General features: G+C 62.2%; 104 protein-coding genes and 2 pseudogenes (2 of these 106 cut by a window edge). 44 read left to right on the forward strand and 62 right to left on the reverse strand.

Annotation, left to right across the window (positions count from 1 at the left end; all coding sequences use genetic code 11):
- Together OSW16_RS15930 and dctM are read left to right on the forward strand one after the other, a co-directional pair.
- Positions 1-63, forward strand: the end of a protein-coding gene (locus OSW16_RS15930) for a TRAP transporter small permease (protein ID WP_267816681.1). Its footprint begins 570 nt before the window's first position; the window shows 63 of its 633 coding nt (coding positions 571-633); its start codon lies off the left edge, out of view; it ends in the stop codon at positions 61-63.
- The gene (gene dctM, locus OSW16_RS15935) at positions 63-1,346 is read left to right on the forward strand and encodes a C4-dicarboxylate TRAP transporter large permease protein DctM (protein ID WP_267816683.1); all 1,284 of its coding nucleotides are present in this window, start codon (positions 63-65) and stop codon (positions 1,344-1,346) included. Before OSW16_RS15930 ends, dctM begins: the two co-directional genes overlap by 1 nt.
- A gap of 55 nt (positions 1,347-1,401) precedes the next feature.
- Here the strand turns inward: dctM and OSW16_RS15940 are convergent, their stop codons facing one another.
- Positions 1,402-2,283: a LysR substrate-binding domain-containing protein gene (locus OSW16_RS15940; protein WP_267816685.1), complete on the reverse strand. Its 882-nt coding sequence runs from the start codon at positions 2,281-2,283 to the stop codon at positions 1,402-1,404.
- A 44-nt stretch (positions 2,284-2,327) separates the two neighbouring features.
- Entirely contained in the window at positions 2,328-4,118 is a 1,791-nt protein-coding gene (ggt, locus tag OSW16_RS15945; RefSeq protein ID WP_267816687.1) for a gamma-glutamyltransferase, read from the reverse strand.
- 448 nt (positions 4,119-4,566) lie between these two features.
- On the opposite strand from ggt, the gene OSW16_RS15950 reads away from it, so the two are divergent.
- Entirely contained in the window at positions 4,567-5,925 is a 1,359-nt protein-coding gene (locus OSW16_RS15950; protein ID WP_267816689.1) for an 8-oxoguanine deaminase, read from the forward strand.
- 66 nt (positions 5,926-5,991) lie between these two features.
- Here OSW16_RS15950 and OSW16_RS15955 read toward each other — a convergent pair whose 3' ends face one another.
- The 4 genes from OSW16_RS15955 to nhaA form a co-directional block, all read right to left on the reverse strand.
- Complete coding sequence (locus OSW16_RS15955) at positions 5,992-6,711, reverse strand: anti-sigma factor (RefSeq protein WP_267816691.1); 720 nt, start codon at positions 6,709-6,711, stop codon at positions 5,992-5,994.
- Complete coding sequence (locus OSW16_RS15960; RefSeq protein WP_267816693.1) at positions 6,708-7,256, reverse strand: sigma-70 family RNA polymerase sigma factor; 549 nt, start codon at positions 7,254-7,256, stop codon at positions 6,708-6,710. Before OSW16_RS15960 ends, OSW16_RS15955 begins: the two co-directional genes overlap by 4 nt.
- Before the next feature lie 105 nt (positions 7,257-7,361).
- The gene (locus OSW16_RS15965; protein ID WP_372490496.1) at positions 7,362-7,877 is read right to left on the reverse strand and encodes a DUF3455 domain-containing protein; all 516 of its coding nucleotides are present in this window, start codon (positions 7,875-7,877) and stop codon (positions 7,362-7,364) included.
- Positions 7,878-8,022: 145 nt separating this feature from the next.
- Positions 8,023-9,381, reverse strand: a complete 1,359-nt coding sequence (nhaA, locus tag OSW16_RS15970) for a Na+/H+ antiporter NhaA (RefSeq protein WP_267816696.1) — start codon at positions 9,379-9,381, stop codon at positions 8,023-8,025.
- 398 nt (positions 9,382-9,779) lie between these two features.
- Here nhaA and mrdA point away from each other — a divergent pair, with 398 nt between their 5' ends.
- The 3 genes from mrdA (at position 9,780) to OSW16_RS15985 (ending at position 14,312) form a co-directional block, all read left to right on the forward strand.
- Complete coding sequence (gene mrdA / locus OSW16_RS15975) at positions 9,780-11,672, forward strand: penicillin-binding protein 2 (protein WP_267816698.1); 1,893 nt, start codon at positions 9,780-9,782, stop codon at positions 11,670-11,672.
- 96 nt (positions 11,673-11,768) lie between these two features.
- Positions 11,769-13,076: a substrate-binding domain-containing protein gene (locus OSW16_RS15980; protein WP_267816700.1), complete on the forward strand. Its 1,308-nt coding sequence runs from the start codon at positions 11,769-11,771 to the stop codon at positions 13,074-13,076.
- A 171-nt stretch (positions 13,077-13,247) separates the two neighbouring features.
- Positions 13,248-14,312 (forward strand): TerC family protein, encoded by a 1,065-nt coding sequence (locus tag OSW16_RS15985; protein WP_267816702.1) that lies wholly within the window; start codon positions 13,248-13,250, stop codon positions 14,310-14,312.
- A 63-nt stretch (positions 14,313-14,375) separates the two neighbouring features.
- On the opposite strand, the gene OSW16_RS15990 is transcribed toward OSW16_RS15985, so the two are convergent.
- Positions 14,376-15,605, reverse strand: a complete 1,230-nt coding sequence (locus OSW16_RS15990) for an acyl-CoA dehydrogenase (protein WP_241805218.1) — start codon at positions 15,603-15,605, stop codon at positions 14,376-14,378.
- A gap of 139 nt (positions 15,606-15,744) precedes the next feature.
- On the opposite strand from OSW16_RS15990, the gene OSW16_RS15995 reads away from it, so the two are divergent.
- Both OSW16_RS15995 and OSW16_RS16000 read left to right on the forward strand, forming a co-directional pair.
- Positions 15,745-16,671 (forward strand): LysR family transcriptional regulator, encoded by a 927-nt coding sequence (locus OSW16_RS15995; protein ID WP_267816705.1) that lies wholly within the window; start codon positions 15,745-15,747, stop codon positions 16,669-16,671.
- A 166-nt stretch (positions 16,672-16,837) separates the two neighbouring features.
- Complete coding sequence (locus tag OSW16_RS16000; protein WP_267816707.1) at positions 16,838-17,992, forward strand: cysteine desulfurase family protein; 1,155 nt, start codon at positions 16,838-16,840, stop codon at positions 17,990-17,992.
- Between the two features lie 33 nt (positions 17,993-18,025).
- On the opposite strand, the gene nfsB is transcribed toward OSW16_RS16000, so the two are convergent.
- Complete coding sequence (gene nfsB / locus OSW16_RS16005; RefSeq protein ID WP_267816709.1) at positions 18,026-18,679, reverse strand: oxygen-insensitive NAD(P)H nitroreductase; 654 nt, start codon at positions 18,677-18,679, stop codon at positions 18,026-18,028.
- A gap of 103 nt (positions 18,680-18,782) precedes the next feature.
- Here nfsB and OSW16_RS16010 point away from each other — a divergent pair, with 103 nt between their 5' ends.
- The 3 genes from OSW16_RS16010 (at position 18,783) to OSW16_RS16020 (ending at position 21,221) form a co-directional block, all read left to right on the forward strand.
- Positions 18,783-19,673, forward strand: coding sequence for a LysR family transcriptional regulator (locus tag OSW16_RS16010; protein ID WP_267816711.1), 891 nt, complete (start codon positions 18,783-18,785; stop codon positions 19,671-19,673).
- An 82-nt stretch (positions 19,674-19,755) separates the two neighbouring features.
- Positions 19,756-20,586, forward strand: a complete 831-nt coding sequence (locus OSW16_RS16015; protein WP_267816713.1) for an AraC family transcriptional regulator — start codon at positions 19,756-19,758, stop codon at positions 20,584-20,586.
- Between the two features lie 50 nt (positions 20,587-20,636).
- Positions 20,637-21,221, forward strand: coding sequence for a LysE family translocator (locus tag OSW16_RS16020; protein ID WP_267816715.1), 585 nt, complete (start codon positions 20,637-20,639; stop codon positions 21,219-21,221).
- A 62-nt stretch (positions 21,222-21,283) separates the two neighbouring features.
- Here the strand turns inward: OSW16_RS16020 and OSW16_RS16025 are convergent, their stop codons facing one another.
- Together OSW16_RS16025 and calA are read right to left on the reverse strand one after the other, a co-directional pair.
- On the reverse strand, positions 21,284-22,483 hold the full coding sequence (locus OSW16_RS16025) for a sugar transporter (protein ID WP_267816717.1): 1,200 nt from the start codon (positions 22,481-22,483) through the stop codon (positions 21,284-21,286).
- A 212-nt stretch (positions 22,484-22,695) separates the two neighbouring features.
- Positions 22,696-23,748 carry a vanillin reductase gene (calA, locus tag OSW16_RS16030; protein WP_267816719.1) on the reverse strand — a complete coding sequence of 351 codons (1,053 nt, stop codon included), beginning with the start codon at positions 23,746-23,748 and terminating at the stop codon, positions 22,696-22,698.
- A gap of 181 nt (positions 23,749-23,929) precedes the next feature.
- Between calA and OSW16_RS16035 the strand changes: the two genes are divergently transcribed.
- Positions 23,930-24,835: an AraC family transcriptional regulator gene (locus OSW16_RS16035; RefSeq protein ID WP_267816720.1), complete on the forward strand. Its 906-nt coding sequence runs from the start codon at positions 23,930-23,932 to the stop codon at positions 24,833-24,835.
- Positions 24,836-24,905: 70 nt separating this feature from the next.
- On the opposite strand, the gene thpR is transcribed toward OSW16_RS16035, so the two are convergent.
- The gene (gene thpR / locus OSW16_RS16040) at positions 24,906-25,451 is read right to left on the reverse strand and encodes an RNA 2',3'-cyclic phosphodiesterase (RefSeq protein ID WP_267816721.1); all 546 of its coding nucleotides are present in this window, start codon (positions 25,449-25,451) and stop codon (positions 24,906-24,908) included.
- A gap of 169 nt (positions 25,452-25,620) precedes the next feature.
- Between thpR and lpxO the strand changes: the two genes are divergently transcribed.
- From lpxO to OSW16_RS16060, 4 genes are all read left to right on the forward strand, one after another.
- Positions 25,621-26,520 (forward strand): lipid A hydroxylase LpxO, encoded by a 900-nt coding sequence (gene lpxO / locus OSW16_RS16045; protein ID WP_267816723.1) that lies wholly within the window; start codon positions 25,621-25,623, stop codon positions 26,518-26,520.
- Between the two features lie 23 nt (positions 26,521-26,543).
- Positions 26,544-27,113 (forward strand): GNAT family N-acetyltransferase, encoded by a 570-nt coding sequence (locus OSW16_RS16050; protein ID WP_267816725.1) that lies wholly within the window; start codon positions 26,544-26,546, stop codon positions 27,111-27,113.
- A gap of 85 nt (positions 27,114-27,198) precedes the next feature.
- A complete protein-coding gene (gene yghU / locus OSW16_RS16055) occupies positions 27,199-28,038 on the forward strand; it encodes a glutathione-dependent disulfide-bond oxidoreductase (protein ID WP_267816727.1) in 840 nt (279 codons plus the stop codon).
- Positions 28,039-28,205: 167 nt separating this feature from the next.
- Positions 28,206-29,909: an amidase gene (locus OSW16_RS16060; protein WP_267816729.1), complete on the forward strand. Its 1,704-nt coding sequence runs from the start codon at positions 28,206-28,208 to the stop codon at positions 29,907-29,909.
- Positions 29,910-30,025: 116 nt separating this feature from the next.
- Here the strand turns inward: OSW16_RS16060 and OSW16_RS27140 are convergent.
- From OSW16_RS27140 to OSW16_RS16100, 9 genes and pseudogenes are all read right to left on the reverse strand, one after another.
- Positions 30,026-30,547 (reverse strand): annotated as a pseudogene (locus OSW16_RS27140) (methyl-accepting chemotaxis protein); the annotation flags it as partial.
- Positions 30,548-30,937: 390 nt separating this feature from the next.
- Positions 30,938-31,912, reverse strand: a pseudogene (locus OSW16_RS27145) (cache domain-containing protein); the annotation flags it as partial.
- Between the two features lie 101 nt (positions 31,913-32,013).
- Positions 32,014-32,733, reverse strand: a complete 720-nt coding sequence (locus OSW16_RS16070; RefSeq protein ID WP_267816733.1) for an ABC transporter ATP-binding protein — start codon at positions 32,731-32,733, stop codon at positions 32,014-32,016.
- Positions 32,730-33,530: an ABC transporter ATP-binding protein gene (locus OSW16_RS16075; RefSeq protein WP_267816735.1), complete on the reverse strand. Its 801-nt coding sequence runs from the start codon at positions 33,528-33,530 to the stop codon at positions 32,730-32,732. Before OSW16_RS16075 ends, OSW16_RS16070 begins: the two co-directional genes overlap by 4 nt.
- Positions 33,527-34,393, reverse strand: a complete 867-nt coding sequence (locus tag OSW16_RS16080) for a branched-chain amino acid ABC transporter permease (RefSeq protein ID WP_267816737.1) — start codon at positions 34,391-34,393, stop codon at positions 33,527-33,529. The genes OSW16_RS16075 and OSW16_RS16080 overlap by 4 nt, the downstream gene beginning before the upstream one ends.
- Positions 34,386-35,279 (reverse strand): branched-chain amino acid ABC transporter permease, encoded by an 894-nt coding sequence (locus tag OSW16_RS16085; RefSeq protein ID WP_267816739.1) that lies wholly within the window; start codon positions 35,277-35,279, stop codon positions 34,386-34,388. The genes OSW16_RS16080 and OSW16_RS16085 overlap by 8 nt, the downstream gene beginning before the upstream one ends.
- Before the next feature lie 63 nt (positions 35,280-35,342).
- On the reverse strand, positions 35,343-36,461 hold the full coding sequence (locus OSW16_RS16090; protein WP_267816741.1) for an ABC transporter substrate-binding protein: 1,119 nt from the start codon (positions 36,459-36,461) through the stop codon (positions 35,343-35,345).
- A 192-nt stretch (positions 36,462-36,653) separates the two neighbouring features.
- Positions 36,654-37,943 carry an OprD family porin gene (locus OSW16_RS16095; RefSeq protein WP_418942013.1) on the reverse strand — a complete coding sequence of 430 codons (1,290 nt, stop codon included), beginning with the start codon at positions 37,941-37,943 and terminating at the stop codon, positions 36,654-36,656.
- Between the two features lie 138 nt (positions 37,944-38,081).
- On the reverse strand, positions 38,082-39,401 hold the full coding sequence (locus tag OSW16_RS16100) for an MFS transporter (protein ID WP_267816743.1): 1,320 nt from the start codon (positions 39,399-39,401) through the stop codon (positions 38,082-38,084).
- A gap of 333 nt (positions 39,402-39,734) precedes the next feature.
- Between OSW16_RS16100 and putA the strand changes: the two genes are divergently transcribed.
- From putA to OSW16_RS16115, 3 genes are all read left to right on the forward strand, one after another.
- Positions 39,735-43,670, forward strand: a complete 3,936-nt coding sequence (putA, locus tag OSW16_RS16105) for a trifunctional transcriptional regulator/proline dehydrogenase/L-glutamate gamma-semialdehyde dehydrogenase (protein WP_267816745.1) — start codon at positions 39,735-39,737, stop codon at positions 43,668-43,670.
- A 69-nt stretch (positions 43,671-43,739) separates the two neighbouring features.
- Positions 43,740-44,531: a pyrroline-5-carboxylate reductase gene (gene proC / locus OSW16_RS16110; protein WP_267816748.1), complete on the forward strand. Its 792-nt coding sequence runs from the start codon at positions 43,740-43,742 to the stop codon at positions 44,529-44,531.
- 65 nt (positions 44,532-44,596) lie between these two features.
- Entirely contained in the window at positions 44,597-45,499 is a 903-nt protein-coding gene (locus OSW16_RS16115; RefSeq protein ID WP_267816750.1) for a LysR family transcriptional regulator, read from the forward strand.
- Between the two features lie 108 nt (positions 45,500-45,607).
- On the opposite strand, the gene OSW16_RS16120 is transcribed toward OSW16_RS16115, so the two are convergent.
- Positions 45,608-46,123 carry a ProQ/FinO family protein gene (locus tag OSW16_RS16120; protein ID WP_267816752.1) on the reverse strand — a complete coding sequence of 172 codons (516 nt, stop codon included), beginning with the start codon at positions 46,121-46,123 and terminating at the stop codon, positions 45,608-45,610.
- Positions 46,124-46,228: 105 nt separating this feature from the next.
- Positions 46,229-47,611: a PLP-dependent aminotransferase family protein gene (locus OSW16_RS16125; RefSeq protein ID WP_267816754.1), complete on the reverse strand. Its 1,383-nt coding sequence runs from the start codon at positions 47,609-47,611 to the stop codon at positions 46,229-46,231.
- 121 nt (positions 47,612-47,732) lie between these two features.
- Here OSW16_RS16125 and OSW16_RS16130 point away from each other — a divergent pair, with 121 nt between their 5' ends.
- Complete coding sequence (locus tag OSW16_RS16130; protein ID WP_267816756.1) at positions 47,733-48,605, forward strand: DMT family transporter; 873 nt, start codon at positions 47,733-47,735, stop codon at positions 48,603-48,605.
- 38 nt (positions 48,606-48,643) lie between these two features.
- Here the strand turns inward: OSW16_RS16130 and OSW16_RS16135 are convergent, their stop codons facing one another.
- The 14 genes from OSW16_RS16135 to OSW16_RS16200 all read right to left on the reverse strand — a co-directional run bounded on the left by OSW16_RS16135 (position 48,644) and on the right by OSW16_RS16200 (position 66,266).
- Entirely contained in the window at positions 48,644-51,172 is a 2,529-nt protein-coding gene (locus OSW16_RS16135; RefSeq protein WP_267816758.1) for a fused MFS/spermidine synthase, read from the reverse strand.
- Between the two features lie 83 nt (positions 51,173-51,255).
- Positions 51,256-52,821 (reverse strand): arylsulfatase, encoded by a 1,566-nt coding sequence (locus OSW16_RS16140; RefSeq protein ID WP_267816760.1) that lies wholly within the window; start codon positions 52,819-52,821, stop codon positions 51,256-51,258.
- Between the two features lie 98 nt (positions 52,822-52,919).
- Positions 52,920-53,921: an HAD family hydrolase gene (locus tag OSW16_RS16145; protein ID WP_267816762.1), complete on the reverse strand. Its 1,002-nt coding sequence runs from the start codon at positions 53,919-53,921 to the stop codon at positions 52,920-52,922.
- Between the two features lie 43 nt (positions 53,922-53,964).
- On the reverse strand, positions 53,965-55,269 hold the full coding sequence (locus OSW16_RS16150) for a hypothetical protein (protein WP_267816764.1): 1,305 nt from the start codon (positions 55,267-55,269) through the stop codon (positions 53,965-53,967).
- Complete coding sequence (locus OSW16_RS16155; RefSeq protein WP_267816765.1) at positions 55,269-56,864, reverse strand: VWA domain-containing protein; 1,596 nt, start codon at positions 56,862-56,864, stop codon at positions 55,269-55,271. The genes OSW16_RS16150 and OSW16_RS16155 overlap by 1 nt, the downstream gene beginning before the upstream one ends.
- Positions 56,865-57,857 carry a vWA domain-containing protein gene (locus OSW16_RS16160; RefSeq protein WP_267816767.1) on the reverse strand — a complete coding sequence of 331 codons (993 nt, stop codon included), beginning with the start codon at positions 57,855-57,857 and terminating at the stop codon, positions 56,865-56,867. It lies immediately after the preceding gene.
- Positions 57,844-58,353, reverse strand: coding sequence for a DUF4381 domain-containing protein (locus OSW16_RS16165; protein WP_267816769.1), 510 nt, complete (start codon positions 58,351-58,353; stop codon positions 57,844-57,846). Before OSW16_RS16165 ends, OSW16_RS16160 begins: the two co-directional genes overlap by 14 nt.
- Positions 58,350-59,291: a DUF58 domain-containing protein gene (locus OSW16_RS16170; protein ID WP_267816771.1), complete on the reverse strand. Its 942-nt coding sequence runs from the start codon at positions 59,289-59,291 to the stop codon at positions 58,350-58,352. Before OSW16_RS16170 ends, OSW16_RS16165 begins: the two co-directional genes overlap by 4 nt.
- A gap of 13 nt (positions 59,292-59,304) precedes the next feature.
- Positions 59,305-60,279: an AAA family ATPase gene (locus OSW16_RS16175; protein WP_267816773.1), complete on the reverse strand. Its 975-nt coding sequence runs from the start codon at positions 60,277-60,279 to the stop codon at positions 59,305-59,307.
- Between the two features lie 105 nt (positions 60,280-60,384).
- Positions 60,385-62,739, reverse strand: a complete 2,355-nt coding sequence (locus tag OSW16_RS16180) for a tetratricopeptide repeat protein (protein WP_267816775.1) — start codon at positions 62,737-62,739, stop codon at positions 60,385-60,387.
- Positions 62,740-62,813: 74 nt separating this feature from the next.
- Positions 62,814-63,581, reverse strand: a complete 768-nt coding sequence (locus OSW16_RS16185) for a transporter (protein ID WP_267823998.1) — start codon at positions 63,579-63,581, stop codon at positions 62,814-62,816.
- A 91-nt stretch (positions 63,582-63,672) separates the two neighbouring features.
- On the reverse strand, positions 63,673-64,206 hold the full coding sequence (locus tag OSW16_RS16190) for a hypothetical protein (RefSeq protein ID WP_241805246.1): 534 nt from the start codon (positions 64,204-64,206) through the stop codon (positions 63,673-63,675).
- Between the two features lie 82 nt (positions 64,207-64,288).
- The gene (locus OSW16_RS16195) at positions 64,289-64,957 is read right to left on the reverse strand and encodes a DUF3313 domain-containing protein (RefSeq protein WP_267816779.1); all 669 of its coding nucleotides are present in this window, start codon (positions 64,955-64,957) and stop codon (positions 64,289-64,291) included.
- Positions 64,958-65,003: 46 nt separating this feature from the next.
- Positions 65,004-66,266 (reverse strand): OmpP1/FadL family transporter, encoded by a 1,263-nt coding sequence (locus OSW16_RS16200; protein ID WP_267824000.1) that lies wholly within the window; start codon positions 66,264-66,266, stop codon positions 65,004-65,006.
- Positions 66,267-66,773: 507 nt separating this feature from the next.
- Here OSW16_RS16200 and OSW16_RS16205 point away from each other — a divergent pair.
- The 3 genes from OSW16_RS16205 to arsH all read left to right on the forward strand — a co-directional run bounded on the left by OSW16_RS16205 (position 66,774) and on the right by arsH (position 68,439).
- A complete protein-coding gene (locus OSW16_RS16205; protein ID WP_241805248.1) occupies positions 66,774-67,121 on the forward strand; it encodes a metalloregulator ArsR/SmtB family transcription factor in 348 nt (115 codons plus the stop codon).
- A 133-nt stretch (positions 67,122-67,254) separates the two neighbouring features.
- Positions 67,255-67,725, forward strand: coding sequence for an arsenate reductase ArsC (locus OSW16_RS16210; protein WP_267816782.1), 471 nt, complete (start codon positions 67,255-67,257; stop codon positions 67,723-67,725).
- A 12-nt stretch (positions 67,726-67,737) separates the two neighbouring features.
- Complete coding sequence (gene arsH, locus OSW16_RS16215) at positions 67,738-68,439, forward strand: arsenical resistance protein ArsH (protein ID WP_267816784.1); 702 nt, start codon at positions 67,738-67,740, stop codon at positions 68,437-68,439.
- A gap of 165 nt (positions 68,440-68,604) precedes the next feature.
- Here arsH and OSW16_RS16220 read toward each other — a convergent pair whose 3' ends face one another.
- From OSW16_RS16220 to OSW16_RS16255, 8 genes are all read right to left on the reverse strand, one after another.
- Positions 68,605-69,054, reverse strand: coding sequence for an NUDIX hydrolase (locus OSW16_RS16220; RefSeq protein ID WP_267816786.1), 450 nt, complete (start codon positions 69,052-69,054; stop codon positions 68,605-68,607).
- Positions 69,055-69,216: 162 nt separating this feature from the next.
- Positions 69,217-69,777, reverse strand: a complete 561-nt coding sequence (locus OSW16_RS16225; protein WP_267816788.1) for a nucleotidyltransferase family protein — start codon at positions 69,775-69,777, stop codon at positions 69,217-69,219.
- A 161-nt stretch (positions 69,778-69,938) separates the two neighbouring features.
- Entirely contained in the window at positions 69,939-70,376 is a 438-nt protein-coding gene (gene aroQ / locus OSW16_RS16230; RefSeq protein WP_241805262.1) for a type II 3-dehydroquinate dehydratase, read from the reverse strand.
- Between the two features lie 4 nt (positions 70,377-70,380).
- Positions 70,381-71,199, reverse strand: a complete 819-nt coding sequence (aroE, locus tag OSW16_RS16235) for a shikimate dehydrogenase (RefSeq protein WP_267816791.1) — start codon at positions 71,197-71,199, stop codon at positions 70,381-70,383.
- On the reverse strand, positions 71,196-72,428 hold the full coding sequence (locus tag OSW16_RS16240; protein ID WP_241805264.1) for a CaiB/BaiF CoA transferase family protein: 1,233 nt from the start codon (positions 72,426-72,428) through the stop codon (positions 71,196-71,198). Before OSW16_RS16240 ends, aroE begins: the two co-directional genes overlap by 4 nt.
- A complete protein-coding gene (locus tag OSW16_RS16245) occupies positions 72,425-72,880 on the reverse strand; it encodes a MaoC family dehydratase (RefSeq protein WP_241805265.1) in 456 nt (151 codons plus the stop codon). Before OSW16_RS16245 ends, OSW16_RS16240 begins: the two co-directional genes overlap by 4 nt.
- A complete protein-coding gene (locus OSW16_RS16250) occupies positions 72,877-73,275 on the reverse strand; it encodes a VOC family protein (protein ID WP_267816794.1) in 399 nt (132 codons plus the stop codon). The genes OSW16_RS16245 and OSW16_RS16250 overlap by 4 nt, the downstream gene beginning before the upstream one ends.
- On the reverse strand, positions 73,272-74,219 hold the full coding sequence (locus OSW16_RS16255; RefSeq protein ID WP_267816796.1) for a ketopantoate reductase family protein: 948 nt from the start codon (positions 74,217-74,219) through the stop codon (positions 73,272-73,274). Before OSW16_RS16255 ends, OSW16_RS16250 begins: the two co-directional genes overlap by 4 nt.
- A gap of 93 nt (positions 74,220-74,312) precedes the next feature.
- Between OSW16_RS16255 and OSW16_RS16260 the strand changes: the two genes are divergently transcribed.
- From OSW16_RS16260 to OSW16_RS16300, 9 genes are all read left to right on the forward strand, one after another.
- Positions 74,313-75,227, forward strand: a complete 915-nt coding sequence (locus tag OSW16_RS16260) for a LysR family transcriptional regulator (RefSeq protein ID WP_241805268.1) — start codon at positions 74,313-74,315, stop codon at positions 75,225-75,227.
- 458 nt (positions 75,228-75,685) lie between these two features.
- A complete protein-coding gene (locus OSW16_RS16265) occupies positions 75,686-76,675 on the forward strand; it encodes an aldo/keto reductase (protein WP_267816798.1) in 990 nt (329 codons plus the stop codon).
- Entirely contained in the window at positions 76,672-77,262 is a 591-nt protein-coding gene (locus tag OSW16_RS16270) for a flavodoxin (RefSeq protein ID WP_267816800.1), read from the forward strand. Before OSW16_RS16265 ends, OSW16_RS16270 begins: the two co-directional genes overlap by 4 nt.
- A 24-nt stretch (positions 77,263-77,286) precedes the next feature.
- Positions 77,287-78,279, forward strand: coding sequence for an aldo/keto reductase (locus OSW16_RS16275; protein ID WP_267816802.1), 993 nt, complete (start codon positions 77,287-77,289; stop codon positions 78,277-78,279).
- A 59-nt stretch (positions 78,280-78,338) separates the two neighbouring features.
- A complete protein-coding gene (locus tag OSW16_RS16280; protein ID WP_267816804.1) occupies positions 78,339-78,806 on the forward strand; it encodes a cupin domain-containing protein in 468 nt (155 codons plus the stop codon).
- Positions 78,807-79,035: 229 nt separating this feature from the next.
- Entirely contained in the window at positions 79,036-79,809 is a 774-nt protein-coding gene (locus OSW16_RS16285) for a carboxymuconolactone decarboxylase family protein (protein WP_267816806.1), read from the forward strand.
- Between the two features lie 121 nt (positions 79,810-79,930).
- Entirely contained in the window at positions 79,931-80,875 is a 945-nt protein-coding gene (locus tag OSW16_RS16290; RefSeq protein ID WP_267824003.1) for an alpha/beta hydrolase, read from the forward strand.
- A gap of 49 nt (positions 80,876-80,924) precedes the next feature.
- The gene (locus OSW16_RS16295) at positions 80,925-81,977 is read left to right on the forward strand and encodes an alpha/beta hydrolase (RefSeq protein WP_267816808.1); all 1,053 of its coding nucleotides are present in this window, start codon (positions 80,925-80,927) and stop codon (positions 81,975-81,977) included.
- An 80-nt stretch (positions 81,978-82,057) separates the two neighbouring features.
- Complete coding sequence (locus tag OSW16_RS16300; RefSeq protein WP_267816810.1) at positions 82,058-82,951, forward strand: LysR family transcriptional regulator; 894 nt, start codon at positions 82,058-82,060, stop codon at positions 82,949-82,951.
- Between the two features lie 259 nt (positions 82,952-83,210).
- Here OSW16_RS16300 and OSW16_RS16305 read toward each other — a convergent pair whose 3' ends face one another.
- The 4 genes from OSW16_RS16305 to OSW16_RS16320 are packed head-to-tail and all read right to left on the reverse strand — an operon-like array spanning position 83,211 to position 87,443.
- Positions 83,211-84,326 carry an agmatine deiminase family protein gene (locus tag OSW16_RS16305; RefSeq protein ID WP_267816812.1) on the reverse strand — a complete coding sequence of 372 codons (1,116 nt, stop codon included), beginning with the start codon at positions 84,324-84,326 and terminating at the stop codon, positions 83,211-83,213.
- 47 nt (positions 84,327-84,373) lie between these two features.
- Positions 84,374-85,477: an extracellular solute-binding protein gene (locus OSW16_RS16310; protein ID WP_267816814.1), complete on the reverse strand. Its 1,104-nt coding sequence runs from the start codon at positions 85,475-85,477 to the stop codon at positions 84,374-84,376.
- Position 85,478: 1 nt separating this feature from the next.
- A complete protein-coding gene (gene aguB / locus OSW16_RS16315) occupies positions 85,479-86,387 on the reverse strand; it encodes an N-carbamoylputrescine amidase (RefSeq protein ID WP_267816816.1) in 909 nt (302 codons plus the stop codon).
- Between the two features lie 3 nt (positions 86,388-86,390).
- Entirely contained in the window at positions 86,391-87,443 is a 1,053-nt protein-coding gene (locus OSW16_RS16320) for an agmatine deiminase family protein (protein WP_267816818.1), read from the reverse strand.
- Positions 87,444-87,578: 135 nt separating this feature from the next.
- Here OSW16_RS16320 and OSW16_RS16325 point away from each other — a divergent pair, with 135 nt between their 5' ends.
- Complete coding sequence (locus OSW16_RS16325; RefSeq protein ID WP_267816820.1) at positions 87,579-88,442, forward strand: LysR substrate-binding domain-containing protein; 864 nt, start codon at positions 87,579-87,581, stop codon at positions 88,440-88,442.
- A 67-nt stretch (positions 88,443-88,509) separates the two neighbouring features.
- Here OSW16_RS16325 and OSW16_RS16330 read toward each other — a convergent pair whose 3' ends face one another.
- From OSW16_RS16330 to OSW16_RS16350, 5 genes are all read right to left on the reverse strand, one after another.
- Complete coding sequence (locus OSW16_RS16330; protein WP_267816822.1) at positions 88,510-88,722, reverse strand: hypothetical protein; 213 nt, start codon at positions 88,720-88,722, stop codon at positions 88,510-88,512.
- A 574-nt stretch (positions 88,723-89,296) separates the two neighbouring features.
- Positions 89,297-89,659 (reverse strand): response regulator, encoded by a 363-nt coding sequence (locus tag OSW16_RS16335; protein WP_267816824.1) that lies wholly within the window; start codon positions 89,657-89,659, stop codon positions 89,297-89,299.
- Positions 89,660-89,682: 23 nt separating this feature from the next.
- Positions 89,683-91,125: an ATPase domain-containing protein gene (locus tag OSW16_RS16340; RefSeq protein WP_267824005.1), complete on the reverse strand. Its 1,443-nt coding sequence runs from the start codon at positions 91,123-91,125 to the stop codon at positions 89,683-89,685.
- Positions 91,126-91,487: 362 nt separating this feature from the next.
- On the reverse strand, positions 91,488-92,924 hold the full coding sequence (locus tag OSW16_RS16345; protein ID WP_267816637.1) for an IS1182 family transposase: 1,437 nt from the start codon (positions 92,922-92,924) through the stop codon (positions 91,488-91,490).
- A gap of 142 nt (positions 92,925-93,066) precedes the next feature.
- Positions 93,067-94,059 carry a hypothetical protein gene (locus OSW16_RS16350; protein ID WP_267816826.1) on the reverse strand — a complete coding sequence of 331 codons (993 nt, stop codon included), beginning with the start codon at positions 94,057-94,059 and terminating at the stop codon, positions 93,067-93,069.
- A gap of 91 nt (positions 94,060-94,150) precedes the next feature.
- Here OSW16_RS16350 and OSW16_RS16355 point away from each other — a divergent pair, with 91 nt between their 5' ends.
- The 3 genes from OSW16_RS16355 to OSW16_RS16370 all read left to right on the forward strand — a co-directional run bounded on the left by OSW16_RS16355 (position 94,151) and on the right by OSW16_RS16370 (position 95,587).
- Positions 94,151-94,435, forward strand: coding sequence for a hypothetical protein (locus tag OSW16_RS16355; protein WP_267816828.1), 285 nt, complete (start codon positions 94,151-94,153; stop codon positions 94,433-94,435).
- A 501-nt stretch (positions 94,436-94,936) separates the two neighbouring features.
- Positions 94,937-95,179, forward strand: coding sequence for a hypothetical protein (locus tag OSW16_RS16365; RefSeq protein ID WP_267816830.1), 243 nt, complete (start codon positions 94,937-94,939; stop codon positions 95,177-95,179).
- Positions 95,180-95,323: 144 nt separating this feature from the next.
- The gene (locus OSW16_RS16370; RefSeq protein ID WP_241805282.1) at positions 95,324-95,587 is read left to right on the forward strand and encodes a DUF3077 domain-containing protein; all 264 of its coding nucleotides are present in this window, start codon (positions 95,324-95,326) and stop codon (positions 95,585-95,587) included.
- A 182-nt stretch (positions 95,588-95,769) separates the two neighbouring features.
- Here the strand turns inward: OSW16_RS16370 and OSW16_RS16375 are convergent, their stop codons facing one another.
- Positions 95,770-96,690: a LysR family transcriptional regulator gene (locus tag OSW16_RS16375; protein WP_267816833.1), complete on the reverse strand. Its 921-nt coding sequence runs from the start codon at positions 96,688-96,690 to the stop codon at positions 95,770-95,772.
- Positions 96,691-96,871: 181 nt separating this feature from the next.
- Here OSW16_RS16375 and OSW16_RS16380 point away from each other — a divergent pair, with 181 nt between their 5' ends.
- The 4 genes from OSW16_RS16380 (at position 96,872) to ttdB (ending at position 100,901) form a co-directional block, all read left to right on the forward strand.
- Positions 96,872-97,927: a tartrate dehydrogenase gene (locus OSW16_RS16380; RefSeq protein ID WP_267816835.1), complete on the forward strand. Its 1,056-nt coding sequence runs from the start codon at positions 96,872-96,874 to the stop codon at positions 97,925-97,927.
- A 97-nt stretch (positions 97,928-98,024) separates the two neighbouring features.
- A complete protein-coding gene (locus tag OSW16_RS16385) occupies positions 98,025-99,365 on the forward strand; it encodes a dicarboxylate/amino acid:cation symporter (RefSeq protein WP_267816837.1) in 1,341 nt (446 codons plus the stop codon).
- 10 nt (positions 99,366-99,375) lie between these two features.
- Positions 99,376-100,284 carry a L(+)-tartrate dehydratase subunit alpha gene (ttdA, locus tag OSW16_RS16390; protein ID WP_267816839.1) on the forward strand — a complete coding sequence of 303 codons (909 nt, stop codon included), beginning with the start codon at positions 99,376-99,378 and terminating at the stop codon, positions 100,282-100,284.
- The gene (gene ttdB / locus OSW16_RS16395; RefSeq protein WP_267816841.1) at positions 100,281-100,901 is read left to right on the forward strand and encodes a L(+)-tartrate dehydratase subunit beta; all 621 of its coding nucleotides are present in this window, start codon (positions 100,281-100,283) and stop codon (positions 100,899-100,901) included. The genes ttdA and ttdB overlap by 4 nt, the downstream gene beginning before the upstream one ends.
- A gap of 305 nt (positions 100,902-101,206) precedes the next feature.
- Here ttdB and OSW16_RS16400 read toward each other — a convergent pair whose 3' ends face one another.
- Complete coding sequence (locus OSW16_RS16400; RefSeq protein WP_267816843.1) at positions 101,207-102,463, reverse strand: NADH:flavin oxidoreductase/NADH oxidase family protein; 1,257 nt, start codon at positions 102,461-102,463, stop codon at positions 101,207-101,209.
- A gap of 187 nt (positions 102,464-102,650) precedes the next feature.
- Positions 102,651-103,130, reverse strand: a complete 480-nt coding sequence (locus OSW16_RS16405; RefSeq protein WP_267816844.1) for a MerR family transcriptional regulator — start codon at positions 103,128-103,130, stop codon at positions 102,651-102,653.
- 685 nt (positions 103,131-103,815) lie between these two features.
- Here OSW16_RS16405 and OSW16_RS16410 point away from each other — a divergent pair.
- The 4 genes from OSW16_RS16410 (at position 103,816) to OSW16_RS16425 (ending at position 107,291) form a co-directional block, all read left to right on the forward strand.
- The gene (locus OSW16_RS16410; RefSeq protein WP_267816846.1) at positions 103,816-104,058 is read left to right on the forward strand and encodes a hypothetical protein; all 243 of its coding nucleotides are present in this window, start codon (positions 103,816-103,818) and stop codon (positions 104,056-104,058) included.
- A 144-nt stretch (positions 104,059-104,202) separates the two neighbouring features.
- Positions 104,203-104,466 carry a DUF3077 domain-containing protein gene (locus tag OSW16_RS16415; RefSeq protein WP_267816848.1) on the forward strand — a complete coding sequence of 88 codons (264 nt, stop codon included), beginning with the start codon at positions 104,203-104,205 and terminating at the stop codon, positions 104,464-104,466.
- A gap of 280 nt (positions 104,467-104,746) precedes the next feature.
- The gene (locus OSW16_RS16420) at positions 104,747-105,880 is read left to right on the forward strand and encodes an aminotransferase class V-fold PLP-dependent enzyme (protein ID WP_267816850.1); all 1,134 of its coding nucleotides are present in this window, start codon (positions 104,747-104,749) and stop codon (positions 105,878-105,880) included.
- Positions 105,881-106,253: 373 nt separating this feature from the next.
- On the forward strand, positions 106,254-107,291 hold the full coding sequence (locus tag OSW16_RS16425; protein WP_267816852.1) for a sensor domain-containing diguanylate cyclase: 1,038 nt from the start codon (positions 106,254-106,256) through the stop codon (positions 107,289-107,291).
- A 104-nt stretch (positions 107,292-107,395) separates the two neighbouring features.
- Here OSW16_RS16425 and OSW16_RS16430 read toward each other — a convergent pair whose 3' ends face one another.
- From OSW16_RS16430 to OSW16_RS16455, 6 genes are all read right to left on the reverse strand, one after another.
- Positions 107,396-108,715, reverse strand: a complete 1,320-nt coding sequence (locus tag OSW16_RS16430) for a serine hydrolase domain-containing protein (RefSeq protein WP_267816854.1) — start codon at positions 108,713-108,715, stop codon at positions 107,396-107,398.
- 21 nt (positions 108,716-108,736) lie between these two features.
- Positions 108,737-110,590 carry a DUF1302 domain-containing protein gene (locus OSW16_RS16435; protein ID WP_267816856.1) on the reverse strand — a complete coding sequence of 618 codons (1,854 nt, stop codon included), beginning with the start codon at positions 110,588-110,590 and terminating at the stop codon, positions 108,737-108,739.
- A gap of 244 nt (positions 110,591-110,834) precedes the next feature.
- Positions 110,835-111,266: an acyl-CoA thioesterase gene (locus OSW16_RS16440; RefSeq protein ID WP_267816858.1), complete on the reverse strand. Its 432-nt coding sequence runs from the start codon at positions 111,264-111,266 to the stop codon at positions 110,835-110,837.
- A gap of 2 nt (positions 111,267-111,268) precedes the next feature.
- Positions 111,269-112,432, reverse strand: a complete 1,164-nt coding sequence (locus OSW16_RS16445; protein ID WP_267816860.1) for an iron-containing alcohol dehydrogenase — start codon at positions 112,430-112,432, stop codon at positions 111,269-111,271.
- A 41-nt stretch (positions 112,433-112,473) separates the two neighbouring features.
- The gene (locus OSW16_RS16450; RefSeq protein ID WP_267816862.1) at positions 112,474-114,261 is read right to left on the reverse strand and encodes an acyl-CoA dehydrogenase C-terminal domain-containing protein; all 1,788 of its coding nucleotides are present in this window, start codon (positions 114,259-114,261) and stop codon (positions 112,474-112,476) included.
- A protein-coding gene (locus tag OSW16_RS16455) for a 3-hydroxyacyl-CoA dehydrogenase NAD-binding domain-containing protein (RefSeq protein ID WP_418942194.1) crosses the window boundary here: on the reverse strand, positions 114,258-114,542 show its end. The gene runs 903 nt beyond the window's last position; the window shows 285 of its 1,188 coding nt (coding positions 904-1,188); its start codon lies off the right edge, out of view — the gene reads right to left on this strand; it ends in the stop codon at positions 114,258-114,260. The genes OSW16_RS16450 and OSW16_RS16455 overlap by 4 nt, the downstream gene beginning before the upstream one ends.

The following is a 114,542-nucleotide window of genomic DNA, read 5'->3' on the forward strand; positions in this document are numbered from 1 at the left end:
GGCCTGGCCGACGAGGCTGCCGAGGCGAGCAAGCTGGCCAACCCAGGTGAGGAGCATCACTGATGACGGTCATCTGCCTGTTCCTGTTGTTGTTCGTGTTCATGTTCCTGGGGGTGCCGATCGCGATTTCGCTGGGCTTGTCGGGCGCACTTTCAATCCTGATGTTCAGCCAGGACTCCCTGAGCTCGCTGGCGATCAAGCTGTTCGAGACCTCCGACAGCTACACCTTCCTGGCCATCCCCTTCTTCCTGCTGTCAGGCGCGTTCATGACCACCGGGGGCGTGGCGCAGCGGCTGATCGACTTCGCCAACGCCTGTGTCGGCCACATACGCGGCGGCCTGGCCATTGCCGCGGTGCTGGCATGCATGCTGTTCGCCGCGCTGTCGGGCTCGTCACCGGCCACGGTCGCGGCGGTGGGCTCGATTGCCGTTGCCGGCATGGTGCGCTCCGGTTACCCGCGCGAGTTCGGCGCCGGGATCATCTGCAACGCCGGCACCCTGGGCATCCTGATTCCGCCATCGATCGTCATGGTGGTGTACTCGGCGGCGACCGAAACCTCGGTAGGCAAGCTGTTCATGGCCGGTGTGGTACCCGGCATCCTGCTGGGCCTGGCGCTGATGGTGACGATCTACATCGTCGCCCGGATCAAGAACCTGCCGGCACAACCTCGTGCCAGTTTTGCCCAGTGGTTGAGTACCGCCAGGCGTGCGTTCTGGGGGCTGCTGCTGCTGGTGATCATCTTGGGCGGCATCTACAGCGGCATGTTCACCCCCACCGAGGCGGCCGCCGTGGCAGCGGTGTACTCGGCGTTCATCGCGCTGTTCGTGTACAAGGACATGCGCCTGCGCGACTGCCCGAAAGTACTGCTGGAGTCGGGCCGGCTGACCATAATGCTGCTGTTCATCATCGCCAACGCCATGTTGTTCGCCCATGTGCTGACCACCGAGCAGATCCCGCAGCAGATCACCCAGTGGGTGATGTCCGAGGGCCTGACGCCGATCGGTTTCCTGATCATGGTCAACGTCGTGCTGCTGATCGCGGGCAGCTTCATGGAGCCGTCGGCGATCATCCTGATTCTGGCGCCGATCTTCTTCCCGATCGCCATGAAGCTTGGGATCGACCCGATCCACCTGGGGATCGTCATGGTGGTGAACATGGAGATCGGCCTGGTGCATCCACCGGTGGGGCTGAACCTGTTCGTCACGTCAGCGGTGACGGGCCTGACGCTGGGGCAGACGATTCGCGCCGCACTGCCGTGGCTGTCGATCCTGCTGCTGTTCCTGATACTGGTGACGTACGTGCCGTTCATTTCGCTGGCACTGCCGCAGTGGCTGGGCATGCCGTGATCCACTGATCATCCGGCCCCATCGGCGGCACGCCGGCGCTGGGGCCGTAAAGGCATCAGATCCCTCCCCCCTCCAGCACCTGGGACATCACCTTGGCCAATGCCGTGACCATCACATCTGCGGTCGGCCGGTGGACGATGACGATTTCGTAGCTGTCCACCTCCGGCAGTCCCTGTTCCCCCCCTAGCACTCGATGCTCCCCAGTGGCCGCCCGTGGCGGCAACAGGCTTATGCCCATACCATCGGCCACCGCTGCCTGGATGCCACTGAGGCTGGAACTGGTAAAACTGATGCGCCAGCGCCGGCCCATGCCTTCGATGGCGCTGATCATGTCATCGCGGTACAGCCCGCGGGGCGGAAATGTCACCAGCGGGATCGGGTCGAGTTCGAAGGCAGGCATGCGTGCGCTGTCGATCCACTGCAGGCGCTCGGGCCAGCACGCTACGCCTTCGCGGCTGTTGCGTCGCTGCTTGAGCAGTACCAGGTCAAGTTCACCGTTGTCATAGGCCTGGCTGAGGTCGCGGCACAGCCCGCTGGTGACCTCCAGCTTGACCTGCGGGTGGAGCCGGCTGAATGCCGACAGCGCGTTGGTGGTGCGCCCACCGACGAAATCTTCGGGAACGCCCAGGCGTACGGTGACGCCGACCATGGCACCGGCCAGGGCTTCGAGCATCTGGTCGTTCAATGCCAGCATGTGCCGGGCATAACCGAGCAAGGTCTGGCCGGCGTCGGTCGGCAACACGTCACGGTTCCCGCGCACCAGCAGGCGGTGGCCAACCATGTCCTCGAGACGGCGGACTTTCTGGCTGATGGTCGATTGCGTCGAATGCAGGCGTGCGGCAGCGGTGGTGAAGCTGCCACAATCGGCCACCACCACAATGGCACGCAGCAGGTCGAGGTCGAACAGGCTCCTATTCGATTTAACGCTGATAGACATCCCGGTATTCAACTTTTGAATGGCAAGGTTGTCTTCTACCACGACTAATCGCCAAGCGCCACGCCCTCGCGCCGCGGGTCGGCGCCCCCCGCCCAGCCTGCGCCGGAGCGCTGGATGATCTGCATGCCGCTGGTCATGGTCATGGGCGTCACCTCATGGCCCCAGACCGCCAATTGCCGGACCAGCGCCGGGCTGGTCAGCCCGGCTTCCACTTCAGTACCTACGTTGCGGCTGCCGAAATTTGGCAGGTTGCTGGCCTGTTGCGGGTCGAGCCGCCAGTCCAGCAAACCTACCAGCGCCTTGTTCACGTAACCGATGATCTGCGAGCCACCGGGTGATCCGAGGCTGGCCACCAGTTCCCCGGACGCCCGCGCGAAAACCAGGGTCGGGGCCATCGCCGACAACGGCCGCTTGCCCGGTTCCACCCGGTTGGCAACGGGCTTGCCCTTCTCCTGAGGGATGAATGAAAAGTCGGTCAACTGATTGTTCAGCAGGAAGCCCTTGACCATCAGGTGCGAACCGAATGCCGCCTCTACCGAGGTGGTCATGGCCAGCGCCTGACCGCTGTCATCCACCGCCGAAACGTGCGAGGTGGAAATGCGCAGTGGCGAGCGGTCCGGGGCCAAGGCCAGGTCCGCCCCCTGCGGCCTGCCCGGCCGGGCCTGTTTCATGCTGAAGTCACCGATCAGCGTGGCCCGCCGGGCCAGGTACGCCGGGGCGGTCAGTGCCTTGAGCGGTATCGGCACATAGTCGCTGTCGGCCAGGTACTGGGCACGATCGGCGTAGGCCAGCCGTTCGGCCTCGGCAATCAGGTGAACGGCCAGCGGCGCAGGCTCAAGGCCTGCAGGCGAGGCACTGGGGCTGGGCGGCAGCTTCACAAGGTCCCGTTGTGGCATGGCGTGCTGCAGCGCCTCGAGGATACCCAGGGTCTGCAGCACGGTCACCGCACCGGACGAGGGCGGCGGCATGCCACAGATCTGCCAGGCCTTGTAGGGGCCGCACAACGGCGTGCGCTCCTTGGCCTGGTACGCGCGTAAATCCGCCAGGGACAGGAACCCGGCATTGGCATGCCCCTGTACCTGGGCGACTATCGCTTCGGCAATTTCACCGGTATAGAACGCCTCAACGCCCTGCTGCGCGATGCGTTCGAAGGTATGGGCAAGTTCGGGGTTGCGTAGCTGCGTGCCCACCGCCAGCGGCTGGCCGTGCTCATCCAGGAAATAGCGGGCCATGGCGGGTGATTTGGCGATGAAAGGGTCACCCGCCAGCAACGCGTGCAGGCGTTCGGACACGGGGAAGCCACTGCGTGCCAGCGCGATGGCCGGCGCAAACAGTTGACTCCACGGCAGCTTGCCATGTTGCTCGTGCGCCATTTCCAAGGCACGCAGCACCCCGGGTACGCCTACCGAGCGCCCGCCGATCTGCGCTGCCCGAAACGGCATCGGGGTGCCGTCCGGTTGCAGGAACAGCGTTTGCGTCGCCGCTGCCGGCGCGGTCTCGCGGCCGTCGAATGCCTGCACCCGTTTGCCATCCCAGTACAGGATGAACGCCCCACCGCCAATGCCGCTCGATTGCGGCTCGACCAGGGTGAGTACCATCTGCATGGCAATCGCGGCATCGATAGCGCTGCCACCGGCACGCAGCATTGCCCGCCCGGCTTCACTGGCCAGCGGGTTGGCAGCCGCCACCATGTGCCGGTTGGCGTGAACCGCTTGCAGGCCAGAGCGGTACCCGGACTCAAGCTCAGGCGGCGCGGGCAGCGGTTGGTCGGCCCAGGCCCAGGGACTGGCCAGGGCAAGGCACAGGGTGCTGATCAATTGGGAAGACGATGGCATGGTGGCGTCCTGTCGAAGTGCGTGCCTTGGCCGCCCAACATAAACCAGGGCAGGTACTGCGCAAAGCGCCGTGGCACCACCGGGGCATTGAATGCACAATTTCTCGTATACAAAAATGAACATTTCTGGTTACATCAACCCGCGCCTACGACAGTGGTAATCGCTGCTGCGTATTGCGACAGGCTAAAGCCATGTACTACCCCTATCTGCTCATTCCCTTCGAGCGCCCCTTGCGAATCGACGCATTCGCCGTTCACCCGTTGCCCTTTGCACCCCTCCACCGCCTTACGCCAAGTCTTAGTGACCCGGCGTCGTCGGTGCGTGCCCGGCTGCGCTGACCGGCCCTGCTGCCCACACCGTGTTTTCCAAGCCGGGCCTGGTTGCCGCGATAACAACCAGGTGTCCGCACTGACAAATTGCACCCCGCCCTTAGCGGGAAGGAATACCTATGCCAAAGACTTTGCTGATCAAGAACGCCGAACTGCTGGTGACGATGGACGGCGAGCGCCGCGAAATCAGACGCGGCGGCCTGTTCATAGAAGACAACCTGATCAAGCAGGTCGGCCCCAGCGACGAACTGCCCCAGCATGCCGACGAGATTCTGGACATGACCGGCAAGGTGGTCATCCCGGGGCTGGTCAACACCCACCATCACATGTACCAAAGCCTGACCCGCGTGGTGCCAGCGGCCCAGGACGGTGAACTGTTCAACTGGCTGACCAACCTTTACCCGATCTGGGCACGGTTGACGCCCGAGATGATCGCGGTGTCGACCCAGACCGCGATGGCCGAACTGATCCTCTCCGGCTGCACCACCTCCAGCGACCACCTGTACATCTACCCCAATGGTTGCAAGCTCGACGACAGTATCCACGCCGCCGGGGAAATCGGCATGCGTTTCCATGCCGCGCGCGGCAGCATGAGCGTGGGTCGCAGCCAAGGCGGCCTGCCGCCAGATTCGGTGGTGGAAAAGGAAAGCGATATCCTCAAGGAGTCGCAGCGCCTGATCGAGGACTACCATGACGCCAGCCATGGCTCGATGCTGCGCGTGGTCGTGGCGCCCTGCTCGCCATTCTCGGTCAGCCGCGACCTGATGCGCGAAGCCGCGGTACTGGCACGCAACTACGGGGTTTCACTGCACACTCATCTGGCTGAGAACGTCAACGATATCGCTTACAGCCGCGAAAAGTTCGGTATGACACCGGCTGAATACGCCGAGGACCTGGGCTGGGTCGGCCATGATGTGTGGCACGCGCACTGCGTGCAGCTCGACCAGCACGGCATCGAGCTATTCGCCCGTACCGGCACCGGCGTCGCTCACTGCCCGTGTTCGAACATGCGCCTGGCCTCCGGTATCGCGCCGATCCGCAAGATGCGCGACCACGGGGTGCCGGTAGGCCTGGGGGTCGACGGCTCGGCCTCCAACGATGGCGCGAGCATGATCGGTGAAGTGCGCCAGGCTCTGCTGCTACAACGTGTCGGCTTCGGCCCTGATGCGATGACCGCCCGCGAAGCGCTGGAAATTGCCACCCTGGGCGGTGCCAAGGTACTCAACCGTAATGACATTGGGGCATTGGCACCGGGCATGGTCGCCGACGTCGTCGCCTTCGACCTCGGCCATGTCGCCTACGCAGGCGCCCACCACGATCCGCTTGCGGCCTTGGTGTTCTGCACCCCGACCCAGGTCCACACCAGCTTGATCAACGGCCGTGTAGTGGTCAAGGATGGGCGCATCACCACCGTCGACCTGCCGCTGGTACTGGAGCGCCACAACCAGTTGGCCCGCCAGCTGGTTAGCGGCGACTGATACCGGCATGCAAGCCCGTGGAGCGGCGCGCGGGCGCCGCTTTGCCGGGCCCTGCGCAAGGCGCTGTCACAGCACCTTCACCGCCCGACCGATGAACTGCACCGGCCCGGTTGGGCGTCCGGTCGGCGAGCCACCGGCCCTTTCCAGGGTCAACTCAAACAGTTGGTTGGGCTCCAGCGGGGGCAGGCCATCGGCGGGCACGCGGTATTGCTCGCCAGGTTTGACCAGGCCCAGCGACAGTGGCGCCTGCCACTGTTCGCCCTTGGTCCAGAACTGCAGCACCTTGTCGCTCGGTACCGCGAACTGCCCCAAGGGTATCAGCTGAATGCTGCGTGTATCGCTTGCCTGCACCACCCAACCCGGGGCACTGTCTGCCGGCGCAACCAGCACCACCAGGTAGGAAGGCTCTGGCGGTTTGGCGGTGAGCAGCGTGAAGGCCAACAACAGGCTGGCAACCAGGCCTGCACCGGCCAGGCCCTGCCACAGCACCAAGCGATGCCACCAACGCTCGGCCTGCGCTGGCGGCCCGACGCGCTGCGGCTGTTGCTGTGCGTCGACGCTGCGGCTGATCCGCGCCCACAACCGTGGGCTGGGCGCCAAAGGCTCAGCGAGCGCATTCAACGCCAGTAGCCGCTGCTCCCAGGCATCCACGGCAGCACGCAACTGCCGATCCTCCGTAAGGCGTTTACGCACAGCCTCATGCTGTTCAGCCGACAAGGTACCCAGCACATACTCCCCGGCCAATTCATCGAGTGCGTCGGCGGTCTCGCCTTGTGGCTTCTTCATCCCATGCACTCCCGCAACGCCTTCAGGCTGCGTTTGATCCAGGCTTTGACGGTGCCCAGCGGCGTGTTCAGCAACCCGGCGATTTCGGCATGGCTGCAACCGTCGACATACGCGTGCAGGATGCACAGCTTGCGTGAAGGCTCCAGTTGCTCCAGGCAACGGTGAACCTTGGCCGAGTCCGCCATGAGATCGATATCACTGGCATAGGGCAACGGGACTTGTGCGCTGTCGAACGCTTCTTCATCCAGCACGACTTCGCGCCGGGTGTCGCGTATGTAATTGAGCGCCAGGTGCCGGGTCACGCTATAGATCCAGCCCCGCGCAGAACCACGTGAAGCATCGAAGCTGGCTGCGCGGGACCATATCCGAATGAACGCATCGTGCAGGATGTCTTCCGCTGTAGCGTGGTCACGGGCGATACGGCGCACCACACCTAACAGGCGTGCGCCCTCCTCCTCGTAGAGTGCATGCAGCGCTCGGCGGTCTCCCTCTGCGCAAGCTTCAAGGCAACGCTGAAAATCGAAAGGGGGCAAAGGTGAGTTCAATGCAAGGTCAGCCCTGTAGTCCCTGGACGGTTCCCCCGGCCATTGGGCCGGGGGGCTGTCGATCAGCGTAGACGCCAGTGGCTCACCTGCCTATACGCACTGCCATCATTTTGCCGCCCAGAAGATATAGTCGGCCTGGTAGTCGACGATTTTGCGCTCACCTTTGTTCTGCATCGAGCAGGCAGTTGCCGGGGCGACCCCGCCACGGGTAGCCACGCGCTGGATATAGCTCACACCCGTCATGGCGCCTTTACCTTCGGCCGGGCTGGCCTGAACCAGTTGGTAAGGCAGGTCGCCCTTGCCCGCTGGCGCCACGGCCAACTGGGTGCCGGTGACCTTCGAACCGTCTTTGGCCTGCCAGGTGGCTGGGGGGCCGAAGTAGTCGCCCACCGCCTTGCCAGACCTGTCCTTGAGTACCGCTTTGGGGCCGACGAATGTCCACTCGGTCTGGCCGGGTGCATTGGCTTTGTCGCGGCATTCGTAGGTGACCTGGCCCACACCGACGGTTTCGAGCATGACGCTGTGGCCGTCCGGAACCTTGACCGCGGCCGGCAACGCGGATTGAGCGTGTGCGGCTTGGCTGGCCACGATCAAGACTAAGCCGCCTGTGAGCATCAACATGGTAACTGGGCTGTTCATGGTGCAAATCTCCTGGCGAGTAATCGACAGCGCGAAGTCGCGCTACCGGTAATACCCGCCAGGTTGCAGATTGGATGCACCTGCAGAAAAAAATGTGCACCCACTCGCCCGTTACCCGGCTCGCCCATCAGCCAACTTGGGCGGGTGCGGCCTTGGCTGCCTTGCGCAGGCTCCATACACCCCAGGTCACGCCGATCACAGCCGCGATGACCGAGCCGGACAGCACGCCAAGCTTCGCCGCGCCCAGAACGCCAGGGTCAGAGAACGCCAGGTTGGCAATGAAGATCGACATGGTAAAGCCGATGCCCGCCAACAGCCCGATCAGCGTGATGCCGTGCCAGGTAACGCCCGCCGGCAGCGCACACCAGCCCAAACGGACCATCAGCCAACTGATCGTCACGATACCCAACGGCTTGCCCAGCACCAGCGCCACAGCGACGCCTGTCATCACCCAGTGAGGGCCATCGGCAGACAGGTCGACACCAGACAGCCCGACACCGGCGTTGGCCAGGGCGAACAGCGGCATGATCGCGAAAGCCACCCAAGGGTGCAGATGGCCTTGCACGCGCAGCACAGGAGCAACCAGCTCCCGCTGCGCCACACGCAGGTTCTTCAACGGGTTCATCAACTCGCTGTCATCGATCTCCGGTGCCTTGGCGCGCCCTAGCAGGTCGTCGGTGAAGCGGGTAACGGCCTCCAGCGGGCGCTCGCCCAAGGGCATCGCCCTGACCGGTGTCATCAGGCCGAGCACCACGCCCGCCAAGGTGGGGTGGGCACCGGTCATCAACATACCCAGCCAGGTGATGAACCCGGGGATGACGTAGGCATAGGCCGTACCGACACCGATCTTCTGCAGGCCGAGCACCAGCAGCAGGCCGATGCCAGCGACGCCGAAGCCACTGTAATCCAGGCCACCGGAATAGAAGAAGGCAATGATCAGCACGGCGATGATGTCGTCGATGATCGCCAGGGCGAGCAGGAACACCCGCACATTGGAAGGAATCGACTTGCCCAGCAGCGCCAGTACACCCACCGCAAAGGCAATGTCGGTGGCGGTGGGCACAGCCCAGCCCTCTTGCGCGGGTGGCGAATGATTGAACGCCAGGTAAATGAGTGCGGGTACCACCACACCGCCGACTGCTGCCGCCATCGGCAACGTGGCCTGGCGCAGGCTGGACAGCGCGCCTTCATGGATTTCGCGACGGATTTCCATACCCACGACCAGGAAGAAGATGGTCATCAGGCCGTCGTTGATCCAGAAGTGCAGTGACTGGGAATAGACCAGGGAGCCGAGGCCGAAGCTTATCGGCGTGTGCCAGAGGGCGTCGTAGCTTTCGGCAGCGGGCGAATTCGCCCAGATGAGTGCTGCAACCGCGGCGATCAACAGTACGACACCGCTCACGGCCTCGATGTGCAGAAAGCGCTCGAAGTTGGCGAATGCACGCTGGGCAAGCTGCTGGGCACGGGGCATTGCATGTTTTTGCATGGGCACAAGAACTCCCGCACGGCGGCCCGACCTGCGTAGTTATTTAACCTGCGTCACTGCTTCATGCAGCTAGCACCCGCGGGCATTCTAACCACATGGCCTGCCCCACGTCATCCATTGTCGGTCTCAGGCCAACGCAGCTGCATGAACAAATCTTCATAGTGCCTGTGAGCGCCCGGGTTGCGGGGTGAAACGCCGGATGCTCGGTTGTGCGCATGGCAGCTGTCTTGAGCAGAGCCCCCGGCACGCGTAGCATCGCCGCCCCGCATGCTTGTGGGAGCCGGCCTGCCGGCGATTCGAGTGCATGGCACTCGTCTACATCCATGTTGGCTGGCCTGGCGTAGTCGCCGGCAGGCCGGCTCCCACAGGTTTCGCGTTCAGCCGACACATCACCGCCCATGCCCCAACCGATCCCTCTCAAAGACCACGAAAAGGAAAAGCACCTGGTCAACCGCCGGCTCCTGGCTTGCGCTGCCCTGGTCTTCAGCCTGGTCGCCGTGCTGGTCGGCCGTCTCTACGTGCTGCAAGTACTGCAACACGACCAGCAAAGCGCGGTATCGGAAAACAACCGCGTACACGTACTGCCCATCGCCCCCGAGCGCGGGCTGATCTATGACCGCAACGGTGTGGTACTGGCCGACAACAAGCCCAGTTTCGACCTGACCATGACCCGAGAGCGCGCCGGCAACCCGGCCAAGGTGCTCGATACCCTGATCCAGGTTCTGGGTTTGAGCGAGGATGAGCGCAAGCAGTTCGACAAGGACCTGCGCCGTGGGCGCAAGCCGTTCGAACCGGTCACCCTGATGGTTGGCCTGACCGAGCAGCAGATCGCCCTGGTGGCAGTCAACCAGTTCCGCCTGCCCGGCCTGGATGTCGAACCGCAGTTCATCCGTGAATACCCGTTGGCCGAGCACTTTGCCCACTCGGTCGGGTATGTCGGGCGGATCAACGAAAAGGAAGCCAAGACCCTCGACAGCACCGAGTACCGCGGCACTCAATCGATCGGCAAGACCGGTATCGAACACTTCTATGAAAGCCAGTTGCACGGCCACGTCGGCTACGAAGAGGTCGAGACCAACGCCCAGGGCCGGGTGATGCGCGTGCTCAACCATCAGGACCCGATCCCCGGCAAAGACATCCACCTCAGCCTCGACGCGCACCTGCAACTGGCCAGCGAAAAGGCCCTGGGTGACCGCCGCGGCGCGGTGGTGGTGCTCGACCCGGCCAACGGTGACGTGCTGGCAATGGTCAGCAACCCAGGCTTCGACCCCAACCTGTTCGTCAAGGGCATCAGTTTCAAGCAATACGCCGCCCTGCGTGACTCCATCGACCGGCCGCTGTTCAACCGCGTGCTGCGCGGGCTGTATGCACCGGGCTCGACGGTCAAGCCGGAAGTGGCCATCGCCGGCCTCGACAGTGGCGTGATCACCCCCGGCAGCCGGGTGTTCGACCCGGGTTACTACGAGCTGCCCAACTACGCGCACAAGTACAGGAACTGGAACCGCAGCGGCGATGGCTGGGTGGACATGTACACCGCCATCATGCGCTCCAACGACACGTACTTCTACGACCTGGCGCACAAGCTCGGTATCGACCGCCTGCACGACTACATGGCCGAATTCGGCCTTGGCCAGAAGGTCTCGCTGGACATGAACGAAGAGGCTTCGGGGTTGATGCCGTCTGCTCAATGGAAACGCGCCACCCGCCGCCAGGCCTGGTACCCCGGCGAAACGCTGATCCTGGGCATCGGCCAGGGCTACATGCAGGTCACCCCGCTGCAGTTGGCCCAGGCCACCAGCCTTCTGGCCAGCAAGGGCGTATGGCACCGCCCACACCTGGCTTTGACCGTGGGTGACGAAACACCGGTCGACCCGAACCCGATGCCGGACATCGTGCTGCACGACCGGCACGCCTGGGACCAGGTCAGCCAGGGCATGCAGATGGTCATGCATGACCCGCGCGGCATTGCCCGCGCCGCCGCCGCTGGCGCGCAGTACCGCATCGCTGGCAAGAGCGGCACGGCGCAGGTGGTGGCGATCAAGCAAGGTGAGCGCTACAACCGCAACAAGACACTGGAGCGCCACCGTGACAATGCCCTGTTCGTCGGCTTTGCACCCGCTGACCACCCGCGCGTGGTCGTGGCGGTGTTGATCGAGAACGGTGAGGCCGGTGGCCGGGTGGCCGGCCCTGTGGTGCGCGAGGTGATGGATGCATACCTGCTGGATGACCAGGGACACCTGAAACCGCAGTATGCCGGTGATGCAGCGCCCAAGCAGGTTCCACACGCCTGAGGCTGCCCGGCAAACTGATCGCCGGCCCCATAGTCACATTTCGGTCACGCTACCGTCGTAATCTGCCGGGCAATTCTGTGCCAAAGGTCGCCCGGCATGCTCCGTCTGTTGCTCTTGCTGCTTCACCTGCTCCCGCTGACGGCCGTGGCCGACCCCGTACACCTGCGGGTGCAAGGGTCCAACACCATCGGCGCGGCGCTGTTGCCCGCGCTGGTGCAAGGGCACCTGTGGGCGCAACAGGCAACGGCGATCGAGCAACGCCCAGGCGCGCTGGCCAACGAGACCGTGATCACCGCCGTAGACGCCCACGGCCAGCCGCTGCGCATCGACATCGCGGCGCACGGCTCGAGCACCGGCTTTATCGCGCTTGGCCGTGGCGAGGCCGATCTGGCCGCAGCGTCTCGCCCCATCAACGATACCGAGGTGCGCCAGCTCAAGGCGCTGGGCGACTTGCGTGCAGCCGGCGCCGAGCAGGTGATCGGGCTGGATGGCGTGGCAGTGATCGTCCACCCCGATAACCCCCTGCCGCAGCTCACCACTGCGCAGTTGGCTCAGGTGTTTTCCGGCGCTATCGGCACTTGGGAGCAACTGGGTATCGCGGGGGGGCCGATCCACGTGTATGCCCGCGACGATCGCTCCGGTACTTTCGAGACCTTCAAGGCGCTGGTGCTGGAGCCGCATCAAGGTGAACTGGCCCCCGGAGCACAGCGCTTCGAGTCCGGTGACAGGCTGGCCGACAACGTGGTTGCCGATCGCCAGGCCATCGGTTTCAGCAGCCTGGCAGCCGTGCACGGGGCCAAGGTGCTGGCAATTGCCGAAGGCAATGCGCCGGCCATGCTACCTGACCGCCCGCAAGTGGCCAGCGAGGACTACCCCCTCTCGCGCCGGCTGTATCTGTATCTGCCCGCCAACGCCAAACCTCAGGCCAAGGCTCTGGCGGAGTTCGCGCAAAGCCCTGCTGGCCAGTCGATCGTCGCTGAGCAGGGGTTCGTTTCACAGCAGATCCGGCCCCTTGCAGTGCCGGCGCAAGCCGACATGCCACCGCGCTACCGCAACCTGGCCCAGCAAGCGCAACGCCTGAGCGTCAACTTCCGCTTCCAGGAGGGCAGTGCCAGCCTCGACAACAAAGCCCTGCGCGATGTACAGCGGGTCGCCGACTACCTGCGCCAGGCCGGCAAGCTGCAAAGCAAGGCGGTGCTGGTCGGCTTTGGCGACCCCAAGGAAACACCAGGCCGCGCCGCCCTGCTCTCGCGCCTGCGAGCACAGGCGGTACGCCGTGAACTGGCGCGCGATGGTGTGGAAGTGCTGGAGGTCACCGGCATGGGCGACGAGCTGCCGGTCGCGGGTAACGAGCTGGAACAGGGGCGCTTGCGTAACCGCCGGGTGGAGGTTTGGGTGTACTGAGGCAGGCCGCCGCGCATGGGCTCAGGCAAAAATTTGTAACAGCACGCCACTCGGCATCACAGGGAAATGGGGCTAGGCTCAAATCCATGTGATACCGGGCCCCTCTGACGGCTGCGCGCCGCCATGTCGGATCACTGTTGCCATGCAACGTCGACAATCAAGGAGGGGCTCATGACAGCTCTACAGACCTTTCTCACAACCCCATTTCTCGGCACCAGCACCTGGTTGTGGCTGGTGTTCCTGGCCATCGTCATCGGCCTGCTGGTACTCGACCTGGGTGTGCTGCACCGCAAAGAACGCGAAATCGAAATGCGCGAAAGCCTGCTGCTGTACTCGGGCTATTTCAGCGTGGGCGTGTTGTTCGGCGCGTGGGTCTGGTACGAACTGGGCGCGCAGTCGGCGCTTGAGTTCTACACCGGCTTTTTGGTCGAACAGTCCTTGTCGATGGACAACGTGTTCGTCATGGCGATGATCTTCGGTTTCTTCGCCATCCCCCGCCGTTACCAGCATCGGGTACTGTTCTGGGGCATTCTGGGTGTGGTCGTCCTGCGCGCGATCATGATCGGCGTGGGCGCGACACTGGTGCAGAACTTTGAATGGGTGCTGTACATCTTCGGGGCATTCCTGCTGTTTACCGGGGTAAAAATGGCGCTTTCGAAAGAAGACAGCCACCCCGACCTGGCCAACAACCCGGTACTCAAATTCGTCAAGCGGCACATGCGCGTGACCGACCAGATTCATGGCTCACACTTCTTCGTGCGCCTCACCCCGCCAGGCGAGAGCAAGGCATTGCGCTATGCCACACCGCTGTTCCTCGCGCTGGTGCTGATCGAGCTGGCCGACCTGGTGTTTGCGGTCGACAGCGTGCCGGCAATCTTCGCTATCACGCAGGACCCGTTCATCGTCTACACCTCGAACATCTTTGCCATTCTGGGTTTACGCTCGCTGTACTTTGCCCTGTCGGCATTGATGCACCGCTTCGTGTACCTCAAGTACGCGCTGGCGCTGGTGCTGATCTTCATTGGCTGCAAGATCTTCTACCACGGCATGGTCGGCAAGGTGCCGGCACTGCTGTCGCTGGGCGTGACTTTCGGCTTGTTGCTCGGTGGGGTCGTGGTGTCGCTGATCAAGACCCGCGGCGAGAAAGCGGTCGTGGGCGACGTGCAAGGGGAGCAGCTCCCACCCAAGCAGCCCGAAAGCGCCAAAAAGGAAGAAGACCCGCAATTGCGGGTCTGATCCCCTCCATCTGCTGCGTACATTGCTTTCAGAACACTGAGCAAGCGTTTATCGAGGCCGCGCTCACCGCCCGCTACGCAACATTTCAACCGGCACATATTTGCCGATCTCGTACTTGCCGATCGCCGCCCGGTGCACCTCATCCGGCCCGTCAGCCAGGCGCAAGGTACGCTGCATCGCGTACATGTATGCCAGCGGGAAATCCCCACTCACCCCTGCACCACCATGGAGCTGAATGGCGCGGTCGATCACCTTCAATGCGACATTCGGCGCCACCACCTTGATCTGTGCGATCTCACTGCGCGCCACCTTGTTGCCGACCGTGTCCATCATGTATGCCGCCTTCAGGGTCAGCAGCCGCGCCATGTCGATTTCCATGCGTGAATCAGCGATCTTGTCGACATTGCCGCCCAGCCGTGCCAGCGGCCGGCCGAACGCCGTGCGCTCGACCGAGCGCCGGCACATCAACTCCAGCGCTCGTTCGGCCATGCCGACCGAGCGCATGCAGTGGTGAATACGGCCTGGGCCCAGGCGCCCCTGAGCGATCTCAAAGCCGCGACCCTCACCAAGGATCACGTTTTCGTAGGGCACACGCACGTTTTCGAACAGCACCTCGGCGTGGCCATGGGGGGCGTCGTCGTAACCGAACACAGGCAACGGCCGAACGATCTTCACCCCCGGTGCGTCAGTCGGCACCAGCACCATCGAGTGCTGCTGGTGGCGCGGCCCGTCAGGGTTGGACAGGCCCATGAAGATCATCACCTTGCAACGCGGGTCGCAGGCCCCGGAGGTCCACCACTTGCGGCCATTGATCACCCACTGATCACCGTCACGCACGGCAGTGGCGGCCATGTTGGTGGCGTCCGAGGAGGCTACGTCAGGTTCGGTCATGGCAAATGCCGAGCGAATCTCGCCCCGCAGCAGCGGCTCAAGCCACTGCTGCTTCTGTGCCTCGCTGCCATAGCGCACCAGCACTTCCATGTTGCCCGTGTCCGGCGCCGAACAGTTGAAGGGCTCCGGCCCCAGCAGCGAGCGGCCCATGATCTCGGCCAGGGGCGCGTACTCCAGGTTGCTCAGGCCGGCACCGTACTGCGACTCCGGCAAGAACAGGTTCCACAAGCCCTCGGCGCGGGCCTTGGCCTTGAGCTCCTCCATGATTGCGGTAGGTTGCCAGCGGTCACCTTCTGCGACCTGGCGCTCGAACACTGGCTCGGCGGGATAGACATGGGCATCCATGAACGCGGTGACGCGCTCGCGCAGAGCCTGGACCTTGGGTGAATAGGCGAAATCCATCGGGGCTACCTTCACGGTTCGAAGTACATGGGCAGAGCCTAGAGCAGCACAGCTCAATCCACCTAGTCTATTTTCTGCGTGTATAAACATTCATAACCGATATATGATCGGCCGATAATTCCAACAAAGAGCGGCGCCCATGAACCTCAGCAAGGTCGACCTGAACCTGTTCATCGTCTTCGATGCCATCTATACCGAAGCCAACCTGACCCGCGCCGGGCAGATCGTCGGCATTACCCAGCCAGCGGTTTCCAACGCGCTCTCGCGCCTTCGCGAAACCTTCAACGACCCGTTGTTCGTGCGCACCGCCCAGGGCATGGTGCCGACCCCCATGGCGCAGAACATCATCGGCCCGGTGCGCAACGCCTTGGCGCTGCTGCGCACCTCGGTGCAGGAAAGCCGCATCTTCAACCCGCAGCAGGCCAACAAGACCTTCCGCATCAGCATGACCGACCTTACCGAAGCGGTGATCCTGCCCCCGCTGTTCCAGCGCCTGCGGCGCCTGGCGCCTGCGGTGCTGATCGAGAGCTTCCTGTGCAAGCGGCGTGAAACCACCAAGGAGCTGGCTGCAGGGCGCCTGGACTTTGCCGTCGACGCGCCGTTGAACACCGATCCGCAGGTGCGCCATGTCAAGCTGATGCAGGACCGCTACGTCTGCGCCGTACGCCAGGGCCACCCGCTGGCCGACGCCAAGCTCTCCGTCGAGAGCTACCTGGGCATGACCCATATCCATATCTCCAGCCGCCGAAACGGCCTGGGCTATGTCGACCTGGCGCTGGGCAAGATGGGTGTGCAACGCAAAGTCGCCCTGCGCTCGCAGCATTACCTGATGGCTTCCCAAGTGCTGCAACAGACAGACATGGCGATGACCGTGCCAGAACGGTTCGCCCGCCGCCACCAATTGCGCTACCAGCCTTTGCCGGTGGAAGTGCCTGCGCTCGAGACGCACCTGTACTGGCACGAGAGCACCGACCAGGATCCGGCCAACCGCTGGATGCGCGAGCAGATCATCGAGCTGTGCCAACGGGTAGTGGCTGAAGAAGAGCGGAGTTTGGAAAGCGCGTGAGGGTCGGCCAAAGTTATAAAACGACCTACGATCATTCACTTTTGGAGAATAGTTTTCTACGGAAACGGGTAAACCATGAAAACAAGGGCAAAAATTTTCGCAGCGCCCGGGGTACGCTTGCTGTCAGGATCGCCGAACCCGCGGCGACAGCTACGGACCCAACACCATGCCCAGCGCCCCACTCTATTTCGACTACGCCGCCACCACACCGGTAGACGACCGCGTCATTGAAACCATGCTCACCTGCCTCGGCCGCCAGGTGAACTTCGGCAACCCCGCCTCCTCGGGTCACGCCTACGGCCAGCGGGCTCGCGAGGCCGTGGAGCAGGCTCGCCAGCAAGTGGCCAAGCGTGTCGGGGCGAGCGCTGAAGAGCTGGTATGGACATCGGGCGCCACCGAGTCCAACAATCTTGCGCTCAAAGGCATCGCGCAGGGCATTGGCCAGCCAGGCCACCTGATCACCAGTGCACTCGAGCACAAGGCCGTACTCGATACCGTCAGCGAACTGGAGCGCCAGGGCTGGGCAGTCACCCGCCTGGCCCCGGACGCTGCCGGCCTGATTCAGCCCTACGACGTACAGGCGGCCCTGCGCGAGGATACCCGCCTGGTCTCGCTGATGGCAGTCAACAACGAACTGGGCACCGTCACCGATTTCTCTGCCATTGGCGAGCGCGTGCGTGCCCATGGCGCCCTGCTGCACGTGGATGCGGCCCAGGCGGTGGGCAAGCTGGCCATCGAGTTGCGGGCGATGGCGGTAGACCTGATGTCGTTTTCTGCCCATAAGGTCTATGGGCCAAAAGGGATTGGCGCGCTGTATGTCGGCCCTCGCGCACGCGCCTGGATGCGGGCCCAGATCCACGGGGGTGGCCATGAGCTTGGCCTGCGCTCAGGCACCCTGCCTACCCATCAGATCGTTGGCATGGGCAGCGCCTTCGCCCTGGCCGGCCAGCCTGGCGACAGCGAGCATCAGCGCATCGAGCAGCTCGCCCGGCGGCTGCGCGAAGGGCTGCTGGCCGTGCCTGGGGTCCGCCTCAACGGCTGCGCCCGCCAGCGCGTAGCGCATACCCTGAACCTCTGTATCGAAGCCCCGAGCTTCAACAGCCTGGCGCTGGCCAGTGAGCTGGCGCTATCGAGCACCTCGGCGTGCAACTCGGCGAGTCACGCGCCGTCGCATGTACTGCTGGCGCTGGGGCTGGATGAGGCGCAGGCGCGCAAAAGCGTGCGCTTGAGCATCGGGCGGTTTACCAGCGAAGCGGAGGTGGACAAAGCGATCGAGGTGTTCGAACGCTCAGTTGCGGGCGCTTCGCTGGCCTTGTGGTGAACCTGGCGTTACCGCTTGCTGCACCGGCCTCCGTCAGAGGAAGGTGAAGACCTTCGAAGCCGGCAGGCGCGATTTGTTCAGCCCGGCATTGAAGTCCGACTCGCTACGGTAACCCAGGCTCAGCACCACCACACTGGTGTACCCCTGCTCACGCAGGCCCAGTTCGGCATCCATGATCTTGCTGTCGAAACCTTCGATCGGCGTTGCGTCCAGCCCATGGGCGGCAGCGCCGAGCAATGCAGTGCCCAGGGCCAGGTAAGTCTGCTTCTCCATCCAGTGCTGCAGGTCTTTCTGGTCGTAGCGGTGCAGGTTCACATAATGGCGACGGCTCTGGTTCTGGCCGGCACGGGCCTGATCATCGCGAAAACGTCCGTCGGCCGCTTCCTGGTCGAGCACCGCGTCCAGGTGTGCTTCGGTCATGTCGGTGCGGGTACAGAACACGATCACATGGGACGCATCAAGGATCTTCGGCGTGTTGTAGGCAAAACCGTCCAGGGTGCTCTTGGCCAGGCGTGTCTTGCCCTCTGCGCTGTCGGCCACGATGAAGTGCCATGGCTGCGAGTTGACCGAGGATGGGCTGTGGCGCAGCTGCTCGAGCAAGGCGTCGATGGTGGCCTGAGGGATCTTGCGCGCGGCATCGTAGGCCTTGGTGGTGTAGCGGCCCTTGGCCAGAGAAACGGTATCCATGTTGCAACTCCTTAAGCGGAACGGGACGTGCGGCGCATATTATCTTTCCTGCCAGTCAAAAAAAGCAGCAAAATGCAGCAACACTTTCACCCATGGAGTGAAAATGCTCCGCATCACCGACCTCGAACTGTTCGTGCGCAGCAGCGCACTGGGCAGTTTCACCGCCGCCGCCCACGAGGCCGACCTGCTGCCCGGGCAGGTCGCCGCTGCCATCAAACGCCTGGAGCGTGACCTCGACGTGCGCCTGTTCGCACGGACCACCCGCAGCCTGCGCCTGACAGCCGAGGGCGAGCTGTACCTGCCTACCGCGCTCAGCGTGCTGCAAAGCCTGCGCCAAGGCCGGGAGAACCTGCACGGCGCCAACAGCACCCTGCGTGGGGTGCTGCAGGTGTCGGCGCCCTCGGACCTTGGGCGCAATATCCTGCTGCCATGGTTGAGTGATTTCCGCCGCGAGCACCCTGAGCTGACCCTGCGCCTGCACCTGTCCGACCAGGTCGCCGACCTGTTCCGCGACCCGGTGGACGTGGCCATACGCTATGGCCTGAACGAAGAAGCCAACTACATCGCCCTGCCCCTGGCACCGTGGAATCGTCGTGTGCTGGTGGCCTCGCCGGCCTACCTGGCGCGTCACGGGCGGCCGCAGACGCTGGATGACTTGCAGCAGCATGCGTGCCTGCTTTACCTGCAACAGGGGCGTATCTACGACAAGTGGCGGCTGGGCAACCGTACCGTTCAGGTGAGTGGCCCACTGTTCAGCGACGATGCCGATGTGGTGCGGCGCTGGGCCATCCTTGGCGAGGGTATCGGCTACAAATCGTGGCTGGATGTCAGCGCCAATGTGGCAACTGGCGAGCTGCAAGTGCTGCTGCCGGAGCACCCGGGTGAACTGAGCCCGGTAACCTTGGTGTGTCCACACCGCAAGCAGCTGTCGCCTGCGGTATCGCAGTTGCATCTATGGCTGCGCGAGCGTTTCGCGGCGCAGCAGCCGCGCTGAAGCCTGCTGTGCACAATTATTCTAAACGCAGGGCGGATTCTGCATTAAGGTGAACTGCCCTACCTTCTGCAGCCTTGCCGCCATGCCAGACTGGATCGACCTCAAGCAAGACGCCGACACCGGCATCGAGTCGGTGCGTGCGCATTTCGTTGGCCACGCCTACGACCCGCACTGGCATGAGAGCTTTCTGGTCGGCGTCACCGAGCAGGGTGTGCAGCAGTTCCACTGCCGGCGTACACGCCATCACAGCACACCCGGGCAGGTGTTCCTGCTCGAGCCAGGCGACATTCACGACGGCGATGCGCCAACGGCAGAAGGTTTTACCTATTCGACCCTGTACCTGGAGCCGACCTGGCTGGAGGCGGAGCTGCGCGTGCTGTTCGAGCAAGCGCCCAGTGACAGCCTGCCAAGCTTCGCCGATACGCTGTGCGATGATCGCCAGCTTGCCCGCGCCACCACCCTCGCCTTTCAGGCGGTGCATGGCGGGGAGCTGCGCATCGTGCGGCAAACCGCCACCGATGACCTGCTCAGTTGCCTTACCGGCCACCTGCACTGGCGCAAACGCCTGAACCCCGATCCGCGCCTGCCGCTGACCGCCCAGCGGGCACGCGACTACCTGCATGCACACCTCGATCAGGACATCGGCCTCGACGACCTGGCACTGGCCTGCGGCGTAGACCGCTTCCGTCTGACCCGTGCCTTCAAGGCTGCATTTGGCCTGGCGCCGCACGCCTATCTGATCCAGCTGCGCCTGGCGCGCGCCCGACGTCTGCTTGCCCAAGGCCGGACCCCGACCGAAGTGGCCATGGCCCTGGGCTTCGCTGACCAGAGCCACCTGGGGCGCTGGTTCCGCCGTGCCTACCGGCTCACCCCCGCGGACTACCGGCGCCGCTGCTCAAACCTTCCAGACTGACACGCAGCAATCGGCCAGCATGGTGCCCTGTTCAATAGGAGCCGTTCACCATGTCGCATTCGTTGTTGCCGTTCATGCTCTTCGCCCTGGTCGCCAGCATCAGCCCAGGGCCGACCAACCTGCTGATCCTAGGCCATGGCGCACGGCAGGGCCTGCGCGCGAGTGTGGCGCCGATCCTGGCGGGTTGCAGTGCGGCGGCAGCGGTCGTATTGCTGGTCGGCCTGGGCCTTGGTGAGTTTCTGATGCGTCACCCGCTGGCCCAGCAGGTGATGAGCTGGGCCGGCGTACTGTGGTTGAGCTGGCTGGCGTGGCGCATTTTACGCAGCGCGGGGCAGCCCTTGGATGTCAGTGCAGCCAAGCCTTTCGGCGCCCTCAGTGCCGCGTCGCTGCAAGTGGTCAACCCGAAAGTGTGGCTGATGGCAGTGGCGGTGATCGGGGTGTTCGCCGCGCCGTCACTGCCGGTGTGGCAATTGGCACTGGTGTTTCTCGTGATTGCCCTGCCGTGCATGACGGCCTGGGCACTGTTGGGGGTCGGAAGTGCACGCTGGTTGCAGACGCCGGAGCGGTTGCTGTGGTTCAACCGAGGGTTGGCGGGCATGTTGCTGGTGTCGGCCTGGGCCGCGCTGCTTGGCTGAGCCGAAGGTGGTTTGTAGCGGCCCTGTCGGCAGCAAGCCGACGACAGGGCTGGCACCGTCAATCACTGACGCAGGGCCTCGCGAAAGCGTCGGGTGCTGGCCAAGGCCAGCAGCAACCCGGCCACCGCCACAGTGCCGCCGGCCCACCCGATGGAGGCCACCCCCATCTGGCTGCTGACAATACTGCCCAGCAGCGCCCCGCCGCCAATGCCGATGTTATAGATGCCCGAAAACAACGCCATCGCCACGTCAGTGGCATCGGACGCCAGCTTCAGCGTCTTGGACTGCAGCGACAGGCTGAAGCTGAGGATCGCGACGCCCCAGAACATGCTCAGCCCGGCAAACAGATAGAAGTTGCCTGCCAAAGGCAACAGCAGCAGCAGGCACGCTGCCAGCAAGCCGATCGAGCCTACCAGCAGGCCATGCGGAAAGCGCTCGCTGTAGCGGCTGAACAGCACCGAGCCAAACACCCCCGCCCCGCCGAACAGCAGCAGCAACAAGGTGATGCGCTCACCACTGATCTGCGCCACCTGCAGGGCGAACGGCTCGATGTAGCTGTACGCCGTGAATTGCGCGGTGATCACCAGGGTCACCAGCACATACGTGATCACCAGCGCCGGGCGTTTGAACAGGATCGGCAAGCTGCGCAGCGAGCCGGAGTTCTGGCTGGGCAAAAGCGGCAGCGATTTCACCAGGCAAAGCATGGTGGCCAGCGCCACCCCGGCGATGCTGAGGAAGGTCACCCGCCAGCCCAGCGCCTCACCCACCACGCGCCCCAGCGGGATGCCCAGGACCATTGCCAGGGTCGTACCGGTAGCCAGCAAGCCCAACGCCTTGGCCTGCTGGCCTGGCGGCGCCACACGCACGGCCAGCGAGGCGGTGATGGACCAGAACACGGCATGGGCCAGGGCGATGCCGATGCGGCTCAGCAGCAGTACCGCAAAACTTTGCGACAGCCACGACAGCAGGTGGCAGACCACGAACACCACGAACACGCACAACAGCAGGCGCCGACGCTCGATATTGCGCGTGAGCAGCATCATGGGCAGCGAGGCCAAGGCCACCACCCAGGCATAGATAGTCAGCATCAGGCCGACCTGAGCGGTGCTCATGTCGAAACTGCGGCCGATGTCGCTGAGCAGCGCTACCGGGACGAACTCAGTGGTGTTGAAGATGAAAGCTGCAAGGGCCAGGGCGATCACACTCAGCCAGCTGCCGCCGCCGGCGGTTGGCGGCAGGTTGGTGGGGATGGGTCCGTTCATGGGGCGAATTCTATTCTCCGCAGGCAAGGCGAAAAGACGCGCGTCAGGGGCCAAGTATCGGCCGCGCTGAGGCACGGGTTTGTTATTGGAGGGAATGCCGGCATGGTACGCGTCAACAGCGCACCTCACAACCAGGCGCGCACAGGGGAATGGGCGCCGCCCCCAGACCCGATCGCCCGGAGGGTCTGGGGGCAACGCGTGGCTGGGAAGGATCAGCCCTGCAGCGTCGCCATGTCGATCACGAAACGGTACTTCACATCACCGGCGATCATGCGCTCATAAGCCTGGTTGATATTACGGATATCCAGCATCTCGATATCGCAGCGGATATCGTGCTTGGCACAGAAATCCAGTACTTCCTGGGTCTCGGCGATACCGCCAATCAGCGAGCCTGCCAGCACCCGGCGCTTCATCACCAGGTTGGCCGCGTGCAGCGCCGGGTCGATCGGCTCGATCAGGCCCACCAGGATATGCACGCCGTCGAACTTCAGCGTCTCCAGGTACGGGTTCAAGTCGTGCTGCACCGGGATGGTATCGAGCAGGAAGTCGAAGCGCCCGGCAGCGGCGCGCATCTGCTCGGCATCGGTGGAGACGATCACATGGTCGGCGCCTTGGCGACGGGCTTCATCAGCCTTGGCCTGCGAGCGGGTGAACAGGGTCACTTCAGCGCCCAACGCCTTGGCCAGCTTGATGCCCATGTGCCCCAGGCCACCCATGCCAAGAATGCCGACCTTGTGGCCAGGGCCGACGCCATGGTGCTTGAGCGGCGAGTAGGTGGTGATACCGGCGCACAGAATCGGCGCCGCGCTGGGCAGGTCCATGCCAGCCGGGATGCGCACCACGAAGTGTTCGCTGACCACGATGCTGCTGGAGTAACCCCCCATGGTATTGCTGCCATCGACCCGGTCCGGGGTGGCGTAGGTCATGGTCGGGCCTTCCAGGCAGTATTGCTCCAGGTCCTTGGCGCAAGCCTCACAGTGGCGGCAGGAGTCGACCATGCAGCCGACGCCGACCAGGTCACCGACCTTGTGCGCCGATACCTTCTCGCCCACCGCCGTGACGCGGCCGATGATCTCGTGGCCGGGCATCAGCGGGTACACGGCAATGCCCCACTCGTTGCGGGCCTGATGGATGTCGGAGTGGCAGACGCCACAGTAGAGAATCTCGATGGCGACATCGTCCGGGCGCGGGCTGCGACGCTCGAAGGTCATGGGCGCCAGGGGGCTGGTCGGGGTTTGCGCGGCGTAACCGATAGCAGTGTACATACAAGACCTCAGGTGACAGTGAAACGATTCAGGCGGTATATTTTCCCCGTCCTCGCCCTGCCCGCCCACAGCAAATCCTCCGAGGTGAATGCCTGATTCTCCGAACCTGGCCTGAGCCCCCTGGCGCCGAGCCTTGGATCTGAGATGATGCAAGTGTCTGATCCTCTGCCCATGGTCCATCATGCAACTGACCCGCCACGTCGACGCCAACGCCCCGCTGTGCGCCCTGATCCGCAGCCTGGCCACACGCCCAGGCTTCGTGCCCACTCATCTGCCACAAGTCCAGGTGTTGAGCTGGGACCATTACGTGGCCAGCAGCCCGCAGATCTATGAACCCAGCCTGATGATCCTGGCCCAGGGCAGCAAGCTGGCGCGCCTTGGCCCGCGCACGCTGGAGTATGGCGCCGGGCATTACCTCGTGCAGGCGCTGTCGGTGCCGTTCATGTGCGAAACCTTCGCCACCGCCGAAGCGCCGTTACTGGGCGTTGCAGTGGACATCGACCGCGGCGTGCTGGGTGAACTGGTACAAAGCATGGCGCTGGCGCCTGACCCTGCAGTGCAGGCGCAGACGCCGCAATCGATGACCTCGGCAGCGCTGGATGCGCCCATGCGCGAGTGCGTCGAGCGGCTGTTACGCTGCCTGCAGGATCCGACAGATGCCAAGGTGCTCGGCCCGGCGCGGGTGCGCGAGGTTCTGTACACCGCACTGCGCGGGCCGCAGGCCGGGGTGTTGCGGGCGCTGGTCGAACAGCAGGGGCACTTCGCGCGCATCGGCGCCGCCCTTGCTCACCTGCGTGAACACTACACCGAGCCGCTGAGCGTGGAAGCGTTGGCTGCACGGGCGAACATGAGCGTGTCGACCTTCCACGAGCACTTCAAGCGCTGCACCGACATGGCGCCGATGCAATACCTCAAGCGCCTGCGGCTGCTCAAGGCGCAACAGATGCTGATCGGCGAAGGGCTGGGTGTGGCGCAGGCAGCGCATCGCGTGGGCTACCAGAGCACCTCGCAGTTCAGCCGCGAGTACAAACGCCAGTTTGCCCGTAGCCCGGGGGATGAGCAGGCCTATCAGAGTTTGCCTGTATGACGGCAGGCAGCCACGAGCCCCCCGTCGTGGTTGCCGTGCAAGCATGGCGGCAGATCAAGCAGAACCCGCCTCAGGGCGTCAACGGCCACTGCGCCAGCGGCAGGTACTGGCCTTTGCGCGATTCGTAGAGCGTGAAGTGCCGGGCTGCGATGAAAAAGTCGGGGGCCACGCTGGCCTCGGGCACCTGGCCGCGAAAGTCCCGTGACAGGGTCAGGTGTGGCCGGTATTCACGGGCCTGCTCGGCAAAGCCCATGGGCAGCAGTGCCTGCTGCAGCCCATAGACAAATTGGCGCAGCGCCGCCGGGGGCTGCTGCGGCTCGAGTACCAGCACGTTTGCCCGGGGCCAGACCTTGAGCTGATCGAGCAGCAGGCGCAGGGGGGCATCGGGACGCGCCAGGTTGTCCACCGCCGCGCAAATCGCCGGCACCTGCACGGCATCCACATCGCCTAGAAACATCAAGGTCAGGTGGAAGTTGGTACTCGGCACCGGTTTGCCACTACGCAGCTGGAGGCCACGCCGCCACTGGGCGATCGCACGCTGCTGGGCATCGGTGACCGGCAGGGCGAAAAACAGCCGTTTGAAGGGGGCGCCAGTGAGGCGCGGGTCCTGAACCATGCGGGCTCCTTTACGTTAAACGTTTGCGCATACTGCGGCCATTGCACCTTGGTCGGCCGCAAATCTCGCCCACCACGGTGCAAACTATCTGTACAAACTCCCCCCATGATTGTTTATGCTGGCGGGCTTATGCCATGGCGCATGGCCATTTTTCGACAAGTAATCGTCCATGAAAATTGCACTCGTACTCATCTTCGCCCTCTCGATCGCCTATGTTCATCTGCGCGGTCGGGTACGCCACAAGCTCACCCGCCAGTTGGGTGACCACTCCAGTTTCCTGGCCCCGGTCAACAGCTTCCTTTACCTGTTCTCCAGGCACCCGGCCAAACCCTACCTGCCGGTCGAGGCCTTCCCCGAGCTGCAGCCACTGAAGGATCACTGGCAGGAAATCCGCCAGGAGGCCCAGCAGTTGCTGCATGTTGGCGAGATCAAGAAGTCCGACAATTACGACGACGTTGGCTTCAATTCCTTCTTCAAGACCGGCTGGAAGCGCTTCTACCTGAAATGGTACGGCGAAAGCCACCCGTCTGCGATGAACCTGTGCCCACGCACCACCGAGTTGCTGCAAGGCATCGGCTCGGTCAAGGCAGCCATGTTCGCGACCTTGCCGCCGGGCGCCAAGCTGGTGCGCCACCGCGACCCGTATGCCGGCTCGTACCGCTACCACCTGGGCCTGGACACGCCGAACGACGATGGCTGCTACATCGATGTGGATGGCGAGAAGTACTCATGGCGTGACGGCGAAGCCGTGGTGTTCGACGAGACCTACATCCACTACGCCGCCAACACCACCGAGCACAACCGGATCATTCTGTTCTGCGACATCGAGCGCCCGCTGAAATACCGCTGGGCGACGGCGTTCAACCGCTGGTTCAGCCGCAATGTCATGGCTGCCGCGGCAGCGCCGAACAATGCCAATGACAAGACTGGCGGCATCAACCGCCTGTTCACCCGGATCTACAAGATCCGCGAACGGGGCAAGGCACTGAAAAAACGCAACCGCATGCGCTACTACCTGGAGAAGTGGCTGGTGGTGGCGGCCTTGGTTCTGGTGTTCATCTATATCTGAATGGGCCGGGAGCCTTTGCCGCCATGATCCACATCCGCCCCATGACGCCCGAGGATTTCGAGCGTTTCTGGCCCACCTTCCAGGCCGTTGTCCAGGCCCGCGAAACCTACGCCTACGACCCCGCCCTGAGCTTCGAACAGGCGCGCCAGCTATGGTTGGAGCTGCCCTTGCGCACGCTGGTGGCCGAGCAGGACGGTGTGTTGCTGGGGTCGTACTACCTCAAGGCCAATGCCGCTGGCCCCGGCGCCCATGTCGGCAACTGCGGCTACATGGTTGACGAAGCCGCCCGTGGCCGTGGCGTGGCCAGGCTGATGTGCGAGCATTCACAGAAACTGGCGCGCCAGGAAGGCTTCCTGGCGCTGCAGTTCAACTCGGTGGTGGCCAGCAATGAAGTGGCCGTGGCGCTGTGGCACAAATTGGGCTTCGAGACCGTCGGCCGCTTGCCCAAGGCTTACCGCCATGCCCGCCTGGGCCTGGTGGATTGCCTGGTGATGTACAAATGGCTGGCCGACGAGCCGGTAGTGGAAAAACTGCCGCTGCTGATTGGCCGCAAGAACATCGAGGCGCGCGTGTCGCGGCGGCGTGGGCGCTAGGTGCGTTGCACTTTTCTGCGAACCCGTGGCATAGATGCAGGTCAACGCCTGTATGTGACCGTTTGCGCCACTCAAGGAGCCCCGCATGAACAATCCCCCCTACGTTCCACCCAAGGTCTGGCGTAGCGACGCTGCCTCCGGCGGCCAGTTCGCCAGCATCAACCGCCCCATCGCCGGCCCTACCCACGACAAGGCGTTACCTGTGGGCAAGCATCCGCTACAGCTGTACTCGCTGGCCACCCCAAACGGTGTGAAGGTCACCATCCTTCTTGAGGAGTTGCTGGCTCTGGGCCATAGCGGCGCCGAGTATGACGCCTGGTTGATCCGCATTGGCGAAGGTGACCAGTTCTCCAGTGGGTTCGTTGAGGTCAACCCCAACTCGAAGATCCCCGCCCTGCTCGACCGCAGCGTCGAGCCCGCGGTGCGGGTATTCGAATCGGGCTCGATCCTGCTCTACCTGGCCGAGAAATTCGCGGCCTTCCTGCCCAGCGGTGCGGCCGCGCGTACCGAAACCCTGAACTGGCTGTTCTGGCAGATGGGTTCGGCGCCTTATCTGGGTGGGGGCTTTGGTCACTTCTACGTGTATGCCCCGGAAAAGTTCGAATACGCCATCAACCGCTTCACCATGGAAGCCAAGCGCCAGCTGGATGTGCTCGAACGGCGCCTCGCGCAAAGCCGCTACCTGGGTGGCGACGAGTACAGCATCGCCGATATCGCCGTATGGCCGTGGTATGGCCAATTGGTGCGCGGCAACCTGTATGACGCAGCAGAGTTCCTTGCCGTGCATGAATACCCGCAGGTGCAACGCTGGGCCGAGGAAATCGCGCAGCGCCCGGCCGTGCAGCGAGGCACCCGGGTCAACCGCACTTGGGGGGACGAAGCCAGCCAGGTGCCCGAACGCCATTCGGCAGCGGACCTGGATTAAACGCGTGAGGGCCGCCAGGCGGCCCTTCGCCGGGCAGGCCGGCCACCGCAGTGCCCGACAATGCCCCGCTGCAAAAATCCATTTGCCCTCGCGCAAACCTGCTTCCGCCCAGCCCTTCTTGTACACTCCTCGCAAAAGCCCCCACCTGCACACATTTTGGTGAAAGCATGATCGAGGTAACCGAGGTTTCCATTGCCGAGCTGCGCGATGCGCTCGAACAGGGCCGCACGACGGCGGTCGAGCTGGTCAAGGCCTACCTGGCGCGCATCGACGCCTACGATGGAGCCGATACCCCCACTGCGCTGAACGCTGTGGTCGTACGCAACCCCGAGGCGATCAAGGAGGCCGAGGCGTCCGACGCGCGCCGCGCCCGCGGCGAACTGCTCGGCCCGCTCGACGGCATCCCTTACACCGCCAAGGACAGCTACCTGGTCAAGGGCCTGACCGCGGCATCCGGCAGCCCGGCGTTCAAGGACCTGGTAGCCCAGCGCGACGCGTTCACCGTCGAGCGCCTGCGCGCCGGCGGCGCCATCTGCCTGGGCAAGACCAACATGCCGCCCATGGCCAACGGTGGCATGCAGCGCGGCGTCTATGGCCGTGCCGAAAGCCCATACAACGCCAACTACCTGACCGCACCGTTCGCCTCCGGCTCATCCAACGGCGCCGGCACCGCCACCGCTGCCAGCTTCAGCGCCTTCGGCCTGGCCGAGGAAACCTGGTCCAGTGGCCGTGGCCCGGCCTCCAACAACGGCCTGTGCGCCTACACCCCTTCGCGCGGGGTCATTTCGGTGCGCGGCAACTGGCCGCTGACACCGACCATGGACGTGGTAGTGCCTTTCGCCCGCACCATGGCCGACCTGCTGGAAGTGCTCGATGTGGTGGTTGCCGACGATGCCGACAAGCGCGGCGACCTCTGGCGCCTGCAGCCTTGGGTGCCAATCCCGGCGGCCTCTTCGGTCCGCCCGGCGTCCTACCTGGACCTGGCGGTTGACGCCAGCGCGCTCAAGGGCAAGCGTTTCGGCGTACCGCGCATGTACATCAATGCCGACCCCGAGGCCGGCTCGTCCGAAAAACCTGGCATCGGTGGCCCGACCGGCCAGCGCATCAACACCCGTGCCACGGTCATCGAGCTGTGGCAACAGGCGCGCCAGGCCTTGGAAGCAGCGGGCGCGGAAGTGGTCGAGGTGGATTTCCCGCTGGTCTCCAACTGCGAGGGCGATCGCCCCGGCGCACCGACCGTGTACAACCGCGGCATCGTCAGCAAGGCGTTCCTGCATGACGAGCTGTGGGAACTGTCCGGCTGGGGCTTCGACGATTTCCTGCGCGCCAATAACGACCCCAAGCTCAACCGCCTGGCCGATGTCGACGGCCCGCTGATTTTCCCCCACGACCCAGGCACCCTGCCCAACCGTGAAGACGACCTGGCCGCCGGCATGGACGAGTACGTCAACATGGCCAAACGCGGCTTGAAGGGCTGGGACCAGATCGAAACCCTGCCAGACGGGCTGCGCGGCCTGGAAAAGACGCGCAAACTGGACCTGGAAGACTGGATGGACGCTCAAGGCCTCGATGCGGTGCTGTTCCCCACCGTAGCCGATGTTGGCCCGGCCGACGCCGACGTGAACCCAGCCTCGGCGGACATCGCCTGGAGCAACGGTATCTGGGTGGCCAACGGCAACCTCGCCATTCGCCATCTGGGCGTGCCGACCGTCACCGTGCCAATGGGCGTGATGGCTGACATCGGCATGCCGGTGGGGCTGACATTCGCCGGGCGTGCCTACAGCGACAATGCACTGCTGAGTTTTGCCGCGGCCTTTGAGGCGACCGGCTCACGCCGCATGGTGCCGCCGCGTACACCGGCTCTGGGGTGAGGATGGCCTGAAAGGCCATTTGCTTATCCACCCTTGGATCGAGCGCCGCTTCGGCGCTCGGTTCGCGGCGCACCGCAAACGCCAAGCCCCTCTAAATGGCCACGCGAGTCGCCGGACTACTTCTCGATACAGAAGCTCGCCACCAATCTGCGCAGCTCCCCCGAACGCCCGTCCAACCTTTCACACACCCCCAGGGTCTGCTCTTGGCCCGCCTGCACATGCTGATTGAGCGTGACGATTTCGCCCACTTCCCGACTGATTGACTCGACCACCGCACGTTGCTGATCCGTGGCTGCTGCGACGGACTGATTCATGTCATCGATATCAGCCAAACGCCCTATCACTGCGTCGATACCTTCGCAGGCCTGAGCGATGACGTGAACACTGCGTTCAGCGTGGCGATGGCTGGCAACCATCGAGGCAATCGACGCTTGGGCGCCGACCTGCAGCGATTCGATCATGGCGTGGATCTCCTTGGCCGACCCTTGGCTGCGATGCGCCAGTTGGCGCACCTCGTCCGCTACCACCGCAAAACCTCGGCCAGACTCCCCTGCTCGCGCAGCTTCAATGGCTGCGTTGAGTGCCAGCAAATTGGTCTGTTGGGCGATGCTGTGAATCACTTCAAGGATACGGCCGATGGCTTCAGTCTGGTCACCCAATTGCTCCATGCTCGCGCGGGCGGTTTCAACCTGGGCGGCGAGCGCATCCAGTGCCGTGGAGCCATCGCTGAGAATACGCTGGCCCTGCTCGGCCTGGTTGCGCGCCGCAGCACTCTGTACCGAAACATTCGCGGCATTGCCGGCGATTTCCTGGGCGGCAGCACCCAATTGCTCGATGGCAGCGGCAACCGTGTCGCTGCGCTGTAGCAGTTCGCTGGACTGGCGCAGGGTAGCCTGGCTGGCCTGGACCACACTGCGCGCACCTTCATCGACGCCGACACTGCCACTGGCGACCAGGCCGATGGTGCGCTGCATGCGCTCGACGAAAAGGTTGAACGACTTGGCCAGTTGGGCCAGTTCATCTCGGCCGGTGGCAGGCAGGCGCTGGGTAAGGTCGCCCTCACCGTTGGCGATGTCCTGCATGGCGACGTTCATACGCAGCAGCGGCTTTAGCAGCATACGCAACAGTGCACCGAGGGCGAGCATGACCAACAGCACTGACACCAGCATGGCGATCAACGCCGAACCGCTGAAGTCGCGCAATTGCTGGTAAGCCAGGTCACGATCCACCGAAAGCCCGACGTACCAGTCGGCACCCGGCAGCCCCGGTACCGGGACGAAGGTATCGATGCGAACCTGGCCATCGACCTCGTGCTCTTGCAGATCACGACTGACTTTCAGGGTGTGCCCCCGGTCCAGTTCGTCGAGACGCCGGTTGATCAGGTCCGTCTGGGGATGCACCAGGATTTTCCCGGCGCCATTGACCAGGTAGGCGTAGCCTTTGCCTTGCAGGTCGACGCTGCCGATGATCTGGACCAGGGTATCGATCGGCATACCCGCGCCCACCGCGCCAAGCAACGCACCGGCACGCGCTACCGGGGCAGCGGCAGCCATGATCATCTCCTGGGTAGCGGCATTGACATAGGGCTCGGTGAGCACGCTGTCATTGCGCGCCTGCACACGCTGGTACCAGTCGCGCTGGCGAGCATCGTACCCGGCGGGCATATCCTGCTGCGGGCGAATGCTGAAACTGCCATCGGCGCGCGCCAGATACACCATATTGAAGGTGTTTTTCAGCACATCCTGGCCGAATGCCTGCTCGACGGCCGCCTCGCTGGTATCGTCGGCCAGGCGTTGTGCCAGGCTTTCCACCAGCAGTACTCGCCCGCCCAGCCAGTTGTGAACGCTGTCGGCGGCCAGGGCGCCAACCTCGCGCAGCTGGCTTTGCAGCTCCCGAGCAAGCAGGCGCTTTTGCCAGATGTAGTTGTACAGGGTGAACGATGCGAAGGCGCTGACCACGACCAAGGCCGCGGCCAACAGAATCTTGTGGCTGAATTTCATCATCAAGGCTCTAAAAAGGGCCGCGCAGCCAACCCTGCGCGGCCAAACACGCTCTACGCCATTTGCGGCCCCAGGAGCGCGAGGACGCGAATGCTGGCAGCGTCTCAGGCGACCCGCCCTCCCAGGTACAGTTCGCTGACTTGCGGGTCGTGCATCAGCTCCCGAGCATTGCCGGTCAACGCTACACTGCCCATCGACAGCACGTAGGCACGGTCGGAGATGCGCAGCGCCTCCATCGCGTTCTGCTCCACCATCAGGATGGTCACGCCTTCCTGATCGCGGACCTGCTGGATGGCTTCGAACACTTCCAGCAGCACTTTGGGCGACAGGCCTGCCGAAGGTTCATCGAGCAGCAGCAGGCTAGGCCTGGGCATCAGGGCCCGGGCCAGGGCGAGGATCTGCCGCTCACCACCGGACATGGATGCCGCGGGTGCGTTGAACTTCTTGGCCAGGATCGGGTAGGCCGTGCACAGTTCATCGATACGTCGCTGGTTGTCCTGGGGCCGCTGATAGTGCCCGCCCACATGGAGATTTTCGCGGATGCTCAGGCTGGCGAAGACGTTGTCGGTCTGCGGCACGAAGCCAACCCGGCAACGGCGGATCTTCTGATGCACGGGTACCCGCGACACGTCCTGCCCCTGCAGCAGGATCTGCCCCTTGCGCGGCAGCAGGTAACCGGCAATGGTTTTGAGCAAGGTGCTCTTGCCGCAACCATTGGGGCCCAGCAAGGTAACGATTTCCTTCTGTTCGGCATGCAATGTCATGCCGCGCAGGATGTCCACCTCGGCGGTGTAGCCGGCGACGACGTCCTTCACTTCGATCATGGCGCGTTCTCCTCGAGGGCTTGCGGGCTGTGACGGCCACCCAGATAGGCCTGGATCACCCGCGCGTTGGAGGCCAGTTTGTCGGGCCTGCAGCTAGCGACGATCTCGCCGCGGTCCAGGACTACGCAGCGGCTGCAGACATCGCGGATGAAGTGCATGTCATGCTCGACGATCACCAGCGTCATGCCTTGGGCATTGAGGCGTTTGAGCGCCTCCACCAGGTCACGGCGCAGGTTGGGGTGCACCCCGGCGGTAGGCTCGTCGAGCAGCACCAGTTCAGGCTCGCCCATCAAGGCGCAGACAATGCCCAGCAGTTTCTTCTGCCCGCCCGACAGCGCCGCAGCCGGCAGGTCGCGCACAGGGCTGAGCAGCAACTCATCGATCAGCCGCTCGGCCTTGGCCCGCGCCTGCTCCTCGGCCCGGCGCAGCGCCGGAAGGCCGAGCAAGGTGGCGAGCACACCGTGCTGGCGAGTGCTGGCAGCCATCGCCACCTCGATTACCGACATCTTGGTGGGCATGGAAGGCAGCTGAAATGTCCGGGCAATGCCGTGGCGGACAATACGATGGGCCTGCAGCCGCTCGATACGCCGTGCCCCCAGCGCAATGGCGCCGCCATCGACCGCTTCAAAACCCGTGATGCAATTGAGCAAGGTGCTTTTACCGGAGCCGTTGGGCCCGAGCAGGCCGACGATTTCGCCGCGCTGCACGTTGAAGCTGACGTCACGCAGCACCTGGTTGCCGCCAAAGGCCTTGGCTACCGACTGCACGTTGAGCAGGTATTGGCGCGAAGCACTCATGCGATCTTCCTTACTTTTTCGGGGATCAGACCTTCACTGCGCCACATCAGGCAAGCCAGCAGGATCGCGCCGATCAGGCCCAGGCGCAGGGCGCCGGCAAGGTCGGAGTCAAAACCCAGGTGATCCTTGGCGAACGGCACCAGGCTATAGGCGGCCTGGACCAGGAACACCCCCAGCAATACGCCGCGCAGGTTGCCCAGGCCACCGATCATCAACATGGTCCAGAGCAGGAACGTCTCGGAGGCGAGCAGGTAGTCAGGGCCGACATAACTCATGAAATGGGCGTACAGCGAACCGGCGACAGCGGTGAGCGCAGCGCTGGCCATGATCGCCCGCGACTTCAGTGAGGTCAGGTCGTACCCCATGCAGGCGGCCAGTTGCGGTTCTTCGCGCATCAGCCGCAGCGCACGCCCGAAGCGGCCATCGGCAAGGCGCTGGCAGAGCAGCGTGGCGATACCCAGCAGCGCCAGCATCATCACCAGAAAGCCCACACCGTCGAACAGCGTAGGGATCGCACCGATGCCTTGCGCACCACCGGTAAGCCAGCCCTCGTTGGTCGCCACCACGCGCAGGATTTCGGCGATTGCCAGGGTGGCGATACCCCAATAGTCCGAAGCAAGCTTGCGCCCCAGGCGGGCCACGCACCCGCCCAACCCCATGGCCAGAAGAACACCAACGGCCATGCCGAGCCATGGCGAATAACCCGCCTGGACCGCGATGCCGGTGGCGTAGGCGCCCAGGCCGGCGAAGGCGATGTGGCCGAAATTGAGCAGGCCGCCATAGCCGGCCTGCAGGTTGAGCCCCAGTGCCATCAGGCCATAAAGGCTGGCGAAGGTAAGCGCGGAAACCAGGAAATCAAACACGGCGCACCTCCCGGTCGAACAGGCCGTAGGGCTTGAACAGCAAAGCCAGCAGCAGGATCAGGAACGCAGCGCCGCTGATGTAGGACACCGGCAGGAAAGCCATCTCTCGGCCCACCAGCCAGCCGACGTTCAGGTTGGTGACCAGGGTTTCGGTGAAGGCGATCAACAAGGCGCCGGCGACCGCCCCCATGGGGTTGCCAAGGCCACCGAGGATGGCCGCCGCGAATACTGGCAGGAGCAGGTCATGCCCCAGGTTTATGTGGGCACCGGTGGACAGTGCCAGCAGGCCGCCGCCCAGCCCGGCGATGGCACCACTGGCGAAGGTCACCATCAGGGTTATGCGGGCAGCGTGCAGGCCACTGGCGTTGGCCAGTGCCGGGTTGCCGGCCAGCGCGCGCATGGCACGCCCCAAGCGGGTGTGAAACAGTGCCATGGTGAACACCGCCAGCAGAACGAGGGTGGTGGCGAAGAAGTACAGTTGGGTGTGGGTGATGCGCGCATCGCCCAACAGGATCGGCGCCGTCAGGGGTAGCTCGAACATCCTTGGAAAAGTACCCGCGCTGCCCTGCAGCGCAGCGACCAGCAGCATGGCAATGGCCAGCGAGCCGATCATCGCGATGGCCGGGCCACTTTGGAGCAGACGCTGGAACACCAGGCGCTGCAGCGCCAGGGTCAGGGCACCGACCAGCAGTGCGGCGAGCAGCAAGGCCAACGGCAAGGCCGCGCCAGCGGCGCCAAGGCCATAGGTGAGGTAGGCACCCAGCATCGCGTACTGGACGTGGGCAATATTGGGAAACTTGACTAGGCCATACACCAGGCTGAGGCCGAAGGCGATCAGCGCCAGGTCGGTTGCCCGCAGCAAGGTATCGATCAGGAACTGCAACATGGAAAACACTCCGCAAGAGCAGGCTCAAGCCCGCCCGGCGAGCCGGGCGGGGGTATCGCGTACTTATCGAGGGACGACTTTGCCGCCGTCATACTTGAGCTTGGCGTAGGGCGGGTCGAGCCGCTGGCGGCCGTCGTCGAAGGCGACTGTGCCAGTCACGCCGTCATAGCCCTTGCCCACCTCCTTGAGGGCAGCCTGTACTGCGGCCGGCTCGGTGCTGCCGGCCTTTTCGATCGCCTTGGCCGCCATCAGCACGGCGTCGTAGGCATAGCCGGTGTAGGAGGTTTTCATGCCTTCCTTGTATTTGGCGGCAAAGGCATCGGCGTAGGCCTTGCCGGTCGGGCCGACGAACGACCCGACCTCCATCCCCAGCTGGCCTTGGGCGATGTTGGCCGGGGTGTCCGACAGGCTCATGGACAACAGGATCGCGTACCACGGCTGTTCACGTAGCCCCAGTTCCAGTGCCTCGCGGTTGATGACCGCAGACTCCTGCCCGTAGGCGGTGTAGATGTATGCGTCCGGTTTGCTGCGGGCAATCTGTTGCAGTTCGCGGCGGTAGGTTGACTGGCCGGCGGTGTAGAGCGTCTCGTTGACGATCTTGCCGCCGAGCTTTTCGAACTCAGCGCGGAAACCGTGGGCTACGCCTTGGCCATAGGCATTGTTCGGTGCCAGAACGGCGACGTTACGAAAGCCCAGGTCCCAGGCATCCTGGGACGAAAATTTGTTGCCCTTGTCTTCCAGGCCGATCAGGTTGAACGAGCTGCTGCCCAGGTCGCGGATCTTCACACTGGTGCTGGCGATGTTGATATGCACCACACCCTCTTTCACCAGATACTGGCCCATCGGGATGCTGATACCCGAGGAATATTCGCCGATCACTACCGGCACCTTGTCGACGCTGACCAGCTTGCGTGCGGCGTTGATGGCGGTGGTGGGGTTGCCGCCGGAATCTTCGACGATGACGTGGAATGGCTTGCCGAGCACACCACCGTCGGCGTTGACCTTGTCTTCAGCCAGCTTCACGGCGCGGCGCACGTCTTCGCCAACGGTGGCGTTGGCGCCCGTCAGGGAGAGCACAGCGCCCATCTGCACAGCCTCAGCGGCTGACGTGAACGGGGCGGCCGTGGCCAGGGTAAAAAACATCGAAGTCGAGATAAGCATGGAGCGGAACTTGAAAGGCATAACTGTCTCCTTGGAATGATCGTGACGGCGTCGCCGTCGCTCACTGCGTCATGCAGCCCCCTTGCGCCAGCGGGGCAAAACAGCTCAAGCACCGATGCTCCCTGAGTCGCTCGTGGCAAATCACGGACGCACCGCTCCGGTCCTCCCGAGGGTTGCGGAAGGAGGAAAATTCATGGCATCGCTTCGAAGCCCTTACCAGATAGGCAGGGTGTAACTGACGGTCAGGCGGTTGTGGTCGATATCGCCCAGTACGTCGCTGCGCAGTACGCCGTTGCGCCAGGCAACGCCCACGCCTTTCAATGGCCCGCCCTGCACCACATAGCTCAGCACGATGTCGCGCTCCCACTCTTCACGATCGGAACCAACGGCAGTCTTGATCTGGTCGCCCTTGAGCCAGGTGACGCTGGCGTTCAAGCCTGGCACGCCGAGCGCGGCGAAGTCATAGGCGTAGCCGCCCAGGATGGTGCGCTCACCCGCATAGGTGAAGTTCTGCACCAGGCTGTCGGTGATCACATACGTGCTGGTGCCGCCTGCGCCCTCATTGGCCAGGCCGCCCTGGTTCAACTGGGTGAAGACGCTGTCGTCCGACACCTGCTGGTACCCCAGCGTCAGGGCATGGCCGCTCAGGGCGTAGGTGAACTTGGCGCTCCAGGTCGAGTTGTCCAGTTCGCCATCGTTGCCACTGCCGTTGGTCGATGCCAGGTAGCCTGCCGCACGGTCGGCATTCTTGCCATCAGAGGTGGTGCGGAAGTAGCGCAGGTCGGTCTTGAGCACGCCAGGGCCCAGTGCCAGGCTGTGCAGCGCACCGATGAAGTGCTGATCGTAATAGTCTTCGAGGTTGGCGAAGTAATACTGCAGGGTCAGGTCCTTGATGCCTTTGTAGTCGCCCCCGGCGAACCGCAGATGGTTGCTTTGCTGGCTGCCACCGGCGATAGACATGCCGGTGAAGTTGCTCGACATACGGCCCACGACATGCTCGATCTGGCCGCCAGTGAGCGTCAGGTTATCGATCTCGTTGCTGGTGATCTGCCCGCCTTCGAACAACTGCGGCAGCATGCGGCCGTCGTTCGACCAGAGGATAGGCAGCTTCGGCGTGAGGATGCCGTAGCGGGCCTCGGTCTTGGAAAGGCGCATCTTGCCGGTCAGGCCACCGCGGCTGAAGTTGTCCACCGCCTCGCCGTCGCTGTCGGCCGGGAAAATGGACCGCGCACCGGATGCATCCAGCTTCACGCCCAAGGTGTAGGTGGCATCTACCCCGAAGCCGACCACGCCCTGGGTGAAACCGGATTGCACGTTGAGCAGGAAGGCTTGGCCCCACTCGTCCTGGGTCTGGGTATCGGTGTCCCGGAAATCGTGGTTGAAATAGAAGTTGCGTAGCTCCAGCTTTGCCGTGCTGTCTTCGATGAACCCTGCGGCAAGCGCCTGCCCGCCGCAACTCCCCATGGCCGCAAGAATGGCCATATTCAATAGTTTTCTCTGCATGTGAAGCGACTCTCCCTTGTACGTTGCTTTTTTTAGGACGCACGCCCCCGCGGGGCTGCCATGGCAAGGCAGGCCCGGGGCACGAATACGGAGTGGCGACAGATAGAACCCGGAGCGCGAAGGCTCCGGTCATTGCATTCAGGCCGCGCGAGCGCCGCCTTGAATTTCGTCGTCTTTGCGACGTTTACCTACGGACAGGATGGCAACCAGCGAGATAGCTACGGTTGCCAGCATGTACAGGGCCACCGGCTGCCAGTCGCCCTTGTACTCGGCCAACAGCCAGGTTGCGATCAGCGGTGCCGTGCCGCCCGCCAGCGCAGCGCCCAGCTGGTAGCCCAGGGTGATGCCGGTGTAGCGCACGCGGGTGGAGAATATTTCCGAAGACAAGGTGCCGAGCACGGCGGTGACCGGCGCCCACAGCACGCCGAAGCCGATGACGGTGGCGAGGGTGATGCCCCATTGGGTGCGAGTATCGAGCAGCATGAAATACGGCACGATGTACAACGCGATGGCCAGGATGCCGCCGATGTACACGCGCTTGCGGCCGATGCGGTCAGACAGCCAGCCCATGACCGGGATCAGCAGCGAGGCCACCAGAGCACCGATCATCACGGCGTTCAACGCTGAGACCTTCTGGTAGCCGAGGTTGTTTACCGCATAGCTGACCACGAAGGTCGAGAAGATATAGAACGGCGCCGTCTCGACCACTTTAAGGCCCGCGGCGATCAGCACTTCACGCCAGTGATTGCGCAGCGTCTCTACGACGGGCATTTTCGAAACATTACCGCTGGCCTTGGCTTCTTTGAAGTCCGGGGTTTCGTCGAGGCCGTGGCGGATCCACAGACCGAGAAACACCAGGCCGGCGCTCAGCACAAAGGGCACACGCCAGCCCCAGGACAGGAAGTCTTCCTCGGGCAGCATCGCCATCAGGCTCACGGCCATGGTGGCGAGCAGCATGCCTAGGGTCACGCCCACTTGCGGCACGCTGCCGAACAAGCCCTTGCGGCTGGCCGGTGCGTATTCATAGGCCAGCAACAGCGCCCCACCCCACTCGCCACCAATGCCAAGGCCCTGGATCACCCGCAGCAGGATCAACAGGATCGGAGCCCAGACGCCGATATGTTCATAAGTCGGCAGGCAGCCGATCAACACGGTTGCGCCCCCCATCAGCGACAACGTGATGACCAGCGTTTTCTTGCGCCCGATGCGGTCGCCGATGTGTGCAAACAGTACGCCGCCAATAGGCCGAATAAAGAACGTCAGGGAAAACGACAAGTAAGCCAGTAACAGCCCGACCACCGGATCGAAGTTGGGAAAGAACAGTTTGTTAAAAACCAGCGCGGCGGCTGTTCCGTAAAGAAAGTAGTCGAACCACTCGATCGAACTGCCTGTGAGGCTGGCGACCAATGCGCGGCGACGAGTCTTGGCCGATTGCGCCTCGGCGAGGGAATTGCTCATGTGTTATGCCTTATTTTTTTGGGTTGGGCCACAACGACCCAAGTATCACTGGGTAGCACCGATCCTAGATTTCATCGGGCACAAGGTGCAACCACACATTTTTCTATAGGTATAACAAAAAGGGTGAATGACGCCGAAATGCACCATTGCAGTGCGCGCCATGGAGATGCCAAACGTTTGCTGCCTTGGTCTAGTACATAACTATTTTTATTGAACAAACATCCAACAAAGTTGATTGGAAGTATTAGGTTGCACTAGGTTGCACCTTTGTTGATTCCGGGTTTACTCTGCGCACCGTTCCGCTTAGCCAACTCCCCACCCGGTAATAACAACATGGCAACCACCACACTTGGCGTGAAGCTTGACGACGCCACTCGCGAGCGACTCAAACAGGCTGCACAACACATCGCCCAGACCCCGCATTGGATGATCAAGCAGGCCATCTTCAACTACCTGGAGCAGATCGAAGGCGGTATGACGCCCGCTCGGCAGGCTGGCCTGGCCGCAGCTGCAGGCGAAGAACAGGTAGAACACTTGGATGAGGGTGCCTTGCAGGTATTTCTCGACTTCGCCGAAAGCGTCCTTCCGCAATCGGTGCTTCGAGCTGCCATCACCGCAGCCTACCGGCGCCCGGAAGCGGACGCCGTACCGATGCTGCTCGAGCAGGCTCGCCAGCCGGTAGAAATGGCGCAAGCGTCTCACCAGTTGGCTTACAGCATCGCCCAGAAGCTGCGTAACCAGAAAAGCGCCGGCGGCCGTCAGGGGCTTGTGCAAGGCCTGCTTCAAGAGTTCTCGCTGTCGTCGCAGGAAGGGGTGGCGTTGATGTGCCTGGCCGAGGCTCTGCTGCGCATCCCCGACAAAGGCACCCGTGACGCCTTGATCCGCGACAAGATCGCCAATGGCAATTGGAGCCAGCACCTGGGGCAGAGCCCGTCGATGTTCGTCAACGCCGCCTCGTGGGGCCTGCTGATCACCGGCAAACTGGTGTCGACCCACAATGAGGCGGGCCTGTCATCCTCACTCAACCGCATCATCAGCAAGAGTGGCGAACCGCTGATTCGCAAGGGTGTGGACATGTCCATGCGCCTGATGGGCGAGCAGTTCGTTACCGGTGAAACCATCGGCGAGGCCTTGGCCAATGCGGCACGTCGCGAAGCAAAAGGCTTCCGCTACTCCTACGACATGCTCGGTGAAGCCGCACTGACCGAGCACGACGCGCAGAACTACCTTGCCGCCTACGAACAGGCGATCCATTCCATCGGCAAGGCCTCGCACGGCCGTGGCATCTATGAAGGCCCCGGCATCTCGATCAAGCTCTCGGCACTGCACCCACGCTACAGCCGCGCTCAATACGAGCGGGTGATGGAAGAGTTGTACCCGCGCCTGCGCTCGCTGACCCTACTGGCCAAGCAGTATGACATCGGCCTGAACATCGACGCTGAAGAGGCCGACCGCCTGGAGCTGTCGCTCGACCTGCTCGAGCGCCTGTGCTTCGAGCCAGCGCTGGCCGGCTGGAACGGTATCGGCTTCGTCATCCAGGCCTACCAGAAGCGCTGTCCATACGTGATCGACTACGTCATCGACCTGGCCAAGCGCAGCCGCCATCGCCTGATGATCCGCCTGGTCAAGGGCGCCTATTGGGACAGCGAGATCAAGCGCGCCCAGATCGACGGCCTGGAAGGCTACCCGGTCTACACCCGCAAGGTTTACACCGACCTGTCCTACATTGCCTGCGCCCGTAAGCTGCTGTCGGTACCGCAAGCCATCTACCCACAGTTCGCCACCCACAATGCTCACTCACTGGCGGCCATCTACCATATTGCCGGGCAGAACTACTACCCGGGCCAATACGAATTCCAGTGCCTGCATGGCATGGGCGAGCCACTGTACGAGCAGGTTGTCGGTAAAGTCTCGGAAGGCAAGCTGAACCGCCCGTGCCGCATCTATGCACCGGTCGGCAGCCACGAAACCTTGCTGGCCTACCTGGTGCGCCGCCTGCTGGAGAACGGCGCCAACACCTCGTTCGTCAACCGTATCGCGGACCGCACCATCACCCTCGATGAGCTGGTCGAAGACCCAGTGCTGCAGGTGGAGAAGATGGCCGGCCAGGAAGGCGCACTGGGCCTGCCGCACCCGCGCATCCCGCTCCCGCGCAACCTGTATGGCACCACCCGCCTCAACTCTGGCGGCCTTGACTTGTCCAATGAGCACCGGCTCGGCTCACTGGCCTCGGCGCTGTTGGCCAGCGCCAACCAACCCTACACTGCCGGGCCAACCTCAAGCAGCGATTGCAGCCGCCCCCGCACCGTCACCGCCGTACGCAACCCGGCGGATCATCGCGACCTCATCGGTCAGGTGTACGAAGCCAACGAAAGCGATGTGCAAAATGCCATCCTGTGCGCCCAGGCCAGCGGCCCGATCTGGCAGTCGACCCTGCCCGCCGAGCGCGCGGCCATTCTGGAGCGCGCCGCCGACCTCATGGAAAGCGAGATGCAGCAACTGATGGGGCTGCTGGTACGCGAATCTGGCAAGACCTTCAGCAATGCGATCGCCGAAGTCCGCGAAGCGGTCGATTTCCTGCGCTACTACGGCGCCCAGGCTGGCAGCTTCAGCAACGACAGCCATCGCCCACTGGGCCCTGTGGTGTGCATCAGCCCCTGGAACTTCCCGCTGGCGATATTCAGTGGCCAAGTCGCAGCCGCCCTGGCCGCTGGCAACACCGTGCTGGCCAAACCTGCCGAGCAGACGCCGCTGATCGCCGCCCAGGCCGTGCGCATCCTCCATGAAGCCGGCGTGCCGACCAGTGTCGTGCAACTGCTGCCAGGCCGGGGGGAGACCGTTGGCGCGGGCCTGGTCGGTGACAGCAGAATCAGGGGGGTAATGTTCACCGGCTCCACCGAGGTCGCCGGGATCCTTAGCCGCAACCTTGCCGGCCGCCTGGATGGCCAAGGCCAGACGCTGCCGCTGATCGCTGAAACAGGCGGCATGAACGCCATGATCGTCGATTCCTCGGCACTGGCCGAACAGGTGGTCGCGGATGTCATCAGCTCTGCGTTCGATAGCGCCGGCCAGCGCTGTTCAGCGCTGCGGGTGCTGTGCGTCCAGGCAGACGTGGCCGACCACGTGTGCCAGATGCTGCGTGGCGCGATGGCCGAATACCGCGTCGGCTCGCCAGAGCGCCTGGACACCGACATAGGCCCGGTGATCGACCGCGAAGCGCGCGACAACATCGTCAACCACATCGAGCACATGCGCCGTAAAGGCCGTACCGTCTTCCAGGCTGCCCGGGCCGACGGCCAGTTGCTGCAACGGGGCACGTTCGTGCTGCCGACCCTGATCGAACTGGACAGCCTCAGCGAACTGGAACGGGAAATCTTCGGCCCGGTGCTGCATGTGGTGCGCTACGAGCGCAGCCAGCTCAACCAGCTCTTGGAGCAGATCAACGCCAGTGGTTACGGGCTGACCCTGGGCGTGCATACCCGCATCGACGAGACCATCGCCCAGGTGGTCGATACCGCCCGCGTCGGCAACCTCTACGTCAACCGCAACATCGTCGGGGCCGTGGTCGGCGTTCAGCCGTTCGGCGGTGAAGGCCTTTCGGGCACCGGCCCGAAGGCGGGTGGCCCGCTGTACCTGTATCGCCTGCTCGCCACCCGCCCGCACGATGCCGTGGCGCAGGCCCTGGCTGACGGCGATGGGCATGCGGTTGCAGCCCCCACAGACCTGGAAAATGCGCGCAAGGCATTTGCCGCTTGGGCCGAGCAGAAAGAACCGGAGATCGCCACCCTGTTCGCCCGCTATCTGGCGCAGTCGCAAAGCTACACCACTCACCTGCTCGCCGGCCCCACCGGTGAGCGCAACAGCTACACCCTGCTGCCGCGCGAGGTGGTGTTGAACCTGGCCGAAAACCGCCTGGACCTGCTGGCCCAACTCGCCGCCAGCCTCGCGGTCGGCAGCCGCGTGCTGTGGCTGGATAGCCATCAGGCCCTTCGCGCGGAACTGCCAGCATCGGTGCAGGCGCGTATCGACAGCATCAGCGACTGGACCGACCCGGACACCCATTTCGACGCGATCCTGCACCACGGCGATAGCGATCAGTTGCGCCACGTCAGCCAGCTGTCTGCCCGGCGCCGCGGCGCCATCATCGGCGTGCACGGCCTGGGCCGGGCAGACACCGACATTCCGCTGGAGCGTCTGCTGATCGAGCATGCCCTTAGTGTCAATACCGCAGCGGCCGGTGGTAACGCCAATCTCATGACCATCTGCTAGGCCCCACGATCGGAACCCGCGCAACGCACCCTTGCGCTGCGCGCCTTCGCACTACCACGAGGAACAACCATGAACGCACTTTTCCTGGGCTACGGTCGCATGGGCAGCGCCATTGGCCAAGCCTGGCTCAAGGCCGGCCTGGTCAGCCAGGTCAGCGCCGTTGACCCCTATCTGCAAACAGCCAGCCAAGCCACCCTCTACAGCGACGCCCAGGCCCTGCCTGCACGACCGTTTGACATCATCGTGGTGGCGGTCAAGCCGAACTACGCGTGCGAGGCACTGGCCGCCCTACCCCACGCAGTGCGCGAGCACGCGGTGGTGATTTCTGTCGCCGCGGGTGTGCCCCACGACAAGCTCAGCCTGGCACTGGCTCACAGCTGCCCGGTGGTCCGCGCAATGCCCAACACGCCGGTGCTGGTCAACGCTGGCTGCACCGGCCTGTTCGCCCCCCCTGACCTGGATGCAACCCTGCGCGCGCGGGTGACTCGGCTATTCGAAGCGGTCGGCAGCGCCAGTTGGGTCGAACACGAGGGCCTTCTGGATGCCGTGACGGCGTTGTCCGGCAGCGGCCCGGCCTACTACCACCTGTTCAGCGAAGCACTCGCCGCCGCAGGTGTAGCGCTGGGCCTGAGCCCAGAACTGGCGAAGACCCTGGCAGCGCAGACAGCGCTGGGTGCCGCGACGCTGCAAACCCAGCCAGGCGCAGACTTTGTAGCGTTGCGCACCGCAGTCACCTCGCCCAACGGCACCACGGCGGCGGCGATAGCCTCGTTTGAACACAATGAGGGCTTGCGTCGGCTGGTCGACGCCGCCGTGCAGGCGGCACATTCCCGTTCACAAGCGCTCTCGCGCGAATCTTGAAAGCCTGGGCAGCGGGCGGCCGGCAGGACGCCACCGCTGCCCCACTTAGCCGATGTGCATAGCCTATGAAGCTCCATCAACTGAAAGTATTGGTTACCATCTGCGAGAGCGGCAGCTTTCAGGAAACTGCGCGCTTGCTGCACCTTTCCCAGCCCGCGCTCTCCCGCACCATCAAGGAACTTGAGACGTCCCTCGGGGTGCCACTGTTGGTACGCTCCAACCGTGGCATCACCACCACCGAATATGGCGAACGCCTGGTGCGCAGGGCGCGCCTGATGCTTGAAGAGGCCAGCCGCGCCCGTGAAGAGATCGCGGCGCTCAAGGGCCAAACCCATGGCCGGGTATCGATCGGCCTGTCGCCGGCGACTCCCAGGGCGCAGGTGATCACAGCCATAAATCAGTACAGCGAGCGCTACCCACACGTGCGCCTACGCATTCACGAGATGCGGCCCTCAAAACTGATGGAGAGCCTGCGGGAAGGGCAAGTGGACCTGGCATTGTCCTGCCAGCCGGCAAGCCGATACGGCGATGGGTTTCAATGGACCGAGCTCTACAATCAACCCACGGCGCTGGCGGTGCGCAAAGGCCACCCGCTGCGCAAGGTGCGCTGCCTGGAGCAGCTACGCGAACAACGGTGGCTGTTGCAGGAGCCGCTGGAAAGTTCACAGATCGGTTTGATGTTCGAGCAATATCAGCTCGCACCGCCTGAAAACATCCTCGAATGCTCCGCCGGGATCATCTTCTGCGAACTGGCACGCGCGACTGATGTGATCAGCTATTGGCCGCTTCGCATGCTCGACTACGTCAACCGCACCGACCAGGGGCTGGAAATACTGAACCTTGAGGAGCAAGTGCCCGCGCTCAATATCTCGCTGGTTTATCGAAACCAGGAATTGCTCACGCGAGAAGCCAGGCTACTCGCTGATGAACTCGAGTATGTGTTCGTCAACCCTCAGGCACCGAAGTAAAGCGATCCAGGGCCGCTTCGCGGCCCATCGCCGGCAAGCCAGCTCCTACCGTTACCGCGCATGCCTCAAGAACTGCGCGGGCATCGAGAGAGCTGGCAGCGCCACAAATCACTTCACGTCGGTAATCTGCTGCGCGGTGCCATCGGCGGTTGCGGCCGGGACACTCGCTGCGGCCTTCGCACGGTTGCGTCGGCCCTGGCTGCGTTGCCGCGAAGCCTGTTGCTTGGCATGCAGCGCCTGAGCGGCGGTCACGGTGCCAGCGGGTTGACCATTCAAGTCAAGGCGCGGTGCATTCTCCACCATGGCTGTCCAGTACCGCGCTCCGCGGCACCAGGTAGAAATGCCCAGCTTGAGTTGTTCGCGGGTCAGGCCGAGCAGTTCCAGGTGCTGCTCGGCATCCTTGAAAATACCCTCCTTGAGCGGCACCTTGGGCGCCGGATTGACAGGGAAGGCCAATGGAAAATGCTTCTGCAATGGCCAGATCGCCTGCACTGCAGGGTCCAGGTCGCGAGGCTTCGCCTGGGGGGAAGCCTTGCGCTTGGGGTGTTTACCACCCTCGCCTTTTACCTGCTCTTTTTCCGACCTGAGGCGGTCACGTAGCTCAGCTAGTTGTTCAAAACCCATCGTTCAATTCACTGCTTCGAGGTTGATTGCGTTACGCAAGGATATGCCATGCAAGCCTTGAACGCAGCTAGAACAGGATAAACCGCCGCTCAATGGGGGCTGCGACTAAGCATTCAGCGCCCGTTTCAACACCTCGTAGATCTTGCTGTCACCAGATTGAGCGACGTTGAAACGCAGGTAATCACCCGCACTCATGGACTGGCTGAACGCATTGCCGGGCGCGAGCACCACGCCTTCCTTCAAGCACACCCTGGCCAGCGTCGCTGCATCCTTGCCCTGAGGGAGTTGGCACCACAGGTACATGCCTGCCTGGGGCACCAGCCAAGGCTTGATCCCAATCGCCTGAAGCCTCGCGACTGTTTTGTCCATTTCCTCGGCTAACCTGAGGCGGACACCTTCCATGTGCTTTCGGTACCCGCTATCGGTAATCGCGTGATGAACGATGTCCGCAGCCATGCGCCCACCTCCGAATGTGGTCGCAATCTTGAGGTCGACCAGGCTCTCGATCCATTCCCTGCGCGAAGCGATATAGCCGCACCTGATCGACGCGGAAATGGTCTTGGAAAAACTACCGATCTGGATCACCCGAGCCAGGCCATCGAAGGCAGACAGTCGTGGAGCCGGGCTATGCTCGAAATCAGCAAAAATGTCGTCCTCCACGATGACCAGGTTGGAGGCGTCGGCCAGCTTCAGCAGCCTGTGTGCTGTGACGGGCGACAAGGTGGCCCCGGTGGGGTTGTGGATGCCGGAATTCGTGATGTACAACCGCGGAGCATGCGCGAGCAGCGCGGCGCCAAACGCATCGATATCTGGGCCCCTTGCCGTGTAGGGCACCCCGACGATGTTGACCCTATGTGCCTTGAGCAATGCGTGAAAATTGAAATAACACGGGTCGTCCACCAGCACAGTGTCTCCCGGTTCCAGCAGAAAACGGCAAACCAGGTCGATGGCGTGGGTGCCGGACTCCGTGAGCATGATCTGTTCCAGAGGGGCCTCTACACCGATGCCCGCCAGGCGTCGCGACAGGAATTGCCTGAGAGGCGGATGCCCAAGCGGTGAAGCGTATTCGCTCAGCTTCAACGTGTCAGAACGCGCGACCATTCGTAGCGCTTTACGCATGCCGGCTTCGTACAGCCAGGAGGGGGGTAGCCAACCGCACCCGGGTTTCAACGCATCGCCGGAGGTTTCCAAAGACTGGCGCGAGATCCACAGCGGGTCGACATTACGATCGAGTTTGGGCCCGAGCTCAGTCAGTGCCAATGGCGCAACCGGCCCAGCCACGTAAAAGCCGGAGCCAGGGCGGGCGCTAAGCACACCCTCTGCGCTTAACCGTTCATAGGCCTCCAGAACGGTAGAAACCGATACCTGCATGCTCTGAGCCATTGCGCGAACTGAAGGAATTCTCGCGCCTGGCGTGTAGCTTCGCGAGGCGATCCTGGCCTGGACCTCCCCCATCACAGCTCGGATCCGCGTTCCGTTACGTTTCATCGCACCCTCAACTGTGCTGGATTCACTTGCATAACAGTTCGGTTGAATTGTAGTGGAGTGTACATGGCCTCGGCGAACCCGTCAGTGATGTACTGAGCCCTGACTTATCGAGGACTCACGGATGGACAAAACAACCAGCGGGTGGATAAACGGCTTCATCGGCGTGGCCATATTTGCCGGCTCCTTGCCGGCGACCCGTGTGGCTGTGACGGCCTTCGAACCTACGTTCCTGACATGTGCCAGGGCAACCATTGCCTCCCTGTTGGGTGCGCTGTTCTTGATCGTGCTACGCCAGCCCCGGCCCCAGCGTGGTGACCTGTCGTCACTGGCTGTCACAGCGCTTGGCGTGGTTATCGGTTTTCCGCTGCTGACGGCGCTGGCCCTCCAGCACGTCACTTCTGCTCATTCCATCGTTTTTGTCGGGCTGCTGCCGCTGTGTACTGCAGGGTTCGCCGTGCTGCGGGGCGGTGAACGACCTGGGCCACTGTTCTGGTTGTTCTCGTTGATCGGTGCCGGGCTGGTCGTTGGCTATGCGTTGATGAATGGAGGCGAGGCGTCGGCGCTGGGCGACCTGCTGATGATGGCGGCGGTGGTGGTCTGTGGGTTGGGCTATGCCGAAGGGGCGCGCCTGTCGCGCACGCTCGGTGGGTGGCAGGTGATCAGTTGGGCATTGCTGGTAGCGTTGCCGTTCATGCTGCTGCTGACGATCGCGAATTTCCCGGCGCCCGATGCCTTCGCCCGGGTCAGCACCGGCGCCTGGTTCAGCTTCGCCTACGTTTCGCTGTTCAGCATGCTGATCGGGTTTGTGTTCTGGTACAAAGGGCTCGTCCAGGGCGGCATCGCCGCCGTGGGCCAACTGCAACTCGTTCAACCGTTCATGGGGCTTGGGCTGGCTGCGTTGCTTCTGCACGAGCACGTCAGCTGGGTGATGCTTGTGGTAACGCTGGGTGCGGTCCTCTGTGTTGCCGGAGCCAAGAAATACGCCAGCGCATGACGTTTCGCTGCGGGCTTGCCGCGCGCAGTGCGTTCAGCTCAGCGGTTGCCGCCGGTAAACCAGCGCATGTAAGGGTTCTGTGCGCTGATCGGTGCCAAGGCCCGCGCCTCGCGCATCCAGGCCTGGCGATTGCCGTTGTAAGCCAGCAATGACAGCCCATAAAAACGACGCAGCAACGCCCACTCATCATTCACCGCGGCTTGCACCGAGGGGGCGGCATTCGCCAAGGGCGGCGCCACCCGCAGCGCCAGCAATGCCGGCAGCACGCGGGTGATTTCGCGCGGCCTGACCCACGGCGCATACTCGATCCGGGGCCGATCGTCGGTAACCGGCTGTGCATCGCCGGCATAACGCTCAAGCCCTTGCCTGTCGGTGACCCAAGTGGCCAGCAATGCCTCGACCGAACTCACGCCCACCTGGGCCAAAGCAGCCGAAACCTGGGGTTGCTCGAAGCGCTGGCGGATGCGCGGCACATCCAGCACCATCGGCGTTGCCGAGCCGATCAAGAGCATCTCGTGAAACTCGGTGGTCCACAACGAGGCATGCGGGAACACGTCAAGAAAGCTGCGTACCAGCGAGCGACTGTCCTCGTCGTTCTGAGTGGGGAGCGGTAGCCATTGGGCGACCAGCCCATGCTCCTGCAGGCGCGACGCTGCCAGTTGGTAGAAGTCGCGCGAGTACAGGTTCACCACCCCTGCCGCCGAAGGCGGTGGCGGCTCCAGGGTGATCACGTCGTAGCGTTGCTCGTTACGCAAAAGCTCACGGCGCCCGTCACGCAGGCGAATGTCAAGGCGCGGGTCGTTCACCGCATCGAAGTTACCAGAGAACAGCGGCGCCGCTGCCAGCACCTGCGGCAGCAGCTCGGCAACCACCGGATGCTCCAGCCCTGAATAGCGCAGCATTGCCCCGGCGGTGATCCCGGTGCCGAAGCCGATCACCAGCGCCGAGCGCGGTTCGCCGCGATGTATCAGCAAAGGCAGCAACGCCTGCAGGCGCATGTAGCGCAGTGACGGCATGGCATCCCCAGTGTTGGACACACCCTGGATGTACAGGCGGTTGAACGCTTGGCCCTGACGCTGCTGGTGGACCACCGCTACCGTGCCGCCGCGGCCTTCCTGGTAGAACATCAGCTCGCCACTACGCGCGCCTGGTAACAACTGTGCCAAGCGTTCTGGTGGGGTGAGCGCGCCGGTAACCAGGGTCGCGCCGCCAACCAGCAGGACCGCCGCCCGCATGCCCTTGTGCACGGCCTGGCCGCGCCATGTCGCTACCGCGCCGATGGCCGCCGCCACGCAGGCGAGCACCACCAAGGTTCGCACCAGCCCTATTCCAGGCACCAGGACAAACCCCGTGAGCATGACACCGACGATGCCGCCCAGGGTATTGAGGGCAACCACCGCGCCCACGTCCCGCCCCACTTGGCCACTGTCCACGGCCAGGCGCAGGGCCAGGGGAAACGCCGCCCCGAGCAAGGTGGTCGGGATGAACACCACACACACCGCGGCAGCCGCGAAGCGCGCGCACATCCCTGCCAACTGGCTGCCGGTCAGTTGCAGTACATGGCTTTCCAGCAGGGTCTGCCAGGCCACCAGCCAGCGCCCGAGCCCGGCAATCTGCAACAACGCCAGCAGCCCGGCGCACGCGATCAGCAGGCCGAACAGCCCCCAAGGGTCGCGGATGCGGTCGGCGCGCCGGGCGTACAGCGCACTGCCCAGGACCAGCCCGGTCAGGTAGGTGGCCAACACCACGGAGAAGGCAAACGCGCGGGTACTCATGAACTGCACGATCGATTGCGTCCACACCACTTCGTAACCGAGCGCCACGCCACCTGCCAGGCAATACAGGGCAATGGCCAAGCGAGCCTGCGGCGTGCGCGGCAGCGGGGCCGCAGCGCAAGCAGGCAAGGCCCGCTCATCCCTGCCGCGCCCGCACCAGGCACCCAGCGCGGCCAGCAGATTCAGCGCACCCGCTACGCAGGCGGCCCCGGTGACGCCAAGCTGCGGCAGCAAGACGAATGCCGCCAGCAAGGTGCCGCAGATCGCGCCAGCGGTATTGGCGGCGTAAAGCCGACCGCCCGCCTCCCCCGTCTGTGCATCAGTGGGGGTCAGCGCTCGCACCAGTACCGGCAAGGTGCCGCCCATCAAAAAAGCCGGCAGCCCCACCAGGCTCAATGGCAGCAGCCAGGCCAGCAAACCGACACTCGCTTCCAGGCGGGCAAACAGTGCCGCACTCTGCGCCAGCCCCAGGGTTGCGGCCACCGCCAGCACTGCCACCGCCAACTCCAGCCCCGCATAGAGCTTGACCGGGTGGCGCAACCGGTCAGCCCAGCGACCGAACAGCAGCCCCCCCATGGCCAGCCCGGTAAAAAACGCACTGATGCCCGCGGTGATGGCATACACCTCAACCCCAACCACCAGAGACAACTGCTTGACCCAAAGCACCTGATAGATCAGCGCTGCACCGCCAGAAACGAACAGCAGCGCCGCAGGCAGCAGCCATGGCAACGGTGCCTGCGTTTCGGTGGTGCTGGAACTGTCAGCGCGGGGAAGGTTCACGACTGCGGGCATCGATAAGCCTTAGCGGACCCACACGTCTGTCCGCACTGGGTAGGAAAGAATGCGCCCGCCAACGGCGGGCGCGGGCATCGCGTTTACTGCTTCATCTTCTCTTCGATCTTCTTGTCCACGTCAGCACGAATCTGGTCGATGCTGAAGCTGGCCGGACGCTGGCTGGGCGGGTATTCCACGAACGTCTGCAAGAACGCGGCAGCCTTGCGGGTCCCCTGGAAGATCAGGTAGTCGTTCTTGGTCACCCAATCGTAGTACTGGTTGGAGACCACATCGGCGCGCTCATACGGGTCCATACGCAAGTTGAAGATCTTGGGCACCCGCAAGCAAGTGAACGGTTCGCTCCAAACCGCGAAACCACCGGGGGCACGCTGTTCGCAGAACACCAGCTTCCAGTCGCCGAAGCGCATCGACACCAGTTCACCGTCATCGTTGAAGTAATAGAACTCGCTACGTGCGCTCTTGTCCGCTTTGCCGGTCAGGTAGTCCAGCTGGTTGTAACCGTCCAGATGCACCTTGAAGTTCTTGCCACCCACATCGGCGCCCTTGAGCAAGCGGTCCTTGATGCCCGTGTCACCGGCTGCGGCCAGCAGTGTCGGGAACCAGTCCAGCCCCGAGAACATCTGGGTGGACACCGTGCCCGGCTTGACCTTGCCAGGCCAACGGATCATCGCCGGCACGCGGTAGGCGCCTTCCCAGTTGGAGTTCTTCTCGTTGCGGAACGGTGTGGTCGCGGCATCAGGCCAGGAGAACTGGTTAGGGCCGTTGTCGGTGGTGTAAACCACGATGGTGTTGTCGGCGATCTTCAGATCATCGAGGGTCTTGAGCAGTTTGCCCACGTCACCGTCGTGCTCCACCATGCCATCTGCATACTCATTGCCCTGCATACCGCTCTGCCCGCGCATCGACTCGCGCACGTGGGTATAAAGGTGCATACGGGTGGTGTTCATCCACACGAAGAACGGCTTGTCAGCCTTGGCTTGCTTGTCGATGAAGTTGATTGCCGCCTGGGTGGTCTCGTCGTCGATGGTCTCCATGCGCGACTTGGTCAACGCACCGGTATCCTCGATCTTGCCATCGGCGCTCGACTTGATCACACCCCGTGGCGAGGTAGCCTTGACGAATGCCTCGTCATCCTTGGGCCACAGTTCACGCTCCGGCTCTTCCTCGGCGTTCAGGTGATACAGGTTGCCGAAAAACTCGTCGAAGCCATGATTGGTCGGCAGGTATTCATCCCGGTCGCCCAAATGGTTCTTGCCGAACTGGCCAGTGGCATAGCCCTGCGCCTTGAGCGCCTGGGCAATGGTGACATCGCGCGCCTGCAAACCCACGGGCACACCCGGCATGCCGACCTTGGACAAGCCGGTGCGCAGCGGTGTCTGCCCGGTGATGAAGGAAGAACGCCCAGCAGTGCAGCTGTTCTCGGCGTAATAGTCAGTGAACAGCATGCCTTCCTGGCCGATGCGGTCAATGTTGGGCGTCTGATAGCCGACCACGCCCTTGCCATAGGCGCTGATGTTGGTCTGGCCAATGTCATCGCCGAATATCACCAGGATATTGGGCTTTTCCGCGGCGGTTGCCGTGCACACGCTCACCGCTGCAGTAGCGGCTAGCGCGAATGAGGTTATCCATCTTCTGCTGGACTTCATGGGGCGGTTTCTCCGTATCACGTCTGCTGGCGTTGGCCACGACTACGTGCACGATCGACCTACTGCTTGGCTGGTTCCCTGTGCCCTGCGGTTCTCTTTCATTGAGCCTGGTTGCTTTCGAATGGGTAGATGCGCTGCCACTCACGGGCCATATCGACCACGGTCCAGTTCGCACCCTTGGCGGCATCCAGCGCCTTGTCCAAGCGCCCGACCTTGCTGTCGCGGTCATAGGCCCATTCGCGTGTCGCGTCGGTGTGATGGACCAGGCCGGCAAAGCGCTTGCCGTCGCCAGCCATGGTCCATTGCAGCATTTGCAAGTCGCCGTCGGAGTTGCCAAAGGCGAAGATCGGGCGACGGCCGATATGGGCATCGATGCTCACCGGCTTGCCTGGGCCATCGTCGTTGTGCAGCAACTTGGGCAGACGTTCGATCGACAGTGTGCCGTTGTCATCGATGAAGCGAGCCTCCAGCGTGGTGCCGATCACCTGCTCTGGCGGCACCCCGTAGACTTCCTCTGCGAATGCACGCATGAATGCCACCTCACCGCCCGAGACGATGTAGGTCCTGAAACCGTTGGCCCGCAGGTACTGCAAAAGTTCGAGCATGGGCTGGAAGACCATCTCGGTGTACGGCCTGTGGGTGCGAGGGTGTACGGCCGTTGCCAGCCAACGCTGGGTATTGGCGATAAACGCCTCGGTGCTGACCCCGGCATGAGTGGCGGCGACGATCTTGAGCATGCCGTCCATGCCGCTGTCACTCAAAGCCTTCTGGTCGCCCTCCAGAACGGCCTTGAACGGCTGCTGGCTGGTCCATTCCGGGTGTTGCGGTGCGAGCCTCTTGACCTCATCAAGGGCAAACAACACCTCAAAATACAGCGGCTGCTCGCTCCATAGCGTGCCGTCATTGTCGAAGACGGCAATGCGCTCGGCCTCGGGCACATAGTCTTCACTGCCTTCGGTGGTCACAGCGCCCACGAACGCTTCGATGGCTTGCCGTGAGGGGCCATCCCGCCAGGAAGGCAGCGCATTGGCCGCCTGCACCGCCAGAGGCAACACGAGCAACAAGGCCAACCACCAGCGCGCACGGTGTAGAACGAGCATGAAGTATCCCTTCTCAGTGCTGCCTATCACTTCAGGCAAAGACTCATGGGTTGAGTGGTTTCAAGCCTTCAGGGTGGCTGACCTGCCGCCCGCTCACTGCCGCTCGCCGCAAGGCTGGTAGGATCGGGCTCAGTGACGGCGCGCTCTGGCGTACTTCACGGCCATTGCCGTAGCGGTTCTGGAGCCAGTCTAGTAGACGTATTCGCAATTGGGGCGGCAAAGCTGAGGAAAATGCTGACACTGTGCGTTGCCCGGTAGCCCTGCGAATCCACAGGTACAGCCCGTCGAGCTGCGGCGGGTCTTGCGCAAGTTGAGCACGCGCCTGCCGCCAGGCATGCTCAGCAGAGTGCAACCGCGCCATACGCCGCGCTGCTTGCCAGCTTTGCAAATGCCGCCACACCGCCCATAGCCACGGCCGTGCAACGTAAATCAGCGCCCCGCCAAGCAGCAGCAAGCCTGCAGCCCACAACCAGTGGCCAGGCAGGCGCAACTGTGCCTGACGGCCGAGCGCGCGCAGGTCCTGGTCGATGGAAAACGGCGCTTTGTAACCACCCTCGATGGCGGTGACGTCGATCGGGGGCAACGTTGCTTGCCTGGCCTCACCCGTCGCCGCATCCCACCACTGCAGTTCGATCGCGGGCAGCTGGTAACGTCCGGCGGCCGATACCACATAGCTCACACTGTCCTCGCGCTGGCCGCCGGTCGAGCCCCCTCGCCCATCGCTTAGCGGCGCAACACGAGGGGTTTGCACATAGCGTTTGAGGCCTTCGATCTCGATCAGCGGTGGCGGTGGTATGAGCATCGCCTGCGCACCTTCGGCTCGCGTCACCACCCGACGGGTAATGCTGTCCCCTGCACGCAGCGGTGAATGCGACAGCTGCGTTTGTTGCTCAAGGCTGACCTTGCGTGCCACCAGGCGGTGCACGGTCGCATCACCGGCGAGTGCCTTGGCGACGAATGAAAGCGGCGCGCTGGCCAGTGTGACCGGCGCATCCGACTGGCCGGGGAACACCTGAAAGGTTTGCGCAGGAAGGGTGAAGGCCTGGGCCGTTTGCGGGGTGATCTGATAGGTATAGCGCAGGCCGAAGAAGGCCTTGCCGTCGAGCCGTTCGTTCAGATGCTGCGCTTCTCCGCTGGGTGCGCTCACCGTAGCACCCGGCAACTCGATCACCGGCAGCACGGCCGGCTGGGTGAACCAGGTGTCTACCAGCAGATCGACCTGCAACTCGAGCGTCGCGCCTACCACCGTGTCGCCGGCCGGCAGCAGGCGCGCCTGCACACGAGCCTCGGGTGCCGCGACCGCGAGCAATGGCAGGTAGAGCCCTAGCAGCAACAGCATGCGTTTCATCAGCTGCCCTCCGCTGTGTGTCGTGAGGCATCCTGAAGCAGGAACTTGCGCCTGAGGAACTGCGCCGGCGACGTCGTCAGGTTATTCAGCCAGACCTGGTCCGAAGCGGCCTGCGGCGTTTGCTGCTGCTTTTGCCGGGCGCCTTTGGAAGGCGTCTGGTCCTCCACCACCTTGTCGGCCTTCTCGTCGGGTGTGCCTGCCTTTTGCTGGTCTTCATAGTCTTTGAGCAGCGCCTGCGCCAGTGCCAGGTTGGCACTGGCCTCGGGGAACGCAGGCTGGCGCTGCAAAGCCTGTTGGTAGGCCTGAACCGCCTGGGGAAACTTGAACTGGCGCACGTAGATATTGCCCCGGTAGAAAAAAGCCTGGGCGGTGTCGAGCTTGCCGAGGCTGGCCAAGGCAACGTCATAGTCGGCGGCGGTGTAGGCAGCCAGGCCTTTCCAGTAAGGGTCGTTGAAATGCGCTGCGGCCTGCGGGTAATGGCCATGCTCGAAGGCCCAGCGGCCCTGCTGGTCAGGGGTGAAGAAGGCATCCGCGACAGGCCCGGCCCGCGCGCTTTGCGGCTGCGTGCCCAACACTACCGCCACCAGCACGGTGGCCATCCAGTGCACCTTCCAGCCACGGCGCAGGCACAGCAGCGCAAGCAGCGCCAGCGGCCAGCACAGCCAGTAGCCGGCGTCCTTCCAGTGCACCTGCTGCGGGTCGCCTTGGGCTGCCTGAAAATGCTGCTGCGCATGCAGTTCGATCCAGTCCAGGTCATCGTCGCTCAGGGTCAGGCTGCCCAGCGGGCCGTTGACGGCGTCGGCCAACTGCCTCAAGCCCTGCTGGTCGAAGTCCGCCTGCAGCGGGCGCCCTTCGGCATCGACCCGGGTACGGCCCTGGGCGTCATGCACAACCCCGCTGTCTTGGCTGCCCACGGCCAGGACCATCACCTGCAGGTCGCTGCCTTTGAGCGCGCCCGTCAGTGCCGACAATTGCCCGGCATCGGCGCCATCGGTCAGCAGCACCAGCGTACCGGGCACCTGCTCGGCTGCCAGCAAGCGTTTCGCCACGTCGATCACCCCTGCTACATCCTTGCCAGGTTGCGCGATCAAATCGGTGGTCAGTGCTTGCAAGAAGGTGTCGAGCAACTGTGGGTCTTCGGTGGCGGGCAGCACCAGGTGCGCGCTGCCGGCATACGCGATGAGCGCTGTGCGTGCCCCTGCGCGGCGCATCACCAGGTCGTGCAAGGTATGTTTGGCGGCTTGCAGGCGGGATGGGGGTACGTCGTCGGCATCCATCGACGGCGACAGGTCCAGCGCCAGGATCAGCGGCGCACGGTTGTCGACGAACGCGGGGATGTCGCGCTGCCAGGTCGGCCCCGCGGCGGCCAGGGCACCCAGGCCGAGCAGTGCTGCCAGCAGGTGAACGGGCCGTAACCGCGCTTGCTCCTCGGGGGTGATGAGCAGATGCTCGACCAGGTGTGGAGCGATCACGCCGTGCAACTGCCGCTTCAGGTCATTGCGCCGCTGCCAGGCCCAGGGCAGCAGCGCGGCCGGTAGCCACAGTAACAACCAATAGGGGCGCAGCAGGTGCAAGGCACTAAGGTCGATGTCCATTCATGGCCTCCCCTGCGCAGGCTGTGCCCGCAACGGGCCAGCCACGGCTGCCAGGCTATGCCCCAAGGCCAGTAACAGCAAGGCCGCCCCCAGGGGCCACCAGAATAGGTCACGCTTGGGCTGGTGGCTGAAGGTCTTCACGCTGTGCGGGGTGATCCGGTCCAGCGTGGCATACACCTGGGCCAGCGCGCCCCGGTCGTCGGCGCGGAAGAACCTGCCACCGGTGGTGCGTGCGATGCCCTCCAGCGCTTGCAGATCGACCTTGTCTTCACCGCTGGCCTGGGGGTCGCCGATCCCAATGGCATGTACCACGATGTTCCGCTCACTGGCCAAGCCTGCCGCGTGTGCGGGTGTGATCGCACTACCGGTGTCATTGCCGTCACTCAGTAGCACCATCACCTTTTCCTGCTCCTTGGCCTGATCCAGCAGCTTGATGGCAAGGCCAATGGCATCGCCTATGGCGGTGTTCGGCCCGGCCATGCCCACCCCGACTTCATCGAGCAGCAGCGAGAGACTGGCGTGATCGAGGGTCAGGGGCGACTGTGGGTAGGCGCCGGTGCCGAATACGATCAAGCCGATGCGGTCTTGCTTGCGCTGGGCGATGAAGTCGCGCACCACCGCTTTCACCGCGCTCAACCTGTCCACTTGCTGGCCATTGGCGTCGGTAAAGTCCTTGGCCTGCATGGACTGAGAAATATCGATCGCCAGCAGCATGTCGCGGATGGGCTGCTCACGCTCGATGGCCTTTTCCACCAGTACGGGCCGCGCGCAGGCGGCCAGCAGAAGGCCCCATACCAGCAGGTTCAAAAGCACTTGCCAGCGCCCACCCGAGGGTGGCGTGGTGCCGGGGAGCTGGTTCACCGCACGGCTCATGGCGAAGAAAAACGGCACCCGCAATGCGCTGCGCGCCTCGTGATAGGGGCGCATGAAGCGGTAGGCCAGCCAGGGCAAGGGCAGCAACAAGAACACCCACAGGTAATCAAACTGCCACATGGTGAGCCTCGATCCAGCGCCTGCAGGTGTTCACCAAGGTTCGCAGCTCAGGCTCGCCGATTGCCTGCACCTGCAGGTCTGGCGCATAAGCCAGCGTGTGCAGTTGCGCGGCGAACTGCTCAGGCAAGGCAAAGCGTGCCCGCTGCTGCAAAAACACCTGCCATTGCTGGCCTGACAGGCCGCGCACCGCTGGCGCGTCTGGCATGGAAAGCGCTACCCGCTTGAGCAACGCCGGTAATTCACGCAGCGCTGGCAAACGCTGCTCGGGATGGGCCTGCGCCGCAACAAGGGCGTCGAGCCGCTGCAACGCCTCACGTCGATAACGATCACGCTGCCAGCGCCGCCAGGCATACACGGCATACGCGAGCCCTACCACCACCACAACGGCCAGCAATACCGCCCAACCCCAGGTTTGCGGGGCATAACTGAACGGTGGCACCGGCAACGGCAGCTCCTTGAGCTGGTCGATGGCGGCAGGCGACGGCCGGGCGCTCATCGGCCACTGCCCCCAAGCCGCCCCAGTTCACGCTGCACCTGGCCCAACACCTCATCGCCGGTACTGATCATCATCAGCGGTATCTGGCTGCGGCGCAGCAACTGCGCCACTTGCTCAAGGCGCCCGGAGAGAAAATCGCCCAGCGGCCGGTGCACCTGGCGCCGCCCGATTTCAAGGTCGATCTGCATCTCGCCCTGGGTTACGCTCAAACGCCCCTTGTCGGGGACATCCAGCGCGATAGGGTCATACACCTGCATGGCGATCACGTCATTGTGCGCGCCCAGTTGCCGCAACAGCTTCAAGGTCTGTTCCGTCACCCCGGCAAAGTCACTGATGATGCAGACCAGCGCATCATGCCCGGCCAGGCCGATGACGTTGCGCAGCGCAGTGTCGAGTTGCCCCTCTTGCTCGCTGTCCGGGCCTGACGCGCTAAGGCGGTTGTTGCTGCGCACCACTGCCGCGCACAGGGCCTGCACCCGTGCGCGGCTGCGCAGCGGCCTGATGTGCACCACTTGCTGATCATCGAATACCAGCCCGCCCACCCGATCACCGGCCTGCAGGGCTATCCATGCCGACAATGCGGCAAGCTCGGCAGCGGTGACTGACTTGAAACTGCGCCGGGAGCCGAAATACATATTCATGCGTTGATCGACCAGCAGCAGTGTCGGCCGGTCGCGCTCTTCGGTGAAGGTGCGCACGAACGGCTTGCCGTAGCGTAACGATGCGCGCCAGTCGAGGTGGCGCAGATCATCGCCAGGTATGTAACGGCGCAGCTCATCGAAGCTCAAGCCGCGGCCACGCAGGCGTGAGGCGTGATTGCCCGCCAGGATGCTTGCCAGCGGCTGACGCGCCAGGAAGCTCAAGCCGCGCACGCGGTATTCGAACGCCATCAGCTGGCTGAGCGAGGCGTAGACGAAACCATCCTGGGTCGGTTGCATGGGCTCGCTCCGTTCAGGCCGGGATGGCGACCGTGTCCAGCAGCCGGTCGATCACCTGGTCGGCGCCGATGCCATCGGCAACCGCGTCGTAGGAGAGCTGCAATCGGTGGCGCAACACCGGATGGACCACTGCTCGTACATTGTCCGGGGTGACGTACCCCTGCCCGGCCAGCCATGCGTGGGCACGCGCCACTCTGTCCAGGCTGATCCCGCCACGTGGGCTGGCGCCGATCTTGATCCAGCGCGCAAGGTCCGGATCATGCTCGACCGGGTGGCGGGTGGCGTTGATCAAGTCGATCAGGTAACGATCGATCGCCGGCGACACTTCAATGCCCGCGATCGCACTGCGTGCGGCGAACACCACGTCCTGGGGCAGACGCCCAGGCGCCTGGTGCGGGTGGCCTGCCTGTTGTTCCTCGTTGCGCACCAGGCGCAGCACCCGGGTTTCATCCTCCACCTTGGGATAGTCCAGTTGCAGCTTCATCAGGAACCTGTCCATCTGCGCCTCGGGCAACGGGTAGGTACCCTCTTGCTCGATGGGGTTCTGGGTCGCCAGCACCATGAACAGGTTTGACATCGGGTAGCTCTGACCGGCCACGGTAATCTGGCGCTCCTCCATGGCTTCAAGCAGGGCCGCCTGAACCTTGGCCGGGGCGCGGTTGATCTCATCGGCAAGAATCACGTTGCCGAACAGCGGCCCGGGTTGAAACTTGATCTCGTTGCCCTGTGCGGTCTGCTGGAGGATTTCGCCACCGGTGATGTCCGACGGCAGCAGGTCGGGGGTGAACTGGATGCGCCGCATGCTGGCCTCCAGGTGGGTGGCCAGCGCCTTGACGGTACGCGTTTTGGCCAGCCCCGGCAGGCTTTCCAGCAATACGTGACCATTGGCCAGCAAGCCAAGAATCACATGCCGGATGGTGTCGGCCTGGCCCAGCACGCTCTGCGCCACACTGGCTTCGAGTTCAGCAATTTGCTCGCGTATATCCACTGCTCGGTCCTTGTCAGTCGGAGCATCGACACGAGGCCCCACGGATGTTCGCAACTGCTCGAAGGCGACGAGGTAAATCTAGCCGCTCACAGCGCCATCGCCAGCTCAGTTGGTGCTTTCGTACTTTTGCCAGTACGGCTCGATGCCTTGCAGGCGTGAATCGTCAGGGGCCGCTTTGCGCATCCGTTGCACATAGGCATAGGCTTCGCTGCGTTCACCGGCCAAGGCATGCAGGTAGATCAACGAGTACAGAAGGTCGGCGTTATCCGGTGCCTGCTCAAGGCCACGCTCCAGCGCCGCCAAGGCCTCATCGCGACGGTTCATGCGCGACAGCAGCAAACCTTGGTTGTAGCGAATCCGCGCATTGCCTGGCAGCGCGACCGCTGCCGACTCCATCAAGCCCACGGCCTCTTCGGGCTGGCGTCGCTCCACCAGCAGCAGGGCCAGCATGTACGCCAGGTTGCCGTGATCGGTCGTCGACATCTTTTCCAGCGCCAGGCCTGCGCGCAGTACGTTTTCCGCTTCATCGAGCTGGCCCTCGGCTGTGGCGAGATTGGCCAGGTTGACCCGCGCCGGCACAAAGTATGGGTCAAGGCGCAGTGCCTGACGGTACTGCTCCATGGCTTCTTGCTGACGCCCCTGGCGGCTCAACAGAACGGCCAGGTTCAAGCGCCCGCCTGGCAGGTCTGCATTGCCACGCAGGCGCGCCTCGTAGTCTGCCAGCGCTGTGCTGAACGCCTCCTTCGCCTGGGCCGGCAACTGCGTGCTGGGCACATCCGCAAGCGCCCGCACTGCCTCATCGCGCACCGCCAGGTAGGGGTCTTCGAGCAGGGGCAACAGCGGCTTGAGGCGCTGCTCTGGCGGCACGCTCGAGAACCCAGACATGGCATAGGCACGCACCAATGGGCTCGGATCGTTCAACGCCCAGCCCAGGCTGATGAGGGCTTGAGGGCCCAGGTCAGCCATCTGTTCGACGGCAGTGGCGCGCACGATGCTTGGCTTGGTCTTGTCTGCCAGCACCGTGCCCAAAAGGCTCAATGGGATACCTTGGCCATTGCGCACCGCCTGGAACGCCTCGCCAAACAAAACCGGGCGCTGCGGCTTGCCAAACCACTGCTCGATCGCCTTGGCGGCCCAAGCCGGTTGCTGGTCTTGGTGGCAAGCCGTGCAGGCATCGGGGCTGTCGACCTTGCTGGCGAGGTCCGGACGCGGGATCCGCAAGCTGTGGTCGCGCCGGGGGTCGACGACCATGTAGGTCTTGGTCGGCATGTGGCAACTGACACACTGGGCGCCAGGGCTGCCGGCGACGTGGTGATGGTGCGCGGGCGTATCATAGTCCTTGGCCTGCAGGGTGGCGAAGCGGGCTACCGGTGGATTGCCGTTGTGGCATTGCAAGCACAGCCCGTTGCCTTCGACCTTGACCTTGGCGGTATGAGGGTTGTGGCAGTCGGTGCAGCCCACCCCTGCGTTGTACATCTTGCTTTGCGTGAAGGAGCCGTACTCGTACACCTCACCGTCGATCTGGCCGTCTGCGTGATAAAGCCCCGCGCGCAATGTTGCCGGCAGGCTCTGGTCGAGCTGCGGATGACCGGGGAGCTGGCCCACGCCAAGGGTCTGCCGCCGGCTGTGGCAGAACGCACACTGCTCGACCAGGCCCTCACTGCCCAACGCCTTGTAATCGACAGCCAGGCCCATGTCCTTGGCCGACGCATCGGCTTGCTCAGCGGATGTGGCTTTGTTCGCCCAATCGACATGGGCCTGGCCAGGCCCATGACAGCTCTGGCAGCCAACGTTCTGCTCTTTCCAGGTGGACGCGAAGCTGTCCTGGCGATCGTCGTAGTGCTTGATCAAACGCGTGGAATGGCAATCGGCGCACATGCCGTTCCAGTTCTGGTAGCGACCGGTCCAGTGCAAAGGGTCATCGGGTGCAAAACGTTGCCCAGGGTAGAGCGAGAACCAGCGTTGCCCGCCCTCGCCCTTGGCTCTGCTGTCCCAGGCGATGGTCAACGCCTGCAGGCGGCCCCTGGGCAGTGCAACCAGGTACTGCTGCAGCGGATAGTGGCCGAAGGTGTAGATGATTTTAAAGTCTGCCGGCTGGCCATCCTCACCTTCGGTATTGACGTAAAAGCCGCCGTGCCTGCGAAAGAAACGCGCCGAGACCCCGGCCTCGTCGAAGCGCGCGTCGTTGAAATTGCCAAGCACATTGGTCTCGTTGGCGTCGCGCATCGCCCAACCGTGATCCGAGTCCTTCCAGGCCTTGGCCTGGTCAACGTGACAGCCAAGGCAAGTAGCGGCAGCCACATAGCCTTCGGATTCGGTCGAAAAGGCGGGTGCAGCCCCCGCCTGCTCGGCACACAGCGCAGTGCCCACTGAGCCAACCAGGCAGGTGATCAAAACTGCAGACCAGGACAAGGCCTTCAATGCCAAGCCCAGAATATTGCCTTTGTCGCGACGCCCCATCCTTAGCTCCGTGATCAATAGAATCAGCAACCCTTGCGTTGTTCTTGCAGGCGTATTAGCGATGCCGGCGTGCATTACCTTGGAAAAAGCAGCGTTACAGCAAACCGAAAGCCCCAGCCTTCGGGGCCATTATCCGGTGAGTCGAGCCAATAACGCGGGCCCGCCTGGACGGTAATGGGGTGCCCACCCACTTTCAGTAGTTGGGTCACCATCAGGTTGATTGGAATTGACCATTGTTTGGATTGCCAGTCGTAGGTCGACTCACTGTTGATGCCAAATGTGGTCAAGGCGCTGTTCGTGTAGGAAAGAAACGGCTGCATGAACGTCTGGTTGACCTTCTCCTTGCCATCTGCAGGGCTGCCCTCCAGCCCCCAGATATGGTTCGCCAGTATCCCGTGCGTCCACCCGTTGGCTTGCTTCAAGGCTACCGCTGTCGGTCCGAGCCCCCACTGTTCACTGCTCAGCACGTCGTTGCTGCCTGTTGGTATCAACAGCGCCGGCCCTGCGCCCAGTATCCAGCCACTGGCCGTGGGTTGTTTCGGTGAGAAGAAAAAGCTTTGGGTCACATCGCCCACACCGGAGGTGTCCGCCGCGCCACCCAAACCGTGTTGGTCGACGACAGGCAGGATGGTCCTGGAGATCAGGTTCCAGTCATCATTCAGGCTGAACGGCAGCACGGGCTGGATATTGGTCAGGCTGCGCTTGCCCTCGCCATTGGGACCCAGTTTCTGGTCCCAGTTATATTGCACCGGCAAGCTGTACATGGCCGCAACCGGGTTCAGCGCCTTCTTGGCAAGCTCTGCCGAATCCTCTGCTTGGCCTTGGCCGGCGTGCGCCAACAAAGCAAGCGCGTAAAGCGGGTAACCGTTCTTTTTCAACGCGGTGTCTCCCGTCAACTGCAAGCCAAGTGGCCAAACCGGATCAGTCGTTCGGCTATCCGCTGTGTTTAGGCATGTCGGGCTGTTTTGGCGGCAGCGGCCCAATGAACATGCGTTTAAGGCGCTCGCGGCCAATGACGCGCGCCAGTTCAGCGATGACGCAATACATGAATATCAAGGTGATCAACAGGATCTGAACCGCCCAGAAGCGAGGCCAGTTAATGGATGACCACAACAGCGCGTTGGCATCCATCACGCCAGCCGCCTCTTTCCAATACTCGTACAGACGCTCCAGGTAGTGGACGATCAGCGCGACCAAGGCATACATGCAGGTCTTCCAGGCGACGTTCCAGATCAGTGGCTTGTCGGGGAAGCGATTGATGAAAGGCAGCATATCCGCCACCAGCACGGACTTGCCCAATATCAGCGCGGCGATCAGGACCGACGCTGAAACAGGCAGCTCCACCCCTGACCCTTTGATCATCAGCGCACGAATCAGCGCAACGATGTGCAGGATCACGAAAAAAAACACGGTGGGAGGAAGCACTTTCAGGAATTCATGTTTGAGCTTGAGCATGACCGTTTTCATCGGGGCATCCTTGAAACTTCGAGTCCGTGCATCAAACGCCGATGCCCCCTGCCGCGCAGCCACGGCAGGGGGAACATTCGGGCTATTTTTTCAAAGCCTTGAATGAACTGACCATGTCCTTGGCCCAGCCATCGAGCACGGCACGTGCGTCCGTGGCCTGCATGACCTGCGAGGCGTTGTCCAATTCAGTACCTGCTCCTTTGCGTACCACTTGGGCCACTACCTCGTTGGAGTTTCCGTCAATGAATGCGGCCTCGGTGGCCACGCTGGTGTCTTGATCGCGGATCCCCGTCGCCGTGCTGATGCCGGCGGCCACCAACGCGATCGGGATAACTTCATACGGGCGCAACCCCTTGGTTTTAGCGCTTACCCCAGTGATCGCCGGGCGCACCACCAGCACACCTGGCCCAGGGCTGGTCGCCAGCGGCAGCACGGTGGAAAACTGGTTTTTCAGCGCCTGATCGTAGTATTGGGTTATGCCTTGCAAGGTTTGCTGCGGAATTTTCGCAGTGGGTTGCGGCTTGGGATAAAACTGGCTGGGTTCGATATAGACGCTGGTAAATTGGTTGGCAGTGATGCCCGGCTTGATCCAGCGCATAACCTCCGCACCTGATGGTGACTTTTCCTCTTTGAGTTTGCTGTAGTCCTTCAGAAACCCGGAGTAATCATCAGGCTCCACGTATTTGCTCGCACAGCCATGCAGCAACAGCGATGCGAGGCACACGGTTGCAATAAGCGACCTACTTTTCATGCAACTTCTCCTTCCACGTTGAAGCGGTTATCGAGGATGAAAACCTTCAGAATCGCCACGTTGCACCGCCGCCGATGACGTGCAAGGCGGCGTTGTCGAAACTGCCTGACAACGTATCGCCGGAGCGTGCCTTGGTCTGCTCCACGTCCATATCGCCGAGCCAGAGCAGCGTGTAGGCCAGGTGCAGGTCCAAGCCTTCTTCAACCTGATAGTTCACCCCGGTCGCGAAGCGCCACGTCTCGCCCATCGGGTTGTCCACGGTGCGGTCCTTGTCATCGACGGCCGAGCTGTCATACCCCACCCCAACGCTCCAGCGCAGCTGGCGGGTCATTTGGTACTGCGCGCCGAGTGAGGCGTGCCAGGTATCCTTGTACTTGCGATCGACCGTGCGGCTGACACCGGCGGCATTGGCATCGACCTCCACGCCGATATCCCCGAAATCGCTCCAGTCCTGCCAACCCACGCTGCCAAGCAACGTCCATTGCTCGTCCAACTGGTGGGCCACGCTGAACGTCGCGGTCTGCGGCACGTTCATGTCCAATTCCAGGGTGTCCACCGCCAAGCGGTTGAGGGCGGCGTTGATGAGGGGGTTGTTGATGCCGCTGACATGCGGGCTGTCCTCGAACTCCAGCTTCACCTTGCTGGTGTAGGCCAGGCCCATGCGCGTGCGGGGGGCGACCTGGTAGAGCACGCCCAGGTTCACACCCATGCCGAAGTCGGTGTCCTTGTATTCGAGTTGGCCATCGGGCCGCTCGACCAAACCCAGCAGGCTGTTGTTGACGGCCATCTCAGTGCGGTAATAGCCCAGCATCATGCGAGGGCCGATGCCGACAGTGAGGTCATCGGTGAACTTGTAGGCAAAGGTGGGTTGAAACGAGACGCCGATCACAGCCGCTTCCTGGGTGAAGTACCGCCCTGCCCAGTCGTCGTCGTAGTTCAGTGCCAGGCCGAAGTTGCCGTACATGCCGAATCCGATCGCCGAACGGTCATCGAGTTGGTGGCTGATGAACAGGCTGGCGCCCGGTAGATACTGCAGAGCATTGCCGCCCTCGTTGCCGTCGAACTGGTTGTTGCTGTCGCGTGAGTAACGCAGGTCGCCGAGGATGACCTGTGCGTTGGCGCTGACCTGCGTGCCGGGCAGCAAGGCGATGCCTGCCGGGTTGCTCATCAACACGCTGGGGTCTGTGGCGAGCGCCGCCGAGCCCGCGTTGGCCAGGCCGTTACTTTCCTGGCCGGCCTCATAGATGAAGATGCCTCCCGCTGACACGCCACTACTGTGCAAAGCCAATACCGTTATCGCCGCGGGCATCCACCCTTTCCCGTGCGCGATACGATTCGAAGTGGTCATCGTTCCTTGCTCCACACTTGGAATGGAACAGGACACCGATTGCTCAGTGCCCCGCCTGGCGCAGTCTGCGTCAACAGAGCAATCAGGGCGTCAAGGTCGGAAACCAGCTGCCTGGGTGTCTCATGCGTTATTTGAGAACAGCCATTTCCAGTCCCTTTTGAACAATGCCCTACATCGTTTCGGCATAGCCTCTATGACGACTAGAGAGAGTAGACCGTGGTTTAGTACTCTGCTTCTCAGTGACGTCGTGTTTACGCAAGGGATCGATACTCATCATTGGCTTGAGGTCGCACGCGAGCACAACTCGCTGCTGTGCTCACTGTCGGCAGTGGTTGCGTCGGCTAATGGCTAGATCGCCGCAGGTGTTTTCACACAGCCTGGCCCCTTAGCGACCGCTCAGCCCTGAGAAACTTGCACAATACATGTGTAAATGCGTATATTCGGCTATCCATATGTTACGGTACTGCCATGTTCACCCCGCCTGATGTCTTCAAATGCCTCTCCGACGAAACCCGTGCTCGGGCCACACTGTTGATTGCCAGTCTCGGTGAACTTTGCGTCTGCGAACTGATGTGCGCGCTGAACGACAGCCAACCTAAGATCAGCCGCCACCTCGCTCAGCTTCGCAGCAATGGCATGCTGCTCGATCGCAGGCAGGGCCAGTGGGTGTACTACCGCCTGAACCCGGAACTGCCCGCCTGGGTGCATGAAATGTTGCAGGTGACCTTGCAGGCCAACGCACAGTGGTTGGCAGATAACGCTCTGCGGCTGAAGAACATGGACGGCCGGCCCGTCCGTGATGCTGCCTGCTGCTGACCTATATCGAGCGAGGTCTGCATGCTGGTCGCCATTGCAGTCTTTGTATTCACTCTCATCCTGGTCATCTGGCAACCCGGCTCTGGCATTGGGCCTGAGCCTCTGACATCCGCCACGAAGCGGAGGAGCCTCTATGCGAGTCCTGTTCATGTGCACGGCCAACAGTTGCCGCAGCATCCTTTCCGAGGCCATATTCAATCATTTGGCGCCTCACGGATTTGAAGCAGTCAGCTCCGGCAGCTTTCCCAAAGGCCAGGTGTTGCCTCGCAGCCTGACAACCTTGCAAGACGCCGGCATCTCGAGCGATGGGCTGAGCAGCAAAGGCAATGACGCGTTCGAGGATTGCCCTCCTGACATCGTCATTACCGTTTGCGCCAAGGCCGCCGGCGAAGCTTGCCCGGTCTATTTCGGCCCGGCCTTGAAGTCGCATTGGGGGCTGGAGGACCCGTCCGATGTCGTGGGTGAGGCGGCGGCGGTCGACGCTGCGTTCCGCGCCACACTGGCCCGCATCGCCTCACGCTGCCAGGCATTCTTCGCACTGCCTTTCGATCACCTCGACCGTGACCAGCTCAAGCATGAGCTGGATCGCATCGGCACACTTTGAGCGGGAGGAAACATGTCTGAGCACTTGCCCAATCTCGACCTGGCGCTGCTCGATGGGCCGCCACCGGTAGCCCGTTCCAGCGAGCACAAACCGCGCATCCTGCTGCTGTATGGATCGACCCGTGAGCGCTCCTTCAGCCGCTTGCTGGTGGAAGAAGCCGCACGCTTGCTGGAGCACTTGGGCGCCGAGACACGGATCTTCAATCCGTCGGAGCTGCCGCTGCCTGATGATGCACCTGCCGAGCACCCCAAAGTGCAGGAACTGCGTGAGCTGATGCAGTGGTCGGAAGGCCAGGTCTGGTGCTCGCCAGAACGCCATGGTGCGATGTCTGCGGTATTCAAGGCGCAGATCGACTGGATTCCCCTGGCACTGGGTGCGGTGCGCCCTACTCAAGGCAAGACCCTGGCGGTCATGCAGGTGTGTGGCGGCTCGCAGTCGTTCAACGTGGTCAACCAACTGCGCGTGCTTGGGCGCTGGATGCGGATGTTCACCATCCCGAACCAGTCCTCGGTGCCCAAAGCCTACCTTGAGTTCGACGACGCCGGGCGGATGAAGCCCTCGCCGTACTACGATCGCGTGGTGGATGTCATGGAGGAACTGGTGAAGTTCACCGTCCTGCTGCGCGACCGCCAGGCGTTCTTGGTAGACCGTTATTCTGAGCGCAAGGAAAACGCTGAGCAACTCTCTGCCCGTGTGAACCAGCGCTCGATCTGAGGCTTTGAGCGGCATGGACGAGACTGGACAACGCCGCGTTTCTTTGGGTCGACAACAGTTGCTCGCCAATGGCAGCAAACACCCAAAGCCGGCGTTGGTTACCAATGCGTGCCAGGGGTCGAGATCTGCCGGCCGGAGCGACCGCTTTCGACCTTTGATAGCTGTTCAATCATCGTGCTGGCGCCCCTCCTCTCTCCAATGGCCGGACGCGCTCAGCGTTTCGCATAAAAATACCAGTGCTCGCTGGAAGACTGGGTGACAGTCGCTGTAGGGCAGGTTGTCGAGCGAAGCCCAGAAAAACTCGAAGCGGTGGCCGTGATCATCCAGCGTCTGGTGAGCCCAGCACTCGGGCAGCTCGCTCTCAGCGCGACAAAGGTGAAACGACCACACCTGATGTTGGTGATCAGCCTTCCAACAACCCAGATCGCTGTCGATCACTGCGTCAGTAATACCGGACTCCTCTGCCAGCTCACGCAATGCAGCCATGCGGGGTGTTTCCCCATTCTCGATGGTGCCCTTCACCAGTTGCGTGCCTGCCAAAGGGTGCCTGAACAGAAGAATCTTGGTGGGTAGTGAATACGAGAGCACTACAGGGCAGACTTTGTCGGGGGTCATCGCAATCTCCCTATGCGACATAAAGGGCCATCCAGGGTACGCCTTAGCTTTGAGGGGCAGAACGCCGAATCGTTGAGGCCACCACCGTATCTTGGTTTGGGACTGTCCCATGACAACGGACGCCAATAGCGTCATCGAACAATTGCTGCCGCTGGCCGACGCTCATTCAACCAATTGAAGCCATGGCCAGCGAGCCCGGTAGCTGGCAGCTTTCGCTCTAAATAAATCTGGGCGTGGATTCAACTCGTTCATCCTGAGCCAGTTGTTCGAGAGATCGTTCAAGCCATGGGTGCAATAAAGCTCACCAGTACCGGCGTCAACGCCGAGACAGGTCGATCGAATGAGATAGCGGTCGATACCATCCGTTACCTTTTTCAACGGTGGATAGGCCCCGCCGAATTTCGCTTCGTACCACAAGTGCACGCGGGCCTGGTTGCGGATCTCGATGTTGACGCCCAGATGAGAGAACGCCTGCTGAACCTTAGCTATGACTCGATCTTCCGCCTCCCAGGACAAGTCTGTGTCGAAGTAGGCAATGTCGTAATCCTTGATGCCCCACTCGGCAGCTTCTCCCGAACGGTGATTCCAGAACGTCTGGAACAGCGCCCCTGCGACCAACATGGCATTCGGAATGTCGAGTGTTGGCAGCGTCGCCAACAGCGCACGATTTATCGGGTTCTGATGGACGATCGCTTGTAGCTGCTCGTTCGTCAGGGAACACATGGATGTCGTCCTTGGTGTCGTCTCAGAACGCCGAGCATACCTGCCAACAGTGTGACCAGTGAAGACACTGGTACAACTCTAAAGAATGTCGCCAGCCTTGAGGCAGGCGGTGTACCTGTGGGAGCCGCGCTTGCCGGCGATGGGCTGCGAAGCGGCCCTGCTCAGAGCATGTTGATTGCCGCACGCAACGCCAGCAGGTAGGTTTCGACACCAAACCCGCAGATCTGCCCTCGCACCACCTCGGCAAACACCGAGTGATGGCGGAACGGCTCCCTGGCATGGATGTTAGACATGTGCACTTCAACCACCGGCACTTCGATAATGGCCAGTGCATCACGAATGCCGTAGCTGTAGTGGGTCCAGGCGCCGGCATTGATCAGCACCGCATCCACCCGGTCCTCATAGGCCTGATGGATGCGTTCGCACATCGCGCCTTCGAAGTTACTCTGGAAGCTCTCGACCTGCGCGCCCAGCTCCTCGCCCAAGGCCTGCAACGCCTGGTCGATGTCTGCCAGGGTCGCCGTGCCGTACTGGCGCGGGTCGCGCTTGCCGAACATGTTGTGGTTGATGCCATGCAGCATCAGTACTTTGGCGACCATCGACCTACTCCAGGGGAATCGTCAGCTGATCGATCACCGCACGTGTGTCGGGCCGCACCCCGCGCCACCAGGCGAACGCCTCGGCGGCCTGCTCCACCAACATGCCGACGCCATCGGCCAGGCGCGCCTGGCCCTGCTCGCGCGCCAGGCGCAGGAACGGCGTGAGGCCTTTGCCATAGGCCAGCCCATAGGCCAGGCGCGCTTCGCCCAGCACATCCGCCGGCAGTGGCGGCAAATCGGCGGTCAGGCTCGCCGAGGTGGCGTTGACCACAATGTCGAACGATTGCCCTTCCAGCTCCTCGTAGCGGCTGATGCGCAGACGCGGGTGATCGAGTTCGTTACGCAGCGTCAGCGCCTTGGCCATGTCACGGTTCGCGATCACCAGCTCACATGGCCCCGCCTGCAGGAACGGCAGCAACGCCCCGCGCACCGCACCGCCGGCGCCCAGCAGCAGCACACGGCGGTTGCGCAGCGGCTCGCCAAGGTTCTCCTCGATGTCGCGCAGCAAACCGATGCCATCGAAGTTCTCGGCAATGATGCAGCCGTCCTCGAACTTCAGCGCATTGGCCGCCCGTGCCAGTTGCGCCCGCTCACTGCGCCGGCTGGCCAGTTCGAAGGCACGCAGCTTGAACGGGGCGGTGATGTTCATGCCCTTCCCGCCTTCACTACGAAACTGCAGCACCTGAGCTTCGAAGTCATCCAGCGAGCCTTCGATAGCCCCGTATTCCATCTGCTGGTTGCTGACCTGGGCGAACAGGCCATGAATCAACGGGGATTTGGTGTGGTTGATCGGCCGGCCGATCACTGCGTAGCGGTCGCTCATCGTGCATCTCCGTGGGTAAACAGCACACCATCCGCCTGCAGGACGGCGATTTCTTCAGGGCTGAAGCCAAGCCCGGCAGCCACTTCGGCGTTGTGTTGGCCAAGGTCCGGGGCGACTTGGTGGATCGTGGTATCGCAGTCGGAAAAGCGGAACGGCAGGTTGGGCAGGCGCAGCGTGCCGTAGCGTGGATGCTGCTGCTCGATGACCATGTTGCGTGCCTGGATCTGCGGGTCGGCCAGCACTTCGTCGATGCGCTGGACCTTGGCACTGGGGATGTCGATGGCATCGAGCAACGCCAGAATCTCAGCCACCCGACGCGCGCCGACCCAGTCGCGGACCACCGCCAGGATCGCCTCGCGGTGGGCATTGCGGCCGTTGAGGCTGTGGTAGCGCTGGTCGCTGCCGAACCCGGGCGGGCCGCCGTTGGCTTCGAGCATGGCCGCGAAGCGCCGCCAGGCATCGTCGACCTGGGCGGCGATCACCAGGTCGCCGTCGGCGGCGCGGAACACGCCGTAAAGGGTCGAGGTGGGCATGTCGTGGCCCGTCTGCTGGGGCAATACCGTGCCACCGGACAGCGTGTAGCACTGCACCGCGTATTCGTGCATCGACACCAGGGTGTCGTACAGGGCCATGTCGATGTGCTGGCCACGGCCACTGTTCACGCGGCCGAGCAGCGCGGCATTGATCGCCGCCACCGCGTGGATGCCGGTGTACATGTCGCCCAGGGAAATACGCAGCAGCGGCGGCGCCTCACCCGGCACGCCAACCATCTGCATGATCCCGCTCTTGGCCTCGGCGATCAGGCCGAAGCCGGCGCGGTGGGCGTCCGGCCCGGTGTGCCCGTAGGCGGAAATCGAGCAGTACACCAGACCCGGGTTGCGCGCCGACAGCTCGGCGTAACCCAGGCCCAGCTTGTCCAGAGCGCCGGGGCGGTAGTTTTCGATGAACACATCGGCCGAATCGGTCAGGCGTTGCATGAAGGCTTTGCCACGCGGGTCCTTCATATTGACGCTGACGCCCTGCTTGCCCATGTTCAGTTGCAGGAAGTAGCCGCTCTGCTGGTCATCCAGGGTAAACGCATGCTGGCGGCCGGCATCGCCGCTGCCCGGCCGTTCGACCTTGATCACCTCGGCACCCAGCGCCGCCAGGCAGCGCCCCACATAAGGACCGGCGAGGAAGTGGCTGTAGTCGATGACGCGGATACCCGCCAATGGCAATGCCTGGCTCATGCGTCTGCCCTCCTCGGCACCATCAGGCGGTGCTCGCCGCGCTGCACGACTTCGCCATTCTGGTTGATCAGTTCCGACGGCAGGACCACGATGCCCCAGCCCGGGCGGCTTTTGCTGGGACGCATCGCCCCCACGCGCATGCGTACATGCAGCACATCGTTGACCTTGATCGGCAGCACGAAATCCCAGGTCCAGCCCAGCGACATGCCCGGCACGAAGCGGTACTCGCATTGGGTCTTCAGGCCGTCGGCGATCGACAACCCGAACAAGCCGTGGGCGACCAGGCAGCCGAAATGGCTGGCATTGGCGTATGCCTCATCGACATGGACCGGGGTGTGGTCGCCGGTAAGGTCGGCGTAGGCCAGGATGCGCTCGCGAGTTACCGTGTAGGTGGGGCTGAGGCATTCATCGCCTTCGCGGGCATCGTCCCAGAATTTCTCCACTACGCTCATGCCGATACCTCCGCACGCGGGTCGATGGCCAGTGCCTGGGCGACGCATCTGGCCGGCGAGGCCTGGATGAACTCAACCGCCAAACCGTCGGGCAGGCGTAGCCAGTTGCGGCCCTGAGGCATTTCGCTGACACCGAAGCGCTGGGCTGTGGCCAGGGTGGCTTCCAGGTCCTCGCACATGATGCCCAAGTGCGCCATGCGACCCTCCGGCCCGGCGAAGTCAGGCTGGTGAATGAACTGCAGGCCGCCCAGCGTCCAGTACTGCGTCGGCTGCTCGACGTCGCCCTGCACTTCCCGCATGGTCATACCGCACACTTCGTTGAAGAAACGGATATGCCACTGAATGTCCCGCACCCAGAAGGCAACGTGTTCGAGATAGGCTTTCGGCTGGCTCATGGAGTGTCCCTTTTCTGGTGATCGGCCATCGCGCGTTCGATGCCCTTGATACAGGCCACCAAGGTCGCGTTGACGGGGGTGGCAACGCCATGGCGCTGGCCCCAGCGCACGACGGAGCCGTTGATGAAATCGATTTCGGTGATCGAGCCCTTTTCCAGGCTTTGCAGCATCGAGGTACGAAAGCTGGCCGGCAGGCCCTCGGCAGCCAGCGTCCATGCCGCTTCGGGGCTGGTCAGGCTCAGGCGAATGCCCGCCCGTTCGGCAACGGTGATGGCCTCGGCCACGGCAGCCTTTGCCGTGCTTTCCAGCAGCGGCTCGCTGTACAGCTGCCCATAGCTGAGCATGGTGATGCCGCTCAACGCGCCCGTCGCGACGTTGACCAGCAGCTTGTCCCACATGGTGCCGAGGATGTTGTCACTGACCGTGGTGGCCAGCCCGGCGTTGTTGAAAGCTTCGGCGATGGCCTGCACGCGCGGCGTCAGCTGGCCGTCGAGCTCGCCAATGAAGGTTTGTTTACCGACGACACCGGCGCTGATCGAACCCGGGGCGAGCAGCACGCCGCCGACATAGGTCTTGCCAGCAAGCACCCGCTCGCGGCCCACCGCCTCGGCCAGGATGTCCTCGTGGCCAAGGCCGTTCTGCAGCGACAGCACCAGCGTCTGCGGCCCGATCAGCGCGGCGGCACCGGCGATGGCCTCGGCGGTGTGAAACGACTTCACCAACACCACCACCAGGTCGGTCACGCCGACGTCCTCGGCTTCGATGGCCGCGTTGACCGGTACATAGCGCTCGCCCCGCTCGTCCTGCACCCGCAGGCCCTGCTGGTTCATCGCCTCGACGTGCGCGCGGCCGCGGTTCAACAGCCAGGTTTCATGCCCTGCCTCGCTCAGGGCCGCACCGATGGCGCAACCCAGTGCACCGGCACCCAGAATGCAGATTTTCACGTCGCAGACCTCCTGTGATTTGCGATCACCTTATGCAGCGGGGATTATTTGCGCTATACAATGACCTCAATAAGCCTATTGAGATTGTTAATAATGACGACCCTGGAGGCCCTGCCCGAGCCCAAGCTGCTGCAACTGTTCGACGTGCTGTACCACTGCCGCAGCGTGACCCGCGCCGCCGAGCAGTTGGGGCAGAGCCAGCCGACCATCAGCATCTGGCTGGCGCGCCTGCGCGAACAATTGAACGACCCACTGTTCGTGCGCACGCCGGGCGGCATGGCCCCGACCCCGCGCGCCGACCAGCTGATAGGCCCGTGCCGCGAGGTGCTGGAATCGCTACGGCGGCTGACCGCCTGGGAGCCGCAGTTCATCGCCGCCACCGCGCAGCGGCGATTTCGCCTGTGTGTCAGCGATGCCAGCCACATCACCTTGCTGCCCAGCATCCTCAACCATTTGCGCAAGCATGCGCCGGGCATACGCCTGGAGGCGGCGCGGATCGATGGCAATACCGAGAGTGCCCTGGAATCGGGCGAAGCGGACCTGGCCATCGGCTTCGTGCCCTGGCTGGGAGGGGGGATGTATCAGCAGGTGCTGTTCGAGCAGGACTGGGTGTGCCTGAGCAACCCTCAGCATCCGCGCCTGGGCAAGGGCATGAGCCTGGAGCGGTATCGGGCCGAGGGGCATGTGCAGATCAGTTTCGGCACCGGGCAGAAGCTGCTGGAAGCGGGATTGGCGCGGGCCGGGATCGAACGGCGAATCATGCTGGAGCTGCCGGCGTTTCTCGGCTTAGGGATGATAATCGGGACTACCGATCTACTCGCCACCTTGCCGCGGCATATCGGCCGGACACTGGCCGACATGCATGGGCTGCAGGTCCATGATTGCCCGTTCGAAGTTGAAGGGTTCACAGTCAAACAGCATTGGCATGCCCGATATCATCAGGACAGTGGAAACCGGTGGTTGAGGGAAGTCGTTCGCGGATTGTTTCAGTCCGCAAGCCAGGCATGACGTTGTTTCGACTTAGCGCGCGCATGTGCTTCAGGCCGTACCCTTAGCAGGCAGCGATTCAAAGCGCTGTGGGCAGACCCGGACTCATCGCCGGCAAGCCGGCACAAAATGAACTGCCCCAAGGGTTGGCTTGGCGTCCAATGTCTTGCGGACAGTCCAGGAATATCAACAGCCTTCAGACATGCGGTGTACCTACGCGAGCCGCGTTTGCCGGCGATGGACTGCGAAGCGGCCCCGGTCGCACATGTCTGATTTGGGTCGGGAGCGGTAGCTCGATTATTGAGTACCAAACGCTGTCGTTGAGCCCTGTTTCTGAGCCCATGAGGACACAGTCGCCATCTCCCGTGGGCTGGGACTGATGAGCAAACCTCATGAAGCCTTGCCGATCTAACCGTCTAGTCCCCACTCGTTAGCTCACTTACTGTTCTCCCAACGCCAAATGTCGGGAGATCCAAAAAATGCACAAGCGCACGCTCGGAAACAGTTCACTCGAAGTATCAGCCCTGGGCTTCGGTTGCATGGGCTTGAGCCATGGCTACGGCCCGGCGACTGATACACAACAAGCCATTGCGTTGATCCGATCGGCGGTTGACCGAGGCGTCACGCTTTTTGATACCGCCGAGGTTTACGGCCCTTACCTGAACGAACAAGTGGTGGGCGAAGCCCTGGCACCGGTGCGCGATCAAGTGGTCATCTCCACCAAGTTCGGTTTCACCTTTGGCGACGACAATAAACAGCAGATTCTCAACAGCCGCCCCGAGCACATCCGAGTCGCCGTCGAGGGTTCGTTGCGTCGACTGCAGACCGATTACATCGATCTGCTCTACCAGCACCGCGTCGATCCGGCCGTGCCGATCGAGGAAGTCGCCGGGGTGGTTAAGGACTTGATTAGCGAGGGCAAGGTCAAGCACTTCGGCCTGTCGGAGGCCGGCGCCCAGACCATTCGCCGAGCGCACGCGGTGCAGCCGGTCACAGCACTGCAAAGCGAATACTCGCTGTGGTGGCGCGAGCCCGAGCAGGAAATCCTGCCGACGCTTTGGGAGTTAGGCATCGGCCTCGTGCCATTCAGCCCATTGGGCAAAGGTTTTCTCACCGGCACGGTGTCGGCGGAGGCCACTTATGGCAGCGACGATTTCCGCAGCATCGTCCCGCGTTTCAGCCAGTCGGCGCTGCAAGCCAATCAGGGCCTGGTGGTGCTGATTCGTCAGATCGCCGCACAGAAACAAGCCACTCCCGCACAGATCGCGCTGGCCTGGCTGCTTGCGCAGACGCCGTGGATCGTGCCGATTCCGGGGACGACCAAACTGCATCGACTGGAAGAAAACCTCGGCGCCGCGGACATCACGCTGGACCCCGTCGAACTGAAGGCCATTGATACAGCGTTGGCGCAGATCCGCATCGAAGGCGAGCGTTATCCCGAGGCCCTCAAAGCGCGAGTCGGCCGATGAGCACCCATCACGATCCGCTGCGGCGCACGGTGATCGCCGCGCTGGCCAGCGCCCCGCTGCTGTCGCTTGCAGGCACCCAAGGTGCCAGTGAAACACAGCGCTCAGGCTCGCGGATTCTGGTCGCGTATTTCTCGCGCTCGGGCAATACCCGCGTGGTCGCCGGGCTAATCCAGCGTGGACTGGGTGCCGACCTCTTCGAGATCCGCCCGGCCAACGCGTACCCCGAGGACTATCTGCAAACCGTTGAGCAGGCGCGACAGGAGCGTGACAGCGGCTTCGAACCCGAGCTGCAAAACAAGATTCACGCCCTTAGCGACTACGACACCATCTATCTCGGCTTTCCGATCTGGGGTGAAACCGCCCCACCCATCGTGCGCGCCTTTCTCAGCGCCCACGACCTGACCGGCAAGACCCTGATTCCCTTCAACACCCACGGCGGTTATGGCTTGGGTAACAGCCGCAGCGTGCTGCTCGAGCACGCACCGAACGCTAAGGTTCTCAAAGGTTTTGTGATGGAGAGTGAGCAGGAGCGCAAGACCATGGAACGCGTGAATGGCTGGCTGAGCGATCACCCCCTCACGCGTTGATCGAATTCAGTAAGGAGTGACACCATGAATATCCGCACGTTGGGCAATGGCCTGAAAGTGTCTGCACTAGGCCTGGGCTGCATGAGCATGACCTCGGCCTATGGGCCGGCTGCCGACAAAGCCAGCATGATCAAGCTGATTCGATCGGCTCACGAGCAAGGCATCACCCTGTTTGACACCGCTGAAGCATATGGCCCGTTCGCCAATGAAGCACTGCTGGGCGAGGCCTTGCAGCCGATTCGCGAGCAGGTCGTCATCGCCACCAAGTTCGACTTCGATATCGACCTGATCACCGGCGCACGCGGCGGTGGTACCAACAGCCACCCGGAACATATACGCGCGGTTGCCGAGTCATCGTTGATGCGTCTGCGCACCGATTGCATCGACCTGTTCTATCAGCACCGCGTCGATCCGCAGGTACCCATCGAAGATGTCGCCGGCACCGTCAAGGATCTGATCGCCGAGGGCAAGGTCAAGCATTTCGGCCTGTCTGAGGCAGGTGTGGAAACCATCCGCCGGGCGCACGCGGTGCAAGCGGTCACGGCGGTACAGAGTGAGTACTCGCTTTTCTGGCGCGGCCCGGAATTGGAGCTGCTGGCGGTGCTGGAAGAACTGGGAATCGGTTTCGTACCGTTCAGCCCGCTTGGCGCGGGTTTCCTCACCGGTCAGATCGATGAGCACACGCAGTTCGACGCCAGCGATTTCCGCAACGTTGTACCACGCTTTTCCCCTGAAGCCCGCAAGGCCAATCTGGCGCTGGTCGATGTGGTGAAAGCCGTCGCGCATCGCAAAAACGCCACACCGGCGCAAGTCGCACTGGCCTGGTTGCTCGCACAGAAACCGTGGATTGTGCCGATCCCGGGCACGACCAAAACCCATCGACTGGAAGAGAACATTGGCGCCGTTGAACTGCAATTGACCGGTGACGATCTGCGCGAGATCAACGAACAGATGGCACAGATTCAAGTGCAAGGTGAACGCCTGCCGGAATCGGCACTGAAGATGACCGGACTCTGAGCCTGCCCAATGCGGCGCGCTTTGCGCCGCCACTTTCACATCTGACCGGAGTTGACCCGATGAACCGATTGATCGCACCACTCGTTGCTTTGTCATTCATGGCCACAGAATCTCAGGCCGCCAGCGAAATACGCGTCACACCTAACGGCTCGCAGCCCTCGGTCAAGGGCGCGACTCAAAATTTCACCGGCTCGGTGCGCGTTGATGGCCTGTTCAGCGGTGATGCGCCGGCGCGTATCGGCGGCGGCACGGTGACCTTCGAGCCCGGCGCACGCACGGCTTGGCACAGCCACCCGCTGGGGCAAACGTTGATCGTCACCGCAGGTGTGGGCTACGTGCAGCAGGAGGGCGGCCCCCGCCAGGAAATACGGCCGGGCGACACTGTCTGGATTCCGCCACACATCCGACACTGGCATGGGGCCACGGCCAGCAACGGTATGACCCACATCGCCATCGCCGAAGCCGAAGACGGCAAGACCGTCACCTGGGCGGAACAGGTCTCGGAGGCGCAATACGCCGGCCAATGAAGTTACGGAATGTGTCAAAGGTGCTCGCCCGGCACCTTTGTCGCAAACCGTCACCCGCCCTACAGGCCCCGTATCAGCGGAGTCGCGCCGCAATTGCGGCGGTTGTGGCCATTTCTACTCATGAGTTCTGCTCAGAAGTCCTTGCGCAATTTCGGGGTTAATCGACCTAACCATCCTCCGTACGATCCAGCGACACCGCGGTGCCCCGCAATGGCTGGAGCCTTTCAAGATGACCACTGATGCACGCAGCAACCCTACCCTCCCCGCACTCATGGCGTTTTGTCTGGGCATCGGGGCGATGTTCAGCGTTACCACTCAAGCAGCCGAGGCATCGAAGACAATGGCCAGCACGCCCGCCAGCGCAGCCACCTTGTCGCGCCAACAACAAACGATCCCTCTGATCGCCGCGTTCATGGCGACCAGCGACATGCCCAACCTCAACACCGCCCTCAATCAAGGGCTCGATGCCGGCCTGACCATCAGCGAAATCCGGGAAATGCTCGTGCAGCTGTACGCCTATGTGGGCTTCCCACGCAGCCTCAACGCCTTGAACGAGCTGATGACGGTGGTGCAAACACGCAAACAGCGCGGTATCGAAGACGCGCCGGGGCGTGAGCCGAGCCGGGCGATTCCGATGGGGGATGAGCTGCTGGCCGCCGGCACAGCGAATCAAACCAGGATCTCCGGCGCTCCGGTCAAAGGCCCGGTGTTCGAGTTCGCTCCGGTGATCAACCGGTTCCTGCAAACCCACCTGTTCGGCGACATCTTCGAGCGCGACAACCTCGACTGGCAAAGTCGCGAACTGGCGACTGTCGGCGCGCTGGCGGCAACGCCAGGAGTCGAGCAGCAATTGCGCTCGCACATGGCGGCGAGCCTGCGCGTCGGCCTGAGCACGGCACAGTTGCAAGAGGTCGCGGAACTGCTGAAAAAACACGCTGATGCACAGACGGCTGAACGTGCCAACACCGCGTTGACACAAGCCCTCGCGGCTTCGGGGAAGTGACATGAAAACTGCAAAGTCCCTGCTGAGCATCACACTGTTGAGCCTGTTGGCGGCCTGCGCGAACCACCCCGATGGCTCGTTGCTGATTCAACACCAAGGCAGCTTCGCCGCCGGCGGCTCAGTGACCACTGCACCGGGCACCTTCAACCCACGCCAACCAATGATGCCAAACGGCCAGACATACCACGGTGACCACGTCTACGCCTTCTATCAAATCCCGGTGGATGCGCGAAAACTACCCATCGTCATGTGGCACGGTGCGGGTCAGTTTTCCAAGACCTGGGAAACCACCGCCGATGGTCGCGAAGGCTTTCAGAACATCTTTCTGCGCCGCCATTACGGCGTCTACCTGATGGACCAGCCCCGGCGTGGCGATGCCGGGCGCAGCATGGTCGAGACCACAATCAAGCCCGTGCCTGACGAACAACTGTGGTTCAACCAGTTCCGCATCGGGCTGTGGCCCAACTACTTCAACGGCGTGCAAGTTGCTCAGGATGACCAGACCCGCGAGCAGTTTTTCCGGGCGATGACGCCGAACACCGGGCCGTTCGACATGGGCGTGGTCTCTGATGGCGTGTCAGCGCTGTTCGATAAAATCGGCCCAGGGATTTTGTTTACGCACTCGCAAGGTGGCGGGCCTGGCTGGCTGACAGCGATCAAGAACGACAAGGTCAAAGCCATCGTGGCGTTCGAACCGGGCAGCAGCTTCGTGTTCGCTGATGGTGAAGTGCCTGCGCCTATTCCCAGTGCGTTCGACACGGTGCAAGGCGCGGCAGTGCCGATGGAGCAATTCATGGCCCTGACACGCATTCCGATTCTGATCCTGTACGGCGACAACATCCCGGAACAGGCGGTCGACCTGCCCGCCCAGGACAGTTGGCGGGCACGCCTGAAAATGGCCCGGCTCTGGCGTGACGCGGTCAATCGCCACGGCGGTGATGTGCGGCTGATCCACTTGCCGGAGATCGGCATTCACGGCAATACCCACTTCCCCATGTCGGATCTGAACAATGTGCAGATCGCTGACCTGGTCGCGCAATTCCTCAAAGAAAAGCAGCTGGACTGACCCAGATACTTTTGCAACTGCCACCCTTATGCTTGCTCAGGAGCTTCACGTGAAAAACACTCTCAAAGCCACGTTCATGTCGGCATTGGTCGGCCTATCGGCGGGCGAAGCCTTGGCCGCCGATTACAAAAAGAACCCGTTCACCCTCGCCTACGAAGGCGCGATCAGCAAGAACGAACCGGGCAAGGTCAACATCCACCCGGTCAGCTACACGCTCAACGGGCTGGATATCGCTGCCAACGTCTACACTCCGGCCAACTATGACGCGAAGAAGACCTACCCGACCGTGGTCGTTGCACACCCCAATGGCGGCGTGAAAGAACAGGTCGCCGGCCTGTACGCGCAACGCCTGGCCGAACAGGGCTACATCACCATCACGGCCGACGCGGCGTATCAGGGTGCCAGCGGTGGTCAACCGCGCAGCATCGATAAACCGGCGTATCGCATCGAAGACATTCACGGCATGGCCGACTTCATCAGCCAGTTCGCTGGCGTCGATGCCAAGCGTCTGGGCCTGCTTGGCATCTGTGGTGGTGGTGGTTATTCGCTGGCGGCAGCGCAGACCGACAAACGCTTCAAATCACTGGCAACCGTGAGCATGTTCAACTCGGGCCGGGTACGTCGCAACGGCTACAATGACTCGCAGATGGACAGCATTCAGCAACGCCTGCAACAGTCATCAGCAGCCCGCGCGCAAGAGGCCGCCGGCGGCGCGGTGCTGTATTCGGGGGATGCCAACCTCACCGACGAGCAGATTGCCAAACTGCCCTTCGCGCTCTATCGCCAAGGTTATGAATATTACTGGAAGACCCACGCGCACCCGAACTCGACCTTCAAATACACCACCAGCAGCCTGCTCGACTTGATGCGTTTCGACGCCACTGACCATATCGAACTGATCAACCAACCGTTGCTGATGATCGCTGGCAGCAAAGCCGACAGCCTGTACATGACACAGGACGCCTTCCCCAAAGCCACCGGCACCACCGACAAGGAAGTATTTATTCTCGACGGCGCGACGCACATCGAAACCTATTGGGTGCCGCGTTATGTCGATGCCGCAATTGGCAAACTAAGCGCATTTTACGCCCGCACCCTGTAATCAAGCTCTTGGGGTCGCGCATTCGCGTGCAACCTGCTTTTATGGATTAATTCCGCGCCCCTTATGAGAGGTTCTCATCAATGTCCCGCGCCAATCTCAACGACCTGCAAGCCTTCGTGGTCATCACCCGCGAAGGCAGTTTCACCCGCGCGGCCGCTCAGCTTGGCGTCTCGCAGTCGGCGCTGAGCCACACCATGCGCGCGCTGGAAAGCCGATTGGGCGTGCGCCTGCTGACACGTACCACCCGTAGCGTTTCGCCGACCGAGGCCGGTCAGCGGCTGTATCAGGCGATGGCGCCGCGGTTCGATGAGATCGAGCTCGAACTGGCTGCGGTCAGCGAGTTCCGTGACACCCCGGCAGGCAATGTGCGGATTCAAGCATCCGAACATGCCGCCAACAATATTCTGTGGCCCAAGCTTTTAAAGGTGCTTCCCGACTATCCGGACATCAAAGTCGAAATCACCGTCGACTACGCCCTCTCCGACATCGTCGCGCAACGCTATGACGCCGGTGTACGCTTGGGAGATCAGGTGGCCAAGGACATGATCGCCGTTCCTATCGGGCCACCATTGCGGATCGCGGTCGTGGGCTCACCCGAGTACTTCAAACAGCGGCCGGTGCCGAAGGAGCCTGGAGATCTGGCGGTGCAAAATTGTATCAATCTGCGCCTACCCACCCATGGCAGCCTGATGCAATGGGATTTTGAAAAGGATGGTCACGAACTGAAGGCCCGTGTAGAAGGCCAATGGACGTTCAACAGCAGCATGCCGATCCTGCGTGCGGCCGTGGCGGGATGCGGCTTGGGTTTCCTGCCGGAGGACATGGTGGCGAAGGAGCTCGCTGACGGTACCCTTGTGCGGGTGTTGGAAGATTGGTGCCAACCCTTTGCCGGATACCATCTCTACTACCCCAATCGCCGAGAACACTCATCAGCGTTTGGCGTTGTAGTTGACGCGTTACTCTACAAGCGCTGAGCCAACGACCTCCTTTGTATGACACTTAGTCGATCGTTACCCTCCGCTCATGTCTCTGTGAGTAAATCTTCGGCGTCTCAATACTCAATAGAAACAGTGATGAGTCGTTCCTATCGCGTCAATGGGGATGTCAGTCGCTCTCCAACCGAAGCGACAGTCAGGCAGCCCGAAGCACAAGCCAATGCTGCAAACATCGCTTCCTGCGCACCAATGCAGTTTTGGGCTTGCGCGTTTACGGTCGGCAAAGCGGTGGCCCTATCTAGGCGGGCTGATGACTGGTCACACAGTGAATGCCACCACCACCGGCGGCGATGGCGTCGATGTTGATCTGCACCACGTCTCGGCTCGGGTAGAGTTTTTTCAGCAGGTCGAAGGCCTTATTATCCGCCTCCTTGTCGCCGAACTCCGGGGCGAGCACCGCGCCGTTGATCACGAAGTAGTTGATGTAGCCGGCCGCAAAGTCGTCGTTATCCTTGTTGAATTTGGTTTTGCGCGGTTTCAGAGGTGGCGAAACGGTTTGGATCTGCAATGGCCGACCATCGGCGTCGGTGGCCTTTTTCAGGATGTCCAGGTGCGCCATGGTGACCTTGCTGTCGTAGGAGCGCGGGTCGGTGTCGAGGTTGGCGATCACCACGCCGGGTGAGACAAAGCGCGCGTAGAAATCGACGTGGGCATCGGTGATGTCCTTGCCCTTGATGCCCGGCAGCCAGATGATTTTGCGCAGACCGAGGCACGCCTTGAGCTCCGCCTCCACGTCACCCTTGCTCCAGCCGGGGTTGCGGTTTTCGTTGATCCAGCAGCTCTCAGTCATGATCGCGGTTCCGTGGCCGTCGACTTCGATGCCGCCGCCCTCGCCCACCAGCCCGCTGCGCTGATAGGTCGCCTGCGCATCGGCCGCCACGCGTTTGGCGAGCTTCGCGTCCTTCGAGTGCCGCTGCTTGTTGCCCCAGCCGTTAAAGTTGAAGTCCACGGCACCCAGGCCATTGTCGTTGATGACAAAGTTGGCGCTGATGTCACGCATCCAGATGTCGTCGAGATTGGCGATCTGGTAGGTGATGTTGGAGGTGCCGCACATCTCTTCAGCTAGGCCGCGTTCGCCACTGCGGCAGTAGAGGGTCAGCGGTTCGTAGCGGGCAATAGCGCGGGCGATCCGGCCGAGGGCTTCCTGGACGTCTTCGGTGAAGTCTTCCCAGATCGCATCCTGCGCGCCAAAAGCCATGTAGGCGCGTTCGTGTTCATTGCCCTCGTCGGGCATGAACCAGCGCTGTTCGCTGGCCGCCACTACGCGCGCCGGAGACAGGCCGAGGCCCATGACGGCAGCGCCTACACCGGCAGCGACAGAAACCTGTTTGATGAACTCGCGACGGGTTGGCATGGGTAACTTCCTGATAGGTAGGGGAATGCCGAAGCAGCCCGGCAAAATCACTTTGCAGTGGCGGTCTTGAACTTGGTCCAGGTGCGCATGCGGGCGCGCATGTCGGCCTGGGGAATATCCTTGCCCGGTATCAGGCGAGCATAGGTCGCTTCGTCCAGGTAGATGTCCGGGTTGTTGCGCATCGCCTCATCCACGTTTGGCCGGGCCTTGGCATTGGAGGTCGGATAACCGGTGAAATTGCTGATCGCGGCCATGTTTTCCGGGCGCATCACGAAGTTGATGAAGGCGTAGGCGTATTCCGGATGTTTGGCATCCACGGGAATGGCCATGGTGTCCATCCACACCGTGGTGCCCTCGCGCGGCACGCGGTACTGGAAGCGGGTCTGCTTGCCGGCGCTGTCCGAAGTGCGCTGGGCCTGGGTCATGTCGCCGCTGTAGCCGAGGGACAGGCACAGGTTGCCGTTGACTAGGTCGGTGACCGGTTGCGACTGGAACTTGCGAATGTACGGCCGCAGCTTCATCAGCAGATCACTGGCCGCTGCCAGGTCCGCAGGCTTGGCGCTGCGCGGGTCGCGGCCCAGATAATTGAGCACCACGGCGAGCACTTCGTCCGGCGAGTCGATCATCGAAATCCCGCAATCGGCGAACCTGGCGGCCAGCTCCGGTTTGAACAGCATGTCCAGGCTGTTGGCCGGGGCGTCGGCCATGCGCTGCTCGATCTGCTCGGCGTTGTAGGTCAGGCCGATGGTACCCCAGGTGTACGGCACCGTGGCCTTGTTCGACCGCTCGTAATGGCTGCGCAGTTTTTGCAGGCCTGGTTCGATGTCGTTCATCGCCGTGATCTTCGAAGCATTCAGCGGCAACAGGCTGCCGGCGCGCATCAGGCGTTCGGCCACAGTGTCGCCGGGAAAGATCAGGTCGTAGCCGCTACCGCCGGAAAGCATCTTGGCTTCCAAGGTTTCGCTGCCGTCCATGACGTCGTAGATCACCTTGATCCCGGTTTCGGCGGTGAATTGGGTCAGGGTATCTTCGGCAAAATAATCCGCCCAGTTGTACAACCGCAGGGTTTTGTCTTCAGCGTGCACGGCAGGCATCATACCGGCCAGCGCCAGGCCCAGAGCGCCCAGCAACCACTTGTGTGAAGTCGGCATATCAGACTCCTTGAGGATTCCAGCGAGCGTTAAGGTGACGACCGTCCTGGCTCAGCAAGGCGCCGTACATTTCCGGGCGGCGGTCGCGGTAGATGCCCCAACTCAAGCGATCTTCACGCATGGCTGACAGATCCAGGCTTTGCAACAAAACACCGGTGCTGGTGCGGTCGGCTTCGGCGAGCATTTTTCCCTTGTGGTTGCAGATGAACGATGAGCCGTAGAAATTCATTTGCAGCGTTGCATCGGTGCCCGCCACTTCACGGCCGACCCGGTTGGACGCAATCACCGGCAGCAGATTGGCAGCGGCGTGGCCGCGCATGGTCATCTGCCAGTGGTCCCGCGAGTCCAGATCCGCGCAGCCCGGTTCAGAACCGATAGCCGTAGGGAACAGCAGAACTTCAGCGCCCATCAAGGCCAGACAGCGGGCGGTTTCCGGGAACCACTGATCCCAGCAGATGCCCACCCCCAGGCGACCGAACGCGGTTTCCCATACTCTGAAACCGGTATCGCCGGGACTGAAATATTCCTTCTCCTGATAGCCGATGGCGTTGGGGATGTGGGTCTTGCGGTACACGCCCAACAGGCGCCCGTCGGCATCCGCCACACTCAGGGAGTTGAAGTAAGCATTGCCAGCCTTCTCGTACCAGCTCAGCGGCAACACGACACCCAGTTCACGGGCCAGCGTGGCGAAACGCGACAGCACCTGACTGTTGCCGTACTCCTCGGCCAGCGCCATGTGTTGATGGCGCTGCTCGATGCAGAAATACGGCGTGGCGAACAGCTCCTGCAACAGGATCACCTGCGCGCCCTGCCCAGCCGCTTCACGCACCAACTGCTCGGCTCTGTCGAGGTTGCTCTTCAGATCCCAGGTGCATGGCATCTGGGTGGTGGCGACTTTAAGTGACGTCATCTATCAACCCTCCACCGGCAAAGCTGGCTGTTGCTGAGTGATGCAGTGCACACCGCCACCACCATGAGCCAAGTGATTGATTTGCACTGGCACCACTTCACGTCCCGGGAACGCCTTGGCCAGCGTTTCTGCCGCGACATGATCGGCTTCGATACCGTACGCCGGCATGATGATCGCGCCATTGGCGATGTAGAAGTTGGTGTACGAAGCGCAAAACACCTCGGCTTCGCTGTCTATCGCATCGGTGGCTTCGTACAGCTCGATCATCTCGAACTTGCGGCCCTGAGCGTCGCTGGCCAGCTCCAGTGCGCGGCGGTTTTCCCTTACGACTTCGGCGTACACCGAGGTGCGATCGTGCGTCGCATCCACCAGCAACACACCGGGACGAGCGAAGGCGCAGATGCCATCGACGTGGCCGTCGGTCATGTCGCCCGTGACGTAATCCGGATCGCCCGGCAGCCAGATGGTTTTCTTCACACCGAGCAAGCGGCTGAAGATCTCTTCCATCTCGGACTTGCTCACGCCGGGGTTGCGGTTGGGGTTGAGCAGCACCGATTCGGTGGTAATCAGCGTGCCCTCGCCGTCCACGTGGATCGCGCCACCCTCATTGCTCAGCGCCGTGCCGAAGCACTCGCTGCCCAAGTGATTGAGCACGCGACGGGCCAGGCTTTCGTCCAGATCATGGGCCGACTTGCCGCCCCAGGCGTTGAAACGCCAGCTCACCCCGGCCAGACCTTGCTCCGGGTGAATGACGAAGCTCGGGCCGGAGTCGCGGCACCAGCTGTCGTTGACCGCCAGCGTGATCATGTCAATGTTCGGCCCGCACAGGGCGTTGGCACTGGCGAGGGCCGACGGATCGACAACCATTTTCACCGGTTCGAAACGGGCGATGGCATTGGCGACGCGGGCGAAGTCCTCCTGAACCTGCGCCAGCGTCACGCGCCAACCCGACTCCCACTGCGCCTGGTTGTGCGGCCAGACCATCCACGTAGCGGCGTGCGTGACCCACTCGGCGGGCATCATCCAAGCGTTGTTGTTATTCTCGTTGCGCGGCATGGCAAGCACCTCTCGATTAAGCCATTGTGTTCAATGACAACTGCCGTGATTTGGCGTGAGATGGATGCTACCCACGTGAAACCGCGCCAACAAACGATGGATTTTGCGCACAACTGATTAGAGGAACTTATCAATATGCTGAAGCACTGGCCTCCGCTCAGTTGGCTGCGCGGCTTTGAAGCGGCTGCTCGCCTTAGCAGCTTTCATAAGGCGGCCGATGAGCTGCACCTCACCCAGTCGGCGATCAGCCAGCAGATCCGCAGCCTCGAGGCGTACCTTGAACAGCCTCTGTTCTTTCGCAGCGGGCGCAGGGTGACACTGACAGACGCCGGCCACGATCTGCTCAGCACCACCCAGGCGATGCTCCAGCAACTGGCAGTCGGCATCCGTCGCCTCGGGCAATATCAGAAGCCCAACCAGCTGGTGCTCAACACCACGCCGGCGTTTGCCCGGCACTGGCTGCTGCCGCGTCTGGCGGATTTCCGGCAACAGCACCCGCATGTCGATCTGTGGATTTTCAGCACCGACGAGGTGCCGGACATGGTCAGCCAAACAATTGACCTCGCCGTGCGCGACGACATCAGCTCGCAAGCCGAATGCAGCTTTAAGGTGCTGCATACTGACCGACTCTACCCGGCCTGCCACCCGAGCGTATTGGCGCAGCCCGCCGTACAACGCACGACGCTGCACGGCGAACGGGAGATGGACTGGAGCCATTGGGCGGTGGAAGCCGGGATCGATGTCGGTCAGCAGGATCAGGGGCTGAACTTCTCCGATCCGGGCCTGTTGCTGGACGCTGCGTGCGCCGGCTTGGGGATTGCGTTGGTCAGCCAGGTGCTCAGCCGTCAGGCGCGGGACAGCGGTCTGTTGCAGCCGCTGGTAGAGCAAACCATTCGCGGCCCGAACTGGGCCTTACTGACTCACCGTGACAGTGAAAGCAATGCTCAACAGCTCATCGATTGGTTGACAAGCAACCTGGAAGCTGACAATCCAGCCTGATCGAAGACGATCACTCACAAATGGCGGCTGGTGGCCGAAAGCTCCATCTGAGGGAAGACAAGGATGGTCAGCTCGACCCCAAGGCGCTAACCGCCCCAAAGCAGACATTTGTAAACGGGGCTGCTTCGCTGCCCATCGCCGGCAAGCGCGGCGCCCACAGGTGAACCTGGATGTCGGCCGGATAGTGCATAGGGCCGAAGTCGAAGGGCTGGTTCGCGTGGCCTTGCCACCAGTGCCCCTCCCCATATTGGCGATCCACGATCATGATCAGTGAGCGCATTTCGATCCCCAGTACCTTGACCGGGCGCTCCTCTGACCTCCTGCGCCAGTTTCAGACGACGCACAGGCATGCCCATGATGTGACCTGGCGTGCGGTCGAAATCAGCCTGATCCAGGCGCTGCATGCCATAGGGCACGGGATCGCCGGACAGGTCGTTGAAAGGCTCCAGATCTGGCAGATGGACTCGCGTACCAGGCGCAAGCACCAAGTCACCAAGCACTTCCTCCCACAGAGATATGACCAGTCTCCGGGCCTGCGCAGTACCTGTGGGAGCCGGGCTTGCCGGCGATGGGCCGCGAAGCGGCCCCGGCCTTCCGATGTCCGCCATGGGCCGAAATAAGTTATTGCTGACTGAGTGCTTTCGACCCAACTGCCGTTCGCGACAGGCAGCTAACGGCCATAAGCGGACACTCGGCCGCGACCGCTACGGCCAGAAACAGTCATTGGACGACATTAAAAAACGTGGCAACTCTATGGCTTCTGTTTATTTAAGGGGAAAAAGCCCGCATAGGTGGGCTCTCGCAGTGAAGGAGAACCTAAGATTAATGGTGGTGATCATCAGCACGGCACAGGTCTATTCGAGAGAAAGTAGCTTTCGAACTTCGGCTAGAACCGCGTCCATCCTGAATGGCTTTGGCAATACCGCGTCAAACAGATCCGATCTCTGCATGCCTATGTGCGCCTGAGCGCCGCTCATCAAAATAATTGGCAAATCCTTACAGGAAGGAAGGGCGCGGACGGCGGTGGCGAACTCTTGGCCATCCATGACCGGCATCATAAAGTCGGTAATGATCAAATCTGGACGTTCTCTATCAAGTACTTCGAGCCCTTTTTGGCCATTACTGGCCGTCACCACCATGAAGCCTTCATCCTCCAGCGCAAAACTGAGAATGTCAGCGATCAGATACTCGTCGTCGACGACCAGGATGGTGGCCATGTTAATTCAACCCGCACAAAAGCTTAAGATTTTGAACCAGGCGATGACTCAGTGGGTACTGATGGTTCATGTCTTGAAGCCTTTTTCAGGAAAACGTCTTGGTCACGGATGACGACCTCGAATTGCGAAGGGTCGTAAGAGTTGTCTCGTACTTTAAGAATGGAAAGCGTCCTGCTTAATTCAGAGTGATTCTCAGCGAATCGCATCAGCATCAGGTTGTCGACGATGCTGGACAGGTCAGAGTTTGGTGCGCTGACCTCGGAGCCAAATAAATCGCGCATCTCCCAGGATGCGAATACCGTAACCCCCCTGGATCGAAGCTCGTTCATCAGAGCACTGAAGAAATCATTTATCCGCGCCGGATTTGTCGTAACTCGTGTCATGCCGCTCAGACTATCGATGAATACGCGGTTGATGCCCTTTTCTTCGACAAGACTCAGCAGTCGTGTGCCCAGCCCGTCCAGAAGACCTTCAGTAGTAGGCTGCCAGGCAATGCTCAACGCGCCGCTGTCTTCCATGCCTTTGATATCAATACCCAATGACAGGCCTTTGAGTCGCAACCTCTGTGGACTTTCGTAAAAGCCAAAATGCAGGCCCGGAGACTCTGCGGTCGACTCAGCCAGAAATTTGAGGCCCAGTGTTGTTTTGCCGATCCCGGAGGGGCCTATTACCAGCGACACGCTGGAACTGTGCAGGCCTCCGCCTAAGATGTCGTCCAGTGACTTAATGCCGCTGGGGATTCGCGTCATGCCAGCGCTATCGGGAGACGACGGGTGGCTGTAGAGACTTTCGAGTCGCGGGTAAACAACCAAGCCATTTTCGGTAATTTCACACTCATGAAGACCGGTCATTGCGCCACTGCCCCGAGTCTTTCGCAGCTGAATACGACGCACTGAGCGAGTACCGTATAGCTCTTCGCCCATCTCAATTACGCCATCAACCATGGTGTGCTCAGGACTGCCATCGTCAAGTCGCGAGCTGGTGAGAAATAGCACCGTGCAACCAGCAAAAGCTGCATGCCCTTGCAGCTCCGAGATGAACTTCTTAGTGTCGATGGGGGAGTCAGCTTTCGAACGTGCATTGAGCAAACCATCCACGACCATAACAGTGGCTTTCTGGCGGCTAATTTCACGCCGAAGCAGTTTCACTACCTCATCCAGCCCCTCGTTTTCCAAGGTGTCAAAGGCACTGACAAACTGGATTTCGGCACCGACTTTTGACGAGTCGAAAAAGCTAAGGGTAGAAAGAAACTGGAATAGACGATCATGTGACTCAGCCAGCAGCGTGGCGACGAGAACCCGACCGCCATTGTTCGCATGATGAAACCCAAGCTGGTTGGCGAGGATTGTTTTTCCAGACCCCGGACGCCCTTGGATTATGTATGAGGCGCCTGCGACCAGACCTCCCTTGAGCAGAGCGTCGAGCCCTTCGATTCCACTTTGGAGGCGTTTTAGCTTTTCCACAATGCGACCCTGATCTGAAAAACAGGCTGTTTAAGCCGAGAGGATAGAATGCTACCGCCATTCTTGTTTCTTAGCCATTCAGAGCGAGCTGAAAGCTGGAGCGACGGTACCGTGTTGCGGACAAGAGAGCTGCCTACGAGAATCCGCTTTTGGCCGACAGCCGCCCCTTCGCGGATGGCCGATTTGGGTCCAGGCTGTGTGAAAACTCGCGGAATGCGTTGAAGGTCGTGGCTATCTAGGGGCGCTTGCAAAACTGGCAGGAAATTGCCTGGATTAGCTCAGTTGGCCTCGCAAGGGTGCATCTGGCCGGTATGAGTCCTTCGTGGAGACTTTGGGGCCCCTAACTGGCGGCTCAGTAGGCCATTTCACCTTTTGAGCGCTTCGAGCAGCCCCCTGATGCCCAAGATGCTCATCATTCGCTTGAGGTTGTAAGCGAGCACATGGAGGCTCATTTCAGTACTGACCCTTGGCAGGGTCCTGGTCAGGAAGTGGGTCGCCCCCATCCAGTACTTGAGCGTTCCAAATGGATGCTCAACGGTTTGGCGGCGCACCTTCATTTTCCCCGGATCGTGCTCCAGTTGAACCTGCATCGAGTCGAGGGTCGCTTCATGTTCCCAGCGTTTCAACCGGCGCTCTTTGCCCGTCGTACATTGCTTGTGCATCGCGCAGGACTGGCAGCCCGAGAACCAATAAACATGCATCAGCATCCCGTCTTCCCAAGTTGAGTAACGCTTGGTCAGTAATTGCTCCGCAGGGCATCGATACTCATCCGATGCCGAGACGTATAGGAAATCCTGCTTGCCAAATCGACCTTCGGCTTTGCTGCTAGAGGTCAGTGGTTTCGGTACGAAGGGCGAGATTCCAGCTTGCTCACATGCAACGATTTCCGTGCCTGTGTAGTAGCCCCGGTCGGCAACGACATTCAGCGATTCAGTACCGATTTGGTCACGCGCTTGCTTCGCCATGTTGCTCAACTGGCCGCGATCATGACCGACATTCGTCACCTCATGTGCAACGATCAGATGGTGCTGATCGTCAACGGCCGTCTGCACGTTATAGCCAACGGTGCCACTGCCCCGACCACCAACTGACATGGAGCGAGCATCGGGATCTGTGAGAGAAATTTGTTTGTCTGGGGTTTGAAGTAGCTGCGTTTCAATGTCTTTGAGCTTCTGCATCTGCTGTTTCAGCGTTTCGATCTTCTCTTTCAGTCGCTCGGCCTTGGCCACAGCCACCTCCGGCATTGCCCGGTCCGCCGAATCCATCGCTGTCAGATAGCGCTCAATGCTCTGCTCGACTTGCTGCATACGGGCCTTCACCTTGGCCTGGGTGAAGTTACGGTCGCGATTGTTCACGGCTTTGAACTTGCTGCCGTCGATGGCAATGATTGAGTCAGAGAACAGGTTGAGGTTGCGACAGAGGATCACGAACTGACGGCAGACACTGCGAATGGCTTTACCGTTGTCCTTGCGAAAGTCGGCGATGGTTTTGAAATCTGGAGCCAGACGCCCCGTAAGCCACATCAACTCGACATTGCGTTCAGCTTCACGCTCGAGCCGGCGGCTGGACTGAATGCGGTTTAGGTAGCCGTAGATGTAGATCTTCAGCAGGACCGCTGGATGGTAGGCCGGGCGACCTGTTGCTGCCGGATCGACGCCTGCGAAACCGAGCGCGCTCAGGTCGAGTTCATCAACAAAGACATCGACCACTCGCACTGGGTTTTCATTGGTGATGTAGTCATCCAGGCACTCTGGCAGCAATGTGACCTGCGTCCGAGCTTCACCTTCGATGAACCGCTTCATGATTGTCCCCGCCACGATCACGACGGTCAGAAGGTTAGACAACTGCGGGCGTTTTCACACAGCCTGGGTCGGTAGCGGTCATCCACGACCGGAAGCTTGCGACCCATTGCGGACACTGCGGCCCGCCTGAGCTCATTGACCCTCAGCGCACTATGATTTCGTCAGGAAAATAAACACCCATGGAGCGGTTGGTACGTACTGCCAGCACCTCCCCGGCCATACTCTGCACCACCGTCTGCCCGCCCTCTATGGGCGCACCAGTACGTCGATCCTGGGCTTGTGCGTCCGGTGGCAGACTGAACAGCATCTGGCCTCGATCACGGCTGACCTGGATGTCGGCCGGATAGTGAATAGGGCCGAAGTCGAAGGGCTGGTTCGCGTGGCCTTGCCACCAGCGCCCCTCCCCATATGGGCGATCCACGATCATGATCAGTGAGCGCATTTCGATCCCCAGTACCTTGACCGGGCGCTCCTCTGACCTGGCCAGCCAACCAGTAGTGTCGGGGGATACGCTTACCGGCCCAGGCCAAACGATGCCGCCCAGCTCGGTACCTGGCGCCAGCGTGCATCGACTCATCTTCCATTCGGCAAACTTGAAATGAGCACCGAACGGAAAATCAAACTCGATCTCCCCAGGCTCACATTTCCATCCTGCCAGGTCATGGGCCGACAGGGTCTCGACCGTCGCGAAACCATGGCCCAGCGCCAGTTTCAGACGACGCACGGGCATGCCCATGATGTGACCTGGCGTGCGGTCGAAATCAGCATGATCCAGGCTCTGCATGCCATAGGGCACGGGATCGCCAGACAGGTCGTTGAAAGGCTCCAGGTTTCCCAGATGGACCCGCGTCCCGGCTGGAAGCACCAGATCACCGAGCACTTCATCGTGTTCGAGGCGAGGATTGTGCGCACGCCAATCCTGCCAGAGCCTGTAGCTGGACTCGATGTAAGGCACACTCCCGACTGCCAGCAACATCAGCAACAAGCCGAACCTCCAGCGCCGCGCCACCATACAACGACGGCTTCGCGGAATCAGCAAGGCGATCAGGCCGGCGATGAAAAGCCAGAGAAAAACTTCGGAAAAGAGGTAGATCATGTAGCCGAGCAACATGAGCGGCATATCGACGGGAATCATGGACGTCCTTGTGAACCCTTACATGAACGCCGCAGAATGTACCCATTGGCAGTGATGCCACAAGCCCGGACATAGAAGGACATCCCACGCAATGACGCCCGACGAGGCTTTGAAATTCACCCGCACGGTGGCTGGCCTTTCGATCACAACAGTGATCCTTGGCCCGATCCTGGCGCTTTACGTACTTCAGTCGCCAACCACTTCCCCCGTCAAGATCTCGGGCATTCTTGCATTTGCGATCCTGGCGCTCACCAACCTGATTTCAATGATCTTCAACGCGGTTTACTGGTTTATACGGCGGGAGCCCAAATGGCTCTCGGTCACGCTCTTGGTTCAAGCCGGTGTCGCAGTTGCCACGTTAACTCCATTCTTATAACCCGTTCATTGCTTCGGCTGAGCAGCCTCAACAATGCTCACGAGGCCAATCCCCGCAACCGACTGGCAGGTCACCATCCAAGCGCCCGAATCTATAATACCGAGCGTCGCCGAGCCGCTCCTCCAGCCATGGGTGAAAGTGCTGAGCCATGACCTGTGGTGTTTCAAGACTCCGTCACCCACATCTCGAGCGCTGGAAACGCCAAGAAATCAGATTTTGCCTCTTCCTTGTAGTCCATTTCCCAAACATACTCTCGCCGCACTTTTTCCGTTGCCGTCGCTTGGGCTGCGTTCTAGTCTCGGCGGGTCGTTGCTCATCAACGATACAGCTTTGACAGGCTGTGACGGCAAATAGTGTGCGGCCCCCTTATGGTGGCTGTACGTGCGGGCACGCTTGCGTGCGCCGGAACTTAGCTATTTCCGCCGGTCTGTCAACCCACGTACAGCTGCCACCCTTCTGTTTGACAGCAGACAGGTGGCAGCACAAAAAAGGTAAATAGCTATGCTAAAGGCCGTCCCCGATCCACCCCACAACCACCACTCCCTCGAAGACACGATCATCCAGGCTGCGGAGTTCGCCCTGTGCGCGCAGAGCGTGGCGCAGCAGGCTGTTTCGCTACAGCCCAGAACGTCCGCCTCGGTTCTAATGATGGCCTCGATGCATGAGCTCGAGTCGCTACGCGTGCTGCTCGAATCAGCGCTGATCCAGCTGCAGATGCCGACCGAACCACGCACCCTGCACTAGGCCGTTAAGCCTGTGTTGCCTGGGCGGGCGCTGTGGCCGGCAAGCCCGTACGCACAGCGCGCTGCGTGAGACCGGTGCTGAGCTAAAGGCGGGTTGTCCGTCATGACGTTCGCCCAGGCCCTAAACCTTCAGGGAGGCAACGCAATGACCCCAGATGACACCAAAGTTACTGTCGGTAAGACCACGTTCTACCAGGGTGAAAACCAGACCCATCCATTGTTTCGCATCGAAGCGGGCATCCCTTGCCAGAATGCCCGCGAACAGGCTTCAGAGCTGATGGGCTATGTGCGGGACCTGACCATCGAAGGCTTGATGGACGGTAAACCACAGCTGATCTGGGCCTCGCACTACCTGAGTGCGTTGGCCAAAGCACTGATGGATGATGCCGAGCTGGGCATGATGCACTAAGGGCTGAACTGCCTGACCATGGCGGACATCTGCAACCGGGGCCGCTTCGCGGCCCATCGCCGGCAAGCGCGGCTCCCACGGGTACAGCGCATGCCTGAAGGCTGGTGACATTCCCGGACTGCCTCCAAGGGGCGGATGGCGTCCAACTTCATGGGGGCAGTCCAGAGCTTGAGTTTCCCGGCTCAGGTCGCTCCCTCATTATCCTCAACATGGTCGATATGAGCGAAACGTTCGACCAGGAAGTCGATAAGGCTGCGCACGCGCGTTGAAAGATGTAGCTGCTGGGGGTACACCGCATAGACATCCGCACACGTCGGGGTCTCATTCTCCAGTACCAGGCGCAGCCGGCCGCTGCGTACGTAACGGGCGATATCCCACTCGGCACGCATCAGTATCCCGTAACCCTGCAATGCCCAGTTCAGTGCGACCTCCCCGTCGTTGCAACCCAAAGCAGCGCGTACCTTGATGTTTTGCGTACGGCTACCCGTGGTGAAACTCCATACGCCATAAGGTGTTTCGTTCTGGCGGATGAAGATGCAGTTGTGCTGCTGCAGATCCGACAGGCGCGTGGGAATGCCGTGCTTTTCCAGGTACAGCGGCGAGGCGCACAACAGTCGGCGGTTGGAAGCTATCTTGCGAGCATGGAATGCAGAATCCGGCATCGTGCCGAAGCGGATTCCAAGGTCAAAACCGTGAGTAGCCAGGTCCAGTGGGTGGTCGGTGATTTCAAGCTGGACTTCCACTTCCGGGTAGCGGCTGTAGAACGCCGCCAACGCCGGGCCGATATGCCGCCGACCAAAACCGAGGGAGGCATTGACGCGAATCAGGCCTTTGGGCGTCGCGCGACTGCTGACGACCATCTGCTCCACCTCGTTGATTTGCGTGAGGATCCGCGCAGCGTGTGAAAAATACAGCTCACCCTCCGACGTCAGGCTCATCGCGCGGGTGGTGCGATTGACCAGGCGCACACCAAACCGTGCCTCCAAGGCCGCCAGCCGCTTGCTCACCGCCGGTGGCGTTATGCCGAGCTCGCGCGCAGTGGCCGCGAGGCTGCCTTGGGTGGCGAGCAGATGGAAAAAGGAAAGATCCAATGTCTGGTTCATGCCTGGCTCAGCACAGTGAATGGGCCTACAGAATGGGCCTGGCGATTAGTAACCTCAAGTAATTTATCTAGTTATTTTGCATGACTTATTGCCTTTGGATTTCTGATTACACTCTGCTCACAACCTGTCCCTCGGTGTGATCGACAGGGAAAACAAGAAAATCCAGAGAAGGTAGGTGTCCATGAATAGTTACAACATCGCAGCTGTCCCTGGCGACGGAATTGGCATTGAAGTGATTGCCGCCGGCGTTGAGGTTCTCAAAGCCCTGTCGAAAAAATCCGGCTTCGAAATGACCTTCAAGGATTTTGACTGGAGCTCGGAGAAGTATCTGCAGACTGGCCATTACATCCCCGAGGGTGGCCTGGAAGCATTGAAGGCCTTCGACGCGATCTTCTTCGGCGCGGTCGGTGCCCTGGACGTACCGGACCATATTTCCTTGTGGGGCCTGCGCTTGCCGATTTGCCAGGGTTTCGATCAGTACGCCAATGTGCGCCCGGCACGCGTGCTGCCCGGCGTGAAGAGCCCGTTGCACAACGGCGACCAGATCGACTGGGTGGTGGTGCGGGAGAACTCGGAGGGTGAATACTCCGGTAATGGTGGTCGCGTACACCGCGGCCTGCCGGAAGAAGTGGCCACCGAGGTATCGGTATTTACGCGCGCCGGTGTCGAGCGCATCCATCGCTTTGCCTTCCAGCTGGCGCAGAGTCGCCCACGCAAGCACCTGACCATGGTGACCAAATCCAATGCCCAGCGCCATGGCATGGTGCTGTGGGATGAGATCTTCTACGAAGTCGCCAAGGACTTCCCGGATGTGAGGATCGACAAGGAGCTGGTCGACGCTGTCACTACGCGCATGGTACTCAAACCGGCCACCTTGGATGTGATCGTGGCCACCAACTTGCACGCCGACATCCTGTCCGACCTGGCCGCCGCATTGTCTGGCAGCTTGGGTATCGCCCCCACCGCCAACCTCAACCCATCGCGTCAATTCCCCTCGATGTTCGAGCCGATTCACGGTTCAGCCTTCGACATCACCGGCAAAGGCGTAGCCAACCCGATTGCGACCTTCTGGACCGCGGCGATGATGCTTGAACACCTGGGCGAGGTGGCAGCGGCAAAACAGCTGATGTCAGCTATCGAAGCCGTTACCGAAAGCGGCCTGCACACCCCTGATCTGGGCGGGACAGCGACTACCCGGCAGATCACTGATGCAGTGATCGCGCTCATAAATCGCTGACTGTTCAGAACCGTAATCGAGACATAGCGCCGAGAGGGGGGCCGTTGACCTGCCTTCTTGGTATCGCCTGACAAGAATAAAAAATCAGGGTCCTGTCATGAAAAGCCTTCTGGGTAAGTTATATGTACAAGTATTGATCGGCGTCGCCGCCGGCATAGCGCTGGGTGTGTTTTGGCCGCAGATCGGCACCGACCTGAAACCACTTGGCGATGCGTTCATCAGGCTGATCAAGATGGTGTTTGCACCCATCATTTTCGCCACGGTGGTGCTGGGCATCGCCAAGATGGAAAACATGAAAGAGTTGGGGCGCGTGGGCGCCCGGGCACTCATTTACTTTGAAGTGCTTTCTACCTTCGCCTTGGTGCTGGGGCTCCTGGTGGTCAACTTCGTGAAGCCTGGCGCGGGAATGAACGTTGATGCCGCACACCTCGACGCCTCCAGCATCGCCACCTATACCGTGGCTGCGCAAAGTGGCGACGGTATCACTGAGTTCTTGATGAAAATCATCCCGGCCAGTGTCACCGATGCGTTTGCACAGAATCAGATTTTGCCGATCCTGCTGTTTTCCACCCTATTCGGTATCGCCTTGGCGCATCTGGGGCCACGTGGCAAACCCATGGTCGATGTGCTCGAGTCTTTCTCTCACGGCATGTTCCACATCGTCGGCATGATCATGCGCCTTGCACCGCTGGCAGCCTTTGGCGCGATGGCGTTCACCATCGGCAAGTACGGCCTGGGTTCGATCGTGTCGCTTGGCAAGTTGGTCGCGACCATGTACGTCACCTGCTTCCTGTTTGTCGCGGTGGTACTCGGCTTTATCGCACGCTTGTCCGGCTTCAGTTTGTGGAAGTTCCTCAAGTACCTTCGCGAGGAACTGTTCACCGTGCTGGGCACCAGTTCGTCTGAGTCGGTGGTACCGCAATTGATGAACAAGCTGGAAAAGGCCGGGGTCTCCAAGCCGGTGGTGGGCCTGGTGATTCCGTCTGGGCTGACCTTCAACCCCGACGGCCAGTGCATCTACTACACAATGGCCGCGATCTTCATCGCTCAGGCCACGAACACGCCGCTGAGCCTGATGGACCAGCTGATCGTGCTGGGCGTGCTACTGCTCACCTCCAAGGGGTCGGCCGGCGTAACAGGCTCGGGCTTCATTACCCTGGCCGCGACCCTGGCGACCATGGACAAGATCCCGGTGGCCGGCATGGTTCTGCTGCTCGGAATAGATCGTTTCATGTCCGAGGCCCGCGCCATCACCAACACCATCGGCAATGCGGTCGGCACCGTCGCCATCGCCAAATGGGTTGGCGCCTTGGATGGCGAACGAATGAAACAGGTCCTCGATGGTCGGGCAGTCGAGAAGGCAGAAGAACGCCCTTCCAACACCGTGCCTGCCACGCCCGCTGCCGTTTCCGACAAAAAAAACCTTGTGATGCCCTGAGGAAAACACCGTGGATAACCTAGAAAAAGAACATGCCGTGTCGTCGCTGACCGACACCTTGGCCAGGTTCACCGCTTATATCGGCAAGCGTCTGCCCAAGGACGTCAAAGCCAAGACTGCGAAGCTGCGTGCGGCAGAGACCAACCCACTGGCCATCGCTGTGTACGACTCGATGGCCGACAACCAGGAATACGCCGACAAGCTGAACCGCCCCAGCTGCCAGGATACCGGCGTGATTCAGTATTTCATCTCGGCGGGCGCGCGGTTCCCGCTGCTCGGTGAAATGGAGGGCATCCTGGAAGGTGCCACCAAGCAGGCCACTGTCCACGGGCCCTTGCGCCACAACGCAGTGGAAACGTTCATCGAAAAGAACACCGGCACCAATACCGGCTCGAAGATCCCTTGGCTCGACTGGGAGATCATCCCCGATGCGGACTACGCGATCGTCGACGTGTACATGGCCGGTGGTGGCTGCACCCTGCCGGGCTCAGCCAAGGTGCTGATGCCGGGGCAAGGTTACGAAGGGGTGACCGAGTTCGTCTTCGATGTGATCACCTCCCGCGGCATCAATGCCTGCCCGCCACTTCTGGTGGGGGTTGGCGTATCGACCTCGGTAGAGACTGCGGCCCGCCTGTCGAAGAAGGCCATCCTGCGCGAGGTGGATTCCAGCCACCCCAACCAAAGCGCGGCAATGATGGAGAAGCTGCTGGAGGAAGGCTTGAACGAAATCGGTATCGGCCCCCAAGGCCTGACCGGTAATAGCAGCGTGATGGGCGTGAACATCGAGTCATCGGCGCGTCACCCTTCGACCATTGGCGTGGCCGTTTCCACCGGCTGCTGGGCGCACCGTCGCGGCAAGATCCGCATCAACGCCGACCTTTCCTATGACATCCTCTCCCATGAAGGCGTAGTACTGTGAACAGTCCAGCGAAAAAGATCATCAACACCCCGATCAGCGACGAAGACTTGGCTGGCCTGAACGTCGGGGATGTCGTTTACCTCACTGGCCAATTGGTGACCTGCCGTGACGTGGCTCACCGCCGCCTGATCGAGCTCGGTCGCGAGCTGCCGGTGGACCTGCGTGGCGGCGCGATCTTCCATGCCGGGCCGATCGTGAAGAAAAAAGACGATGGCAGCTTCGAAATGGTGTCCATCGGCCCGACCACCAGCATGCGCATGGAAAAGTTCGAGAAGCAATTCATCGAGCAGACGGGTGTGAAGCTGATCGTCGGCAAGGGCGGCATGGGGCCGGAGACCACCACCGGTTGTCTGGAGAACAAAGCCGTACATGCGGTGTTCCCTGGTGGCTGCGCGGTACTGGCGGCAACTCAGGTCGAAGAGATCGAACGCGCCGAATGGCAGGATCTGGGCATGCCGGAAACCCTATGGGTGAACCGCGTACGCGAGTTCGGGCCGTTGATCATTTCCATCGATACCAAAGGCAATAACCTGTTTGAGCAAAACAAGGTGCGTTTTAACGAGCGTAAAGGTTCGGTGATCGAAAAGATCAACTCACAGGTTCGCTTCATCAAGTGATGTAGCAGCGTGGCGGTTTTCCGTTGCAGAACGCGAAACCTGCTTCCTCAGGTTTCGCTAACGCCCTCGTAACGCTGCTCCCGCAGATCATCACTGCCACGTGCATCTGCGCCCAGCATTCAGGTTGCAGAAAAAGGCGAAGGTATCGCGACGAGCAGTCAATGGACGGCACCACGCCAAGCAGCTCCATGACGCGGGTCTCATGCCTGAAGCGATTGCCGAAATCAGTACGGGCCGCCTCCTCTACTTCCCACCTGTGAACGAGATCCACCGCGCACTTTGACCAGATTGGCCCTGCGCACGGGTCATCTTGCGTCTCTCAGGCCGTTGTAATGCTCCGACCTTTCACTCCATTTACGATACTGGCGAGTACGAAAAGCCATGTTGAGCTGTTGCAGGATCAGCGCGCGCAGCGGCGACACGCTCGGGTCGGGCTTTTTACCCCGGCTCAGTTTGCGCAATTGAAACTTCACCACCGCCATGTTCGCCAAGGCCGAGATGGCTTTGTTTTTCCACGTGATCGGCGGTAATTCAGGGGCGTTGTCTTTGCCCTGCAACCAGGCACGAGGCAGGTGCGGATCGATGGCTAACGCCGTTCCGATACCCACCATGTCCACCCCGCTGTGCACGACGCTTTCGGCCACCGGGTGGCGACGTATACCGCCGGTGACCATCACCGGCATTCTGGCAACGGTTTGGAGATCACGGGCAAACTCGACGAAATACGCTTCGCGAGCCAGGGTGCGACCATCGCGTGCGTGCCCCTGCATGGCAGGTACTTCGTAACTGCCTCCCGACAACTCCACCATGTCTACGCCCAGGTCATTGAGCAGCTCAACAACCTTTTTCGCGTCATCGGTGGTGAATCCTCCGCGCTGAAAATCGGCGGAATTGAGTTTGACCGCCACCGCAAAATCCGCAGAAACCACGGCCCTTACCGCCTTGACGATTTCCAGCAACAGGCGCGCCCGGTTTTCCAAAGAGCCACCCCACTGGTCGTTCCGTTGGTTGGTCAACGGCGAAAGGAACTGGCTCAACAAATAGCCATGGGCGGCGTGGATCTCCACACCGGTGAATCCGGCTTGTTCACCCAGGCGAGCGGTGTTGGCGAAGCGCTGAATAACTTCTTCGATCACGCCAGGGGTCATCGCGTGAGGCATGGCAAAACGCTTGGACATGTTGCCCAGTTCCAGCGGTACGGCTGATGGTGCCCAGGTTTTTTGCCCAAGATTGGACTGCATCTGCCGCCCTGGGTGGTTGATCTGCAACCAAAACTGCGCACCGCCGGATCGACCAATACGCGCCCAGCGCTTGAACTTGTCCAGTTGCTGATCGTCCTGTAATACCACGCCCCCCGGCCCGGTCATGGCACGGCCGTCGACCATCACATTGCCGGTGATGATAAGGCCGGCACCACCGTCCGCCCACGCTTGATACAAACGCATGAGTGCTTCGGAAGGCGCTTGGTCGGCATCCGCCATATTCTCTTCCATGGCGGCTTTGGCGATTCGGTTCTTGACGGTCGAACCGTTGGGAAGCATCAGGGCGTCGAACAAATTCATGGAGCAGTCCTCAACTGGGTATGAGGCCACCTTAAGCTTGAAGTTAACTTTAAGGTCAATGCCTTCTTCAAGGTCAGGCGATTTTCAATCGCTCCTTACGGTATCGAAAATGTGTTCAATTGCCCAAAGCCGTGGCTGAGGCCGTGATGGCGGTGCTTTCTGGCGACAACGGGGCGCGCTGAGTCTGTCAGGCCCCGGACGCCTGGCGGGCGTTTTTTCTGGTGGAAGACTTCACCGCAGGTTTGCCGGAGGCTTGGCCAACCCCTTCTTCGCGCAGACGATTGATCAGCATTTGCGCATTGTCGGCACACGCCATGCCCTCGGGCTTATCCTCGATGCCCTTGATGACGAGCAGAAGTTGCGCTTTGTTCTGTGCGAGCCGTTGCTCCAGAACAGTGATTTCCTCCACCTTCTGTTTGAGTCCTGAGAGCAACTCGTCATGCCGCCAGCCACTGGCGTACATCGGCATCAATTGCCGGATCTGCTGCAAAGAAAAACCTGCCGCTTGTGCGCCGGTTATCAGTTCCAGAACCCATTCGGTATCAGGCGCATAGTCGCGGTATCCATTGGCCTTGCGCTCGACGGAGCTGATCAAGCCACTGGCCTCGTAGAATCGGATGCGTGACGGAGTCAATCCACTGATTTTCGCCAGTTCGCCTATTCTCATGCCTCACCCTGAAATGCCTGTTGACCTTGAAGTTGACTTTAAACCTAAAGCCAGCGGGCGGCCAGGCATCAGGTAGGACTTGGTCGCCATGGTATTCATGGGGAAGCGGAGGCTCATCCAGCGCGCGTCCGCTAAACTGCCTCAAGAAGGCTTTACTCTGCGGGCGGCCTGCGATAGCCACCAGGTAACAGCAAATGACCGTCAGCGCTTAACGCAGGCTTGCAACCAGCTCCTAGGGACCATGAGGCCCACACTCCAGCCTAGGAAATCCTTCACATACTTGTGTTTCGATCATCACTTCCCCGGCATCAGTCACATCGATTCGTCACGAGACTGGTTGACATAGACCGATCAATACCCGCACACCTTGAGCGCTGAAAACGCCAAGAAATCAGATTTTGCCTCTTCCTTGTAGTCCATTTCCCAAACATACTCCCGCCGCACTTTTTCCGTTGCGGTCGCTTGGGCTGCATTCTAGTCTCGGCGGGTCGCTGTTGTTCAGCGATCGGCTTTGACAGGCCGCGACGGTATTATGCATACGGCTTGCCTTCAATGGCGGCTGTACGTGCGGGCACGCTTGCGTGCGCCGGAACTTGCATAGTCCGCCGGTCTGTCAACCCATGTACAGCTGCCACCCTTCTGTTTGACAGCCGATAGGTGACCGCCTAATTGAAGGTACTATGCAATGCTCAAAATGGTCCCCGATCCACCCCACAACCACCACGCCCTCGAAGACACGATCATCCAGGCTGCGGAGTTCGCCCTGTGCGCGCAGAGCGTGGCGCAGCAGGCTGTTTCGCTACAGCCCAGAACGCCCGCCTCGGTTCTGATGATGGCCTCGATGCATGAGCTCGAGTCGCTACGCGTGCTGCTCGAATCAGCCCTGATCCAGCTGCAGATGCCGAACGAACCACGCACCCTGCACTAGGCCGTTAAGCCTGTGTTGCCTGGGCGGGCGCTGTGGCCGGCAAGCCCGTACGCACAGCGCGCTGCGTGAGACCGGTGCTGAGCTAGAGGCGGGTTGCCCGTCATGACGTTCGCCCAGGCCCTAAACCTTCAGGGAGGCAACGCAATGACCCCAGATGACACCAAAGTCACTGTCGGTAAGACCACGTTCTACCAGGGTGAAAACCAGACCCACCCATTGTTTCGCATCGAAGCGGGTATCCCTTGCCAGAATGCCCGCGAACAGGCTTCAGAGCTGATGGGCTATGTGCGGGACCTGACCATCGAAGGCTTGATGGAAGGTAAACCACAGCTGATCTGGGCCTCGCACTACCTGAGTGCGTTGGCCAAAGCACTGATGGATGATGCCGAGCTGGGCATGATGCACTGAGGGCTGGGCTGCCTGACCATGGCGGACATCTGCAACCGGGGCCGCTTCGCGCCCCATCGCCGGCAAGCGCGGCTCCCACGGGTACAGCGCATGCCTGAAGTCCATTCTGTGGGCCAGATTCGTAGGGAATGAGGCTACTGACCAACACGCGAGCTGGAACAATGGCTATGGTGGTAACTGCCGGCTGAAAGACGCCGCATCAGTCCCGACTCATCCTCGCTTTTGCCAAATGCCTGGAGCAGGGTCGATACCACTGATATCCATGCCAAAGGAGTCACCTATGTCAACGCTTTATCCCAGTATTGATCCTGAGGGGCTGGTCGAGTACTCGGTGGTCTACACCGACCGCTCGCTCAATCACATGTCACAGGTATTTCAAGGCGTGATGAAAAACATTTCCAGGACCCTGAAACAGGTCTACAACGCCCAGGCTGTTGCGGTGGTCCCAGGGAGCGGCACATTCGGCATGGAAGCGGTGGCCCGGCAGTTTGCCACTGGCCAGCAATGCTTGGTGATACGCAACGGCTGGTTCAGTTATCGCTGGAGCCAGATACTTGAAATGGGCAACATCCCGGCGGCCACGACGGTGCTCAAAGCCCGACCGATAGACGCGGGTCGCCAAGCGGCTTACGCCCCACCTCCGCTTGACGAAGTCCTGGCGGCCATCAAGGCGCACAAGCCGCAAATGGTCTTCGCCCCCCACGTTGAAACCTCATCAGGGATTGTCCTGCCCGACGAATACATACGGGCCGTCGGCGACGCTGTCCATGAAGTGGGTGGTTTGTTCGTGCTGGACTGCATTGCCTCAGGCACGCTTTGGGTTGATATGCAGAAATGTGCAGTGGACTTGCTGATCAGCGCCCCGCAGAAAGGCTGGAGCGCCTCCCCTTGCTGTGCCCTGGTGATGTTCAGCGCGTTGGCCCTGGAGCGCATGGAGCACACGCATAGCAGCAGTTTTGCCTGCGACCTGAAAAAGTGGCTGCAGATCATGCAGGCCTACGAACAGGGCGGGCATGCCTACCATGCGACCATGCCCAGCGACTCGCTCGCGCGATTCAACGACGTGATGAACGAGATGCAGGCCTACGGTTTCGATAAGGTCCGCGGGGAACAACAGGCTCTGGGCGATCGGGTGCGCACCATGTTGACCCGCAAAGGCATCAAAAGCGTGGCTGCGGACGGTTTTCAGGCCCCTGGCGTAGTAGTGAGCTATACCGACGATGCGGGGATCAAGACCGGTAAGAAATTTGCCGACCACGGCCTACAGATCGCCGCCGGGGTGCCGTTGCAATGCGACGAGCCCGCCGATTTCCAGACCTTCCGCATCGGCCTGTTCGGGCTCGAAAAACTGCACAATATCGAGCGCACGGTCAGCACCCTTGAGCAGGCGATCGACAAGGTGATGGCGAGCTAAGCCATCATCCTGGCCGCAGCGCCTGTCAGTGGTGAATGTGCCCCCAAGGCGCGCCGAACAGCATCGGCCATTACACGCCCTCATCGCTAGGCGGGTTCGCGGCAGAAGGAGCACGGCAGCAAAGCCACTTGCAGGGCTCGGCTCAGACTGGGCGTCTCGAGTGAGCTTCAAGCAGCAAGAATGATTTGTCGGTAGAGCGAAGCACTGGCTTGAGCCTGGCCTGCGGATTTAGCATGTGGCCTGGAAATGCTGCAGTTTGCGTCCTATACCAGAACATCCCGTTTCGCTAGAAATCGCGTGCTGATCCTGTCCTCGCAACGAATGCCGCAGCCTCTGACAGGTGCCGCCCGCACCCCCAGAAAAAGGAAGCCCCATGCCAGCTTGTCCCCTGCCCTCCGACGAAGCAGCTCGCCAACGCACTCTGGATGAGATGCACCTGCTCGACACACCGGCCGAGCATTACCTCGACACCCTGGTACGGCTTACCCAGCAACTGGCACAAGTGGACACCGTGCTGATCAGCCTGATCGACCAGGAGCGCCAGTGGTTCAAGGCACGTATCGGGCTGGAGGCCACCGAGACGCCGCGCAACGTTTCATTCTGTGGCTACGCCATCCTTGGCGAAGGCACCTTGTTGGTGCCCGATGCCACGCATGACCCGCGTTTCGTCGACAACCCGCTGGTACTCAGCCCACCCTACATCCGCTTTTACGCCGGCCATCCGTTGCGCGCGGGGAATGGCAAAGCCATAGGGACGTTGTGCATGCTCGACCCTCGCCCGCGCACGCTGAACGAAACGCAGCAAGCCAACTTCAAGGACCTGGCCACCCTCGCAGAGGGTTACCTGCAGTTGCGTGGCCTGATCCAGACCAACCGTGACCTGCGCCTGGAAATGGACCGAGAGCAGCGCAAGGCCATGCTCGACCCTTTGACGCAGCTGTGGAACCGCAACGGTCTGACAGCGTTCGAGGACCACGAGCGGCGCCGCGCAGCACAGAGCAGCCTGCGCCTGGGGGCGATCTATGCAGACCTCGACCACTTCAAAAGCATCAACGACCGGTATGGCCATGCCACTGGCGATCAGGTGCTGTGCGAATGCGCCCGCCGCCTGCGCGCAGCGCTGCGCCCGGACGATCTGGTGGTGCGCCAGGGCGGCGAGGAATTCGTCGCGCTGGTCATGGTCAACGACAGCGAAGAGCTCAAGGGGATTGCAGAGCGGGTGCGGCAGATGATTGGCAGCGAACCGCTACAACTGCCCACCGGCCCGCTGCGTGTCAGCCTGAGCATCGGCTGCACGCTGCTCAACGATCAAGAGCACCTCGACCGGGCGCTGGAACGCGCCGACTCCGGGCTCTACAGCGCCAAGCAGAATGGGCGTGACCGGGTGGTTTATGTAGCAACCGTTGACTGACCTGGACGGCGGCGAGCACCTCCTCAGGGTGTACGCCGCCATGGCCAGTCTTCCAGTGCCCGGTAAGCGAGCTAGTGATCGCTACCCTCAGACAGAGACAAACATCACCCCGGCAGCGCCGCCAATACCGCAGTGACCATGCCGTTGAACGTCGCCGGTGAGTCCACCACGCGTGCAGTGACTTTCGCCTCACCGTCGGCACGGGTGGCGCGCCGGGCCTGGTCGGCAGTGGCCGACAGCTTGACGATCACTACTTCGCGGCGCGGGTTGATATAGATTTTCTGACCGAAGCGCCCGCTGGCCTCGACAGAGCCGTCGCCATCGTTTTTCTGATACCAGTAGTTGCGATAAGCGTAGCCCGGGCGGCCGGGGGCAAGGTTACCTTGGGCGAACGACGCCGGATCGGCGGGCTGGAACGTGCTGCGCACCGCTTGGTTGAAACTGTCACCCTTGACGTCACGGGCCAGCTCACGGCGCACCCGTTCAGCGAAGCGCGCCGTGTCGCGCAGGTTGCAGCTGATACCGCCGCTGGCCATCTCGGTACCGAGCGGGTCGACTTGCACATAGGCGTCGTCCTGGGCGAAGCGTGACCAGATACGTTGTTCAACCAGTTGCGCCCAGTTCAGCCCGGTGATGCGCCGCAGTGCCCAGGCCAACGCTTCGGGTGAGCCGTTCTGGTAAAAAAACAGCGGTTTGGCGCCTGAGTCGGGCGCCTTTCGTGCGTGCTGGAGGAAACTGTAGATATCCCCCGGCATGCCTTCGGCCCGAGGTATAAGCCCCGTGGCGGCAAACAGCCCCAGGTCCGGCGGCATCTGCGGCGGGTACTCCACCGCCACCTGCATGTCGAGGTTGGCCTGCACCGTTGCCTCGCCAAATGGCGTGCCGCTGAGTTCCGGCACGTAATGCGCCAATGTACGTTGCGGGTCCAGCGTGCCTTCGGCGATCAGTTGGGCGGCGATCAGGCCAGTCACGGACTTGGTCATCGAGGCCCAGATATGCGGCTGCCCGGGTTGGAAACCTTCCAGATAACGCTCGTACACCACCTGGCCACGGTGCAGCACGATGAGCCCATCGGTGCTGGTCTGTTGCAGGTAGCTCGCCAACGTCAGGGGCTGCTCGCCGGCAGTGAACGCCACCTGGTCAAGCGCCAGCTCGGTGCCTGTTGGCAAGGCCAGCGGCGTGGACGCGCGGCCGATGCCCCGGGTCGGCGAAACCTCGCGGGCGTGGCGCATGGACCAGCGCAGGAACGGTGGCTGGAACGCGTTGGCCTGGTTCACGCGCAACTGCGGTGCGGGGGGAAACCCTTGCATCACGCCCTGCTCTGCCGGTGCGCTGCTGGCCACGCCCGGGGCAAGTGTACCGGCCAGCATCAAAGCGATGGCCGGCAGGTTGGCCGGTGATGGGTGCATGCTGCGTTTGGACATGGTCTTGTCTCCTTGAACGGTCTAGAAGTTGGCGCCGACGCTCACGGCCACGTAGTCGCGGTCGCCGCGGATGCCGTAATCGCCATCGAGATAATCGGTGTAGGCAAGGCTTGCCCAGTACTTGCTGGCCAGCGCCACGTCCACGCCCAGGCTGATCGAGCGCGAGCCTTCATTGAAGCCCGACCCATCGGCGGGCGAATAGCCTTTCACGTCGTGGGACCAGGCCAGGTTAGGGCGAATGTCCACGCCCGGGACCAGGTTCTGGTAGCTCCAGGTCGCCCGTAGGCGGTAGCCCCAGGAAAACGGCGTAACGAACCCTTCGCCGTTGCAGTCAGCAGGGCTTTTCGAGATCGTCTGGCAGAGGCCGTTATCGGCCAGCTCACCGTTGCCGTAGGCCCCCGAGCGGCCATAACGCGGCCCGAAACGCCCCTCGAGCCCGCCCACATAGGTTGCGCCCACCTCCCCCATCAGCAGCAACTGGTTGGCGCCCATCACCTGGCTGAACGCCTGCATCGCCGACACTTGGGCCTGGGTCACTTCCTTGCGTCGATACCCGTCGAACAAGGTGTCGTCGGTCGATGGGCGCAGGCCTTCGGCGTTGAGCGGGCTGCGGCCCGGGGCGTTGAGCAGCGACTGCAGCACATCGTTACCGTTGAGCTGCACCGGCTGGTTGGGGCGGTGGCTCAACTCCCCCTGCACGGCGGTGCCGTTGTGCAGGGTGGTGGCGAAGGTGATGCCGTAGAGCCGGATATCCTCGGGGTACTGCGCCAGGTACTGCGAGGTTCCCATGCGCAGGGCGCCGGCCAGGGACTGCCCGCTGCTCGACGCCAGGAAGGCACCGCAGCCAGACAGTGGCACGCCAAGGGTGCTGCACAGGTCCCTGGCAAATCCGGTATTGGCGTAGTAGCGGCTGCTGACCGTGCCCAGGTAGGGAGAACGGCTGTGGTAGTTGGCCGCGAACAGGCCGAACTCGGTATCCAGCGATTGGACATACCAGTGCAAGGCAAACCCCCATTGGCCTCCATTACGCGCATCCTGGTCGGCCCCGCGCGGCACGCGCACGCCCTCATCGGTGAGCGTCACACCCAGGGACGCCAGCGCTTGGGAAACACCCGGGTTGGCGACCATCTGCCCACCGACATCCAGGCCTTGGCAGCCCTCGGGCATGAAGTCGTTGTTGGAGAAGAAGGTCGCACAGTTGTCCAACCGGGTCTGCTCCCAGTCCAGTTGGTAGAAGGCGTCGAATGACAGGGCCTGGTTGAGGTTCTGCGTGACATACAGAAGGTTGACCGGCGCCAGCGCGTCTTTGACCTCTGAGCCCGGCCGGCGCAACGCGGCCTGATTGAACGGGCTGATTACGTTCAGGCCACCCTGGATGAACAGGCTTTCGCCCCAGTTCACGACCTGTTTGCCCAGGCGCACCGAGCCGGGCTCGCCGTCGATGTCGTAGAGGGCATAGGCAAAGGCATCGAGCAGTTCCGCTGCGGCAGTTTTAGCCGATGCCTGGCGGTTGTGGTCGTCGATGTCGACTGCACGCTGGCTATGGTCGCGTTGCACCGTGTCATAACAGTAGGTGCCGCGCAGAAACACCCCAACGTTGTCCCGGTGCAGTTCCAAGTCATGGGTTGCTTTGAAAATGGCCGAGAACACATCACCCGAGCGGTAGTTCCGCCGCCCGTCATTACTGTTGGCGGCCTGCAACTGCTGTTTGTCGGGGTTGGCTGTGCTGACGGCAGTGCCGAACGACAGCGCCGTGTCGAAGCGCCCTTCGAGCGGGCCGGCCTGGAACTGCAAGGCAGCCGCCGGGGCGGCGAGCAGGCAGCATAGAGCCGCCAGCGGCGCTTGGCGCCGGCAGATACGGATGTATTCGCTCACTCTTAACCTCTTGTTGTTTTATTCGAGAGTGAAAGGTGGGGTAGCACAGATGAAGTGCCGGTCGCCGAGGCAGGCGGTACCGGTAATCTGGATTATCGGGGCAGTGAAAGCGGGCTCACAAATAGCGTCTTCGGATCAGTGCCATGCCAGATTGTTATGGCCTGGGCAGGGTTTGAGAGAGGCCTTCAGGGCTGCCTGGGCTCATGGGGCGGCGCGAATCGAGCACCGCCCCCCGCAGGTGACCTCAAACCGCCAACAGTTCCAAGGCCCTGCGCACGTTGCCTGGTATGGCAACCGCCCGCTGCTCACGACGATCGACGAATACATGGGTGAAACGCCCGGCCGCGCACGCTTGAGGTTCCCCCTCGACGAAGACGGCCAGCGCGTAGTTCACCGAACTGTTGCCTATCCCCGTGACCGCAATACCCACTTCGATGCGTTGCGGAAAGGCGACCGCGGCGAAGTAGTCGCAAGCAGACCCGGCCACATAGGCCACCACCGGGTCGCGGTGAATATCCAGACCGGCATGCTCGATCAGCCAGGTGTTCACCGCGCTGTCGAAAAAACCGTAGTAGACGACATTGTTCACATGCCCATACAGGTCGTTGTCGTGCCAGCGCGTGGTGATCGGCTGGAAGTGGCGATAGGCGCCGCGTAGCGGGCGTTCCCTGGCCATGATCAGAACGCCGCCTGGTAGAGTTCGACAGCATCGGCAAGGGTGACCTTGCGCGGGTTGTTCACCAGCAGGCGCTGCTGTTGCAGCGCTTCTTCAGCAAGCTGTTGCAAACTGTGCCGGGGCACGCCGACATCCCGCAACCGGCTCGGCAAGCCGCAGCGAGGTGCCAATTGCTCCAGCTCGGCAATGAACTGGCTGCACAACTCATGGGGCCCGCCAGGCACCAGCCGCTCGCCCAACAAGGCCGGCGCCAGCGCCGCGTAGTCGGCGAATGCCTCGCTACGGTTGAAGCGCATGACATGCGGCAGGACCAAGGCATTGGCCAGCCCGTGCGGTACGTGAAAGCGCGCCCCCAGCGGGTAGGCCAGGGCGTGCACCGCAGCGACCGGTGCGTTGGCGAACGCCTGGCCGGCCAGGCAAGCCCCTAGCAGCATGGCCTGACGGGCCTGCAGATTACCGCCGTTGTGGACTGCCTGGTCGAGGTTGCCTGCCAGCAGTGTCAAGGCTTCGCGGGCCAGCAGGCTGGACAGTGGGTTGCGCTTGAACTTGCTGGTGCTGGCTTCGATGGCATGCACCATCGCATCGATGCCCGTGGCGGCCGTGATCGCCGGTGGCAGGCCCAGCGTGCGCTCGGCATCGAGCAGCGCCAGGTCTGGCAGCAGCAGCGGTGAAATCACCGCCATCTTGGCGCACTCGCCGGTGGTGATGACGGCAATGGGCGTGACCTCCGAGCCGGTACCCGCAGTGGTTGGGACCTGGATCAGGGGCAGGCGCTGGCCCTTGGCCTGGTCAATGCCATACACCGCCTCCAGGGTCTGGTCGCACCCTGGGTGGGCCAGCAGCGCGACCAGCTTGGCGACATCCATGGAGCTGCCGCCACCGAACCCGACAATCAGCTCGGCACCGATATGCCGGGCACGGCCGACGGCAGCCAGCACGCAGGCATGGCTGGGGTCGGCGCTGACATCACTGAAGATCGCCGCACTCAGGTTCGCCTGGGTGAAGCCAGGCAGGATGTCGTCGAGCATCCCCAGGCTGACCAGACCGGGGTCGGTAACGATCAGCACGCGACGCACGCCGCGTTGCTGACACAACTGGGCCAGGCGGCCCGCGGCGCCCGGTTCGCAGAGCAGGTGAGCGGTCGTGGCAAAACTGAATGGCTGCATGTTCAGGGTCCTTTTGTTCTTGTGGGTGAACGGCGCAGCGCTCAGAAGGCGAAGTGCGCTTCATTCAGGCTCATCAGGCACTGCGCGCCGCCACGCAAAGCCTCACAGTGGGCACTTGCGCGCGGCAGGATGCGCCGCCAGTAAAAGTCCGCTGCGTGCAATTTGGCCTGATAGAAAGCGCTGTCGCCGCTGCCGGCGGCCAGTGCCGCACGGGCCCGCTGGGCCGCCCGCAGCCACAGCGCAGCCAGCAGCACATAGCCTGAATAGGCAAGAAAATCGACCGACACCGCGCCAATTTCCTGTGGGTCGCAGCGGCAGGCATCGAGCACCTCGGTGCTCAGGTTGCGCCACTCCTGCAGGCGCAGGGTCACCGCCTCGGCCATCGCAGCCAGGTCATCTGCGCGGCACGCGTGCGCCGCCTCCAGCAGGTCATCGATCAACAGACGCAGCTGCTCGCCACCATCGGCCAGCACCTTGCGGCGCACGAGGTCCAGGGCCTGAATGCCATTGGTGCCCTCATACAGCTGGGTGATGCGGCTGTCGCGCATCAACTGCTCCATGCCCCACTCGCGAATGTAACCATGGCCGCCATACAGCTGCACGCCCAGGCTGGCGACCTCCTGGCCGACATCGGTGAGGAAGGCCTTGACCACCGGAATCAGCAGCGCTGCCCGACGCCCGGCGGCAGCCTGCACTTCAGGCTGGGCCGCACCCTGCTCCAGGTCTAGCGCCTGTGCAGCATAGGCCGCCAGCATCCGGCAACCCTCGCTGAGGGTCTTCTGGGTCAGCAGCATGCGCCGCACATCAGGGTGGCAGATGATCGGGTCGGCGCTGCGCTCGGGCGCCACCGAGCCGGCCAGGCTACGCGACTGCAAGCGCTCGCGGGCGTAGGCCAGGCCGCCCTGGAAGGCAGCTTCGGCAATGCCCAGCCCCTGCAGCCCCACCTGAAAGCGCGCATCGTTCATCATGGTGAACATGCACGCCAGGCCCTGGTTGGCTTCACCCACCAGCCAGCCGCGGGCGCCGTCGAAGTTCATCACGCAGGTGGCTGCCCCCTTGATGCCCATCTTGTGTTCAAGGGCACCGCAGCCCAAGGCGTTGGGCACCCCCGGCCCACCGTCGGCCGCGCACTCGAACTTGGGCACCAGGAACAGGCTGATGCCGCGGACACCGGCCGGCGCATCGGGCAGGCGCGCCAGCACCAGGTGGATGATGTTGTCGGTCAGGTCCTGGTCGCCGCCACTGATGAAGATCTTGCTGCCACTGATGCGATAGCTGCCATCGCCTTGCGGCTCGGCCCGGGTACGCAACAGCGCCAGGTCGGTGCCAGCCTGCGGTTCGGTCAGGCACATGGTGCCGGCCCACTCGCCGCTGACCAGCTTGCCCAGGTAGTCGCGTTTGAGCGCCGGGCTGCCATGGCGATGCAGCGCCAGCACAGCGCCTTCGGTGAGGCCCGAATAGATGCGAAACGACAGCGAGGCGCCCATCAGCATTTCGTGGAAACAGGCGGCGACCATCTGCGGCAGGCCCTGGCCATCGTGCTCGGTCGGGCCGGTCATGCCGCCCCAGCCCTGCTCGACATACAGCCGGTAGGCCTGGCGGAAGCCTTCGGGGGTCAGCACCTGCCCCTGTTCCAGGCGGCAGCCCTGCTCGTCGCCCTGGCGATTGAGCGGGGCCACCACCTCGCTGGCAAAGCGAGCGCCCTGTTCAAGGATGCCATCGATGGTTTCACGGTCCAGACCGTTGCCCAGGCGGGCGCAATGCTGCGCCACATCGAACACCTCATGCAGGACGAACTGCATGTCACGCAGGGGGGCTCGGTAGCTCATACGCGGCCCTCATTCACGTCAGCCAACTGTTTGCCAGCTGCCGCCAGCCGCATCAGAAGACCCGCCGGGCGCCAGTGTTCGCCAAACAGGCCTTGCAGCCGCTCCAGCCTCGCCAGCAGCAGCCCCAACCCTTGTCGATCGGCCCAGGACATCGGCCCGCCCGTCTCTGCCGGGAAGCCATAACCATGCAAGTAGACCCGGTCGATGTCCTGGCTGCTGCTGGCTATGCCCTGCTCGAGAATCTTCGCCCCTTCATTGACCAGCGCCAGCAGGCAGCGCTC

The organism is Pseudomonas putida (genome assembly GCF_026625125.1).
GTDB lineage: Bacteria > Pseudomonadota > Gammaproteobacteria > Pseudomonadales > Pseudomonadaceae > Aquipseudomonas > Aquipseudomonas putida_X.

Bases quoted from the DNA above. Each gene is read 5' to 3' on its own strand.
- OSW16_RS16120 (WP_267816752.1), bottom strand. From the start codon at position 46,123: ATGGGTTTTGAACAACTAGCTGAGCTACGTGACCGCCTCAGGTCGGAA.
- OSW16_RS16115 (WP_267816750.1), top strand. From the start codon at position 44,597: ATGAAGCTCCATCAACTGAAAGTATTGGTTACCATCTGCGAGAGCGGC.
- OSW16_RS16090 (WP_267816741.1), bottom strand. From the start codon at position 36,461: ATGCCTTTCAAGTTCCGCTCCATGCTTATCTCGACTTCGATGTTTTTT.
- OSW16_RS16010 (WP_267816711.1), top strand. From the start codon at position 18,783: ATGCTCCGCATCACCGACCTCGAACTGTTCGTGCGCAGCAGCGCACTG.
- OSW16_RS16050 (WP_267816725.1), top strand. From the start codon at position 26,544: ATGATCCACATCCGCCCCATGACGCCCGAGGATTTCGAGCGTTTCTGG.
- OSW16_RS16000 (WP_267816707.1), top strand. From the start codon at position 16,838: ATGCCCAGCGCCCCACTCTATTTCGACTACGCCGCCACCACACCGGTA.
- OSW16_RS16305 (WP_267816812.1), bottom strand. From the start codon at position 84,326: ATGCCAACCCGTCGCGAGTTCATCAAACAGGTTTCTGTCGCTGCCGGT.
- arsH (WP_267816784.1), top strand. From the start codon at position 67,738: ATGTCTGAGCACTTGCCCAATCTCGACCTGGCGCTGCTCGATGGGCCG.
- OSW16_RS16180 (WP_267816775.1), bottom strand. From the start codon at position 62,739: ATGGGGCGTCGCGACAAAGGCAATATTCTGGGCTTGGCATTGAAGGCC.
- OSW16_RS16280 (WP_267816804.1), top strand. From the start codon at position 78,339: ATGAACCGATTGATCGCACCACTCGTTGCTTTGTCATTCATGGCCACA.
- OSW16_RS15990 (WP_241805218.1), bottom strand. From the start codon at position 15,605: ATGGATTTCGCCTATTCACCCAAGGTCCAGGCTCTGCGCGAGCGCGTC.
- OSW16_RS16075 (WP_267816735.1), bottom strand. From the start codon at position 33,530: ATGAGTGCTTCGCGCCAATACCTGCTCAACGTGCAGTCGGTAGCCAAG.
- OSW16_RS16270 (WP_267816800.1), top strand. From the start codon at position 76,672: ATGAGCACCCATCACGATCCGCTGCGGCGCACGGTGATCGCCGCGCTG.
- calA (WP_267816719.1), bottom strand. From the start codon at position 23,748: ATGTACACTGCTATCGGTTACGCCGCGCAAACCCCGACCAGCCCCCTG.
- OSW16_RS16310 (WP_267816814.1), bottom strand. From the start codon at position 85,477: ATGCCGACTTCACACAAGTGGTTGCTGGGCGCTCTGGGCCTGGCGCTG.
- ggt (WP_267816687.1), bottom strand. From the start codon at position 4,118: ATGCCATCGTCTTCCCAATTGATCAGCACCCTGTGCCTTGCCCTGGCC.
- OSW16_RS16160 (WP_267816767.1), bottom strand. From the start codon at position 57,857: ATGTGGCAGTTTGATTACCTGTGGGTGTTCTTGTTGCTGCCCTTGCCC.
- OSW16_RS16320 (WP_267816818.1), bottom strand. From the start codon at position 87,443: ATGCCGCGCAACGAGAATAACAACAACGCTTGGATGATGCCCGCCGAG.
- OSW16_RS16035 (WP_267816720.1), top strand. From the start codon at position 23,930: ATGCAACTGACCCGCCACGTCGACGCCAACGCCCCGCTGTGCGCCCTG.
- yghU (WP_267816727.1), top strand. From the start codon at position 27,199: ATGAACAATCCCCCCTACGTTCCACCCAAGGTCTGGCGTAGCGACGCT.
- OSW16_RS16195 (WP_267816779.1), bottom strand. From the start codon at position 64,957: ATGAAAAGTAGGTCGCTTATTGCAACCGTGTGCCTCGCATCGCTGTTG.
- OSW16_RS15955 (WP_267816691.1), bottom strand. From the start codon at position 6,711: ATGAAGAAGCCACAAGGCGAGACCGCCGACGCACTCGATGAATTGGCC.
- aguB (WP_267816816.1), bottom strand. From the start codon at position 86,387: ATGACGTCACTTAAAGTCGCCACCACCCAGATGCCATGCACCTGGGAT.
- OSW16_RS16405 (WP_267816844.1), bottom strand. From the start codon at position 103,130: ATGAGAATAGGCGAACTGGCGAAAATCAGTGGATTGACTCCGTCACGC.
- OSW16_RS16420 (WP_267816850.1), top strand. From the start codon at position 104,747: ATGTCAACGCTTTATCCCAGTATTGATCCTGAGGGGCTGGTCGAGTAC.
- OSW16_RS16205 (WP_241805248.1), top strand. From the start codon at position 66,774: ATGTTCACCCCGCCTGATGTCTTCAAATGCCTCTCCGACGAAACCCGT.
- OSW16_RS16265 (WP_267816798.1), top strand. From the start codon at position 75,686: ATGCACAAGCGCACGCTCGGAAACAGTTCACTCGAAGTATCAGCCCTG.
- lpxO (WP_267816723.1), top strand. From the start codon at position 25,621: ATGAAAATTGCACTCGTACTCATCTTCGCCCTCTCGATCGCCTATGTT.
- OSW16_RS16200 (WP_267824000.1), bottom strand. From the start codon at position 66,266: ATGCCCGCGGCGATAACGGTATTGGCTTTGCACAGTAGTGGCGTGTCA.
- OSW16_RS16190 (WP_241805246.1), bottom strand. From the start codon at position 64,206: ATGAAAACGGTCATGCTCAAGCTCAAACATGAATTCCTGAAAGTGCTT.
- OSW16_RS16060 (WP_267816729.1), top strand. From the start codon at position 28,206: ATGATCGAGGTAACCGAGGTTTCCATTGCCGAGCTGCGCGATGCGCTC.
- OSW16_RS16440 (WP_267816858.1), bottom strand. From the start codon at position 111,266: ATGGCCAGGGAACGCCCGCTACGCGGCGCCTATCGCCACTTCCAGCCG.
- OSW16_RS15980 (WP_267816700.1), top strand. From the start codon at position 11,769: ATGCTCCGTCTGTTGCTCTTGCTGCTTCACCTGCTCCCGCTGACGGCC.
- dctM (WP_267816683.1), top strand. From the start codon at position 63: ATGACGGTCATCTGCCTGTTCCTGTTGTTGTTCGTGTTCATGTTCCTG.
- OSW16_RS15965 (WP_372490496.1), bottom strand. From the start codon at position 7,877: ATGTTGATGCTCACAGGCGGCTTAGTCTTGATCGTGGCCAGCCAAGCC.
- OSW16_RS16100 (WP_267816743.1), bottom strand. From the start codon at position 39,401: ATGAGCAATTCCCTCGCCGAGGCGCAATCGGCCAAGACTCGTCGCCGC.
- OSW16_RS16355 (WP_267816828.1), top strand. From the start codon at position 94,151: ATGACGCCCGACGAGGCTTTGAAATTCACCCGCACGGTGGCTGGCCTT.
- OSW16_RS15985 (WP_267816702.1), top strand. From the start codon at position 13,248: ATGACAGCTCTACAGACCTTTCTCACAACCCCATTTCTCGGCACCAGC.
- OSW16_RS16260 (WP_241805268.1), top strand. From the start codon at position 74,313: ATGACGACCCTGGAGGCCCTGCCCGAGCCCAAGCTGCTGCAACTGTTC.
- mrdA (WP_267816698.1), top strand. From the start codon at position 9,780: ATGCCCCAACCGATCCCTCTCAAAGACCACGAAAAGGAAAAGCACCTG.
- OSW16_RS16170 (WP_267816771.1), bottom strand. From the start codon at position 59,291: ATGCAACCGACCCAGGATGGTTTCGTCTACGCCTCGCTCAGCCAGCTG.
- OSW16_RS16125 (WP_267816754.1), bottom strand. From the start codon at position 47,611: ATGAAACGTAACGGAACGCGGATCCGAGCTGTGATGGGGGAGGTCCAG.
- OSW16_RS15995 (WP_267816705.1), top strand. From the start codon at position 15,745: ATGAACCTCAGCAAGGTCGACCTGAACCTGTTCATCGTCTTCGATGCC.
- OSW16_RS16145 (WP_267816762.1), bottom strand. From the start codon at position 53,921: ATGCTCGTTCTACACCGTGCGCGCTGGTGGTTGGCCTTGTTGCTCGTG.
- OSW16_RS16025 (WP_267816717.1), bottom strand. From the start codon at position 22,483: ATGAACGGACCCATCCCCACCAACCTGCCGCCAACCGCCGGCGGCGGC.
- OSW16_RS16365 (WP_267816830.1), top strand. From the start codon at position 94,937: ATGCTAAAGGCCGTCCCCGATCCACCCCACAACCACCACTCCCTCGAA.
- OSW16_RS16245 (WP_241805265.1), bottom strand. From the start codon at position 72,880: ATGAGCGTAGTGGAGAAATTCTGGGACGATGCCCGCGAAGGCGATGAA.
- OSW16_RS15940 (WP_267816685.1), bottom strand. From the start codon at position 2,283: ATGTCTATCAGCGTTAAATCGAATAGGAGCCTGTTCGACCTCGACCTG.
- proC (WP_267816748.1), top strand. From the start codon at position 43,740: ATGAACGCACTTTTCCTGGGCTACGGTCGCATGGGCAGCGCCATTGGC.
- OSW16_RS16085 (WP_267816739.1), bottom strand. From the start codon at position 35,279: ATGTTGCAGTTCCTGATCGATACCTTGCTGCGGGCAACCGACCTGGCG.
- OSW16_RS16135 (WP_267816758.1), bottom strand. From the start codon at position 51,172: ATGCCCGCAGTCGTGAACCTTCCCCGCGCTGACAGTTCCAGCACCACC.
- OSW16_RS16165 (WP_267816769.1), bottom strand. From the start codon at position 58,353: ATGAGCGCCCGGCCGTCGCCTGCCGCCATCGACCAGCTCAAGGAGCTG.
- OSW16_RS16275 (WP_267816802.1), top strand. From the start codon at position 77,287: ATGAATATCCGCACGTTGGGCAATGGCCTGAAAGTGTCTGCACTAGGC.
- OSW16_RS16410 (WP_267816846.1), top strand. From the start codon at position 103,816: ATGCTCAAAATGGTCCCCGATCCACCCCACAACCACCACGCCCTCGAA.
- OSW16_RS16240 (WP_241805264.1), bottom strand. From the start codon at position 72,428: ATGAGCCAGGCATTGCCATTGGCGGGTATCCGCGTCATCGACTACAGC.
- aroE (WP_267816791.1), bottom strand. From the start codon at position 71,199: ATGAGCGACCGCTACGCAGTGATCGGCCGGCCGATCAACCACACCAAA.
- nhaA (WP_267816696.1), bottom strand. From the start codon at position 9,381: ATGCAAAAACATGCAATGCCCCGTGCCCAGCAGCTTGCCCAGCGTGCA.
- OSW16_RS16095 (WP_418942013.1), bottom strand. From the start codon at position 37,943: ATGCAGAGAAAACTATTGAATATGGCCATTCTTGCGGCCATGGGGAGT.
- OSW16_RS16350 (WP_267816826.1), bottom strand. From the start codon at position 94,059: ATGATTCCCGTCGATATGCCGCTCATGTTGCTCGGCTACATGATCTAC.
- OSW16_RS15950 (WP_267816689.1), top strand. From the start codon at position 4,567: ATGCCAAAGACTTTGCTGATCAAGAACGCCGAACTGCTGGTGACGATG.
- putA (WP_267816745.1), top strand. From the start codon at position 39,735: ATGGCAACCACCACACTTGGCGTGAAGCTTGACGACGCCACTCGCGAG.
- OSW16_RS16425 (WP_267816852.1), top strand. From the start codon at position 106,254: ATGCCAGCTTGTCCCCTGCCCTCCGACGAAGCAGCTCGCCAACGCACT.
- OSW16_RS16330 (WP_267816822.1), bottom strand. From the start codon at position 88,722: ATGCGCTCACTGATCATGATCGTGGATCGCCAATATGGGGAGGGGCAC.
- OSW16_RS16020 (WP_267816715.1), top strand. From the start codon at position 20,637: ATGTCGCATTCGTTGTTGCCGTTCATGCTCTTCGCCCTGGTCGCCAGC.
- OSW16_RS16380 (WP_267816835.1), top strand. From the start codon at position 96,872: ATGAATAGTTACAACATCGCAGCTGTCCCTGGCGACGGAATTGGCATT.
- OSW16_RS16155 (WP_267816765.1), bottom strand. From the start codon at position 56,864: ATGGACATCGACCTTAGTGCCTTGCACCTGCTGCGCCCCTATTGGTTG.
- OSW16_RS16130 (WP_267816756.1), top strand. From the start codon at position 47,733: ATGGACAAAACAACCAGCGGGTGGATAAACGGCTTCATCGGCGTGGCC.
- OSW16_RS16150 (WP_267816764.1), bottom strand. From the start codon at position 55,269: ATGAAACGCATGCTGTTGCTGCTAGGGCTCTACCTGCCATTGCTCGCG.
- OSW16_RS16300 (WP_267816810.1), top strand. From the start codon at position 82,058: ATGTCCCGCGCCAATCTCAACGACCTGCAAGCCTTCGTGGTCATCACC.
- OSW16_RS16430 (WP_267816854.1), bottom strand. From the start codon at position 108,715: ATGTCCAAACGCAGCATGCACCCATCACCGGCCAACCTGCCGGCCATC.
- OSW16_RS16450 (WP_267816862.1), bottom strand. From the start codon at position 114,261: ATGAGCTACCGAGCCCCCCTGCGTGACATGCAGTTCGTCCTGCATGAG.
- OSW16_RS16015 (WP_267816713.1), top strand. From the start codon at position 19,756: ATGCCAGACTGGATCGACCTCAAGCAAGACGCCGACACCGGCATCGAG.
- OSW16_RS16140 (WP_267816760.1), bottom strand. From the start codon at position 52,821: ATGAAGTCCAGCAGAAGATGGATAACCTCATTCGCGCTAGCCGCTACT.
- nfsB (WP_267816709.1), bottom strand. From the start codon at position 18,679: ATGGATACCGTTTCTCTGGCCAAGGGCCGCTACACCACCAAGGCCTAC.
- OSW16_RS16375 (WP_267816833.1), bottom strand. From the start codon at position 96,690: ATGAACCAGACATTGGATCTTTCCTTTTTCCATCTGCTCGCCACCCAA.
- OSW16_RS16370 (WP_241805282.1), top strand. From the start codon at position 95,324: ATGACCCCAGATGACACCAAAGTTACTGTCGGTAAGACCACGTTCTAC.
- thpR (WP_267816721.1), bottom strand. From the start codon at position 25,451: ATGGTTCAGGACCCGCGCCTCACTGGCGCCCCCTTCAAACGGCTGTTT.
- OSW16_RS16225 (WP_267816788.1), bottom strand. From the start codon at position 69,777: ATGTGTTCCCTGACGAACGAGCAGCTACAAGCGATCGTCCATCAGAAC.
- OSW16_RS16445 (WP_267816860.1), bottom strand. From the start codon at position 112,432: ATGCAGCCATTCAGTTTTGCCACGACCGCTCACCTGCTCTGCGAACCG.
- OSW16_RS16285 (WP_267816806.1), top strand. From the start codon at position 79,036: ATGACCACTGATGCACGCAGCAACCCTACCCTCCCCGCACTCATGGCG.
- aroQ (WP_241805262.1), bottom strand. From the start codon at position 70,376: ATGGTCGCCAAAGTACTGATGCTGCATGGCATCAACCACAACATGTTC.
- OSW16_RS16250 (WP_267816794.1), bottom strand. From the start codon at position 73,275: ATGAGCCAGCCGAAAGCCTATCTCGAACACGTTGCCTTCTGGGTGCGG.
- OSW16_RS16400 (WP_267816843.1), bottom strand. From the start codon at position 102,463: ATGAATTTGTTCGACGCCCTGATGCTTCCCAACGGTTCGACCGTCAAG.
- OSW16_RS16335 (WP_267816824.1), bottom strand. From the start codon at position 89,659: ATGGCCACCATCCTGGTCGTCGACGACGAGTATCTGATCGCTGACATT.
- OSW16_RS16345 (WP_267816637.1), bottom strand. From the start codon at position 92,924: ATGAAGCGGTTCATCGAAGGTGAAGCTCGGACGCAGGTCACATTGCTG.
- OSW16_RS16415 (WP_267816848.1), top strand. From the start codon at position 104,203: ATGACCCCAGATGACACCAAAGTCACTGTCGGTAAGACCACGTTCTAC.
- OSW16_RS16210 (WP_267816782.1), top strand. From the start codon at position 67,255: ATGCGAGTCCTGTTCATGTGCACGGCCAACAGTTGCCGCAGCATCCTT.
- OSW16_RS16325 (WP_267816820.1), top strand. From the start codon at position 87,579: ATGCTGAAGCACTGGCCTCCGCTCAGTTGGCTGCGCGGCTTTGAAGCG.
- OSW16_RS16070 (WP_267816733.1), bottom strand. From the start codon at position 32,733: ATGATCGAAGTGAAGGACGTCGTCGCCGGCTACACCGCCGAGGTGGAC.
- OSW16_RS16220 (WP_267816786.1), bottom strand. From the start codon at position 69,054: ATGACCCCCGACAAAGTCTGCCCTGTAGTGCTCTCGTATTCACTACCC.
- OSW16_RS16385 (WP_267816837.1), top strand. From the start codon at position 98,025: ATGAAAAGCCTTCTGGGTAAGTTATATGTACAAGTATTGATCGGCGTC.